The following is a 115,343-nucleotide window of genomic DNA, read 5'->3' on the forward strand; positions in this document are numbered from 1 at the left end:
CCTATCGGCTGCATCCCGTGGAATGGTCCATCGGGGAGGCGGTGGGCGCCCTCGCAGCCTTCTGCGCCCGCGAACGGATCACGGCCGAGGAGGTGCATACGAACGCCGCGGTGTTGAGCGACTATCAGTCGCTGCTGACCGGGAGGCTGGGTATCGCGATGGACTGGCCGGACGACATCCGAACCAAGGATCCCGAGGTGGTCACGTGACGTTCGGGGTCGATCGAATTCTCCGCCGGAGTCGGATCGATGAGGGGTGGTCGGCCGAGGCCGGGATAGGGAAGGTCCCCGCGCACATCGTCGGAGTCAGTATTCCCGCGCAGGTCCCGGGGTGCATTCACACCGATCTCATGTCCGCAGGGCTCATCGATGACCCATATGTCGACGACAATGAACGGGTCAACGCATGGATCGGGTACTCGGACTGGAGCTACCGGACAGCGTTCGAGTGGACGAACGACGGACACCAACGCGTCGACCTGGTGTTCGAGGGTCTGGACACCGTCGCGACCGTCAGTGTGAACGGCGTCCGAATCGGGCGGACCGCCAACATGCACCGCACGTATCGCTTCCCCGTTTTGTCCCATTTGATCGAGGGAACCAACGAGCTGTCGATCCGGTTCGAGTCGCCGATCAGGTACGCGGATCGGGTGAGTCTTGAGGGCGGCGCTCGCCCCCATGTGATGCAGCACCCTTACAACGCGATCCGCAAGATGGCCAGCAACTTCGGCTGGGACTGGGGCCTGGATGCGGCGACCGTCGGAATCTGGCGTCCGGTCACTCTGGAGAGCTGGACCACAGCTCGCCTGGCGAGTGTGCGACCGCACGCGCACGGCGACGGAGCCAATGGACGAGTGGACGTCCGTCTCGACGTCGAGCGGGAATCGGCGGATGCCAATCTCGAGATCGAGGTCCGGGTCGGTGACTCCTCTTCCCGAGCAACAATCCCCGGGCAGGTTACCGATGCGACCATCAGCGTCCACGTGCCGGACGTCGAACTGTGGTGGCCGAGGGGCTATGGGGCACAGCCGCTCTACGAGGTGGAAGTCATCCTCGAGGAGGGCGGGTCCGTTCTCGACCGTTGGTCCTCCCGACTGGGATTTCGCACGGTGCGCGCGGTCTCCGAACCCGACGACCACGGGTCGAGCTTCGAGCTTCAGATCAACGGAGAGCGCCTCTTCACGAAAGGGGCGAACTGGATCCCGGACGACTCGTTCATCCATCGCGTGACTCGAGATCGATACGCACACCGGTTGTCGCAGGCTGTGGACGCGAACCTCAACACTCTGCGGGTGTGGGGCGGCGGCGTCTTCGAGAGCGACGCGTTCTACGAACTGTGTGACGAGCTCGGGATACTGGTGTGGCAGGACTTCCCCTTCGCCTGCGCCGCCTACTCCGAGGAACTCCTCGCGGCGGAGGTCGAGGCGGAGGCCCGCGACAACGTCACCCGGCTCATGCCGCACGCCAGTCTCGTTCTTTGGAACGGATGCAATGAGAATCTCTGGGGACACCGCGACTGGGGCTGGGAGCAGCAACTCGATGGCGGGACCTGGGGCGAGGGCTTCTACTTCGACCTTCTTCCCCGAGTTCTCGACGAGTTCGACCCTCATCGACCCTACGTTCCGGGTAGCCCGTGGTCTCCGCGGGCGGACCTTCACCCCAATGACCCGGACCACGGTCTCACCCACGAGTGGGTTGTCTGGAACGAACGGGACTACCTCCACTACCGAGAGCACGTACCGCGCTTCGTCACGGAGTTCGGGTGGCAAGGGCCAGCAACGTGGACAACGCTCACCCGCGCCATCTCCGACGAGCCCCTGACCCCGCAGTCGCCGGGAATGCTCCGCCATCAGAAGGCGGTCGACGGAAACACGAAGCTGACGCGAGGTCTCCTGCCGCATTTTCCATTGCCCACGGAGATCGAGGACTGGCATTGGGCGATGTCGCTCAATCAGGCCATCGCCGTCGAACTCAACATCACCCACCTGCGCTCGTGGGCCCCTCGGTGCGCGGGCGCGATCATATGGCAGCTCAACGACTCCTGGCCGGCAATCTCGTGGTCTGCGATCGACGTCCACGGCCGGGCGAAGCCGATGTACTTCGCGATGCGGCGCGCCTTTGCAGACCGGATACTCACCGTCCAGCCTCGAGGTGACGGCTACGTGCTCGCGGCAGTCAACGATCGACGCGAGATGTGGAAGGGTGAAATCGCTCTGGAACGACGCGACTCGCGCGGATCGCCCCGGGCCTCGCAGGTCATCCCGATGGAGGTCGAGCCCCGCGGAACGGCGATCATCCCGATACCGTCAGAGATCTCGCGCTTCGACGATGCGGCCGATGAGTTCATCGTCGCAACCGACGGCACCGTCCGAGGTCTGTGGTTCTTCGCCGACTACCGCGAGTCGACCCTTGGCCCGGCGCGCTTCGACGCACAGGTCGAACGGACCGCCGACGGGTACGCGGTGCGGGTGACCGCGCGGACGCTCATCCGGGATCTCTCGCTGCTGATCGACAAACTCGATCCAGATGCCAGCGTGGACGAGATGCTCGTGACGCTGCTTCCCGGCGAGACCACGACGTTCAGGGTCGTCACGTCGGCCCACCTCGATGCGTCGACGCTGGTGTCGTCTCGGGTGCTGCGTTCGGCCAACCAGGTGCTCTTCCCTCGAGAGGAATTCGCATGACCCTGGACATCTCGGTCCAGCTGTACACGGTTCGCGACGCACTGGCGCTGGACCTGCGTGGGACCCTCGAACGGCTGGTCGCGATCGGATATCGAGCGGTCGAGCCCTACAACCTCGCCGCCACGGCCGGACCGCTGGGTCCGGCCCTGCTCGAGCTCGGACTCCGCGCGCCGAGCGCACACGCACGACTCATCAGCGTCGAACTCGAGCCGCTTCTCGAAGCCGCCAGCAAAATAGGCATTTCGACCGTCATCAATTCGTCAAGCGACCCGGCCCTGTGGTCGACGCGCCGCGGGATCGAGTCCGTCGCCGACCACCTGAACATCGCGGCGGAGCTGGCATCCGATTACGGGATCCGGATCGGGTATCACAACCACGCGTGGGAGCTCGGCCACGACTTCGACGGCGACACCGGCCTCGAAGTCCTCGCCGGCCATCTCAGTGAATCGATCGTGCTGGAGGTCGACACCTACTGGGCCGCGGTCGCCGGGCACGACGTCCCGTCGCTCCTCGACAGACTGGGGACGAGAGCCCAGTACCTCCATCTGAAGGATGCGAAGACCATCGCTGAGCACTCGGCCCAGGTCGCCGTCGGCGCCGGCGTGATGCCGGTCGACAGGATTCTCGAGGTGGCCCCTGACGCGCTTCGCGTCGTCGAGCTGGACCAGTCTGAGGGCGATGTCTTCGACGCCGTGGAGGACAGCTTCAACTGGCTCGCCGCACGGAGCGGGTCATGAGATCCGGTCCGGTCGGTGTGGGAGTCGTCGGAGCAGGGGTCATCAGCGATCAGTACTTGGCGAATCTGACGACGTTCCGAGACGTCCGGCTCTGCTTCATCGCAGACATCGACCTCGAGAGGGCCGCGACCCAGGCGGGGCGGTACGGGGTTCCTCGCTCCGGAACGGTGGACGAACTGCTGGACGACGACGAGGTCGAGATCGTCGTGAACCTCACGATACCCGCGGTCCACGTCGAGATCGCGGCTCGGGCACTGGCCGCTGGAAAGCATGTATGGAACGAGAAGCCCATCGCGCTCGATCGCGACAGTGGAACACGGCTGCTTGCGGCCGCGACCAGCGCCAGGCTGCGGGTGGCATGTGCACCCGACACGTTCCTCGGCGCGGGCATCCAGACCGCGTTGCGCATGGTGCGGAGCGGGGTCATCGGGACGCCGTTCGGGGCGATCGCGCTGTACCAGAGCAGCGGACCCGAATCGTGGCATCCGAATCCCGAGTTCCTCTTCCAGGCCGGGGCGGGTCCGCTCTTCGACATGGGCCCCTACTATCTCACCGCATTGGCTCAAGTCTTGGGCCCGATCGCCCGAGTGACGGCCACCGCGTCGACCGCCAACCCGATGCGGACCATCACCGGTGGCCCGAGAGCTGGAGAGACGTTTCCCACCCGCGTCCCGACCCACGTGAGCGCCTTGCTGGAATTCGAGGGCGCGGGCTCCGCTCAGTGCGTCTTCAGCTTCGACTCGAAGCTTGCACGTGCAGGTTTCCTCGAAGTCACGGGCACGTCGGGAACGGTGGCACTCCCCAACCCCAATCGATTCGATGGTGACACCAAGGTGTGGAGCGGCGCACACAGCGATCCGTTTCTGCATCCTCCCCGGGGCGGCGGCAGCGGACGAGGGATCGGGGTCGTCGACCTTGCTCGAGCCGTGCGCGCGGGTTCCGCAGAGAGGGCATCCGGGGAACTGGCCCTCCATGTCCTCGACGTCTTGGTCTCGATCGGCGAGTCAGCCGACCGTGGCCAGTCCGTGCCGGTGACGAGCACGTTCAGGCCGATGGAGCCCTTGCCGGACGATTGGGACCCCGCCATCCTGACCCTCTAGATGCCGGATGCGGTGCTGATTTCGCATAGTTGGTGCTGCGCCAGACCACCGATTCCCACCCGTCTCCTGACCGCCTGGCCTCCTCGGGCGCCCCGAACAGGTGCCTTCTCAGCCGACAGGCGAGCGATCCGTCGCGCCACCGTCGTCGGAGTCCTGGCAGCCTGCACCGGGGCGCCCGGGCGGCGATCAGGTGCCGAAGTGAACCCACTCGGGTGCGACAGCGCTGGCGAGTGCGCGCGTGCCGGTGAGTGAGAACTGGCCCGACGCCGTGTCGGAGAGGTAGATCGTCGCTCCGGCCGGGATCGTCGTCCCGGTCAACCCGGCGAGCTGGCTGCGGTGGAGGAAGCCGGACGTGAGAACGCGGCCGGTTGCCCCCGGCGTCATGCGGGTGAGGGCGACGCCGACGATCTGAGCGGGCTGTGCCGTGGCTCCCGCGGCGTTGACGAGTCCGGTGCCGTTGGCGACGACCGCGGACCATCGAGCGATGGCGAAGGGACCACTCGCGGTCCGGCTGAGCTCGCGGTCCGGAAAGGACGGGTAGTACTCGTTCTGCGCGACAAGGTACTCCTGGGCCTGGGCGATTCCGCTGATCGCCTGGTTGATCAGCGCGATGATGCCGGCGTTGGACTGGGCGGTGTGGTCCTGGCCGAAGACCACGGTGCGAGTCTGGCCCGCTGCGGTCACGTCGAGCTGTACGGGTGCCGTCCGGCGATCGCCCAGCCGGCGGCCCAAGGTGTTCGCCACGGTGACGTTCGCCTGCAGGCCGACGAGGATTCCGGAGATGTCGACGCTGCCGTACAGGTAGGCACTGAGCCCGCCTCCACCGGGTTGCGCCGTGAGGTCGCCGAAGATCAGCGGAACCGCCGATCCTGCGACGGTGATGGACGCCGCCGCGCTGGTGTCGAGGGAGAAGATCCGGAGGGCACTGCCGCGCTGACGGGGGAGGTACCCCAGTGGCGCCGAGGTGTCGACGGTGTGGTGGATCTCCGCGTGGTCGGACACCTGGCGGGCGGGCACCTGCGAGATCCAGGGTGTGTCGGTGTCGTCGATGTAGCCCGGCGACCACGTGCAATCGGTGAGGGTCAGGACGTCGGCGGTGCCCGAGCCGAGCGACTGCGTTGCGACGACGGTCGCGAACGCGCCGTGGCCGAGTCGGAGGTCGCAGCGCACCAGTTCGGTCACGTTCGGCGTGCTGAAGTCCTTGTTGGTGTGAACGTAGAACGGCTCCCGGGTCCCGGCGAGGGTGGAGTCCTCGACGCGGACCTGCACTCCTGACGCCGACCCATAGCCGTAGGGACGGTCCCAGAGCCACACCGTCGCGGGGGCGAGGCCGCTCTCGGGGTGAGCCGTTCGCCAGTCACGCGCGGCCTGGTTGCCGGCGTGCTCGATGCGGCAGTTGCGGACGACGTGCACCGCCCCGACGTTGGCACCCGATGCCTCGTCGTGAATGGCGTAGCGCATGTTCTTGGCGAGGATGGTGAGGTTCTCCAGCGTCGCGGTGCCGGACAGCCACAAGGTCGACGAACCGCTGATCTGAGCGTCGGTCGCGTCGTCGGGCAGGTCGCCACGCAAGATGCACGTGTCGCGGTCGGTGCCGCGCACGGTGACGTGGGGTTTCACCGTCCACTCGCGTTCGGCATAGGTTCCCGGATGCACCTCGATCACGTAGGGCCTCGCCGCGGAGGCATCGAGGATCGATGCGTTCGCCTGCGTCGGCGAGGTGAAGTCGCCGCTGCCGTCGGCCTTGACCGTGATGACGATCGGCCCTCCGGCGATCGCCAGCTCCTGGGTGTTCCCGTCCCACGCCACCGAGAAGTCCAGCACGTCGGCGAAGAACGAGGCCGGGATCCCGATCGTCCGGTCGGCGAGCATGCGGGCGGGCGCCTCGATCGTGACGTCGGCGTCGTTGTGCCGGACGGTGGTGCCGGTCGTCGGAACGGTGACGGTGTCGCCACCGCGCGCGATGTGCACGGCGTCGCCGTCGGGCGAGATGCCGGCTCGTCCGCCGGTGCCGTGGACGACCTGCTCGATGGACACGTAGACGATGCCGTCGTGTACCTCGGGCCGGGGGCGGGACTCGAGGATGCCATCGAGGCGGAGTCGCGGCCCCGTCATCGGCACGTGCCTGAGCCCGACGTAGTCGATGGCGAACTCGCCCACGTCGACGATCGGATCGATCCGGATCTGATGGATGCGTCCGCGCCAGGTGGGGACCCGCCACATGTCGAGATCGATCTCGCCGTAGTCCTGGCCGTCCTGGGGGATGGCCATGAACCGGGCACCCTTGGACTGGCTGTAGACGCCGTCGTGCTCGGTGATGAAGAAGACCTCGCCCTGCTGGATCGGTGTCGTGCGCATGCGGATCCGCAGGTACGGGTGTTCGGCGGCCTCGATGCCGAGCCCGGCCGGCGAGCCGACCTGAGGATCGTGGACGCTGCTCGTGCCGCGGAGCGCGCCGCTCGATGCGGTCAGGCCTTGGACGTTCGCCAGGTTGACCCAGCCCTGCCTGTCCCCGTCGGTGGTGAAGTCCCAGCCGATGGTGAAGTCGCCGTCAGCGGGGGGAGCGCTACCCGACGCAGGGGGCAGCTCGCGTCCGTACGGATAGAGCTTCTGCAGCCGACGCTGTTGGGCCGGCGTGGGCCGCGCGTTCGGTGCCGACCCGGTCGCGAACGTGTCCCGGATCGCGTTGAGGTAGTCGAAACCGTGGTAGTCGCTGGGCTGCAGGAAGTGACCCTCGCCCCACTCGTTCCAGTTCCCGAGCATCGTGATGCGCCGGCCGAGGTGGCCGGCGGGGAGGGAGGGAAGGTACTGGTCGCGCGCCCACTCGGCGACCTGACGATAGTCGTCCGGCGGCATGATCCGGCCCATGGTCCGGATCCAGGGCAGGTCGTCGCGCCCCATGGAGAGCGTCGCGAGTACATCGACCGGGCTGCTCGTGTGCCGTTGCTCCATGCTCGCCTGCTGCAGTTCCGGGTAGCCGTCGTACGAGTAGGCGTACTCGCCGGAGATGCCCATCGCCGCGGCCTCCGGCGCGACGGCGATGGTGAGGTAGATGACGTCGTCGAAGCCGAGTTCCTGTACGGCGGCGCGCAGGTAGTCGAGTTCGGCCTTCGCGGCCGTGGCCGAACCGAAGTTGGTGAGCAGTGTCCGCGAGTTGTAGACGCAGAAGACCGGCTTCTGGTCGACGACGTAATAGCGCGGGTCGCGGAAGTAGTACTCGATCAGGTACGGCACGATGTTCTGCCGGAAGTCCGCCGAGTTGGTCTGCCCGCTGGCGACGTTCTCCCACATCACGGCGAACTTGACGGCGTCGCTGTACTGGGACTCGAAGTATCCGTCGTGCAGGGAGTGGGCGAGATCCGGCGTCTTGATGGGCTGGCCGACGCCGCTGCTGGGCCGGAACCAGCATTGCATCCGGAACGTGATGCCTGCTTCGGCCAGCCACTTGTTCTCCCAGTCGGCGACCTCGGAGATGCCGTCGTCGTACCAGCCGAGATAGGGCTTGCGCTCAGGAAAACGGGTGATGAGGTCCCAGCCGAGGTGGTGACCAGTGCGCCACCCGCCGAACTCGGACATCCCGATGTGGTGTGTCGTCCCGGTCGAGGCCGGGACGGGCGCGGGCACATAGTCGCTGGGCAGGTGCGACTCCCAGTACACGCGTACGTCGTCGAGCTGGACGCGGACGCCGGGGCCGAGCTCGAGTGCTGCCGACCTCGGGGGGTTGATCTGGCTGGCAGCAGACCCGAACGCCGGCACACCGGCGAGGACGCGCTTGCCGTTGACGTGCACGTCGACCGTGGACTCGGGGACGTCGACGCGCACCTTGACGTGGTTCCACAGAGCCGGCCGGTACGTCCTCTGGTGCAGGACGCTGCCGTCGCCGTCGAGCACCTCGATGTGGGTCGCGCCGAGGCGGACCCGCAGCGTCTGCCCGCCCATCAGGCCGATCCGGTAGGTGACGTCGGTCCCCTGCTCGATCCGGACCTTGAACTCCGAGACACCGAGCGGGCTGGTGGAGTCGTAGCCCCGGGAGAGCACGGCCGGGTGGCTGATGCTTCCTCCGGAGGGACCGGCTTCAGCGCGCAGGCAGAACCGGTCGGCCCACTGCGAATGCAGGGTCTCGATCAGCGACAGCGTGACGCCGTTCGCCGCGGCCGCCCAGCCCGCTGGAACCTGGCCGGGGGTCACGTGGACGAACTGCTCGTTGACGATGGTGTCGCGGTAGAGCCGCACCGGGCCGAAGTACATGTCGTTCGTCGCGCTCCCGCTGCTGGCGACGAGCAGGTTGTCCAGCGTGGCGCCCGCCTTCAGCAACGGGACCTGCTCGGCGACCAGAGTGCCTCCGACGCAGACGGCCACCTGGCCGGCGTCCAGGTCGACCTTGAGCCGCAAGCCGATCTCGACGTCCGGGGCAAGAGTCGCGATCGGCAGGTCGGCGGCGTTCGGGCGGCGCAGACCCAGGGAGTTTCCGACCGCCCGGAGACTGACCACCTCCTCGGTCTGCTCTCGGAGCGTGAAGGAGATGCCGTCGAGCGATGCGCTGATGGGCTCGATACGGAATTCCAGCCAGAGCACGCCGCCGTCCTGCGGCTGGAACGGCCGCATCATCAGGACGGGCAGCCGCGAGCTGGTATCGGCGGTGCGGAACCAGCGCCCGTACTGCTGGCTGATCAACGCGCCGGCCTGGTCGATGTCCCAGGCGTCCGGCAGCGGATAGCGGCTCTTCTCCATGAAGAAGAAGTCGTCCTCGATGAGGTAGCGAGCAGAGACCCCATGGGGCGACGTGCCGCCACCGGCCTTGCGTGGGAGCGGTCGCTGGTGCGGGCCCGCAGGCGCGGCGGCCGCCGCCGGCGCCACCACGGCGCCGAGTGCGGCCGGGGCGGCCATAGCCCCCGCGACCTGAAGGAATGAGCGGCGGCTGAGCTGAGCAGACGGGTGATCCACGGTGCCTCCCGAGCGTCGTTGCGTGAAGGTGGTGTGGTGTTGTGCCGCTGTGGTCAGAGGGCGGCGAGCCGATTCAGGTACTGCCGGCTGGCGTCGATCGCGGCCCAGATGTCGCCGTCGTAGTGGTCGAACTCGATGACGCGGCGAGCGTCGGGTGCGGCCGACACGATGGCTTCCACGGGCACAGCGCCCTCGCCGAGCGGGGTCTGGCCGGTCGCGTCCTTCGTCAGGGCGCCGTCCTTGAGGTGGATCGCCGTGACGCGGCTCCCCAGCCGGCCCAGGAGCGGTGCCGGATCGATGCCGCCGACGAGCGCCCAGTAGGTATCGACCTCGAGGACGACGGCCTGGTCGAGATGCCGGGCCAGGTGTTCGAGGGCGCAGAGCGAGCCAAGACGGTACTCGGTCTCCCACCAGTGGTTGTGGTAGCCGACCGTGAGCCCGTAGCCGGCGGCCTGCTCGGCCACGGTGTTCAGCGCATGGGCGGTGGCCTCGACCGACCGGGCGGTGGTCCAGCGTTCCGCGGGCACATAAGGGTCGATGACCGTACGGGCGCCGATGCGCGCGGCGGCGTCGAGCACGGCCGGCACGTCGACGCCCTCCGTCAGCAGCCGGGCATGCACGGTCGGCGCGGTGAGACCGGTCCGTGCCAGAGCGGCGGCGTACTCGTCGGCTCGGGCGGGGAACCCGAACAGTTCCACCTCGTCGAATCCACGGTCGGCCAGCGCCTGCAACGTGGCAGGGAGGTCTCGCTCGATGTCGTCGCGGAGGGTGTACAGCTGGACCGAGAGGGGTGTGCTCACTTGGCCACCCCCGCGATGCCGCCCTGCAGCCCGGCCAGGAACCACTTCGAGAGGAAGACGAACAACAGCAGCAACGGGATGCTCGAGATGGCGTACCCGGCGAACAGCGGTCCCCACTCGGTCGCGTTCTGACCCTGGAAGAAGCTCAGGCCCACCGGAACAGTGCGCAGCGAGTCGTCGCTGATCGTGAGCAAGGGCCAGAAGAAGTCGTTCCACACCGAGATCACGGTCATCAGGGCGACGGTGCCGATGATGGGAGAGGAGAGCGGCAACAGGATCGAGCGGAAGAGTCGTGGCCCGGAGGCGCCGTCGATCTTGGCCGCGTCGAACAGCTCTTGGGGGACGCCCTCGAAGAACGTCTTCATGAGGATGATGGCGAGCACCAGGCCGCTGGCGACCTGCGGGATGATCAGCACCCAGTACGTGTTGAGGATCCCCAGATCCCGCACCAGCACGAAGAGCGGGATGATGCTGGCGATGTTGGGGATCATCATGAGCACCGCCACGAAGGCGAACAGCACGTTGCGCCCGAGGAACCGGTAGCGGGCCAGGACATACGCACTCGTCGCCCCCAGCGCGATCGTCCCGATCGTCGAGGCGGCCGCGACGATGAGCGAGGTCGTCAGGTAGGGGTTCACCTGCTGCCAGGCCACCGCGTAGTTCCCGAACTCCAGCGGCAGGCTCAGACCCCAGAAGTTCTGATAGAACTGCTCGTTCGTCTTGAACGAGCTGAGCAGCATGAACAGATACGGGAACAGCCCCACGCCGGCGAGAACACTCAGCGCCAGGATGACCCCGGACTGACTCGCCGAGGCACGTCGTCGCCTGCTCCGCAACCGGCTCTGGGTGGCAGTGTCAGCCGACATCGACGTTGCCCTTCTCCGAACGACGCACGAACAGTGCCGCGATGCTGAGGACGAGGATCAGGACGAAGAGCGTCGTGGAGAGCGCGGCCGCGTAGCCCCACTCGCTCGCGCCGAACGCCATGTCGAGGGCTCGGATGACCGGCACCATCGTCGAGTTGTCCGGGCCGCCGCCGGTGAGCAGGTAGGCGGAGAACCCGAATTGCAAGACCTGGACGATCGCGAGGAAGAACAGCAGCCGCACCTGCCCGAACAGCAGGGGCAGGTCGATGTGCACGAAGCGTTGCCAACGGTTGGTGCCGTCGACGGACGCCGCTTCGAAGACCTCGGATGGGATGTTCTGCAGCCCGGTCAGGAACACCAGGAACGGCAGTGAGGCGACCCAGGGGAACTGCACCAGGATGAGCGCCCACAGCGCGGAGCCCGGGTCACCGAGCCAGTTGCCGCGCAGGCCGTCCAGGCCGACGGCGGAGAGCAGTTCGTTGAGGACACCGGTGTTCGGGTCGTAGATGAAGCCCCAGAGCAGGACGGTCACGACGCCGGGAAAGGCGAGCGGCACGATCAGCAGGGTGCGGAAGACGAACTGCAACCGCGCGCTCCGCAGCGACGTCACCAGTTCGGCGGCCAGCAGCGGGAGGACCCACATCAGCGTCACCGACGCGACGAAGATGATGCCCAGGTTTCCGAAGGCCTGGATCCAGACGTCGTCGCTGAGCATCCGCCGGTAGTTCTCGAGGCCGACGAACTCCGACTCGAATGCCGGCCGCCAGTCGAAGAACGAGTAGTAGAAGCCGGAGAGCCCGGGATAGTAGCCGAAGAAGGCGAGCAGGCCGATCGACGGCGCGAGGACGAGGTAGGCCCACCAGACGATCCGCTGCCGGCGACGGGGGGCCGGCGCTGCCGGCGACGGAGGGCCGGAGTCGACCTCGCTCGTCGGGCTCTTGGGTGCCATCGTCTTCGATGTCATGGCCCGCATTATTCACATATTAAGTGTCCCAGCGCAAGGGTCAGGCCGGCTCACTGCGCACGACGTTCAGGCGTAGCGGTGACTCCTCCCGCTCCTGGAAGTCCGCTTCGAGCACCGTGTGCACCGGGCGTGGAGGGCGTCCGGTGGCCACCGCCTCGCAGGCGACCCCCGCGGCGGTCTCGCCGATCGCGCGGTGGGGCAGTATCGCCGTCACCGCGGTCAGTGGCGGGATCGTGGAATGGTCGCCCACCTTGCGGTCGGTGCCGGCGAAGTCCACGTCGTCGGGCACCCTGAGGCCGATGGCCAGCGAGTCGCTCAGGGCCTGCTCCAGGACGAAGCCGTTGGAGCACACGAACGCCGTCGGGGTGCCGTCCGCGACCGCCGACGCCAGCATCCGGCGTCGGACGTCGTCGGGCTGGCTGAAGTGGTCGCGGATGGCCAGGAGCTCGGCGTCGATCTCGATGCCGTGGTCGCGCAAGGCGCGCAGATGCCCGGCCTGCCGGTCGCGGACGCTGGTGCAACTGGTCTCGACCCAGAGCGTGGCAATGCGCCCGAATCCGCGCTCGACCAGGCGCGACGTCAGGTGGTAGCCGATCTGCTGGTTGTCGATCAGCACTGCGGCGCTGGGCAGTTCCTCCCAGTAGCGGTCGACGAACACGACCGGGATGCCCAGGTCACGTAGGTCCCGCACGGCTTCCGCGTCGCCGGGTCCGTCGACGGGGTAGAGGATGACGGCGGCCGAGTGCTGGGCCCGCCGCAGAGCCTCGCGCTGCCGCTCCCAGGATCCGTCCGTCGCGGCGATGGACGTCGTGAAGCCGAGTGCCGCCGCGGTGCGTTCCACGCCGTGGACGACATCCATCACATCACCACTGCTGAGTGCGGGGATGATGCAGGTGATCTCGGGTGGCCGGCCCGGTGCCGCGGACCGCCCGGCGGACGGCCTGCGCGCTGCGACGAACGTCCCCCGGCCGCGTGAGCTGACCAGGACGCCATCGCGTTGGAGTTCGCTCAGCGCTCGTGAAGCCGTCAGCATGCTGACGCCGTAGCGCTCGCAGAGCTCGCGCTGAGTGGTCAGCGGAGCGTCCGGGTCGTACTGACCGCGTGCGATCTGATCGAGCAGGTCACGCTTGATCCGCTGGTACATCGGGAGCTTGCCCACGCCGGCGCCTCTCACGGTGACAGTTGACGAACGCATCTTAACATGTGAATACTTCAGTCCCTCACGTCTCGTCAGAGAGATTGGATGGCAATGAAGCCCCAGAGATTCCGTCGTGTTGCCACCGCCTCGGCGCTGGCCCTCGTCGCGGTGACCCTGGCTGCGTGCTCGTCCGACGAGAGCGGCGCCAGCGGCGAGCGCGTCACCATCACGATCTCAGGCCCCAACCAGTGGAACAGCGACCCCTCGTCGTTCGGGCCCGAGTGGGAGGCACAGATCGCGCGGTTCGAAGAGCTCGAGCCGGACATCGACGTCGAGACGGTCGTCCTGCCGCTGTCGTCGTTCAGCGACACGCTCAGCACGCAGCTCTCCGCCGGCACCGCGTCCGAGCTCGTCTTCAACCAAGCGCCGCATCAGCCCTACATGGTGCATGAACTCGACGAGTACCTCGACCAGCCCAACCCGTACGTCGAGGGCAGCGATGCGTGGATCGACGTCTTCGACACTGCGTTGTTCGGCCCGGACAACTCCGTGACCTACAACAGCGAGGGCCACAACGAGTTCATCCCGTTCAACGTGTTCATCCCGGTCGTCTACTACAACACGGAGGCGTTCGAGGAAGCTGGCATCCAGGCGCCGATCGAGACCTGGGGGGAGTTCGAACAGGCCGCCCAGGCGCTCGAGGCCGCGGGCTACGTTCCGTTCGCCGCCGACAACGCGTCCCAGGGGCTGATGTGGACCTATGAGGTGATCTTCGATCAGCTGATGACCGGCGCCGTGTTCGACACCCTCAACGTCTTCGACGTCGAGGGCAACCCTGGCACGAACCGCTCACTCACGCAGAAGGACTGGGCGTGGGGTGTCAAGACCGGAGCCGTGCAGGCGACCGAGATCCCGGAGTTGCGAGGCTCTCTGGAGTTGCTGAAGGAGTTCTACGACTCCTACGTCACCCCGAACTGGTCCGGTGTCACCGGCAGCGGTGCGGCGGTGATCAACCAGGCGGACTTCACCAACGGGACCGCCGCCATGGCGTGGGGCTCGTCGTTCGGCTACTCGACGGTCGTCGCCGACGCGCAGTTCGAGGTCGGTGCCATGCCGTTCCCGACCGTCACCTCGGAGACCAGCGAGTACGCGACCGGCATCAACGCCCGGTACGGCGCTTCCATCTACGGCACCGCCTACATGATCCCGTCCACGGTCGAGGGACCCGAACTCGAGGCGGCGGTCAAGTTCCTGCAGTTCATGACCGCGCCGGATCACGTCGCCTCCTGGCTCGCCGAAACCGGGAGCCTGTCGGCGCTGGCCGATCCCGAGGTCCCGGACAACCTGCAGGCCTTCGTCGCGAGCGACTGGGTCGAACCCCGCCAGATGGGGTCGTCGGGCATCTATCCGCCGAACGGAACCGATCCGCAGGCGCTCTACGGCGGGTATCTGCTCGGGACGAAGGACGTCGACCAGATGCTCGCCGACATCCAGGCCAGTTGGGAGCAGGTGGCCGACCAGAACATCGAGCGCGGCGGCTGGACCGACGACTGGGCGCAGTCGTAGCGGGCGCTCACGCGGGGTGTGCCGGAGCAGGGCGCACCCCGCGCAACAACTCTCGAGGAAGCGAGGCCCATGACCACGCTGGGCATGTCGGAGCCGGCCCGGATGGTCGCCACGGAGGATCCTCTCTGGTGGCGCACCGCCGTGATCTACCAGGTGTACCCGAGGTCGTTCGCCGACGCCGATGGTGATGGCGTCGGCGACCTCCGGGGCATCGCCGACCGGCTGGAGAGCCTCGCCGAGCTCGGTGTCGACGCCCTCTGGCTCTGTCCGTTCTACACCTCGCCGCAGACCGACGGCGGCTACGACGTGGCTGACTACTGCGACGTCGACCCGGTGTTCGGCACCCTGGCCGACTTCGACGACCTGCTGGACCGGGCGCACGGGCTGGGCCTGCGGGTGATCATCGACATCGTCCCCAACCACAGCTCGGACCAGCACGCCTGGTTCCGCGCGGCTCTCGCGGCAGCGCCAGGCTCCCCGGCACGGGACCGATATCTGTTCCGTGACGGGACCGGGTCCGACGGCTCGGCACCGCCGAACAACTGGCAGTCCACGTTCGGCGGCCAGGCATGGACCCAGCTGCCGGACGGCCAGTGGTACTTCCACATGTTCGATGCGACCCAGCCGGACCTGAACTGGCGCGATCCCGGCGTCCGGTCGTCGTTCCGGCAGATCCTGCGGTTCTGGCTCCACCGAGGCGTCGACGGGTTCAGGGTCGACGTCGCGCACGGGATGATCAAGGCGGAGGGGATGCCGGACTACCATCCGCAGGATCTCATCGGCCGGTTCGGTGTCGACCCCGGCGTCATTCTCACGAAGGAGGGGCCGAACCCGCCGTACATGCTGCAGGACGGCGTGCACGACATCTGGCGCGAGTGGCGGGCGGTGCTCGCCGAGTACGGCGACGACCGGGTCCTCTGCGCGGAGGCGTGGGTCGAGCCGCTCAGTCACCTCGCCCGGTGGGTCCGCCCCGACGAGATGCATCAGGCCTTCAACTTCTCCTTTCTGGAGACGCCCTGGGATGCGTCGTCGCTGCGGCAGGTCATCGACGACTCGATCAGCGCTTTCGGGTCGGTCGGAGCGCCGAGCACGTGGGTGCTGTCCAACCACGACGTCGTCAGGCACGCCAGCCGGCTGGGGCTGGTGCAGCAGCCGGCTCCGGGCGACGGGCTCGGCCCCCGCACCGCCTCCGGGCTCGATCCCGAACTCGGACTGCGGCGAGCCGGCGCCGCGTCTCTGCTCATGCTGGCCCTCCCGGGCAGCGCCTACCTCTACCAGGGAGAGGAGCTCGGCCTGCCGGAGGTGGTCGACCTTCCCGACGACGCTCGCCGCGACCCGTCCTGGTTCCGTACCGGCGGTGTGCGCTACGGGCGTGACGGCTGCCGAGTGCCCCTCCCCTGGGAGGGCACCGAGCCGGCGTTCGGGTTCAGCCGCACCGGCGCGAGCTGGCTCCCGCAGCCGCGGGAGTGGTCGGCACTGGCACGCGACCGTCAGCGTGGTGTGGCCGGCAGCACGCTCGAGCTCTACCGTTCCGCCCTGGCGCTGCGACGCGAGCACGGCCTCGGTGGCGGAACGGTCACCTGGCTCCCCGGGTATCCACCGGACGTGGTCGCGCTGCGCAACAATGGCGTCACCGTTCTGGCGAACACCGGCTCCAGGGCGGTCGAGCGTCCGGGCGGCCGGCTGCTGGCCGGCTCGGGACCGGGCGCTCCCGGGGTGCTCGCGGGCGACACGACCGTATGGCTGCTGGAGGAATGAGATGGTCGACGTCCCGTTCCAGCGAGGAATGAGCTACGGCTACCGCGCGCTTCGCGGCGACTACGCCGTCGACGCGGTCGCGCGCGACGCCGAGCAGATGGCGACCTGGGGCATCGACAGCGTCGCCCTGCACGTGCACGTCGCCCAGGAGACGTTCGCCTCCACCCGTGTCTTCGCCGACTTCCGCGTGACGCCCGCGGACGAGGAGCTCGCCGGGGCGATCGCGGCGTTCCGCAGCCGCGGCATCCGCGTGATGGTCAAGCCGATGGTCGAATCCCAGGACTCCGCCTGGCAGGGGTCCATCCGCTTCCCGGACGACGGCAACGAGCAGATCGCCGGCGTGCGTACGGACTACTGGCGGCGCTGGTTCGCCAGCTTCACCGGCTGCCTGCGTCATTACGCCAGGCTGGCCGAGCACGCGGGTGCCGAGCTGTTCTGCGTGGGTTGCGAGCTCGTGGGCACGATGGACCAGTCGGAGTCGTGGGAGCGGGCCATCGCCACCGTGCGCGAGGAGTTCGGCGGCGTCGTCACGTACAACACCGACCACTCGGCCCTGGATGCGCCGCGCGACTGGTTCCGGCGCCTCGACGCGCTCTCGGTCAGCTACTACGTCGCCGCCGCGGACGCTGCGGGCGCGACCGCCGACCAGATGGTCGACCACCTGCGGCCGCATGCCGACGCGCTCGAGCAGCAGGCGGAGCGGCTCGGCATGCCGGTGTTCTTCGGCGAGATCGGTGCCCGCTCGCGTGCCGGCACGGCGACGCTGCCCTGGGACTACCAGACGCCGGCACCGTACAGCGGCCGGGAACAGGCCGACTATCTCGCCGCGATCCTCCGGACGTTCTGGGCGCGGCCCTGGTGGCGGGGCCTCTACTGGTGGAAGTGGGACGAGCGGCAGCACCGTCCGCAATACCACGACGATCCTGCGGGCGACAGAGGGTTCACCCTCCAGGGCAAGCCCGGCCAGCAGGTGATGACCGACTGGTACGCACGCCGGAACCGTTGACCGGTTGCACAGGGTGCAACAACTAGCATGACGACATGGCGGGCACAGGCGCTGAGACCGAACCCACCGGAGAACGCACCCGGACGGCACGAACGCTCGTGCGAGGGCTGGACGTGCTCGAGGCGGTCGCCGCCGCGGACGACGGCATCGGTGTGTCCGAGATCGCCGCGACGGTGGGGTTCGACAAGGGGACCGTCTCGCGGCTGCTCGGGACGCTGCGCAGCCGGGGCTACGTTCACCAGCGCACCGACCGCCGGTTCGAGATCGGCAGCCGGGTGGACTGGCTGGCCGGCCGATATCGCGGTCGTATCGAGGTCGTCCGGGCCGCGGCCGAGGGGCACGCGCGGGACCTCTGCGCGCGTACCCGCGAGACGGTGCACGTTGCCGTCCGCGAAGGCCTCGACGTCGTCTACGTCGCACAGGAGCAGCCGGACAGGGCGGTCCGGGTCGACTCCGCGGTGGGTACGCGGCTTCCGCTGCGCCGCACCGCCATGGGCCGGGCGATGCTCGCCGCCCTCGGTCCCCGGGAACGCGAGGCGCTGCTGGCCGCCTTGCGTCAGGACGCGGTCGTCGCGGGAGACGGGTTCGACGAGGCGGAGTTGCTGTCGGACGTGGCGGCCGCCGCCCGGCGGGGGTGGGCCGCTGTCGATCGTCACGACGATGTCACCCGGCTCGCGGCCGCGATCACGGGTCCGTTGGGCGACCCGGTGGCGGCGCTGGCGCTGTCCGGCCCGGCCTACCGCGTCGAGCCGGAGCTGGCGGCGTATGCCGCGGCCGTCGTGGCCACCGCGGAGGCGATCAGCGCCGACCTGGCTCGGCAGTCGTGACCACGCCCTCCGGGGGACGAAGCCGTCACAGGGTGAACCCGCCGTCGACCACGATGTCCTGGCCGGTGATGTAAGCGCCCGCCGGGGAGCAGAGCAGCACCGCCGCGGGCACGCAGTCGCCGGCGGAGCCGAGCCGGCCGGCCGGGATGGCGTCGACGACCCGTCGGCGATAGACGGGATCGGCGAGCGCCGCGGCATTGCGCGGGGTGTCGATGACCCCGGGGGAGAGGTTGTTCACCGTCACGCCTGCCGCTGCCACCTGGCCGGCGAGGTTGCGAACGAGCGAGAACTGGGCCGCCTTCGACGCCGCGTAGGCCAGCATGCGCGGGTGCGGCCTGGACTGCTGCACACTACCGACGGTCAGCACCCTGCCCCAGCCGCGATCCACCATCGCCGGCAGCAGCCGCCGGATGAGGTCGAACGGCTCGATCACGTTGGTCCGCAGCTGCTCCTCGACGTCGAGTGGGTCGGTGTCGCGCCAGTCGGCCGGTCGCTGGACCGACGCGCTGGAGACGACGATGTCGACCGGCCCCAGCCGCAGTGCGGCGTCGGCCAGAGCGGCGCCCGATCCCGGGGCCGAGAGGTCGTGGCTCAGGTCGCCGCCGGCCAGGCCGTGCCGGACCACTCGGCACCCCCGGGCCTCGAGCGCGTCGGCGATCGCCGCGCCGATGCCGCTCGTGCCGCCGGTGATCAGAGCGGCGTGCCCGTCGAGCCCATCGGCCGAGTCAGCGCTGGACGAGGTCACGGCCACCACTCACAGGCGTCCGTGCTTGCGATACACGGCCACGGGGTCCGCGCCGCTCTCGAACTCGGCCCGCACCTCGTCCTCCTGCTCGATGAGCGATTCGACCCGTTCGAGCACCTCCACGACGTGTGCGCGCGGGATCGCGACGACGCCGTCGATGTCGCCGAAGACGAAGTCGCCAGGGTCGACGGTGACCGTGGCGCTCGTGGCTCCGCGCAGCGCGACGGTGCGCTGCCAGTCGTAATAGCTCCAGCGGCGCAGGGCCTCGACGGGGCTGAGGTAGCGGCAGAACACCGGGAAATCGCGGTCGAGCAGGAAGCGGGTATCGCGGGAACCGCCGTCGACCACGGCTCCGATGACGCCGCACGATGCCCCGACGGTCGCGTTCATCTCGCCGTAGTGCGCGGCCTGCATGTCGAAACTGCAGTCGCGGACGTCGACGAGCGGCACGCCGGTGGCCTTCATCGCCGTGAACAACTCGATGCGACGGGCTCGCAGCGATTCGTCGCCGGTGGGGTCCGGGATCCCCTTGATCGTGAAGGCGGGCCCGGCGACGACCCAGCGGTTGTCGACCGGCCGGATGTCGTTCGCCAGCGCCTGATTCGGCAGCCCCAGCTCCTCCAGCACGTCGTAGACGGCGCCGGAGTAGCAGGCGCGATAGCGCTCGATGAGCTCCTCGACCGGCAGCTCGTACTCATACGGACTCGACATCGAACCCTCCGTCCAGTGTTGGCTTATGCCCAACTAGTGTTGCACAGAGTCCTACCGATGAGCATCGAGGGAGCCGCGCCATGAAGATCGTCGACCTCCGGGCCAGGACCGTCGCCATACCGACCGATGCGAAACTCCGTCACAGCACCGGCGTGCACCCGGGCTACTTCATGCGCACCGTCCTCGAGCTCATCACGGACGAAGGGATCGTCGGCCTGGGCGAGGTGGGTGGTGGCGATCAGCGAGGCGCCTTCGCGAAGCTGCGTGAGCGCGTCGTCGGCCACGATCCCTTCCACCTGGAGGCGATCAAGTCGGCGACGCTGAGGTCGATCTACTACCTCTCGAACGCCCGGCTGTACGCGGCCATCGAGATGGCGTGCCTGGACATCCAGGGCAAGGTGCTCGGGCGACCGCTCAGCGATCTGCTCGGTGGCCGGGTACGCGACGAGGTGCCTTTCATCGCCTACCTCTTCTGGCGCTACGACCGCCCGGGTGGCGGCGACGACACGCGGGCCGAGGACCTGGTGGAGCTCTGTGAACAGCTCACCGAGCAACTCGGGGTGAGCGCGATGAAGCTCAAGGCAGGCGTCCTGTCGCCGGAGGAGGAGGTACGGGTCCTCGAACTGTGCCGGGACCGGCTGGGACCGGACTACCGCCTGCGCATCGACCCCAACGGGGTCTGGTCGGTGCCCACCGCGATCCGGCTGGGCCACCGGTTGGAAGCCGTCGAGCCCGAGTACTTCGAGGACCCGGCCTGGGGCCTCGCCGGCAACGCCGCCGTGCGCGAGCAGGTACGCATCCCCATCGCGACCAACATGTACCCTGCCCGCTTCGACGACCTGGCGCCCGGCATCCGGCTCGGCGCCGTCGACATCGTGCTGAGTGACATCCACTATTGGGAGGGGCCGCGAGGGGTCAGGGACCTCGCAGCCGTGTGCCGCACGTTCGGCCTCGGCCTGGCGATGCACTCGGGAGTGGAGTTCGGCATCGAGCTCGCGGCGATGCTGCACACCGCCAGCACGATCCCCGACATGCTCACCGCCGGCGATGCCCACTATCACTACCTGACCGACGACGTCATCGCCGGCGGCAAGCTGCCCTACGTCGACGGCGCCATCCGGGTGCCCACGGGACCAGGACTGGGTGTCGAGCTCGACCCCGAGAAGATGGACAAGTACGAGCGGTTCTTCGCCGAGGTCGGCGACTACTACGCCCGGTTCCACGTCGACGCGCGACGTCCCGGCTGGGTCCCAGCGCAGGTCGGATTCTAGGAGGAAGCTCATCCATGAACGCCACCGGACGAGTCGGCATCGGCGTCGTCGGCGCCGGCTCGATCTCCGATCAGTACCTCCAGAACCTCGGGTCGTACCCGGATGTCGAGGTGCACTTCGTCGCCGACCTCGACGCCGACCGGGCGAGAGCCAAGGCGGACCAGTACGGCGTGCCGTCGAGCGGCACCCCTGGCCAGCTGCTGGCCCACGCAGGTATCGAGATCGTGGTCAACCTGACGGTCCCGTCGGCGCACTTCGACGTCGCCGTCACGGCTTTGCGCGCAGGTAAGCACGTCTGGAGCGAGAAGCCGCTCACGCTGGATCCGGCCGACGCCCAGCGACTGCTGATCGAGGCGCGCAGCCGTGGGCTGCGCATCGCGGCCGCACCCGACACGTTCCTCGGCCCCGGTCTGCAGAAGGCCATCGAACTCGTGCGGGAGGGCGCGATCGGAACACCGCAAACGGCGGTCGCCATGTTCCAGGTGCCGGGTCCCGAGTCATGGCATCCGAACCCGTCATTCCTCTACGCCCCGGGCGGCGGACCTCTCTTCGATGTGGGGCCGTACTACCTGACGGCACTCATCCAGCTCCTGGGCCCGGTCGCCCGCGTCGGGGCGACGGCGAACACCGCACGCCACACCAGGACCATCGCCACCGGCCCACACGCGGGTACCGAGTTCCCGGTGCTCGTGCCCACTCACGTCGCCGCCCTCCTGGAGTTCGAGAGCGGCGCGACCGCACAGGCGCTGTTCAGCTTTCAGTCGCCGATGCGCCGCGTCGGGCTGCTCGAGATCTCGGGAACCAGCGGCACCATGGTCCTGCCCGACCCCAACGGATTCGACGGCGACATCGTCGTCATCGAATCGGACACCGAGACGGTGGTCCCGACGGTTGCCCGGACCGGGCGCGGGACCGGCGTCGTGGACCTTGCCCGGGCGATCCGGGCCGGCGTGCGCGAACGCGCCTCCGGCAGCCTCGCGTATCACGTGCTCGACATCATGGTCGCCATCGATGCCGCAGCCGAACAGAAGACCTTCGTGCCCGTCACCAGCACGGTCACCCCCAGTCAGCCGCTGCCCGAGGACTGGGACCCGCATGCGGCGACCTTGGAGGTGTGATCCGTCGCGCCTGCTGGTCGGCCACGCGTGGGTGCGACCGGGGCCGGCCGCGCGGTGACAGAATTCACATGTTAAACTTGATCGTCAAGTGACGGGAAGGTGGCGTGTGGCGAAACTCGCGATGTACCAGCAGATCAAGCGGGACCTGCTCGATCGGATCGCCCGGGGGGACTACGAACCGGACCTTCCCTTCGTGACCCAGCGCGAGATCTGTGAACGGTACGGCGTGAGCATGCTCACCGCCGCGAGGGCGATCACGGAGCTCCAGCAGGAAGGCGCACTGGTCAGTCAGCGGGGTCGTGGGACCTTCGTCGCCCCGCGGCGGCGCGACCCGAGCCCGCCCCGTCGTGCCATGGAGGCGCCACCGACGATCACGTGCGTGGTCCCGTCGCTCGAGAGCGGAGACGTCATGGACGTCTTGCGCGGGGTGCAGCTCACGGCCGCGACCTATGGGTTCGCCACATCGATCGTCGACGCCGAGGGCTCGTGGGACAAGCAGCACGACGCGCTCTCGCGCGCCGCGCACTCGGCCGCCGTGATCATCTACCCGGTGGACGGCCGGGGTGATCCAGGGGCCGTCATGGCGCTGCGCGAGGTGGGCGTCGCGGTGGTCTTCATCGACCGGTACTGGCCCGACACGCCGAACGCCGCGGTCGTCATCGACAACGAGGAGATCGGCTACCGCCTGGCGTCACGCCTCATCGAGCGCGGTTTTCAGCGCATCGGGACGCTCTGGGTCGAGACCGACTGCACCAGTGTCCGCGACCGGCAGTCCGGTCACCTGCGTGCGCTTCGCGATCATGGGCTCGAGATCGATGCCGAGCTCCTGGCGATGCGTGACTACCTGCGCCTGCCCGACGACCAGCGGCGGGCCATCCTCGCCGATGCCGTGTCGGGGGCGGATCGTCCGACCGGGTTCGTCTGCTCGAACGGCTTCGTCCTGGAGCGGGCGATCTCCGACGCGCTCGAGATGGGGCTGCGCATCCCCGAGGACCTCGACTTCGCCGGCACGGACCGCAAGGTGGGGAGCCAGTCCTCGATCCCACCCCTGACGGCCGTCACGGCGATACTCCCGCACCCGGTGATCGGTGAGAGGGCCGCGCGGATCGCCTGTGAGGCCGCGATGGCCGGGGCGCAGCCGCTGAAGTCCGTCGTCGTGGTCAGGGCCGAGTTCCAGGAGCGCGAGGACTCGGACCTCCGGATCAGCGTGACCATCGCGAATGGATGACGCTTGCTCCTGGATCATTAACATGTGATTATGCACCGGTGACGTTCGCATCGAGCCTTCACATGACGGCGACGAGTCTCGCCGAGTCCGCCCTGGCGGAGATCGCGAGCCGGTTCGTGCACCCGCATTCCGGCATCGTCCTCGACTACGTGAGCCCCGACGGGAGCATCGACCTGCCCAGTCCCGACGAGCTCGCGGACGGCAAACCGAACGCCCTCGCGTGGTGGACTCCGGGGGAGAACGGCGCGTTCTTCACCGGTCTCCATCTGCTGGCACTCACCAGGGCCGCCACGGTGCACGGCGACCAGGCGATCGTCGAACGCGCGCGATGTGCGGCCGGCACCCTGATCCGCCTGGCGTCGGTCGGCCGCCGGCCGGGTTTCGTGGCGCGCATGGTGGTGAGCACACCGAACGGCTGTCCTTGTGCCGATCGTTGAGCACCGCCTGGAGGATCAGGAAGCCGCTGGCACGGCCGCGCGGCAACAGGCAGGCGGCCTGCTCGCATTGGGCTGCTCGTCTGTCCGTGGTATCGGCAGCGACCCGCCGAATAGGTGATCGGTCAGGGCGCGGCGGCCAGGGTCAGGTAGCCGAAGCCGAGCGGTCCGCGCCAGCCGTGCAGCCAGCGGCGACGGTGCTCGTCCGCCTTGCGCCGGATCTCCGGTGCGTCCGGTGAGCCGGGGTTCTCGAGCAGCCAGTGTTCCCAGCCGAGCGCGTGCAGCGACTCGAAGCGGTCCCACTCGTCGAGGGTGGCCTGGGACAGGTCGAGCGGCCGGTACCCCAGGCCGATCGTGGTGTCGACCAGATCGGGCAGCGAACGGCACTGGTCGCGTTCCATGCCCATCGTGGTGAGCTCGTCCGCCGTCGGGTCGCGGGTCCAGATCATCTCGCCGAGCAGGAGACGGCCGCCGGTCGGCAGGATCGCCCGGATCGCCTTCAGGGCCGCGGCGGTGGGGTCGGTGTCCAGGTCGCCCCAGATGTGGCTGGAGCCGATGTTGATCACGACGTCGGCCGGCTCGGTCAGGTGCCGGCCGGCGTCCTCGGCCAGGAACGTGACGCGTCCGTCGAGGCCGCGGCGGGCGGCGTTGGCCCGGGCGTGGTCGACGGCGGCGGCGTCCAGGTCGACGCCGAGGCCGGTGGCGGCCGGCTCGGCCTCGAGAACGCGCAACAGCAGTTCGCCCCAGCCGCAGCCGAGGTCGACGACGCGCCGATGGGCGAGCGGGCCGAGCGAGGCGACCAGCCGGCCGGCCCGCTCGTCCGACAACGGGCTGTTGAAGTCGGCGTCGTCGAAGAACGGCGGAACAGGCGGATCGGTCACCGGCCGACTCTATCCGTGACCGCGGGCGGGAACCGGACTGGCTGAAGACGGCGGAGGAGATCGACTTCATCGTCGCCGTCGGAGTGGACCGTGCCTTCGCGACCACGATGCGCAGGTCGACGAGTGCGCGCTGGAGGGCGTGTGCCTGGGTCGCCGTTCTTCTTCGGCCTTGCCGTCAGTTCGGAATCACTTGAGGTCCCATCGGCGATCCGTAGGGCGAGTCAGCAGTCCGCGGCCGTGGCATCACGCCTGACGGCCGCCATCCCGTCGAGCCGAAGACGATCGCGTTGAGCCTCTCCGGAGGCGGCGACGGCGATCCAGATGATCGTGCCTAGCGCCCTTCCCGTTGGGGTGGTGTCACTCGGTTGGTCTCGGGGCGGTGGTGACGGGCACGTCGGCCGGTGGTGGGGGCGAGTCGTCCTCCTCGTGGAGACCGTGGCGTTCGTAGAAGCGTCTCAGCGGGGCCGGCGCCCACCAGTTCGCGGTGCCGAGCAGGCGCATCGTCGCCGGTACGAGCAGGGCGCGGACGATGGTGGCGTCGACCAGGACGGCGATGAGCATGGCCACCCCGACCAGCTTGATGAACGTGATCCCCGAGATGGAGAACAGGCCGATCACGACGAGGATCAGCAGCGCGGCGCTGGTGATGATCCGCCCGGTGCGCTGCAGCCCGACCGCGACCGCCAGGGTGTTGTCGCCGGTCCGGTCGTACACCTCGCGGATGCGGGACATGAGGAAGACCTCGTAGTCCATCGACAGCCCGAACACGACCGCGAGCACCAGGATCGGCTGGGTGGCCTCCAGCGTCCCGGTCGAGGTGAAGTCGAGCAGGCCGGACAGGTGGCCGTCCTGGAAGATCAGGACCAGGGCGCCGAACGACGCGCCGAGCGACAGGATGTTCATCACGATCGCCTTGACCGGCAGCACGACCGACCCGAAGGCGAGGAACAGCAGCACGAAGGTCGCGCCGACGACGATCAGCGCCATCCAGGGCAACAGGTCGCCGATGGCCTCGAGCTGGTCGGCCAGTTCCGCCGTCAGCCCGCCCACCAGGACGTCGCCGCCGGGCGGCGCCGGGACGTCCCGGATCTGGCGCACCAGGTCGCGGGTCTGCGCCGAGATCGGGTCGCCCGCGTAGAGGACGGTGACCCGAGCGACCTCGCCGGCTTGTGCGGTGACCTCGGCCGCGGTCACGCCGTCGACGGCGCGGACGTCGTCGACGTAGCGCTCGAGGCCGGCCTCGTCGCGCGCGGTGACGATCGCCTCGATCGGCAGCTGGCTGTTCTGGACGAAGTCGCGGTCGACGGTCTCGGACACCACGCGGCTCTCGGTTCCCTCCGGCAGCACCCGGGGGTCGATGCCGCCGAACTCGACGCGCAGGAACGGCGCACCGGCGAGCAGCAGGACCGCGAGCACGGCGACGGCGTAGGTCACCGGCCGGCGCATGATGCTGTGCGCGAGCCGGTACCAGAACCCGTGCTCGCCCCGGACGGGGGCGACGGGGTCGGCCGGCGGACGGCGGCGGAGCAGCCGACGCACGGAGAGCGCGTCGACCCGCCGGCCCAGGACCGCCAGCAGCGCAGGCAGCACCGTCAGCGCCGCCACCATCGCCACCAGGACCGCGGACAGCCCGCCGAACCCCATCGACCGGAGGAACGCCATCGGGAAGATCAGCAGACCGGACAGCGAGATCGCGACGGTGACGCCCGAGATCGCGACGGTGCGACCGGCGGTGGCCATCGTGTGGGCGATCGCCTCCTCGACATCCCGCCCGCGCGCGATCTCCTCCCGGAACCGCCCGGTCATGAACAGGCCGTAGTCGATCGCCAGGCCCAGCCCGAGGATCGTCACGACGTTGATCGAGAAGACGGAGACGTCCGTCACGTCGCTCAGCCCGCGCAGGGCGGCGAAGGCCCCGACGATGGCCAGCACGCCGATCGTCAAGGGCAGGCTCGCCGCGACGACGCTGCCGAAGACGATCACCAGCAGCACGAGGAGCACCGGGATGGAGATCGTCTCGGCGAAGGCGATGTCGGCCGCGACCCGCTCACCGATGTCGCGGCTGACCGCGGTGATGCCGCCGACCTGTGTCTGGAGGCCGGGCGCGGCCAGCTGGTCCTCGATCTCGTTCAGGCCGTCGATGCGCTCGGCCTCGTCGCCGGCCAGCGTCAGGACGGCGTAGGTGGAGCGCCGGTCCTCGCTGACCAGCGCCGGGCTGCCCGTGCTCCAGTAGGTGGCGGCCGCCGTCACGACATCGCCGGGCAGGCCGTCGAGCGCGTCGGTGACGGCCTGCCCGTAGGCTGGATCGTCGACGGTCAGGTCCGCGCTGGTGTAGAGGACGACGATGTCGTTGCCCGTCCGGCCCAGGGTCGCCTCGGCGCGCTCCAGTGCCCGCGAGCTCTCGCTGGCCGGGTCGTCGAAGCCGCCGGTGATCAGCGCGCCGAACACCTGCGTACCCCAGATCCCGCCCAGGACGACGAAGACGGTCGCGGCACCGATCACCCACCACCGGCGGCGGAACATCGTCCGTCCCCATCGCGCGAACATGGCTCGTCCCCGTCCCCGAAGTCCCGCCAGAGGTCAGGACGCGGCGCGCTCGATCAGGGCCGCCGTCGCCGCCGGTTCCGAGATCATCGCGACGTGCGAGGCCTTGACCTCGCGGACGTGCGCCCCGGCCCGCTTGGCCATGAACCGCTGGGCCGCGGCGGGGATCACCCGGTCGTTGCGGGCGACGAGGTACCAGGAGGGGATGGTCGCCCAGGCGGGTGTGCCGGAGGGCTCCCCGAGCGTGCGGGTGTCGGCCGGGCGCTGCGTCGCCCACATCAGGTCGGCGGTCGCCCGCGGCAGGTCGCCGGCGAACACGGGACGGAAGGCGTCCTTCTTGATGTAGCCGTCGACGCCGGTGGCGTAGGGACGGAAGTCCAGCGCGGCATCGTTCAGCTCGCTGCCCGGGAACTGTGTCTGCAGCCCGAGCAGGGTGTCGCCCTCGTCGGGGACGAACGCGGCCACGTAGACCAGCGCCTGCACCGCGGCGTTGCCGGCGGCGGCGTTCGTGGTCACCATGCCGCCGTACGAGTGCGCCACCAGCACCAGCGGGCCGCCGAGCGTCGCCAGGACGCTGGCCAGGTAGGCGGAGTCGTCGGCCACGCCACGCAGTGGGTTCGCCGGGGCGATGACCGGGTAGCCGGCCCGGAGCAGCCGCGCGGCGACGTCGTTCCAGCCCGAGGCGTCGGCGAACGCGCCGTGCACGAGCACGACGGTCGGCTTGGGCTTGGGACTCGGCCGCGAGTGCGCCTGGGCCTCCGGTGCGGCGAGCAGCGCACCGGTCGCGACCGCGGCCGATCCGGCCAGCAGCGTTCGGCGGGTGGTGGTCATGACATGGTCCTTTCGGGCTGGTCGGCTCGGCGGATCGAGGGCCAGCGTAGGGAGCCGTACTTGACATCCGCGGAATGCCGCAGGACGGGGACTGAACAGCGACTTCTCGCCGCGTAGACTCTGCGCAGCGCATGGACGGGAGAGGGTCTCGACTCGTCGGGGGGTGTAGCTGGTATGGACACGTCACCGTCTCCTGTCCACGCGGGTCGCCGGGGGCAGCACGTCAGCGCCGGAGAGCTGCGGCTGCAGATCCTCGGGCCGTTGCGGGTCTGGCGCGACGGAGCCGAGGTGAGCGCGGGGCCGCGGCAGCAGGCGCACCTGCTGGCACTGCTCCTCGCCCAAGCCGGCCGGCCCGTCAGCACGAGCGACCTGGTCGACCTGATCTGGGGCGAGGACGTCCCGCCGTCGGCCCTCAACATCCTGCAGAAGTACGTCGGGGCGCTGCGGCGGCTGCTCGAGCCCACGCTGCCGGCTCGCGGGCCGGGTTCCTACCTGCTGCGACGCGGCAACGGCTACCTCTTCGACGCCGCGCTGGGGACTCTCGACGTCGTGACCTTCCGCGACCTCGTGGCGCAGGCCAGGCTCCGGCTCGCGGAGCAGCGCCCCGACGCCGCGCTGGATTCCTTCGAGGAGGCGTTGGGTCTCTGGCGCGGCCGGGCGGGCGGTGGGCTGGACCGCGGGTCCGGCGCCACGTCGGTCTTCGCCGCGCTCGACGGAGAGTTCTTCGACGCCTGCGTGACGGCGGCCGAGCTCGCGTCGTCGTGCGGCCGGCCCGAGCGTGTGCTCCCGCCGTTGCGGCTCGCCGCGGCCATGGAGCCGTTCCACGAGGCGGTGCAGGCGAGTCTCGTCTCCACCCTGGCCGCCACGGGTCAGCAGGCCGAGGCGCTGGCGGTCTTCTCCGCCGTACGCACCAGGCTCGCGGAGGAGCTCGGCATCGATCCCGGACCGGCGTTGCTGGCCGCGCACGACCGGGTCCTGCACCCGAACCCGTCCCCGTCACCGCCCGCCGTCACCGAGGACGAGCCCCCGAGCGGACTGGTCGGCCGGGCCGAGGAGTTCGCGGTACTGCGGCGGGCGGTCGAAGCGGCGCTCGCCGGCGGCACCGGGCTCGTCGTCGTCGAGGGCGAGCCCGGCGTGGGCAAGACCCGGCTGCTCGAGGAGATCGGCGCCGACGCGAGCCGGCGCGGCGCGCTCGTGGTCTGGGGCCGCTGTCTCGACGGCGACGGCACACCCTCGATGTGGCCCTGGACGCAGGCCGTCACGGCGGTCCTCGTCGAGCTGCCGGCAGCCGTGCAGGGGGAGTGGACGGTCGGAGAGCTCGGCCGCCTCGTTGAGCCGCGTGGCGTCTCCGCGGCACCGGTGCTGCCTGACAGCGGTGCTCAGTTCCGCCTGTTCGAGTCCACCGTGGCCGTCATCGGGCAGGTCTCGGCACGGCGGCCGGTGGTGCTCGTGGTCGACGACCTCCAGTGGGCCGACGTCGCCTCGCTGCAGCTGTTCGGGCACCTGGCGGCTCGGCTGCCTGACGGCGTCGTGATCGTCGGCGCGCTCCGCGACCGTGCGCCGGTGCCCGGCTCCGACCTGTCGCGGATGCTCGCGGCGACGAGCCGGCTGCCTCATCACCGCCGGATCCGACTCGGCCCGCTCGGCCCGAGTGAGGTGACCGAGCTCCTGCGCCGCGAGACCGGCCAGGACCCCGTACCGGAGGTCGCGAGCAGCATCCACGCCCGCACGGCGGGCAATCCCTTCTTCGTCCGGGAGCTGGCCCGGCTCCTCTCCGACGACGGCCTGCTCAGCGAGGAGGCCGCGGCGCGGGCCGGCGTGCCTTCCACCGTGCGCGACGTCGTCCGCGATCGGATCGCCGGCCTCGACGACGACGCCGAGGGCCTGTTGCAGATCGCCGCGATCATCGGCCGCGACGTCGACCTCGCCCTGCTCGCGCGTGCCGCCGGCATCGACGGCCAGACCTGCCTCGACCGCCTGGCACCGTTCGAACCGCTCGGCCTGCTCGAGTCCATGCCGGAGGACCCGTTCTCGTACCGGTTCGCGCACGATCTGGTGCGCGAGTCGGTTACGGCGGCCACCCCGCAACGGCGGGTGAGCCAGCTCCATCTGCGGGTCGCGGATGCGCTCGAGCGCATCGACGCCGATGCCGACGCCGAGCGCTTCGCCCATCACCTGTGGGCGGCCGGGCCGCTCGCCGATCCGGCGCGAACGGCGGATGCCTTGGTGCGCGCGGGCCGCCGCTCGGCCGCCAAGCTCGCGTTCGAAGCCTCGGAGCGACAATTGCAGTCGGCCGCACAGGTGGCGCGGACGGCCGGCTTGCCGGAGCTGGAGATGTCCGCGCTGACCCAGCTCACTGCCGTCAGCGGCATGCGGGCCGGGTACGTCGGCGCCGCACTCGACCTGCTCGAACGGGCCGAGGACCTGGCTCGCTCCCTGGGCCGCGAGCGCGAGGCGGCCGACTTCCTCTTCTCGCGCTGGGCGGCGCACTCCCAGGGCATCCAGCTCGGCCCGGCCGCCGGCCTCGCGCGGCAGCTGCTCGAGCAGGGTGAGGCATCCGCCGATCCGATCGTCCGCGCCTACGGACTGAACGCCTGGGGCATCCACCAATGGGACGTCGGGCACATCGGTGCGGCGTACCGGTACCTGAGCCGGTCCGATCCGACGCTGCTCGAGAACGTGGCACAGGGCGAGGAACACCCGCTCCGGCGCGACCTGCGGCTGCTCTGGCCCGTGATGCTGGCGATGATGACCGCGCTGCACGGCGACGTCGGCACCGCGTGGCGGCACTTCGACACGCTGGAGTCCGCTGCGCGCGACGACCCCTACGTGATCGCGGTCTGGGCCGCCTTCGCCGTGACGGTCGCGGCCCTGTCCGGTGACCCGGAGCGTGCGCTGCGCGTCGCCGAGCGGGGGATCGCCACCGACCCCGAGTACTCCTTCGTCTTCCTCGGCAGCTACCAGCGGCTGGCCCGGTGCTGGGCGCGCGCCGTCACCGGCGACGACCCCGCCGGCGCCGCGGCGGAGGCCAGGAGGATCGTCGACGCGACGCTGCTCGACCCGCCCCGCTCGGGTCTGGCCACGTGGTACGCCCTGCTCGCCGAGATGTGGCTGGCTGCGGGGCGACCGGACGAGGCTGCCGCTGCCCTCGACCGGGCCGAGACGTTCCTGGCCGCCTACGGCCAGCGCTACCCGGAAGGCCTGGTGCTCCTGCTGCGGGCGCGGCTCCTGGCCGTCCGGGGCGAGCCGGCCGCCGTCGTCCAGGCCGCCGCCGAACGGGCTCGGGCGGTGTCGCTCACGCGCGAGGCCCACTTGTTCGTTCGCCGCGCCGACGAGTTCGTGGCCGGCCTGAGAACATCCTGACATCTGACTTCGGCGGCTTACGACCACACGTCGTGCTGTTCGCGCTCACCGGCCTGGCACCGACACGATGAGCGGGGGTCAGTCGTCGTGGGGTGGGAGCAGGCCGTGCTGAAGCAGGTGCTGGTTGGCCGCGCTCCGGTCGGCCAGGGTGGCCGGTTCGAACGGGTCGGCGCCCAGGACGACCTCGAGTGCGGGTTCGAGCAGCAGCGGTCCGAGTACCAGGAAGAGCACCTGGTAGGCGGCCCAGCGGCGGCTCTCGGCCGGGAGCGCGCCGGTGTCGGCCGTCAGCCGGTCGAGTTCGCGCCCGGCGCCGCGGACCAGGCGGCCGAGCAGCTGGGCGGCCCGCTCGTCGCCGTCGACGAGCACGCGTCGCAGGTAGCGCCGGCGGCCGCGGTCGGCGCCGAACACCAGCGCGGCCGCGCGGCCGGCCTCGGCGAGGGTCCCACGACCGGCGCCCTCTTCGCGGGCGGTGGCGAACGATCGCGCGAAGGAGCCGAGGACGTCCTCGTCGACGGCCTCCCGCAGGCCCGCCTTGGAGGAGAAGTGGTAGCGCAGCAGCGCGTGCGAGACGCCGGCCTCCGCGGCGATCTGCCGGGTGGTCGTGGCCGCGTAGCCCTGGTCGGCGAAGAGCCGAAGACCCGCGGTCAGCAGCGCCGCCCGCGCTTCACCGCGGTCCGGTCTGCGTGCTGTGGCGGCCACGTCTGGAGACTAGTGTTCACAGGATCGCCCGGACGCCCGGGGTGCGGCGCAGCACGAGGGCGGCGGCGACGCTGAGCGCGAGGCCGGCGCCGGCCACGACGACGAACCGCGCGCTCGCGCCCAGCGGCGTGTCGGCGACCAGGTACTGCAGGCCGACGACGACCGGCAGGTGCACGAGGTAGATGGCGAACGTGGCGTCCGCGGCTGAGCGCTGCAGGCGGCTGGTCCCGTGGACGTGGTTGCGGAAGATCACCAGCATGCCCAGGGCGTAGCCGACGCAGAGCACGGTGTCGTAGCCGGACCAGACGAACGACCCCAGGTTCGCCCCGCCGGGCTCGAAGAAGCCGGTCAGGTCGTCGCGGAAGGCGACGTACACCGCGCTCAGCGCGACGGCGGCGGCCAGCCAGGCGTAGCCGACCCGCGATGGCAACGTCTCCAGCCAGCCACGCCGGTACGCGAGCACACCGGCGACGACGAACGGGAGGTGCTGGGCCAGATCGGCCGGTTCGGTCTGGATGATCTCGGCGACCGGCACCCACTCGTCGACGGGGTACCAGATGCGCACCACGGCCGTCCCCGCCGCGACGACTGCCGCGAAGCCGAGCACCGCGCCTGCGCCGATGCGCTCGGGGACCGGGCGCACCGCGACCAGCGGTGCGCCGCGGCGCGCCCGGACCCGTTCGGCGACGGCGCGCCAGGCGAGGTAGAGCAGCGAGTAGACGAGCAGGTGCTGGATGAACCACAGATGCCCGAACTGGCGGTCCGGCCAGATCGGCCCGCTCCAGCCGGTCGGCTCGTCACCCTCGCCGAGGTAGACGTTCCAGTAGTAGTCGGCGAACCCGATCGAGCCGTGGTCCCGGAAGTTCAGGTAGTAGGCGTACATCAGCACCGGGATCACGAGGAAGAAGCCCACCAGGATCGGCCCGCCGAGCTTCTTCAGCCGGGGACGCACGTAGGGCCGCTCCCGTCGCCGGTCCACCGCCCTGGGCAGGAAGTAGGCCGCGATGAGGAAGAACAGGCTCATCTTGAACGGCGCGTTGAGGACCGCGAAATCCTCGATCCAAGCCGCCTTCGGCTGGTCCTCCACGTACCACCAGTCGACGGGGCCGTAGGCCTGCGCGGCGTGGTGGACGACCACCAGCACCGACAGGCCGATCTTGATCGAATCGAGGTAGTGGATCCGGCTCGTGGTCCGGGTGGCGCCGGCGATCGTCGCGGTCATGACCCTCTTCCTGTCCAACTGGACAGGGAACGTAACCGGCGATGATCACTCCTGTCCAACTGGACAGGAGTGATGATCGTCACCGCCCCTGCGACCGCTGTGGTTCCACCTGCCGGAGGCGATGACGGCGGCCGGCGCCGAGGAGCGCCGGAACCGCGTCGTGCCCGGCGACACCCGGGTGGTCGGGCGGGCGGCAGGGCCGTGCGCGGGGCCGTCCGCGACCACGGCCCCTCACTATGCGCAATGCTCGTGGTCGTGCACACTCGTGCCAATGTCCGACTCGCCGGCCTCGTTCGCTCAGGTGCTTGCCGTGCCGCAGTTTCGCCGGCTGTGGATCGCGCATGTGCTCTCCGTGGTCGGAGATCAGCTGGCCCGGGTGGCCCTGACGGTGCTGGTCTACGAGCGCACGAACTCGGCCGGGCTGACCGCGTTGACCTATGCGCTCACCTACCTGCCCGACTTCATCGGCGGCGCCGCGCTGGCCGGTCTGGCCGATCGGTTCCCGCGGCGCAGCGTCATGGTCTCCACCGATCTCGCCCGGGCCGCGCTGGTGGCTGCCATGGCGGTCCCGGGGATGCCGCTGCTGGCGCAGGCGGCCCTGCTGTTCGTCGTGCAGGCCGCGGCGAGCCCTTTCGCCAGCGCGCGACAGTCGGTGCTCGCGGACATGCTTCCCGGGGATCAGCTCACCGCCGGGTTCGCGCTCGTGTCGATGACCTCGCAGGCGTCGTTCGCGATCGGGTTCGGCGCCGGCGCGGCCCTGGTGGCGCAGTTCGGCGCGAGCGCGGCCCTGCTGGTCGATGTCGTCACGTTCGTGGCGTCGGCGGCGATCATCCGGGTGGGCATCGGGCCGTACCGGCCGGCCGCCGCGGCCGAGTCACCGGCGCGCGGGGCGGAGCCACCGGCGCTCGGCTACTGGGCGACGGTACGGGCCGGGTGGGCCGTGGTGGCCGGCGACGCCCGCCTGCGTACGCTGCTGGCCGTCGCCTGCTGCAGCGGCTTCTACGCCGTCCCGGAAGGGCTGGCGGTGCCGCTCGGCGACCAACTGGGCGATGGGACGGCGGCGGTGGGCTGGTTGCTGGCGGCCAACCCGGTCGGCACCGTGCTCGGCATGATCGCGCTGCGGTTCCTCGGCCCGAGCCGGCGGCTGGCGTTGCTCGGGCCGATGGCCATCGGCAGCAGCCTGATCCTGCTGCCGACCGGCTGGGCGCCCGGCCTCGCCGTGACGGTGGTCCTCTGGACGCTGAGCGGGGTGCTCTCAGCGCATGACATCGTCGCCCAATCCACCTATGTTCGCCTGGCGCCGGCACAGAGCCGCGGACAGGCGATCGGGGTGGCCGTCGCCGGGCTGCGGGCAGCCCAAGGCCTCGCGATCGTCGTCGCAGGTCTGCTGGCTCAACTCGCCGACCCGGCGGTGATCGTCGGCGCAGCCGCCGCAGCAGGCACGGTGGTGACCGCCGTGGCGGTCCACCGGTGGCGGCGCGCGGTCGCGGCCGGTCCGGGGTCACTCACGCCGTAATCGCCGATTCCATCGGCGGGATTGCACCTCGCGTACGTCAGTCCCAGGAGTTGCCGCGCATCGTGGTCACCTCTCTCGGTGCTCGTGTGGGTCGGTACCGGTCGTCGGGTGTCAGTCCCAGGAGTTGCCGCGCATCGTGGTCACCTCTCTCGGTGCTCGTGTGGGTCGGTACTGGTCGTCGGGTGTCAGTCCCAGCTGTTGCCGCGCATCGTGGTCACCTCTCTCGGTGCTCGTGTGGGTCGGTACTGGTCGTCGGGTGTCAGTCCCAGCTGTTGCCGCGCATCGTGGTCACCTCTCTCGGCATCGTCGTCGTGGGCTCAACGTGGTACTCGTCGGTCAGTCCCAGCTGTTACCGCGCATGACCACGCCCTCCCTTCGACGTCGAGGCCGGGCAGGCGCCAGTTCGGTCCGAAGCGGACCTGGCGAGTGACTCGGTGCTCGCACCTTCGCTCCCAGCCGTGGTAGCGGGCGGATTCCGGCTGACTGAGCCGCCTTCGTCCATTTTGTGTCCTACGTGTTGGTTACACTGTGCCGCACGTCCTCACACATTGGGTGAGCGGAGCCCGCCGGGCGGAGGCGCCGTGCGTTTGAGATCTTGGTTTCGGGGCTGGGCGCTGTGGCGCACGCCCCGGCCGAGTCGGCTCCTGATTCTGGCCATCAACGCCCTGGCGGTCATCGTCGCGGGCGTGACCATGGTCCTCGTTCCGGTCCCGATCGGGCCGGTCGACCTGGTCCGCTTCGGTGTGCTGGCCGGCTGCGCGTGGGCGGCGACCGAGCTGACCCGGCATGTCGAGCAGCGGCGGGCGATCGCGCATTCGCCGACGGTCGCCCACATCGACTCCGCCGCGGTGTGGGTCATGGCCACCACCATCGTGCTGCCGCCAGCGTTGGCCATGACCATGGTCGTCCTGACGAACCTGCTGCTCTGGGACCGCGTCAAACGTCGCAGGACGCCTCCGTACCGAGCCGTCTACACGACCTCGACCATCCTGCTCGGCACCAGCCTCGCCGTCATCATCCTCGCCACCGGCCTGGGCGGCTATCCCGGCCTGCCCACCACGGCCGTCGACTTCGGCGTCATCGCTCTGGCCGCCACCGTCGCCTGGGCGGTGAACTTCGGCCTCATCGTGGCCGCGATCGCCACCCACAGCCCCACCACCTCGGCCCGCGAGCTGTTCTCCGACCTCTCCGGTCAGGTCCTCGAGGCCGGGGCCGCCGCGTTGGGCGTGCTCGTCGCCGTCACCATCGTGACCACGCCGGCGGCCATGCCGGCGGTCCTGGTCGTCATCGCGGCGCTGCACCGAGCCAGCCTCGTCACCGGGCTGGAGAAGGCCGCGAGCATCGATGCGAAGACCGGCCTCGCGACTTCCGCCCGCTGGCATCACCACGCCGAGCGACTGCTGGTTCGCGCACAGGATGCCGGCACCGGGTTGGGTGTGCTCATCGTCGACATCGACCACTTCAAGATGGTCAACGACACCCACGGCCACCTGTTCGGCGACAAGGTCCTCCGGGCCGTCGCCAACGAACTGCGTGGCGAGGTGCGCGAGCTCGACGCCTGCGGACGATGGGGCGGCGAAGAGTTCACCGTGGTCGTCGCCGACATCGACAGCGACCAGAGCCTGTGGCGCATCGCCGAGCGGATCCGGCTGCGCATCCAGACCGTCATCATGGACGCCCCGTCCGGCGAGACCGCGGATCCGGTGACGATCACGGCCTCCGTCGGCGGCGTCCATCACGTCCCCGACGCCTCGACGACCGTCGACGACCTCGTCGCCGCGGCAGACGCCGCGCTGTACGAGGCGAAGCGAACCCGCAACACCAGCCGCGTCTACCTCACCAAGGCGCAACCCCAGCAGCCCACGATTCCGGTGCAGGAACGCACCGACCCGCCAGTGCACTGAGAAGAGCTGTGGCGCAACCACCGCTCGATGCGCGACGAACGCCGACGCAGCGGGAGCGCGGCCGGCCGCGAGCACACGAACTCGGTGAGTACACCTCGCTCGCCGTCCCTGCTCGACACCCGCCTCGTCGACGAAGTCCGGATGCTGGTCTGCCCGACGTCACGCGGCAAGGGAACGCGCCTCTTCCAGGACCGGCGAGACCTCTCGCTGATCGAGGCCACCGCGTTCGGGAACGGCGTGGGACTCCTGCGCTACGAGATCGAGAACTGACCGCGGTCTTGGGGTGAGAACGTGTCGAGATCGCAGCCTCGGCTCCGTCCCAGCATCGAATCAGACAGACGAACTTCGGAGGATCACATGGCGCACGTACGACGTTTCGACCACGTCGGCATCACTGTCGCGGACCTCGCCTCGGCGACGGCGTTCTTCGTCGGACTGGGTCTCGAGGTCGAGGGCACCGGAACCGTCGAGGGCGAGTTCGTCGAGACCGTCTGCGCCATCCCCGGCGCGCACTGTCAGATCACGATGCTGCGCACTCCCGGCGGATTCCGGCTGGAGCTCTCGAGCTTCCTCGCGCCCGGCCACGTCCCCGGATCGCCCGCGGCGATGGCCAACGAGGTGGGCCTGCGCAACGTGTCGTTCGAGGTCGGCGACCTCGAGGCGGCCGTCGATGCCGTCGCCGCGGAGGGGTATGGACTCGTCGGCGGCATCGGTGAGTACGAGAACAGCGTCCGGATGGCCTACGTGCGAGGGCCGGAAGGAATCATCGTGTCCTTGTTCGAGCAGATCGGCTGACACGCGCGAGCAGTTCCACGTGCTCCGCACGCGACATCGAAACGGAAGGAAACGCCGACGTGGCTACCGCCGCTGATCTCGACCGTGCCACCGACTCACAGTGGGACTGGGTCGCCGAGCAGACCCGTACGTACCTCACCTCGGGTGGATCCGAGGGCCATGAAGCGAACGGGCTGCGCATGCTCGTGCTCGTGGCGACCGGACGCACCAGCGGGCAACCACGCCGCACCTGCCTGATCTACGGCACGTCCGGGAACGACTTCGTCCTGGTCGCCTCCAAGGGAGGCGCCGACGAGGATCCGGACTGGTTCAAGAACCTCGAGGCAGACCCCAGCGTCGGGGTCCAGGTCGGCACCCGCCGCTTCACCGGCCGCGCCCGGCTGGCGTCTCCGGCCGAACGCGAGGCCCTCTGGCCCCAGATGGTGCGCATCTTCCCGTTGTACGGGGACTACGCCGACAAGACCGACCGTCAGATCCCGGTCGTCCTGCTCACACCCCAAGACTGATCTCACCCCGTCGACGCACACCCGTCGTCGGCCCCGGCCGCGGACAACTCGAGACCGCAGCAGAGCCGGGACGGGAGCCTGCGCGGTGCCGAAGTCGCGACGCTGATATGTACGATCGTACGCATCATGGCTGTCGACTACTTCGCGGACGACCCGCGCACGCAGCGCGAGCGGATGCTCGCCGGAGACCTCTACATCGCGGACGATCCCGAGCTCGAGCAGGCGATGCGGCAGGCGGCCGTGCTCGCCGACCGGTACCACCGGCAGAGCCTGGCCGGCGACGCCGCCGCACGCGCCACACTCGCAGAGCTCGTCGGCGAGCTGGGAGAGGACGCCGTGGTCCGGCCGCCGATCTTCGTGGACTACGGCTCGAACCTGTCCATCGGTCCACGGACCTTCGTGAACTACCAGCTGACCGCCCTCGACGTCGCGGTGATCCGGATCGGCGCCGACTGCCAGATCGGCCCGAACGTGCAACTGCTGACGCCCACCCATCCGCTCGAGCCGCAGCCGCGGCGCGACAAGCTCGAGGCCGCCCGCCCGATCACCATCGGCGACAACGTGTGGCTGGGTGGCGGGGTCGTCGTATGTCCCGGCGTGACGATCGGGGAGAACTCGGTGATCGGCGCCGGCGCGGTGGTGACCCGCGACGTCCCTCCGAACGTCCTCGCCGCCGGGAACCCCGCCCGCGTCATCAGGGAGCTCTGAGCCGATCTGGTGGCTGGGGACGGCGGGGGCAGGGCGGCGCGGTCCCGGCGCCACGACCCGCAGCGCCGGGACCGGATCGTCGCGGCCTGCCTGGAGGTGATCGCCGAGCACGGTGTCGCGGGCACGTCGCACCGGCGGGTGGCCGCGGCCGCCGACGTGCCGCTGGGCTCGATGACCTACCACTTCTCCGGGATGGACGAGCTGCTGCGGGCGGCGTTCGGCCGCTTCGCGTCGTCGGTGGCCGAGCGGTTCGAACGGCGGCTGGCCGCCGCGGCGACGGCCGCGGACGCCCGGCAGGCGGTCGCGTCGATCATCGTGGGCGAGGTGTTCGGCAGCCGGCGTGACCTCGTGCTGACCCACGAGCTGTACACGCTGGCAGCGCGGGAGCCGGCCTTCCGGGCGGTGACGAACGCGTGGATGCGCCGCAGCCGTGCTGCTCTGGAACGGCACTTCGACACGACCACCGCGCTCATGCTGGACGCCTTGATCGAGGGCCTGACCATTCACGAGGCGCTCGGCACGCAACCGCGCGATCCCGCCCTCGTCCGCCTGGCCGTCGACCGGCTGGCCGGCCAGCCGGAATGAGCTGGCGTGGTGCTCGGACTCGGGGGTGCCGAGCCTGGGGCACAATGGCGCGCGATGGACGTCACGACGTACGCGAACGCCACGGTGCTGTGTCGCCGGCTGGCGGGCAGGCTGTCCGACGGGGTTCTCGAGGCCGTCCGGGTGTACTACTTCGTCGGTGAGGGTGAGCTGGCCGATGCGTCGTTGCTGCTCGGGCTTGCGATGGAGGACGTCCAGATCACGCCCGCGGAACGGGATCTGATCCGGGCCGTGGTCGCGGATCCGCGTGCGGCGGAGTTCGAGGATCTGCGTGTGGTGGATGAGCCGGACGTGCCGGTGTACGACTTCGGGCAGGTGGGGCCGCCGGCCGCGCCGGACCCGGCTCGTGCCGATGACGTCCTGGCGGTCGAGGCCGGCAGGCATCGGGTGATCAGCCTGCATCGTGCTTGGCGCAGTTCGAGGGACGATCCCGGAACCGGGACGTGGGTCTACGTCGCGGTGGTGGGCGGTTCCGCCGATGAGCTGGGTGTGCACTCGGCGCTGAGCTCGCGGCTGGGCGTGGCGGTCCGGGTGGCGTGGCCGATCGAGGTGGTGACGGCGGTCGGCGAGCCGGGCTCGTACCAGCACCGAGCGCTGGCCGGCGCGGTGCGGGTGTCCTGAAGCGGGGAGGCCCACGGCCGGGTGGGCAGACGCCTCCCACGCTTCGCTCTCCTCGGCTGTCGCGATGGTGGCCATGAGGTCGCGATCGTCGAACGCCCGCCCCGGTTGATCAACGGGGCGGGCTCGGCCCGGACGCTCGAGCGTCCTGGCCACGGCATCGGTCACGGCGGCTGCCAGTTCGTCGAGGTCGGCCGTCCGGGCGCCACGACCCCTTAGGTCGTGGGGTGGCGCAGATGGACGATGTAGGGAAGTCCTGCTGCGCGGTGGCGTGCGACGGCGGCGCTGATGTCGAGCATGCGGACGAAGGCCGGTGTCCCTCCCTGCATCCGGCTTCCTCCCGAGGCCGGTAGGCCAGGCCAGGACCCCCGGCAGGCCCGACCGGGTCGCCGTGGTGCGTCCGGCCGCGCGGCCGGACGCACCACGGCGGCGCAGATCACGCCGGCGCTCCTCCGCGACGCGGTGACCGGAACCGCGTTCGTCGACGACATCGACCTCGTCGCCGAGCCGGAGGACCCCAAGGACCTGTTCGGAATGTGCTGCTCGCCCGTCCCGGTCGGCTGAGCACGACGAGGACGTCCGCGACGCGGTGATCGCCTCCGCAGGTCAGCCGGTGAACGACTCGGGGCCGAAGCGGCCCCAGGCAACGAAGGCGGCCAACGCGAGGTAGACCAGGTCGCCGGCCATCGTGGCCCGCTCGCCCCGGCGCACCCGCATGATCACCGCGCCGGTGAACAGCAGGACGAGCCCGGTCGCAGCCAGCGGCACCAGCACCGGCGCGACGTCGAGCACGGCGGGCAGGACCAGGCCGGCGGCGGCCAGCAGCTCGACCGCTCCGATGGCCTTGAGGGCGCCGGGACTGAAGTCCAGGACCCACTGGGCGAACGATCCTGACGCGGCCATCGTCTCGCGAGGCACGACCAACTTGGCGCTGCTGAGCACGCACACGACGGCCAGTACTCCGGCGGAGATCCACAGCGCGACGTTCATGTCCACTCCCTGTTCGAGGCCGTCAGTACCCCGGACGAGACAGGACCCGGTTCTGTGACAACCCAGCGATGCTCGCCGCGGCGCGGACAGGCTCAGGCGAGCTGCAGCTCCACCGTCGCGTAGGAGTGGGCCGGGAGTTCGATGAGCAGGCCGTGGCCGTAGGTGCGGTCGTCGGGGGTCACGTCGTCGAAGTCGCGGACGGTGACGGTGTCGGGGGCGGCTGCTGTGTTGTGGTCCTGGAGCTTCGCCGCGGTGAGGATCCGGGCCGAGTGGGTGGTGACGGTGCGGCCGCGCAGGTCGAGCAGGACGGTGGCCGGTTCGTCGGCGTCGAGGTTGGTGAGCGAGACGAGTGCGGTGTCGTCCTTCGTCGAGGCCGAGACCGACAGGGTCTCCAGTGTGGTGATGCCGACGTCCCGGCGGGCGTCCGGTGCGTCGAGGTGCACGGCGAGGGAGGCGGCGTCGTGGTGTGCGGTGTTCATCGCGAACACGTGGTAGGTCGGGGTGAGGACGAGGGCGCCGGAGTCGGGGTCGGTGAGGATCATCGCCTGCAGCACGTTCACGGTCTGCGCGATGTTCGCCATGGAGAGCCGGTCGGCGTGGCGGTGGAAGGCGTCGAAGTGGACACTGGCGACGAGTGCGTCGCGCAGGGTGTTCTGCTGGTACAGGAAGCCGGGATGGGTGCCGGGTTCGACGTCCCACCAGGTGCCCCACTCGTCGAGCACGAGGCCGACGGTCTTCTGCGGGTCGTAGACGTCCATGACGGCGGCGTGCCCGCGGATGATCTCCTCGACCTTCCGTGCCTTGACCATGGTCGTGTAGTAGGCGTCGGTGTCGAACTCGGTCGCGCTGCCCTTGTGCTGCCAGGGCCCGGTCACGGTGTAGTAGTGGAACGAGACGCCCTGGAAGTAGTTGCGTGGTTCGTTACCGCAGCTCAGGCAGCTGATCGTCTTCATCAGTGCCTCGGTCCAGGCGTAGTCGTCGTCGGACGCGCCGGCGGCGATGCGGTACAGCGTGTTGCCGCTCTGGTCGCGGCAGTAGGTCGCGTACTGGCGCGCGAGGTCGGCGTAGGCCTCGGCGCGCAGGTTGCCGCCGCATCCCCACGGCTCGTTGCCGAGGCCCCAGAACGGCACCCGCCAGGGCTCGTCGCGGCCGTGCGCACGGCGCAGGTTCGCCATCGGGGACTCGCCGTCCCTCGTGAGGTACTCCACCCACTCGCTCATCTCGCGGACGGTGCCGGAGCCGACGTTGCCGCTGACGTACGGGTCGGCGCCCAGCAGCTCGCACAGCGCCATGAACTCGTGGGTGCCGAAGTGGTTGTTCTCGACGACGTCGCCCCAGTGGGTGTTCACCATCTGCGGGCGCTGCTCGCGCGGGCCGATGCCGTCGCGCCAGTGGTACTCGTCGGCGAAGCAGCCGCCGGGCCAGCGCAGGTTCGGGATCCGCAGCGCGCGGAGCGCCTCGACGACGTCCAGGCGAATGCCGCCCTCGTTCGGGAGGCCGGAGTCCTCGCCCACCCAGAAGCCGCCGTAGATGCACCGGCCCAGGTGCTCGGCGAAGTGGCCGTACAGGTGGCGGCTGATCGTGGGTCCGGTGACGTCGAGGTCGATGACGGCGCGGGCAGGGGCGCGGGTCATGGGGCTCCTAGGTCGTTGTTGCCACGGGTGTGGTGGTGAGGACGATCGACGTGGCCCGCAGGGCGGGCTCGCGGTGCTGAAGCCCCGCGGCCGCCGGCCGGTCCTCGACCGATTCCTCTCGCGAACACCGCACCTTTATCGTTAAATATCGCTGTGGCGACGAAGCTATCGCAGCGCGACGAGATGTCAAGGCCCCTCGGCCCACATCTTGAGAACGCTCACAATTCGACGGGGTGCGACCGGTGTGCGCGCGGTGATCGCGCCTGGTCAGGCGCCTGCTGCCGGCCGATCAACCTCGTCGTCGGTGTCGTCAGCGCCTGAGCCATGGCTGCGCGACGAACGCGGCGATGTCGGCGGCGACGCGTTCGGGCCGTTCCCACAGGACGAGGTGGCCGGTGCGCTCGTACGTCACCAGGCGGCTGTCGTCGATCGCCGCCGCCAGCTCGTGCGCCTGGCCGGCGGGGAGCACGTCCTCCTCGGCTCCCCAGAGGATCAGCGTGGGGACGGTGACCGGGCCGGTCCGGATCGGAGGCACGGCGGCGACCAGGCCGTCGATGACGGCGCGCCAGACGCCCGTGGGGATGGTGAGCGCAGCGGTGAGCTGGTCGTCGAGGAACGTCTCCGGTACGGGGGCGTGCAGGGGTAGCGCGCCGTTGAGGGCTTCGACGTCGCCCTGGGTCACCGGGTCGTGGAACGACGACAGCAGCTCGTCGAACGCGGCTGGCAAGGGCTGCCCCAGATCGCTCGGCGCGCCGATCAGGACCAGGCCACGCACCCGTTCGGGATGGTGCACCGCGACCTGCTGGGCGAGATAGCCGCCGCTGGAGGTCCCGGCCAGCCAGCACGCGTCGAGCCCCAGCGCGTCGAGAAGCGCGACCATGTCGGCGGCGGCGTCGTGCAGCGTGTATCCGCCGGCCGGCTTGGCGCTCTCGCCGACGCCACGCTGGTCGGGAATGACGAGCCGCAGGGAGCGGGGGAGAAGCGGCACGAGACGGTCGAAGACGCGATGCGTCTCGCCCCACGCGTGCAGGAGCAGCATCGGTTCGCCGTCGCCGACCTCGTGGACGGCCAGCTCGACACCGGTCGCGAGCATGACTCGGCGCATGCCGTCATTGTCCGGCCGGTCCGCTACCCGCGTCCCAGCCATCCGCGTGGCGATGTCACATCTTCGCCGGTCCATCTCGTCTGGGGTTGAGAGCCAACCACGGAGAGAATCGGAGCAACGATGAGCAAGGTGTGGTTCGTCACCGGATCGTCCCGCGGCCTGGGCCGCGAGTTCGCCGAAGCAGCCCTGTCACGCGGCGACAAGGTGGCGGCGACCGCCCGGAACAGCGCAACCCTGAAGGATCTGGTCGCCACCCATGGCGATGCGGTGCTCCCGCTCGACATGGACGTGACCGACAGGGCCGCCGTGTTCGAGAGCGTGCGCCGGGCCCAGGAGCACTTCGGGCGTCTCGACGTCGTCGTCAACAACGCGGGCTACGCCCTGATCGGCGCGGTCGAGGAGCTGGCCGAGCAGCAACTGCGAGACGTGCTGGAGACCAACGTGTTCGGCGCGCTCCGAGTCGTCCAGGCCGCGCTGCCCTACCTGCGCGAACAGGGCAGCGGGCACATCATCCAGCTGTCGTCCATGGCGGGTCTGTTCGCAGCGCCGCTCGGTGGCGGGTACCACGCATCGAAGTGGGCGCTGGAGGGCCTGAACGACGCCCTCGCGCAGGAGGTCGGCGCATTCGGCATCAAGGTGACGGTGATCGCACCCGGCGGCTTCGCCACCAGACGCGGCGGGGAGAAGCCCGATCCCCTCACCGACGGCGACCAGGCCGACCGCAATCCGATCTACGACGGCCTGCGCCGCCGCATCGCCGAGTTCGTGGACAAGTCACCCGGCGGCGACCCTGCCGCCGCCGCTCGGGCGCTCCTCAAGATCGTCGACTCCGAAAACCCACCCTTGCGGGTGTTCTTCGGCCCTCAGGGCTATCAGATCATCCAGAAGGTCTACGCCGACCGGCTCAAGACCTGGGCGGACTGGCAGGAGCTCTCCGTCGAAGCCCACGGGGCAACCGAACACGACCTCGGGCCCACCGTGGTCTGAGTGGACGGCGGAGCACCGTGCCGATGCGTGCTCATCGGGAGGTGTCAGTGGGCGGCGTCATCCGCGCTCGTTCGCCGACCGTGCCTACAGCGACCTGCTCAGCTTCACGCGAATGCCCCGGGGCGGGCACTTCACCGCCGGCGCCTCGTCGCCGCCACGGTCTGAGGAGCCTGCTGTCCTCGGGCGAGCCGAACACCCGGCCGTTGCCGCTGCCGTAGAGTCGGACCGCCGTGCCACAGGGAGGAGTCGCCGTATGCGGTCGCGGCTCCCGGTCACCGCCATCGCCCGGCTGGCCGGTTCGCTTGCGGGCGGTGTGCTCGCCGGGGTGCTCGTGACCTGGTGGGCCGACGCCACCCTCGGGGCGCTGTCCGCCATCGCCGTCGCGGCCGGCGTCTTCGTGGTCGCGGGCTGGCTGACGTTGTGGTCGCTCGACCCGGAGGCCACCCGGGCCAGCGTGCGTCGCGAGGAACTGCGTCCGCTGGTGGACGAGATGGTCGTGGTCGCCGCGGCGCTGAGCGGACTCGCCGGCGTGGTGGCGCTGCTGGTCATCGGCGAGTCGTCGGCCGGAGGCGCTCCAGCGGCCGCGGCTCTGGCCGCCGTGCTGCTGTCCTGGGGCGCCCTGCACCTGATGTACGCGACGCGGTACGCGTTCCTCTACTACAGCGGCCCGAGCGGCGATTCCGCTGAGGGCGGCGGCATCGACTTCAACTCGAAGGAACCGCCCAGCTATCGGGACTTCCTCTACTTCAGCTACAACCTGGGCATGACCTACCAGGTCTCCGACACCGCGGTGACCAGCACGGCCATCCGGTCGGTCGTGCTCCGGCACTGCCTGCTGTCCTACGCCTTCGGCGCGATGATCCTGGCCACGACGATCAACCTGGTCGTCGGGATCGTCAGCGCCTGAGGCCGGGGCTCACGCGACCGGCGCACGACCGAGGCGAGATGGTGCCTCGCGCGACCCCGGACCGATCGGGTGCCCGCGGAGTCAGTCGCTCGGGCCGGCTTCTGCCGGTAGCAGAGCGCTGCCGAAGGCCGCGCCGTCCGGCCGTTAGGCTCCGCTGGTGGAGAAGCGGCAGCCGCTCGGGCGGGCGTTGAGGAACATCGTGGCGGCGAATGTCAGCTCGAGCCTGGGCGACGGCATCGCGAGGGTCGCGGCTCCGTTGCTGGCGGCGCGGCTGACCGACGATCCGCTGCTGGTCTCCGGCATCGCGGCGGTGGCGATGCTGCCGTGGCTGATCTTCGCCATCCCGGCCGGGATCCTGCTCGATCGCATCGACCGGCGGCGCGCCATGACCCTCGCCAACGGGGTGCGCGCACTCCTCGCGGTCCTCCTGCTGGTGCTGTTCACGACGGACACGTTGACGATCTGGTGGCTCTACGTCGTCGTGTTCGTCTACGGGGCGTTCGAGACGATCTACGACGGCGCGCTCCGGGCGGTCCTGCCCTCGATCGTCGCCAAGCCTGATCTGCCACGGGCGAACTCCCGGGTCGAGGCCGGCGAGATCGTCGTCGAGCGGTTCCTGTCCGCCCCGCTGACCTCGGCGCTGTTCGCGGTCTCGGTGGTGGTGCCGCTCGGCGTCAACGCCTTGACGTACGCCGTCGCCGGCATCCTGGCCGTGTTCCTCCCCATCGCGGCCGCCGGCGCCCACCGCACCGACCCGACCGGCGAGCCACACGTGGCCTGGTACCGGCAGTTCACCGACGGCTTCCGCTACCTCATGGGCAACCCGATGCTGCGGAATCTCTGGCTGATCAGCGTGGTCGTCGGTCTGTTCTTCTCGGCCGCCACGGCGACGATGGTGCTCTACGTGCTGAACCGGCTCGGGCTGCCGGAGGCGTGGTACGGCGGGTTCATCCTGGCCGGCGCCGTCGGCTCACTCGGTGCCGCCATGCTCGCCAACCGGCTGAAGGAGCGGTACCGCGCCGGGCCGGTGATGGCCGTGGCGCAGACCGTGGCACTGGCAGCGCTGGTGCTGATGGGCGCGGTCCCGGTGCTCGGCGTGGTCGCGTTCGGCTACCTCCTCTCCGCCGGCGGCACGACGGTGTGGAACATCCTGGTCATGTCGCTGCGCCAGGCCGCGATCCCGAGCCGCCTGCTGGGCCGGGTCCACGGCACCTGGCGCACGCTGCTGTGGGGCACCATGCCACTCGGGTCGTTGTTGGGCGGGCTCCTGGGCCGGATCGATCTCCGCGCCCCGTTCCTGATCGCCGGCGGCGCGGCGACGCTGGTCACGCTCGCGTCGTTCCGCTTCCTGTCCGCTCTGCCCAACCCGGAGGAACTCGACGACGCGGACGCGGACCCGGACGTCGGCGCACTGTCCGGTCGGGGTGGTCGAAGGGGCGTCAGCCGTCGCCGTCGCCGGCGAGGGAGCGGCTGAGGTCCGACGCGGAGCGTGACCCTGGCGGCCGGCCGCGCCTGCCGCGTGCGGGCACGTCGGAGATCAGGGCATCGGGTGGCGTCGGGCGAAGTCCCACACGATGGCGCTGGCGTCGGGTCCGGAACGGTCGGTGAAGAGGCCTTCACCGGCGGGGCCGGGCCAGGCGTGCCCCATGTCCCGGACGAGGTACGACTCGACGACGGACGTCCCGTCCGGCGCGGTGAGGGTGGTGTGCGTATACGCGTGCCGGTCGTGTTCCGCCGGCACCGTCGTCGTCTCCTCGACCAGGTTCAGGCTGTCGTTGAGCAGCCCGTCGTCGACGAGGTCGCTCACCGCGGTCCAGTGCTCGACGAGGCGGGTGGCGACGATGGGCGGCACGACCTCGTCGTCCTCACCCTGGACGACGAGCAACGGAACCCGCCGAGCCCGGTCGCCCATCTGGGCCCATGCCTGACGTGCGGTGTAGTCCGGTGGGGTGGCGTCGGGGTCGTCCGGGTCGACCTGGTTCAGCCCGTACTCGCCACCCGCGACCGACGTCGCCGTCGCGAAGACGTCGGGGTAGGTCGCGGCGAGGATGACGGCGGTCCCCGCACCGGACGAGGCGCCGGCGACGTGCACCTGGCCGGGGTCGGCGGCGTACTCCTCGACGACCTCCAGGGCGACACCGGCCAGGAGCGCGGGCTCGCCGTCGTAGCGGTGCTGCTCCCGCGGGTCGGCCGAGTCCCAGCAGTTGAGCACGCTGCGGAACATCCGCTGGGACGGGTAGACGACGATGAAGCCCTCACGGTCGGCGAGGCTGTTGAGCTGCGTCGTGCCCTTCATCGAGTTCCAGCCGTACCCCGTCATCCCGCAGCCATGGATCGCCATGACCACCGGCAGCCGTGTCGTGCCGTCGTACGCCGGCGGAACGTGCACCTGGTAGCGCTGACTGCCGGCCTCGCCCCGGTAGACGTGATTGCGGTCGCCGTCCCGCATCCACCAGGGCAGGCCGAACTGGACGATCGCCGTGAGGATCCCGGCGGCGACCACGACCACGCCGGCGACCGCCAGCGTGATCCACGGCCACCGCCGCCGAGCGGGCCCGGAGCCCGTTCGACCGGTGTCAGGAGCCGGTGCGGACACGTTCGCCCTTGTCGTGGTTCTTCCCGATCCAGCCCAGGTGGGTGTGCGTGAACGCGTCCGGCAGCTTCAGTCCGTAGCCGAGCATCCGGTCGACGCCGACGTGCACGGCCCACGCGAAGGCGACGAGAGCGAGCCACTTCGACAGCATCGGCGAGGAGGTGCTGGTCACCAGCGCGATCACGCCGAGAACCGCGGACCAGGCATGGGTGTGGACGGCGTTGTACCAGACCGCTCCTGTGGCGGGGGAGCGCACGTAGCCGAGGATCGACAGATCGAACGCGAGGAAGGCGGCCAGCGGGAACCACCACTGGGCGGGGGCGATGACGATCGTTCCCGTCATCGCGAACACGACGATCAGGCCGTTCTCGATCCGCTCGATCGTCCGGGGTCTCATGCCGCAGCCTCCTACGTCAGTGGGCCGGTGACGATGAACGGCGACGGTGCCGGGGAGTCGTGAGCCGAGGCGAGGAAGGAGTGCAGCGCGGCGTTGACCTCGTCGGCGTGTGTCCAGAGCAGCCCGTGCGGGGCGCCGTCGATCTCCACGTACCGCGCCTCGGGCAGGGCCTGACGGAAGCGGCGGGCCTTCGCGTCGATGGGGAGGATGTTGTCGGCGGTGCCATGCAGGATCAGGGCCGGCTTGCCGCTCGCGCGGACCGCCTCGACGTCGGCGCGGAAGTCCTCGATCCACGACGAGACGACGGCGTAGGCGGCCACGGGCGCGCTGGAGATCGCGACGTTCCAGCTGCCGGTGACCGCCTCCTGGCTGATCCGGTCGCCGAGGTTCTCGTCGAGGTTGTAGAAGTCGGAGAAGAACCGCGTGTACCAGGCGTAGCGGTCACCCCTCGCCGCGGCTTCGATCCCGTCGAAGACCTTCTGCGGCACGCCTTCGGGGTTGTCGTCGCGGGCGACGAGGAACGGCTCCAGCGAGGCGAGGAACGCGAGTCTCGCGACGCGCTCGTGGCCGTACCGCGAGACGTAGCGGGCGAGCTCGCCCGTGCCCATCGAGAACCCGACGAGGATGACGTCGCGGAGGTCGAGCGTCTCCAGCACGGTGTTCAGGTCGGCGGCGAAGGTGTCGTAGTCGTAGCCGGTGCCGACCTTCGACGACCGGCCGAAGCCGCGACGGTCGTAGGTGATGACGCGGTATCCGGAAGCGATCAGCTCGCGCGTCTGGCGCTCCCAGCTGTGACCGTTCAGCGGATACCCGTGGATGAGGACGACGGGCTGACCCGCGCCCTGATCCTCGTAGTAGAGCTCGACCGGGGTGCTGTTCTCGGTCCCGGCGGTGACGTAGCCCATGATCTCTTCCTCTCTCCCTGTGTGGCGAGCGGGAACGGCCGTCCTCAGCGGCGGGGCTCCCAGCGGAACATGCGGCTGGCCAGCGAGATGGCGACGACGACCCAGGCCAGGGTGGGTGCCAGCAGGGGCAGCGAGTCGGCGAGGGGGACGCCGCCGTTCCAGGCGTCGACCATCAGTTCGGTGGCCGAGCCACCGGGCAGCGCCCGCTTGAGCACGGTGAGGTCCTCGGTGCCGGCGATCCCCACCCAGCTCGCGACCGCGATCACCAGCAGGCTGATCGGCAGCGTGGTCACCTGGGCGTGCTCGGGTGAGTTCGTGAGCCCGGCGGTGGCCAGTGCCAGGCCGACCATCATGGCCAGCGTCGCCAGGATCGCCACCGCGAGGAGCAGGACCTCGGCCGGCGCGGTGGTCACCAGGCCGAACACGGCCAGGATCGCGACCACCTGGACCAGGGCGATGACGGTCACCGGCAGGATCAACCCGGTGAGGATGTCGGCGTCGCCCGCGGCGGTGGAGCGCAGCCGCTTGAGGAACAGGTTCTGCCGGCGCGAGGCCAGGGTCGTCACGGACGTGGCGTAGAGCCCGAACGCCATCACGGTGAACACCACGACCGCCGCGATGTAGCCGAGGCTGGCCTGGTCGGCGAAGAGCTCGTGCTGGTAGACGAAGTACGCGCTGATGGCGACCGGGATGATGAGACCGGTGACCAGGACCAGCCGGTTCCGGAAGATCTGGATCAGCTCACTGCGAGCGATCGCGAACATGCTCGTGGTTCCTCTCGTGGCGAAGCGCGGTGGGGTCTCAGTCGCGGTTGATGGCGCGGAAGACGTCGTCGAGGCGGGTCGGGCCGGCCTGCAGTTCCTGCAGGGCCACGCCGTTGTCGTGCGCCCAGCCCAGCAGCCGGTAGAGGTCCTCCTGCAGGCCGAAGGTCTCGACATGGAAGACCCCGTTGGCACGCGAGATGTCGATCGGCGGCTCGGGGGCGCCGGCCGGGAGGCCGAAGCTGATCACCGACGGCAGGGTCCGCGTCAGCTCGACGACCGTTCCCTCCTGGCGCAACGTCCCCTGGTGCATGAGCCCGATGCGGTCGGCGCGTTGCTGCGCCTCCTCCAGGTAATGGGTGGTGAGCACGATCGTGGAGCCCTCGTCGCGCAGCCGGTCCACGGCGGCCCAGAGCGCGTCGCGGGACTGGATGTCCAGGCCGGTCGTCGGCTCGTCCAGGATGACCAGTTCGGGCCCGCCGTACACGGCCGTGGCGAAGTCCAGGCGGCGCTTCTCGCCGCCGGAGAGCTGGGCGACCCTGGTGCCTGCCTTGTGGGTGAGCCCGGCGACGCCGAGGACCCGGTCGACGTCGTCCTGCCTCCCGCTCAACGCGCCGATCAGACCCACCGACTCCCGCACCGTCAGGTCGGGGGAGAAGCCGCTCTCCTGCAGCATGATGCCGGTCCGGGGCCGCACGGCACGGCGGTCCTGCGGGCTCTCACCGAAGACGCGGACCGTGCCGGAGGTGGCCGAGCGGTGGCCCTCCACGACCTCCAGGGTGGACGTCTTGCCGGCCCCGTTCGTGCCGAGCAGCGCGTAGAGCTCGCCGCGCTCGACCTGGAAGGACAGGTCCCGTACGGCGGCGAAGTCGCCGTACGTGACGTTGAGGCGTTCGACCTCGATGACAGGGCTGGCGGGCATGGGCGTTCCTTCGGGTCGACGATCCGGTCGTTGCCGTATCCGCAGGCTCGCACCGATGACGGCTCCTTCGCGTCGGTGGAAGCCCCTGATGTCCTCGCCCGCCGTTCGCAGGCTTGATCCGCGCCGGGAGCGGTGTGTGCTCCGGTGCCCGTGCGCAGCTGCGAACAGGGTCTGGCGAGTGCCGTCCGCGTCGGTGAGAATCACCTAGTCTGGTGCGGACTCGGACGGGGAGCGAAGCTGACAGACCTCTTGGGCCGGCGCGCGGAGCGCGAGGCGGTCGAGCAACTGCTCGCGCGGGCACTGGCCGGGCGCAGCGGGGCCCTCGTGGTGCGCGGGGAAGCCGGCATCGGGAAGACCGCACTGCTCGAGCACGCCCGCCGCACCGCGGACCCCGCGGGCTTCCGGGTCGAGAGCTCGGTCGGGGCGGAGTCCGAGACGCAGTTCGCGTTCGCGGGCCTGCACCAGCTGTGCGCGCCGCTGCTGGACCGCGCGCGTGCGCTGCCCGATCCGCAGCAGGCCGCCCTCGGCGTGGCGTTCGGGTTGCGCGACGGCGCCGCGCCGGACCGGTTCCTGGTCGGGCTGGCCACCCTCAACCTGCTGGCGGAGGTCGCCGAGGAGGGGCCGCTGCTGTGCCTCGTCGACGACGCGCAGTGGCTGGACCAGGCGTCCGCGCAGGTCCTGGCCTTCGTGGCACGGCGGGTGGCGGCCGAGCCGATGGCGCTGGTGTTCGCGCTGCGCGACCCCACCGACGGTGACGTCCACCCGTTCGCCGGGTTGCCCGAGCTGCGCCTGGACGGGCTCGGCGAGACCGACGCGCGGGCGCTGCTGGCGGCCGCGGTCCGCGCACCGCTGGACGACGGCGTGCGCGACCGGATCGTCGCCGAGGCGCGCGGCAATCCGCTGGCGCTGCTGGAGCTGCCCCGAGGCGCGCCGGCACAACTGGCCGGCGGGTTCGAGCTGCCCGATGTGCCGGGCGTGCCGCGCCGCATCGAGGACAGCTTCCGGCACCGCTCGGGCAATCTGCCGGCCGAGACGCGGTTGCTGCTGCTGGTCGCCGCGGCCGAGCCGACCGGCGAGGTGGCGCTGCTGTGGCGGGCGGCCGAGCAGCTGGGGATCGCCCCCGAAGCGGCCGCGCCCGCGGAAGCCGCCGGGTTGCTGGAGATCGGCACCCGGGTGCGGTTCCGTCATCCGCTGGTGCGCTCGGCGGTCTACCGTGCGGCCACACCCCCGGACCAGCGCCGCGCGCACCGCGCGCTGGCCGACGCCACCGATCCTCGGACCGATCCGGATCGGCGCGCCTGGCACCGCGCGAAGGCGGTGCTGGGCACCGACGAGGAAGCCGCCGCGGAGCTGGAGCGCTCGGCCGGGCGGGCCCGGGCGCGCGGGGGCGTGGCCGCCGCGGCCGCGTTCCTGCAACACGCGGCCGAGTTGACCCCGGAGCCGGACGCGCGTGCGGGACGAGCGCTCGAAGCCGCCCACGCCAAGCACGAGGCCGGTGCGACCGAGGCCGCCCTGGAGCTGCTGGACATCGCCGGGGCCGGGCCGCTGGACGCCCTGCAACACGCCCGCCTCGAGTTGCTCCGCGCCCAGATCGCGTTCCACCTGAGCCGAGGTAGCGAGGGGCCGTGGATGCTGCTGGACGCCGCCAAGGCGCTCGCCCCACTGGACGCGGCCCTGGCCCGTGAGACCTACCTGGACGCGCTCGACGCGGCGATCGTCACCGGCGACCCGGGCCGCGGCGTGCTGGCGGTGGCCGAGGCCACCCTGGCCGCACCGGCACCGCCCACCTCGCCGGAGCCGGCCGACCTGTTGCTCGACGGCCTCGTGACGACCTTCACTCGAGGATACGAGGCGGGCGTACCCGGCTTGCGCCGCGCGTTGAGGGCCCTCGCCGGCCACGAGCCACCCGCGGGGGCCGTGAGCGACAGCGACAGCCACCGCTGGCTGTGGCTGGCCAGCCGCACCGCGATGGCGGTCTTCGACGACGAGCTGGCCCACGTCCTCGCCGACCGTCACGTGCGGCTCGCCCGTGAGGCCGGTGCGCTGGCCACGCTGCCCGCCGCGCTCCTCGTCCGGTCCGTCATGCTGGTGATCTCGGGTGAGTTCGCCCGGGCCTCCGAACTGGCCGCCGAGCAGACCTCGATCACGGCCTCGACGACGGCTGTGCCGCTGCTCCACGCCCAGCTCATCCTCGCCGCCTGGCGCGGCCACCCGCAGGAGACCGCCGAGATCCACGCGACCTTCGTCCGGGAGGCTGCCGGACGTGGGCACGACACCGAGGTCTCCCTGGCGCAGTACGCCCTGGCGGTGCTGCACAACGGTCTGGGCGACTACCCGGCGGCTCTCGCCGCCGCGGCGCGGGCGTTCGAGTCCGACGAGCTGAGGCACAGCAACCTGGCCCACTCCGAACTCATCGAGGCGGCAGCCCGTACCGGCCAGCCGGAGCGCGCGGCCGATGCGCTGGACGAGCTCAACTCGCGGGCCCTCGCCAGCGGCACCCGGTGGGGGCTCGGGCTGGCAGCCCGCTCACGGGCGCTGACCAGCACCGGGCCCGTCGCCGAGGAGCACTACCGCGAGGCGCTCGAGCAGCTCCGAACCTGCCGGATGGTCAGCCACCTCGCCCGCACCCACCTCGTCTACGGCGAGTGGCTGCGCCGCGAAGGCCGTCGCCAGGCCGCCCGCGAACAGCTCCGCACCGCTCACGAGCTGTTGTCCGAGATGGGCGCCGAGGCGTTCGCGGCGCGTGCCGCCCGCGAGCTGCGGGCCACCGGCGAGCACCCGCGCAAGCGAACCGCCCAGCCGGCCGACGCGCTCACCGCCCACGAACTGCACATCGCGCGGCTGGTGGCCACCGGGGCGACGTCCCGGGAGGTCGGCGCGGAGCTGTTCCTGAGCCCGCGCACGATCGAGGCGCACCTGCGCAGCATCTTCCGCAAGCTGGGCATCACCTCGCGCCGGCAGCTCAGGGAACTGCGACTGCCCTGACCGGACCGGCGCCGCCGCTGGACATCAGGGGCTTCCACCGACGCGAAGGCGCCGGCAGCGGTGCGAGCCTGCCGGCACGGCAACGACCGGCAACGGCCGGCAACGGCCGGATCGTCGACACGAAGGAACGCCCATGTCCGCCAGTCCCGCCATCGAGCGTCGGCCACGTCAGCTGAGGAAAGCCGACGACCTGATCAGCATCGCCTTCACCACGACGATCTCGGTGCTGGCGATCGTCTACACGCTGGTGCCGTACCTGCTGGTCCTGGTGGCCTGGGAGGCGGTCGCCGTCGTCTATCTGGTGCTCGTCCTCACGACGTTCCACAACAGGACGACCCGCGACGTGCCGAGCAGCAGCAGGGCTCTGCCCGGCAGGCTGCTCGAGTACCTCTCCTGGTCCCTGCCCATCGCCGCCAGCGGCACCGGTGTCACGTCCGCTGTCGTTCTCCTCACGACCGACGGCTCGTCGGGAACCGGCGACACGCATGGACTGATCGTCGGACTGCTGGGCTCGATCGGCGTCATCGTCGCCTGGCTGCTGTTGCAGACAGGATTCGCCGAGATCTACGAGAGCGTCTACGAACGTCTGCCGGAGGCCGGCATGATCAGCTTCCCCGGAACCGAGAAGGACCCGACGCTGAGCGACTTCCTCTACCTGTCCTTCGCCGTCGGTACGTCCTTCGCCAGCTCGGGAGCGACCGTCGCCTCGCGGAAGGTCCGGCGAGTGATCCTGATCCAGAGCGTCACCAGCTTCTTCTACAACGCCTTCCTCATCGCCGTCGCCACCCAGGTCATCCGGGGCATCATCGCCGGCGGCTGAGATCCGGACGGCGGTCGCCGGGTGCTCAGACCGCGGAGGCCTCGAAGTAGGTGGCCCGCTCCACGATCAGCGTGTCGTGCAGGGTGAAGAAGTCGGCGAACCCGAGATCGACCCGGGATCCGTCCTTCAGGTGTCCGATGAAGCGCCCCTCGACGGCGACGTGGGCCGGGCCGTCGAGGACGATGCGCGTGATGACGTGACGCCCCGCGGCGATGACGCGCTCGCCGCCGTAGAAGCGCAGCAGCGCCGCACGTCCGACCATCGGCTGATAGCCGGGCCGTCGATACACGGCGTCCTCCGAGAACAGGTCGACCACGGCCGTCGGGTCCTCCGAGTCGACCGTCTCGTAGTAGTGCAGGACCGGCGCGCGGCCATCCGTCATGACGACGACACCGCCGTGGCGACAACCGCGACGCCGGGTGGAGGCGTTGCGGCGCGCCGTTCGGTCAGCACCTCGACCGCACGAGCGTGAGCCGCGGCGTACGGCGTCAGGCCGGTGGACGACGCCGTCTCCAGCAGGTCGGTGACCAGCCCGCCGATCTCGGCCACGGCCGCCTCGACCTCTTGCTCGCCCCCGCCGCCGCGGCGGACGTGGACGAACCGGACGCCGCCGGCGTTCGCGACGAAGTCGGGGACGAACAGGACCCGCGCGGCGGCCAGCAGGTCCGCGCACCCCGGGTCGTCGAGCGTGTCGTTGGCAGCGCCGGCGACGATGGAGCAGCGCAGGCCGGGAATGGTGTCGCGGGTCAGGACCCGGGCGACCGCGCACGGGACGAGGACGTCGCACCGGTGGGTCAGGGCCCGGTCGACGTCGACCACCGCTCCTCCGACCGCCGCCGCGACGCGCGTGGCGCGGGCGGCGTCGACGTCCGAGACGTCCACGAGCGCCCCGGCGGCGACCAGCTGGTGTGCGAGGGCCTCGCCGACCTGCCCGACCCCTTGGACCAGCACCCGGACTCCTGCGAGTGAGTCGGCACCCAGCTCGAAGCGCACCGCGCTGGAGATCGCGTGGAACACTCCGGCCGCCGTCCACGGAGCCGGGTCCTCGTCGGCGCACGTGGTGTCGGCGCCCACCTCCGCCATGAGCCGCATGTCGGCCGGAGTCGTGCCCATGTCGACGCCGGGCAGGTACGCGCCGCTCAACTCGGCCACGAACTGCCCGAAGCGCCGCATGAGCCGCACCCGGTCGGGCCGGCCTTCGCCGGTCAGCACGACCGACTTGGCGCCGCCGTACGGGATCGCGGCCAACGCGTTCTTGACGGTCATCGCCGCCGCGAGCCGCTGCGCCTCGTCGATCGCGCGACCGACGGTCGGGTAGTGGCGCATGCGGACGCCGCCGAATCCGGGTCCCAGCGTGGTGTCGTCGATGGCGATCACGGCGCGGAGTCCGGTGTCAGGGTCCGAGCAGATCACCAGTCGCTGCGCCGTGAGCTCCTCTGGCACGTCGAGCAGTCGCATTCCAGTCCTCCGATCAGCGGTAGAGTCCCAACGGCCTCCGCTCCACGCAACAAAGGCGCATCAGAATCTCGCACGACGCGGAATCGGTGCGCATGGTGGGGGCTGGCGGTATCGTTCGTGACGTTTCGCGCACAACTCACCAGGGGAGGCCACGTGGACGGTCTCGATCGTCGGATCATCGATCTGCTGCGGGACAACGCCCGGATGCCCGTGAGCGAGATCGGGCGGGTCGTCGGCCTCTCCAGTGCCGCGACCGGCCGTCGCATCGCGCGACTCGAGGCGAGCGGCACCATCCAGCGCTATGTCACCGTCGTCGACGAAGCGGCGGTCGGCGGGCTGGACGCCTTCGCCGAGGTGCGGCTCAGCGGTGAGACCAGCGGCGACAGCATGGAGCCGATCGCGCAGCGGATCCCCGAGATCGCCCAGTACTTCGTGGTCGCCGGCGATCCCGACGTGCTCGTGCGGTTCACCGTGGACAACGTCGAGCATCTGCATTCGGTCATCAACACGATACGGCGACTCGAGAACGTCGTCGGCACCAAGACCCTGATCATCCTGTCCTCGTGGGACCGCCGGCGGACGGCGCGATCGCCGGTACGGCGCGATCCCGGTACCGATCGGCCTGCCGCCGTGTGACCGGAGCGTCTACCAGTGCAGTTCCCGGCCTCGTCCTGGAACGTCCCGGTCGGGCCGTCCGCCTCGAGGGGTGCCAGGGCTTCGGCGCGAGGAGGTCGCCATGCTCGCCCGAGCGCTCTCTCCGCGCCTCACCGCCGGGGGCAACCAGCTGAGGGACCTGTCACGTGGGCCAGGGTCATGGCGCTGTTGTTGCTGCTCTGGCGATACGAACAGCGCCATGATCATGGTTCCGGGCCCGATTCGGAACACGATCACCGACAATCGGGCTCGCTCATCTAGGGCGTGGTCAGGCGTCGCACGACGGATCCCAGACGGCGGTACCTGCGCTGCGTCCAGACGTGCGCCTGATCCCGTGGCCAGGCGTAGGCCGGGCAGCCGTCCGCCACGAAGTCGCGCAGGTGGTCGTGGGAGAGGTCATCGGCGGCGAACTCGTAGAGCTCCTGGAGGCGGGGCAGCAGGACGCCGTAGTCGATGAGCCGGCCCCAGAAGTTCTCGGCATCGAGGACCTCGGCGATCAGCTGGTCGCCCAGCGGGTAGTCGTCGGGCAGGACGTTGCGCAACGACAGGTACGTGTCGACGCTTCGCGACCGTGGATCACCGGCGAACCTCCCGATGGGCCAGAAGTACCGCCCGAGTGCCAGCCGCGGATTCAGGAGCACACTGTGGACGAACAGGAGACGGGCCAGGGTGACGTCCATGAAGAACCGCTCGAGCGGCAACTCGGTCCGGGCGAGCTCGCGGTACTCCAGATAGGCCGACGAGATGCTGGCGTTGTGCGCCCGGTACCACGACCGGGGCGAGGGGTGGTCGAGGAAGACCAGCCACCGGGCCACCGCCGGCCGGCTCGGCTGACCATCGGCACCCAGCACCAGGTGATGTGCTTCCCACGTGTCACGGAGCAGGCGCGCGTTGACCGCCCGCCACCAGACGCTGCCCGGCCGGGTCGCGGTCATGGGCGCGAGAACACCGCGACGCAGCTGCCAGTCCATGAACGAGAGCTCGGCGCGTCGATAGCGCCACGTCGAGCCATGCGCGGGCCCGCCCTCGTAGAAGGCCGCCGCCAGTGCGCGCCTGCGCACCGGATCGTCGACGACCGCACGCACCATGCGGTCAGCTCGTGCGGCCGCGCCGTCCATCGGGGATCCGCCGACCTGGTCAGGCCGTCGGCACGTCGTCGGCGACCATGGCGCGGTGGTCGCGGCGTCCGTCCGGTCCGGAGTCGATGAGGAACCGCAGCGGTCGCACCACGCAAGCCTACTGCCGTGACGGCCCCCGCACCGCTGACCAGGGGCCCGCGGCGCCGCCCGGCCGTCCGACCAGAAGACGGCGCGCCACGACGAAGGTGACCGGTATGGCGACGACAGCGGCGACGAGCGGGGCCGCCCGTTCGTCCAGCCCGGCGTACTCGATCAGCAGGACGACACCGGCCGTCGTCACGACGAAGTTGGCCACGGTGGACAGCGGGAAGAGGAGGAACCGCCGCAGCGTCGGCCTGACTCGATAGGTGAAGAGCGCGTTGAGGAAGAACGACCCGATGGTGGAGAGCACGAAGGCGACGACGTGCCCCGGCAGGTACCCGATCCACTGCCGCAGCACGAGATACAAGCCGTAGTAGGTCGCTGTGTTGACACCGCCGACGACGACGAATCGCAGAACCTGTCCGATCATCGCGGTTGACGCGGGGGATCGAGGTTCGATTCCTTGACGATGAAGTGCGGCCGGCGTTTGGACTCCAGGAAGATCCGGCCGACGTACTCCCCGATGATGCCGAGCAGGATCATCTGGGCTCCGCCCAGGCCGATGATGGCCGCGATCGACGTCAGGTACCCGGGCGTCTCCACCCCGGCGGTGACCGCGTTGACGATCTGCCAGACGAGATAGGCGACCGAACCGAGCACCAGGAGGACGCCGGCATGGATGGCCGAGCGCAGGGGCTTGCTGTTGAACGAGAGGATGCCGTCGACGCCGTAGTTCACCAGGCTCTCGAGCGACCACGACGATCTGCCGTGCTCGCGCACTCCGCTCTGGAACGGCACGACGGCGACCGGGAACCCGATCCACGCGAACAGACCCTTGGAGAACCGGTTGTACTCGGTCAGGCTGAGCAGCGCGTCGAGCGCACGCCGGCTGAGCAACCTGAAGTCTCCCTCTCCGTCGACCAGCCGAACGTCGACGACGGAGTTGACCGCCCGGAAGTAGAAGCGGCTGAGCGTCCGCCGAAGCGGAGAGTCGTTGGTGCGGTCCCGCCGCGCCACCACCTGGTCGGCGCCGGCCCGGTGCTCCTCCAGCAGCCGGGGGACCAGCTCCGGTGGGTGCTGCAGGTCGGCGTCCATGATGACGACGGCGTCGCCGCGGGCCGCTCGCAGGCCGGCCAGCATGGCGGCCTCCTTGCCGAAGTTCCGGCTGAGCGCGATGTACTTCACGCGAGCGTCGGACTCCGCGAGCTTGCGGAGCACCGCGGGTGTGTCGTCGGTGCTGCCGTCGTCGACGAAGACGAACTCCATGTCCGTCTCGACGGTCTCCGACATCGCGGCCAGCCGTGCGTGAAGGATCGGCAGCCCGTCCGCCTCCCCGTAGCACGGCACGACGATCGAGGTGATCATGCGGATTCCCCCTGATGTTGCGGCCGGCGAGTACGCAGGAACGCCAGCACCGCGACGCCGGCCAGGAGCGACGACAACGCGGCGGCCCCGATGGCGAGGCCGAGGCGGAGCCCCGGTGGGCGGAAGGAACACGACACCGCCACGTCGCCCGGAGCGACGGTGACCGCCATCAGGCCGGCGAGCGTGCCCGGTGTCCGCGCGGCCCCGTCGCCGGAGGCGCAGCGCCAGCCGGGGACGCGCACGACGGCGAGGACGAGCGTCCGCGCCTCGTCGGACGCCTCGAGCCCGACGTCGACGCTGTGTCCCCCGACGTCGACCGATGTCGGGCCGGCGGCGGCGAGGCCGGTGACCGCCGTCGTCAAGGCAGCCGGATCGAGGCACCCGAGCGCGGAGCCCGGAATCCGGGTCGCCGCCGTGACCCGCACCGGCACGTCGACGGCGCCGTCGGGCCCGGCGACGCCCACCCGCCGCATCGGAGCCGTCATGTAGAGACCGGGGCGCCTGGCCTCCGGGGCGAGCATCGGCACCCATGCGCCGTCGACCTGGACGTCGCCCACGAGCGACGGCGCATTGAGGTAGACCTCGTCACCGGGACTGCAGCTGCCCTGGAGGCGGACCGTGAACGGGCCTTCGGCACCGGCCGGCAGGACCAGCGCGATGTCGCCGTTCGGCCGGACGGGCCGGTGCACCTCGGGCGGCCCGTCGACGACGATGTCCGGCACCTCGTAGAGGTCGGCGCCCAGGGCGGTCTCCTGCGGTCCGAAGGGCGCCGGATCGGCCGACTGCCACGGATCGGCGGGACGGACGGTGACCAGCGGTGCCGCCGGCCGGTCGTCGACCACGAGTCCGGCGCCGCCGTCGACCACCCGGTGGGCCACCGAGAACGCCGCGTCGACGGCCGGACTCTGCGGGTCGACCAGCGCGCGGCCGTAGCCGCTGTAGCCGAACCCGAAGCCGGTCAGCACCGCCGACACCGCGCTCGGCATCGTGCTCGAGTAGTACAGCCCGCTCTGGCCGCCCAGGAGCAGCGGATCGTTGACGGTGAGGAACCGGCCCGGACTCGTCCTGGCGTCGGGCCAGTCGTCGGCGGATCGCACCAGGTCACGCACCTCCTGATGCCGCTCGCCCCAGGTCGGGAAGGCGTAGAGGTGCTCGGATCGGCGGGCGTCGACGGCGACGGCGGCCGCCACCATCTCGGCGACGACCACGGCGACGATGCTCGCGATCGCGATGCGCCCGCGGAGCAGCCGCTCGGGGGAGCGCCCGGAGGATCGGAGCAGCAGCCCGGCCACCAGCAAGAGGACGGCGACGACGGGGACCACCACGCGAGTCGTCGGCGTGAGTGAGCGATGGTCGTCGACCGCCACGTAGAGCACCGCGACCGCGATCAGCGGCGCGACCACGGCTGCGGCGTTGCGCAGTCCCGAGGAGGCGGACAGCCACCCCGCGATGACCAGCATCCCCGCGACGACGAACGCCTGGCGGTAGGCGCTTCCGTTGGGGGTGTCGAAACCGTGCCAGATCGCGTGGGCCAGCGGGAGCTGCAGGCTCAGCGTGGTCAGTGCGACGGCCGCGGTCCAGACGATCCGGTCCCGGGCCGGCACCCCGCGGTTGAACGGGAGGCTCAGCGCGAGCAGCAGCATGAGGGTGCCGACCGCGAGGCCGGGGCTGAGCCCGACGCCCTCCGTGCCCGGCAGCAGCCGCGACAGGAAGTCCTGCCACGACACCGCCACGAACTCGGTCTCGGGGCTGGGCTGGGCGACCTGCACCGCCCGGAACGTCGGCACCAGCAGCGGCGCGGCGAGACCGATGCCGGCGAGGAGGACGAACGCCGCGCGGGCCGCCGACGCGGACCGGGCCCGCCACGAGAGCGTCGACGCCGATGACAGCCGGGCCAGCGTGACGACGGCCGCGCCGAGCGTGGCCATGTAGACGGTGTAGTAGTTCGACGTCCACAACAGGGCGACGACGAGCGGCCCCACGGCCAGCGAGGCCATCGACGGCCTCGCCATCACCCACTCGGCCACGAGCAGCAGAACGGGGAAGGCGACCAGCCCGGCCATCCACGTCGTCACATAGGCCGCGTCGTCGATGGCCCAGCCGCAGGTCGCGTACGACGCGCCGGCGAGCACGGCCAGCCACACCGGCCCGTCCGGGCGCAGGCGCCGCAGGTACACGGTCATCGCGGCGGCCGCCAGCGCGAGACCGGCCACGGTGATGACATACACCGCGAGGTCGATGCGCGCCGCGGGGAAAAGGACCGTGATCCACGAGAACGCGGTCCCCAGGTAGGTCATGAAGTCGCCGACGAACGGGACGCCGAACCCGCTCGCCCAATTGAACCAGAGGTCACCATCGGCCGCGCCCGTCAGAAGGCCGCGGAAATGCGCGTGCATTGGGACGAACTGCTGGCCCAGGTCGTTCGTGCTCCGCGACACGTCCCCGAACGGATAGGTGCCCCGCGCCACCCCGCTGGTCACGAAGGCAGCCGCCGCGACTGCCGAGGCCAGAGCTGCGTGGAGGCCCTCTCCGCGGAGTCGGGAGCCGGGCGCTCGCCGAGCCGCCGGCCGGCTCCCGGCGGGAGGCGACTCCGGGCCGGCATCGTCGTGTCCGGGAACGGTCACGACGATGCCGCGCGCCGAGAGGTCGTTCACATCGCCCCCACGATTGTGCCCAGTAATTCGCCTGCTGATATGGCGTCAACGAGCTGGAAGTCGTCTCTTGCCGGTCCTGTTGCATTGGCACCGCAATGTGTAGACGCCATAGGGCGGTCCGCAGGTTGCATGGATGTGGACAAGGGCTGTGCGACCGCTGGGTCGCCCCACCATCCCGGGGCTGCTGGGCGCCGGCGAGGACCGCCTCGGCGGGCGACTCAGACCGCCCGAGGCGGCCGTGCGGCCAGCCCCCGGAGGGTGGCGATGTCGCGGACGTCCTTCGGCCGCCATGGGTGGCCGTGTCGCAGCGTCAGGCGGTGCTGAAAGCGACACCGTTCCAGGTGAACTCGCGCGACTCCGTGCCGGCCGGCCTGCTCGTCAGGCGTCCCGCTCGGCATCTCCGCGCCCCCCGGGGCGAGCTCGAGCACTGCTGGCTGCGGTGTCGCGTGCAGACCCTACGCCCGATCGGCGGCGATCAGGGCGACGTGGAGGGAGACCCGGGTGTCGGGGTCGTCGAGGTCGGCGCCGAGCAGCCGCGCCGCCCGGGCGAGGCGGTCGTAGAAGACCGGACGCGAGACGTGGAGGCTGGCGGCGGCGTCGGACTTGCTGGTCGGGTGGGTGAGCAGCGCCCGGACGGCGTCCAGGAGAGTGCCGTGCTCCCGCAGCGCCGCGAGCTCGCGCCGGACGAAGACCCGCACACGGTCGTCGTCGGCCAGCATGGCGAGCAGGCCGCGCAGGTGGACGTCGTCGAGGCGGTAGACACCCCCGTGGGTGTCGCTGCCGTTGCCGGCCGAGCCGGCCACCTGCCGGGACTCCTGGAGGGTCCGGTCGATGTCGCCGGTGCGCACGGTGGTGAGGCCGACGCCGACGACGACGTTCTGGCGGCGGCGCACCCGGGCCGCGAGGTCGTCGACGACACGTTCGGGATCGGCGGAGAGGGGAAGGGACAGCAGCACTCTGACGTCGCCCTCGATGTCGCTGACGAGCGCGGGCACGCGCGCCTCGTGCGCGGTGTGGACGACGGCGGTCGTGATCTCGTCGAGGTGGTGCCGACGAGGTGTGTCGGTGGCCGGCACGGCGACGATCGGCCGGAGCGTCAGGCCGACGAACTGCCGGCGCAGCACCGGAAGGCCGGCCAGCTCGCAGCGGCGCAGCACCTCCTCGGCGGCCGGGTCGGCGAGCAGCGAGAGGAGCAGTTCGTGGTGGGTGCGGCGTACGACGTTGTCGCGCTGCCGGTCATGGAGCCGATGGAGTGCGAGCGCCGCCGCCGCTCTCTCGACGATCGCGACCTGGCGCTTGGACGGCGTGGTGCGGCTCTGGACGGCGAGCCGCCCCCAGCCGCGGTCGCGCTTGCCCACGCGGGTGATCAGCCAGCCGCGTTCGCCGTCCCATGCCGTCCGGCCGTCGAGCGCCATCGAGGCCGACGTCCTGGCCCAGTCGGCGAGGTCCGACGAGATGTCGTGGGCCCCGGGACGGTAGTCGAGGACGTGGTGCTGGTCGCTCTCGAGGATCACCGCGGCGCCGGCCAGGCGTTGCGCGGCTTCGAGGATCTCCTCCGGGCCCGCCTCGGCGATGCCCAGCTCGGTGAACGTGTCGTGCACGCGCTGGGTCTCGCGCAGCTCGGCGAGTTGCTCGTCGACGATCCGCTCGCCCACCGCCTGGGCGAGCGTGGCGAAGCGCGCTTCCCGGACCAGGGCGACCAGGGGAAGCCGATGCTCGTCGCAGGCCTCGACCAGCGCTCGCGGCAGGACGTTCCAGCGCCGCCCGAGTTCGATCACGAGGCCGGCCGCCCCGCTCTCCGACAGGCTGGCCGCCACCTGTCTGAGGCCCTCGTCGGTGGCGGGCATCGCGATGCCGGTGCTGAGCAGGAGGTCACCCTCGCGCAGCAGCGGCCCGATGTCGGGCAGTTCGCCCGAGTGCACCCAGCGCACCGGGGCGTGCAGCCGGGCCGCGCCGGCCAGCACGCGCGGACCGGCACCGCGGACCGCCGGCATGGCGAGGACGTCGGCCACGGTCAGCACGCCCACGAGGGATCGCTCCTCATCCGACAGAACGTTCGGCAACTCACGCAAACCCTACAGAGTGACGGGGTGCGGCGGTGCCGATCAGGGCCAGGATGCCGTGACCGACGTCGAAGGGAAGAACAGTGCCGAAGCCGATCACGCACTGGAAGGACGGTGCGACGTTCGACGGCGTCTCGGGCCGCTGGGCCGACGTCACGAACCCCGCCACGGGCCAGGTCTCCGGCCGCGTGGCCCTGGCCGGCGCCGAGGACGCGCAGGCCGTCATCTCGAGCGCGAGGGCAGCCTCGCGGGCGTGGGCGGAGACCTCGCTGGCGCGCCGTACCCAGGTCGTCTTCGCGTTTCGTGAGTTGCTCGACCGCCGCAAGGACGAGCTCGCCCAGCTGATCACCGCCGAGCACGGCAAGGTGCACAGCGACGCCCTGGGGGAGATCGCCCGCGGGCAGGAGGTCGTGGAGTTCGCCTGCGGCATCTCGCACCTGCTCAAGGGCAGCCACACCGAGAATGCGTCGACCGGTGTCGACGTGCACTCCAAGCGGGTGCCGCTGGGCGTGGTGGGGATCATCAGCCCGTTCAACTTCCCGGCCATGGTGCCGATGTGGTTCTTCCCGATCGCCATCGCCGCGGGCAACGCGGTGGTGCTGAAGCCCAGTGAGAAGGATCCCTCCGCGGCCGTCTGGATCGCCGGTCTCTGGAAGGAGGCCGGCCTGCCCGACGGCGTCTTCAACGTGCTGCAGGGGGACAAGGTCGCGGTCGACGCGCTGCTCCGGTCGCCGGACGTCGCCGCCATCAGCTTCGTCGGCTCGACCCCCGTCGCCGAGCACGTCTACGAGGTGGCCGGTCGTCATGGCAAGAGGGTGCAGGCGCTGGGCGGGGCGAAGAACCACATGGTGGTCCTCCCCGACGCGGACCTGGACCTGGCCGCCGACGCCGCGGTCAGCGCCGGCTACGGCAGCGCGGGCGAGCGGTGCATGGCGATCAGCGTGCTCGTCGCGGTGGACCCGGTCGGCGACGAGCTGGTCGCGCGCATCGCCGCCCGCACCAGGACCCTGGTGGTCGGCGACGGGAGCCGCGCCGCGTCGGAGGCGTCCGCCGCGCGCGAAGCCGACCTGGGCCCGCTGATCACCGAGGCGCACCGCACCCGGGTCGCCGGCCTCGTCGCCTCGGGCGAGGCCGCCGGCGCCGAGCTGGTCATCGACGGCCGGCAGCTGCGGCCTCGCGGCGACAGCGCCGGCTTCTGGCTCGGTCCGACGCTGTTCGACCACGTCGGCCCGGAGATGGACATCTACACCGAGGAGATCTTCGGGCCGGTCCTGTCGGTGGTGCGGGTGGCCTCCTACGCCGAGGCGGTCGCCTTGATCAACGCCAACGAGTACGGCAACGGGACGGCGATCTTCACCAGGGACGGCGGCGCCGCCCGCCGCTTCGAGCGCGACGTCCAGGTGGGGATGATCGGCGTCAACGTGCCGATCCCCGTCCCCGTCGCCTCCTACTCGTTCGGGGGCTGGAAGCGGTCGCTGTTCGGGGACACGCACGCCCACGGCAGCGAAGGCGTCCACTTCTTCACCCGCGCCAAAGTGGTCACCACGCGCTGGGTCGATCCGGCCGATCGCTCCGGCGGCGGTCTCGAGCTGGGGTTCCCGCGCAATGTCTGAGACCTACGGCCTGGACGCCGACCCGGACCGCGTCTACGAGCTCGACCGCGCACACGTCTTCCACTCCTGGTCCGCCCAAGGAGGCCTCGAGCCCGTCGTCATCACCAGGGCTGCCGGCTCGTACGTGTGGGATCGCGACGACCACCGGCTGCTCGACTTCACGTCGCAGCTGGTCTACACCAACCTCGGCCACCAGCATCCGGTCGTCGTCCAGGCGATTCAGGACCAGGCGGCCCGGCTGTGCACGGTCGCGCCCGGGTACGCCAACGCGGCGCGATCGGCGGCCGCCCACCTGATCGCGTCGCACACGCCGGGCGACCTCGACCGGATCTTCTTCACCAACGGCGGCGCCGACGCCAACGAGCACGCCATCCGCATGGCTCGGCTGCACAGTGGCAGGCACAAGGTCCTGTCGACGTACCGCTCCTACCACGGCGGCACCCAGCTGGCCGTCAACGTGACGGGCGACCCGCGACGGTGGCCCAACGACAACGGCTCGACCGGCACGGTGCACTTCTTCGGGCCGTATCTCTACCGCAGCGCGTTCGACGCCACGACGGAGGAGGACGAGCGGGACCGCGCCCTGGCGCACCTGGAACAGGTGATCCTCCTCGAAGGCCCGTCGACGATCGCCGCGATCATCCTCGAGCCGATCCCGGGAACCGCGGGGATCCTCGTGCCGCCGGCCGGCTACCTCGCGGGCGTGCGCGAGCTCTGCGACACCCACGGCATCGTGCTCATCGCCGACGAGGTCATGGCCGGGTTCGGCCGCAGCGGCAGCTGGTTCGCGATCGAGCGCGACCACGTGGTGCCCGACCTGCTCACCTTCGCGAAGGGGGTCAACTCGGGCTACGTCCCGCTGGGCGGGGTCGCCATCAGCGACGCGATCTACCGGACGTTCACCGAGCGCGTGTACCCCGGGGGCCTCACCTACTCCGGGCACCCGCTCGCCTGCGCCGCCGCGGTCGCCACCATCCAGGTCATGGAGCAGAACCGGATCGTGGAGCACGCGGCCGCGCTGGGCGAGCAGGTGTTCGGCCCCGGGCTCCGGCGGCTCGCGGCCGCCCACGACTGGATCGGCGAGGTCCGCGGCGCCGGCGTGTTCTGGGCGGTGGAGCTGGTCCGGGACGCGGTCACCCGCGAGCCGCTGGTGTCGGCCGGTGGCGACGGCGCCGAGGTGCTGGCCGCGCTGCTCGCCGCGGCCAGGAAACGTGGCCTGCTGGCTCTCGGCAACGGCAACCGGGTCCATCTGGTGCCACCGCTCACGACGACGGCCGACGAGGTGCGGGCGGGTCTGCGGATCCTCGACGAGGCGCTGAGCGAGGTCCGCGGCGGGTGGTGACGCTCAGACCAGCGCCGCGTCGAACTCCGCGGATTCGATGCCGTGCGCCTCGCCGACGGGCCCGTAGTGGAGCCGGCCCGCGTGGGTGTTGAGCCCCAGGCGCAGTGCGTGGTCGTCGGCCAGCGCCTGACGCCAGCCCTTGCTCGCCAGCGCGACGATGTAGGGGAGCGTCGCGTTGGCGAGGGCCTGCGTCGAGGTCTTCGGCACCGCGCCCGGCATGTTCGCGACGCAGTAGAACGTCGAGCCGTGCACCTGGAACACGGGGTCGGCATGGGTGGTGGGACGGGAGTCCTCGAAGCAGCCGCCCTGGTCGATCGCGATGTCGACGAGCACCGATCCGGGCTTCATCCGAGCGACGAGGTCGTTGGTGACCAGCTTGGGGGCGGCGGTGCCGGGAATGAGGACGCTGCCGATGACGAGATCGGCCTGCCGGACCTGCTCCTCGATCGCGAGCTTGGTGGAGGCCAGCCCGCGGACCCGGTTCTCGTAGCGCCAGAACGTCAGCCGCAGCTTGTCCAGGTCGACGTCCAGCAGCGTGACGTCGGCGCCCATGCCGAGCGCGATGTTCGCGGCGTTCTGGCCGCTGACGCCGGCTCCGATGATGACGACCTTGGCGTTGGCCACTCCGCCGACCCCACCCATGAGCACGCCCTGCCCGCCCTGTTGCTTCATCAGGTGGTAGGCGCCGACCTGAGGCGCGAGGCACCCGGCGACCTCCGACATGGGGTAGAGCAGCGGCAGCGCGCCCGACGGCAGCTGCACCGTCTCGTAGGCGATGCCGGTGACGCCGGCGGCGAGCAACCGCTCGGTCAGCCGACGGTCCGCCGCCAGGTGGAGATACGTGAAGAGCACCAGGCCCTCGCGCAGGCGGTGGTACTCGGCGGCGACCGGCTCCTTCACCTTGAGCACCAGGTCGGCGCCGCCCCAGACGTCGTCGGCGCCGTCGAGGATCTTCGCGCCGGCCGCGACGTAGGCGTCGTTGCCGATCGACGAGCCGGCCCCGGCGTCGCGCTCGACGAACACGTCGTGGCCCCGCCGGGTCAGCTCGTCGACACCGGCCGGGGTGATCGCCACCCGGAACTCGTTGTCCTTGACTTCCTTCGGGATGCCGATGCGCATGTCACCCGGCTCCGTTCTGCTCGGTGGCGGCGGCGAGTGCGTCGCCGAGGATGTCGATGCCGGCGTGCAGCTCGTCCTCGCTGATGGTGAGCGGCGGAGCGATCCGGAAGATCCCGCCCATCCCGGGCAGCTGCACGATGTTCATGTGCAGGCCCCGCTCCAGGCAGGCCGCGGTGACGGTCGCGCCGAGGGCGTCCGCCGGCGCCCGGCTCGCCCGGTCGGCCACCAGCTCGATGCCCTGGAGCAGGCCCCGGCCCCGGATGTCGCCCACGACCTCGTGGGTGTCACGAAGGGCCAGGAGGCGATCGGTGAGCTGCTGGCCCAGCTTGGCGGCGCGTTCGACGAGGCCGTCGCGCTCGATGACGTCGAGGACCGTCGACGCGACCACCGCCGCGAGCGGGTCGGAGGCGTGGGTCGTGTAGAAGAGGTACCGGCGTTCGGCGCAGACCTGCTCGATCTCGGCGCTCGTCATCACCGCGGAGACGGGCAGCCCGGCGCCGAGCGTCTTCGAGAGCGTCAGGATGTCGGGGGCGACGCCGTCGCGCTCGAAGGCGTACATGTGGCCGGTCCGCCCGAGGCCGGTCTGGGCCTCGTCGAGGATCAGCAGCATCCCGCGCGCCTCGCACAGCTGCTTGAGCCGGGCGAGATAGCCCTCGGGGAGCTCGATGACGCCGCCGGAGGAGAGGATCGGTTCGACGAGACAGGCCGCCAGCGACCCGGTGGACTGGGCGTCGACCATGGCGAACCCGTACTCCAGCTCGGACTCCCAGTCGTACGACCCGTCCTGGTTGCGGAAGGTCGAGCGGTAGGCGTTCGGCGTCGGGAGGACGAAGTTGCCGGGCATCGTCGGGCCGTATCCACGCCGGCCCGCGGAGAACGTCGCCGCCGCCGCGCCCGACGTCATGCCGTGCCACGAACGGTCGAACGAGACGATCTCGTACCTGCCGGTGAAGAGCTTGGCCATCTTGATCGCGGCTTCGTTCGACTCCGCGCCCGTGGACAGCAGCAGCATCTTGGTGAGGTTCTCGGGCAACGTCTGTGAGAGGCGCTTCGCCAGCTCCACGACCGGCCGGCTCAGCATCCCGCTGAACAGGTGGTCCAGCGAGCCGACGCACTCCGAGACCGCTCTCACGATCTCCGGATGCGAGTGGCCGAGCACCGCGCTCATCTGGCCCGAGGTGAAGTCGAGGATCGCGTTCCCGTCGGTGTCGTAGACGTACGAACCGGCGGCGCGTTCGATGACGCGCGGCGTGAACGCCGGGATGTATCGGACCAGGTGGTCCTCCACATCGGCCCAAAAAGTGTCCGTGGTCACGGCGGCCTCCCGAGTAGTGATTATGGCCTATTGAACTAGGCCATAATCACTACTGGCAAGGCATGGGGATAGTGGCCGTGGACACATCGGGCGCGCGGAGCGACGTGGGCCGTCCACCTGCGGCCCAGGAACGGGCAGCTGTCAGGGGACGGGGGAGTGCGGGCACAGCCCTGCGTGGCGTCGGGCGTCGGCGTCAACAGCCGCAGTCGCGTTTCGGGCTGTTCGCGTGGTTCTGGCTGGTGAAGTCGGCTGGGTCGCCGTCGTGACTCGTGAGGCGCACCCGGCGCGCGTGACGACGCCCCCGGGGGCGTACGTCAGTCGCCCGCGCGGCGGTGGGCCAGCTGGGTCATGGGCGCCTGCACCGTGTGCTCGCCGGCGACGTCGCCGGCGATCCGGACGACGGCGTCGGTGGTGCGCTGCACCAGCTCGTCGCCGTCGCGCTCCAGCGTCCCCGGGACGGGTGGGAGGCCGTTGGCCAGGCCGGCCCGCAGCGACAGCACCGGCCACCGGCCCTGGTCCTCGTCCTGGTCCTGGGCGCGTCGGACCGCCGCCAGCAGGGCGCTCACCCCGAGGTCGGCGCCGGGCAGCAGCGGCCCGCCGATCTCGACGTCGAGCTCCGAGCCGTCCAGGACCGACCAGCGGACGGTGTAGCGATCGCCGTCGCGGCGCACCGACGCCACGTCGACTCCCTCCTCGCGATGCCGCTCGACGTCGGCCGAGACCAGGTACCCGGCCGTGTCGATGACGGCCGTGCGCGTCTCGACGCCGTGGCGGGTCGCGACCTGCTCGCGCCAGGTGGTCGTGCCGTTGTCCGAGCGGGAGGAGATTCTCGTGGCGGCCTCGAACTGCCCGAAGTTGCTCCGTTCGAAGTCGCCGACGAGCCGCTCACCGGGCTCGACCGGCCGGAGCCGCGCGCGGTCCGGCTCGGCGTGGACCAGCGCCTCGACCTCGTCGAGCAGGGCGTCCAGCTGCGGGCGTTCCAGCACCGTCCCGCCCACGACGACGGCGGCCGGGTCCTTCAGCGCGGTGACCGACGCGTGCGGGTCGCCGGTGACCGCCACCAGGTCCGCGACGAACCCGGCGTCGACGCGGCCGCGGTCGGTCAGGCCGAGATAGTCCGCCGCGCCCCGGGTGGCCAGGCGCACGAGCTCGGCGCTCGTGTACCCGGCGCCGGTCATCAGCTCCAGCTCCTCGACCAGCGAGGACCCGTGGAAGACGAACGCGTTGTGGGTGTCGGTGCCGACCAGGACCGGCGCGCCGGCGTCCCGGAGCGCGGCGAGGATGCGCCGGCTGCGCTCGTGGAAGAGGTCGGCGGTGCCCTGCAGTTCGTCGGGCGTCAGGGCCTGGACGCGGAAGTCGTTCTCGGACCGCCACGTCCGGGCGAGCACGGGATCGGTGAGACGCAGTCGCGGCTCGGTGAAGTCGCGGTGCCCGAGCAGGCGGTCGAGGACGATCAGCGTGGGGCAGGAGGTGATGTTCTCGGCGGCCATCCGCTGGGCCAGGGCCGCGATCTTGTCGTCGTCGATGTCCGACGCGGCCTGGGCGGCCTCGGGGGAGAACCGGTTCCGGCCGCGTCCGTAGCTGAACCCCTGTGCGAAGAACGCGTCGAGCCGCTCCTGGGCGGCCGGGCGCAGCGAGCCGTACTCGTAGTTGTTCAGGTGCTCGAACCCGGTCTGGCCGCGGTCGATCGCCTGGTGGACGGTGAGCGCCTGCGGGCAGTGCCCGACCAGTGCCATCCCGGTGTCGCGGCAGGCCTCGCCCAGGCCCTCGAGCGCCTCGCCGGACAGCCACTGATACGCCTTGACCTGCTGGTACCCGAGCTCGGCCCACCGGTTCACCGCGGCGTGCGCACTGGCGCGATCGGTGATCTGGGCCGAATCCGGCCACACGGTCGTGCCGGGCGCACCCCGGCCGTCGGCCATGGCGGTGCTGGTGACCAGGTAGGGCCCGAGTTCGGTGCCCTCGGCGACCCGCCGGCGCCAGGCCAGGTGCCACGGCTTGCCGCGCATGTTGCGCACGAGCGTGACGCCGTGCGCCAGGTAGCCGAGCATGTCGGCCCGGTCCTCGACGTGCACGTGGCAGTCGGCCAGCCCGGGCAGGATCGTGCGGTCCCGCCAGTCGACGACCCGCCCGGTGATCTGCTGCTCGGCGCGGGGCGCGACCCGGGTGATCCGGCCGTCGGCCACCGTGATCGCCTGGTCCCGCAGCACCCCGCGATCGGTCATCGAGAGCACGGTTCCCGCGAGGATCGTCATCGGCGTGGCGTCGTTCACCTGGTCCTCCAGACCTCGGCCGGCACTGGGAGGTCGCCACGCTAGCAGCAAGTTCGACCTATGGACATAGGTCTAACCCTTGCGCCGGGTGGTTGGTTGCCCCAACAATCGACCCATGATGATGCGACGTTGTTTGCCTGGATCTGACCGATGACGGCGCCGAACGACGAGGCCCTGGTCGTCGACCTGCACAACGACCTGATCCTGCTGGTCGACCACTTCGACCACCGCGGCCGGCCGGAGCACTTCGCCGATTTCTGGCTGCCCGAGTTGCGGGCGGGCGGCGTGAACGTCCAGGTCCTTCCCGTGTTCGTCGAGGAGCAGTTCCAGTCCGAGGGAGCGCTGCGGCGGACGCTGCTGCTCATCGAGCGGATCCATCGGCTGGCCTCGCAACACCCCGAGGTGGAGGTCTGCCTGTCCGGAGCGGAGGTCGCGGCGGCCGTGTCCGCCGGCCGGATCGCGTTCGTGATCGGGCTGGAGGGTGCGCACGCACTCGGCCAGGACCCGGAGCTGATCGGGACGATGTACCGCGTCGGCGCCCGGGTGGTGTCCCTCGCCCACCTCGGCCGGACACACCTCGCCGACGGCAGCGGGTTCGACGACAGCTCGCGCGGTGGCCTGACCCCGCAGGGGTTCGAGGTGCTCGCCGAGATGGAACGGCTGGGGATCGTCTTCGACATCAGCCACCTCGGCGTGGCCGGCGTCGACGACGTGCTGGCCCGGGCGACCCGCCCGCTGCTCGCGACCCACTCGGGCGCCCGGGCGATCACCGACATGCACCGCAACCTCAGCGACGACCAGATCAAGGGCATCGCCGGCCTCGGCGGCGTGATCGGGGTCGCGGCGGCGATCGCGCCGTTCATCGACCCGGCCCGGCCGACCGCCGCCCGCGTCGTCGACCACATCGAGCACATCGCGTCGGTCGCCTCGATCGACGCGGTGGGGCTGGGGCCGGACTTCATCGACGACTACTACGCGGAGGTCTACGGCGGGCGCATGGAGATCATGGGCGTGGACGCGGTCGAGTTCGTGGAGGCCGATGTCCGGCGGCCGTCGGACCTCCCGAAGCTCACCGCCGAGATGCTGGCCCGCGGCTTCTCCCAGGCCGACATCGCCAAGGTGCTGGGCGGTAACGCCATGCGCGTCCTCGACCAGGTGATGGGCGTCGGTGCGCGTGGCTGAGCGTCGCCGGGCGGTGATCGTCGCCGCGCAGCCGGAGGCCGTGGAGGCCGGCGCCGCGATCCTGGAGGCGGGCGGCAACGCGGTCGACGCGGCGATCGCCTGTGCCTTCGTGCAGACCGTGGTCGATCCGCTGATGTGCGGCATCGCCGGGTTCGGCAGCCTGGCCGCCTACCTCCCGCAGCGGGACTTCCACGGCTACTACGACTTCCACGCGGCGGCGCCGAGGGCGGCCCGGCCCGACATGTGGGAGTCGCTCGTCGAGGGCGAGGCGCGCGACGGCTTCGGCTTCATCGTGACCGGTCACGTCAACGAGATCGGCTACGAGTCGATCTGCGCGCCGGCGTCGCTGCGCGCGTTGCACACCGCCCACCAGGAGCACGGGACGCTGCCGTGGCGCGACGTCCTGGCACCCGCGATCGAGTACGCCCGCGACGGGTGGACGGTGCGCCCGGCCGTGCACGACTTCTGGTCCGACCCGGGCGCGTTCGGGCACGTGCCCAACAGCGACCGTGCGTCGTTCACCCCGGCCGCCGCCGCTCTGTACCTGCGCCCGGACGGGTCGGCGAAGCGGATGGGCGACGTCGTGGTGAACCGCGACTATGCCGACGTGCTGGCGGCGATCGCGCGATCGGGCCCCGAACCGTTCTACACCGGCGACCTGGCCCGGGCGATGGTCGACGACATCGCCGCCAACGGCGGTCACCTGACGCTGGAGGATCTGGCCGACGTCGCCGTCCGGCGCAACGAGCCCCTGTGGACGACCTACCGCGGCTGGTCGGTCGCCACGAACCGCCCGCCCGGCGGCGGCGTGCAGCTCGTCCAGATGCTCAACGTGCTCGAGAACTTCGACCTCGAGGCGCTGGGACACAACAGCGCGGAGTACGTGCGCGTCGTCAGCGAGGCCATGAAGAAGGCGACGGCCGACAAGGACCGCTACGTCGGCGACCCCGCCTTCGTCGACGTGCCGCTCGACCGGTTGACGTCGAAGGCCTACGCGCGGGGCGTCGCCGACCAGATCGCCGCCGGCGAGAAGATCGCCGTACCGCGGCACCAGGGCCTGGTGGAAGGCGCTGACACCACTCATCTCTCGGTGATCGACGCCGATGGGAACTGCGTCGCGATGACGCACTCACTCGGCCTGCCGTCGGGAGTGGTCACCCCCGGGCTGGGCTTCATGTACAACGGCTGCATGTCCAGCTTCGACCCCCGGCCCGGCCGGGCGGCGTCGATCAGCCCGGGCAAGGCCCGGTTCAGTTCGGTGTGCCCGTCGGTGGTGTTCGACGACGAGGGGCCGATGCTGGTGATCGGCGCTCCGGGCGGCACCCAGATCGCCATGGGCGTCCTCCAGGCGACGCTGAACGTCCTGGACTTCGCCATCCCGATCGCCGAGGCGGTCGCGCTGCCGCGGTTCTCCGCCACCAGCGACGTCATCGACGTCGTCAACCGCGTCCCTCGCGCCGTCCAGGCCGGCCTCGAGGCGGCCGGGTACGAGGTGGTCCGCAGCCCGCGCAGCTACGGGTTCGGTCTCGTCCACGGGCTGGCTCGCCAGGACGGGCGGTGGCGGGGAGGGGCCGATCCCGGCGGCGACGGCATGGCCCTGGAGGTGGCGGCGGGCGCGGTCTAGACGAGCGAGTCCGAATGGGCTCGGCCGAGGATCTGCGCTTCGGATGGCGTCAGTGGCGGCGGCCCGGTCCGGCGATCCGTGCAGGATCGCTGCCGCTGGGTGTCATCACCGCTGCCAGAGCGGCAGCGATCGACCCCGCTCGGTGCGCCGATCTCACACGGCCGCCCTCAGCTCAGCCCACCCGGTCCGAACACGATCACCTGCCCCGGCGCAGCACCGCGGTCGTGGCGCGTGCTGGCGATCGATCATCGTCAACGGTTGGCGACATCATGGTGTCGGCACCGGTTGATGATCATGGACCGAGGCCGGGTCACGTCGCCACCATGGCACCGACGTCGCCATCGAACGCGGCGACAGACCACTATCCGTGCGGCGAACCGGTCCGTCCCGTCATCAACTCCCGACATGCCGTCCTCACCATCATCCGGACTCACTCATACAGACGAGTGAGTCCGGACCCCGGTGGTCGGTGAGTGTGTGGTGCCGGGCTCACCGGCGCGGGCGCACCTCACTCGCTGCGGGGCCGCCTTGGGCGCCGGTCCGGTCCTGACGCGGGTGACGTGCTCCGCGCCCGGGTGGGGCGCCCGGTGCGGTGAGTGGAACAGCGCCACCGAACACGGTCACCGGCATCGGCGGCGGGCGCGGTCTACGCGGGCACCTGAGCGATCCAGCGTTCCACCTCGCCGGACAGCACGGTCATGGGCACTGATCCGTTGCCGAGGACGGCGTCGTGGAAGGCGCGGACGTCGAAGCGCGGGCCGAGGCGGTCGCGGGCGTCCCGCCTCAGTCGCTCGATCTCGAGCCGGCCGGTCATGTAGGCCAGCGCCTGTCCGGGCCAGGCGATGTAGCGGTCGACCTCGTTGGCGACGTTCTCCGGCGTGAGGGCGCTGTTGGCGAGCATGAAGTCGATCGCCTGCCGGCGGGTCCAGCCGTGGTGGTGGATGCCGGTGTCGACGACGAGGCGGCAGGCCCGCCAGGAGTCGAACGACAGCATCCCGAACCGGAACAGGTCGCTGGAGTACAGGTCCATCTCGTCGGCCAGGCGTTCGGCGTAGAGGCCCCATCCCTCGCCGAAGGCGGGGACGTACAGGTACCGGCGGAACGCCGGCAGGTGGGTGAGCTCCTGTGCGAGAGCGAACTGCAGGTGGTGGCCGGGCACGCCCTCGTGGAACGCCAGCGTCTCGTACTCGTACCGGGTCCGCGTGCGTGGCGCGTAGGTGTTGACGTTGTACCGGCCCGGACGGCTGCCGTCGCCCGACGGGGGCAGGTACTCGCCGAGCACGGCGGCCGGCGCCAGCACCTCGTTCATGGGCACCACCGCACACGACGCCGACGCGGTACGGCCGAACCAGTCCGGCAGCGCGGCGTCGGCCCGGGTCACCGCCGCCCGCGCGTCGGCCAGGATGTCCTCGCCGGAGGAGTAGCGCAGCTCGGGGTCGTGCCGCAGCCGGTCGACGATCGCGTCGAAGTCGCCGGTGCCGAAGACCCGTTGCCCCAGCCCGGCGTACTCGTCGCGCAACGCCTCGCACAGGTCCAGGCCGAGCCGGTGCAGCTCCTCCGGCGAGCGCGTCGTGGTCGTGTGCGCCGCGACGGCGCGGGCGTACATCTCGCCGCCGCCGGGCACGTGCAGCAGCCCGCTGCGCTCGTCCGGCCGGGCCGCCGCCAGGACCGGCCCCGAGAGCGTCTCCAGCAGCGCCGCCAGCGCCGGCCGGACCGACGCCGCCACCAGGCCACGGACCTCGTCCTCGACGGCGGTGCCGGCCACCATGCCGGCGATGAGGTCGTCCTCGGCGCGGCCGCGCAGGTAGGCGTCCAGCCGTTCGGCGGTCTGCTCGACGCCGCGGCGGGTGGGCACCCGGCCGGCGGCCACGCCGTCCAGCGCCCGCTCCCGGGCCTGGCCGAGGTAGCCGGGCACGCCGCGCAGCCGGCGCAGGTAGTTCTGCTGCTCGTCTTGAGCGGCGACCGAGACGTTGGTCAGCGCGGTGAACAGCAGTGCGCTGGGGGAGGCGTAGCCGGAGACGGCGAACTCCGCATGCCGGTCCTCGTACGGCACGGCCTCGGACCGCGCGACGTGGATCAGCACGTCCCGCGTCACCCGGTCGTGCTCGTCGAGCCCGTCCGCCGGGATCCGCTCGGCGCGTGCGGCCAGGTCCAGGAGGCGCTCGGCCGACGCGAGCTGGGCGGACTCGCCGAGATCGGGCACCTCGCCGTCGAGTCCGGGGATGCCGTGGATGAGCGTGGCCACGAACGGATCGGCCGCCGCCAGCGTGGCGAACAGGTGGTCGGACAGCTCGGCGAGGGGGCGGGACGCCGTCTCCATGAGGCTCCTTCATCAGGCGGCCGGGCCGCTCGTGGCCCACACCCTAACGCCTTGTTCTATCTAGCAACATGGGGTGATGACGCCAGCTCAAGGTGGCGGGGTCAGTAGTGGCGAACATCATGGTTGAAACAGGTCGACCATCTGACCTACTTGTTTAGGTCTAAATGCTCTACTCTGTCTGCGACAAGGACCCGCCACCTGTCACGGAGGTGTCTATGTTGGAGCCGAGATCTGTCGACGACCAAGCGCTGATCCGACTTCGCCTGTCGCCCGGCGACGCGCGCTATGCCGGCAACCTGGTCCCCGGGTCGAAGGCGATGGAGATCTTCGCCGACCTGGAGACCGAGCTCGCCCTCAAGGAAGGGGGCGACGAGGGACTCTGTGCCGCCTACGACTCGGTCGAGTTCCTCGCCCCGCTTCGGGTGGGCGACTACGTCGAGGGCATCGCGCGGGTCACCCGGCGCGGCAACCGCAGCCGCACCATCGAGGCCAGGATCTTCAAGGTCCTCGGGGTCGACGAGAACGGCGTGCTCGACACCACCGAGCCGGTGCTGGCGGCCACCGCGGTGGCGACGATCGTCGTGCGCACGCACTCCGACACGGGCGTTGCCTGACGTGATCGCCCACCCCGACACGGTCGTCGCGTGGATCGAGGCGGTCGCGCGTGCCCATGGAGGCCGCCCGGCGCTGATCCACGAGGCGGCCACCTGGAGCTACCGGGACCTGTGGTCTCGTGCGGAGGACGTCGCCCGGCGCCTGCTGGCCGATGGCCTGCGGCCCGGTGACGCGGTCGGTCTCCTCGGCGCGAACGAGCCGGCGTACATCGTGAACTACCTCGGGATCGCTCGAGCGGGCGGGACCGCGGTGCCGGTCAACGACCGCCTCGACGGCGCGACGGTCCGCAGCCTGCTCGCCGCGGTCGACGCCACGCGCGTGTTCGTCGGCAGGGTGGACCCCGGTGTCCGCGACGAACTGGCCGAGACGTTCCAGATCCTCGCCATGCACGGCGACGGCCCGGTGCAGCGCCGGGGCCGGCTGCCCGTCGCCGGCCCCGGCTCGCCGGCCGCGATCATGCTGACCAGCGGTTCGACCGGCCGTCCGAAGGGCGTCGTCCACGCCCAGGGCACCATGTTGCACGCGGCACTGCAACTGGCCTCGGCGTTCCCGTTCCGCCCCGACGACCGTTCCGTGGTCTTCCTCCCGCTCTACGCCTGCATCCCGGAGCAGGTGCTCCCGGTGCTGTGCACCGGCGGCGCGCTGGAGATCCTGCCGCGGTTCGACATCGAGCGCGTCGCCGACGCCTGCACGCGGGCGACGACGTTCGACGCGGTGCCGACGATCCTGAGCCGGCTCATCGAACACGCGCCGCTGGAGAAGCTCGCCCACCTGCGATGGGTGATGTTCGCGTCCGAGCACATGCCGGTGACGCTTCTGCACCGCTGGTGGGACGAGCTGCCCGGGGTGGAGACGCACCAGCTCTACGGGATGACGGAGGTGCTGCCGCTGTCGGCGGCGCCGCACCGCCTGCTGCGCCGGGAACCGTCCACCATCGGGCGGGCGTTCCCGACGACGCTGCTGAGCGTGGAGAGCGGCTCGTCCGGCGGGGCCGCGGACGGCGGCGAGCTGGTCGGCGCCAGCCCGGCCCGGATGGTGGGGTACTACAAGGACGAGGTCGCCACGAAGGCGGCGCTCGGCCCGGACGGAGCCATGCGGACGGGGGACCTCGGCCGGATCGACGAGCGTGGACTCGTCTTCCTGACCGGCCGGAGCAAGGACATCATCATCTCCGGCGGCATCAACATCGCGCCGGCCGAGATCGAGGCCGTCGCCTCCCGGCATCCGGCGGTCGAACGGGCCGTCGTCGTGGGCGTGCCCAGTGAGCGGTGGGGCGAGACCCCCGTCGTCGTCGCCGTGCCCCGCCCCGGCCAGCCACTGACGGCGGACGACCTGCTGAGCCATTGCCGCTCGCTGCTGACCAGCTACAAGCGACCCACCGGTGCGGGCCTGATCGACACGCTCCCGACCACCGGCATCGGCAAGACGGCCAAGGACACGGTGAGGAAGATGATCGTGGATGGGAAGATCAACGTTGTTCGAGTCTGACCAGATCGAGACGCTCGTGGCCAAGGGCCGGCAGGGCCACTGGGCGCCGCTCGCCCGGGCGGTGACCGTGGTCGAGAACAGCCCGCCCTGGGAGGTCTCGATCCCGCGGGCGCCCCGGCCCTGCCACATCGTGGGCATCACCGGACCGCCCGGCGCCGGCAAGAGCACCCTCACCGGCCGCCTGATCGAGTCCTTCGTCGACGACGGACAGCGGGTGGCGGTCCTCGCGATCGACCCGTCCAGCCCGCTCAGCGGCGGCGCGGTCCTCGGCGACCGGGTGCGGATGGAGACGTACCTGACCGGCCGGCCCGGCGTGTTCGTGCGGAGCCTGGCCAGCCGCGGATCGCACGGAGCGGTCGCCGGGTCCACCAGGAACATCGCCCGGCTCCTGGAGCTGTCCGGCCTGTTCGACATCGTGCTCATCGAGACCGTGGGCGCGGGGCAGACCGAGGTCGCCATCGTCGAGGTCGCCGACACCGTGCTGCTGGTCACCGTGCCCGGGCTGGGCGACGCGGTGCAGACGATCAAGGCGGGGCTCATGGAGGTCGCCGACGCCTTCATCGTCAACATGGCCGACCGGCCCGGCGCCGCGGAGACGGCACGGCACCTGCGCCTGGCCGCCGGACGCGTGGACGCCGTCTACAAGACGGTGGCGATCGAGGGCACCGGAGTGGACCAGGTGCGCGACGGCATGTACGCGCGGTGGCGGTTCCTGCTCGAGGAGGGGCAGCTGGAGGCGCGCCGCCTGGAGAAGTGGGGTTCGGACGCGGCGCTGGTGGCGGAGGCGTGGGTCGCCGACACCGCCGGAGCGATCGCCCTGGACCCGCACGCCACCATGCAGGACTCCGTGGACCAGATCTTGAAGGAGGCGTCACGCCGATGGAACCGATGAACGAGGACGACAAGCGCTGGGACGAGCGCGTCGAAGCCTGGAAGAGCGGCCGGGTCGCCGCCGACTACGAGCGGATCCCGCCGCGCCGCTCGGAGTACACCACCATGTCCGGTGCGCCGGTCAAGGACATCTACACCCATGCCGACGTCCGGCACCTGGACCCCGCCGAGGACATCGGGCTCCCCGGCGAGTACCCCTACACCCGTGGCGTGCACGCCACGATGTACCGGGGCCGGCCGTGGACGATCCGGCAGGTGGCCGGCTTCGGCCAGGCCGAGGACACGAACAACCGGTACAAGTACCTGCTCAAGACCGGCCAGACCGGTCTCTCGACGGACTTCGACCTGCCGACGCTACTGGGCTACGACTCCGATCACGAGGTCTACCGGCGTGAGGTCGGCCGCATCGGGGTCGCCGTCGACACCGTCGTCGACATGCACGCGCTGTTCGACGGCATCCCGCTCGACGAGATCTCCACGTCGATGACGATCAACCCGTCGGCCGCCGTGGTGCTGGCCATGTACCGCGTGGTGGCCGACGAGCGGGGGATCCCGGGCCAGGTGCTCACCGGGACCACCCAGAACGACATCCTCAAGGAGTACATCGCCCAGAACGAGTTCATCTTCCCGCCGCTCCCCTCGGTGCAGCTGGTGGTCGACACGATGGAGTACGGCGCCGACGTCATGCCGCGCTTCAACCCGCTCAACGTGTGCGGTTACCACATCCGCGACGCCGGCGCGACGGCGGTCGAGGAGGTCGGGCTGACGCTGAGCAACGCGCTGTGCTACCTCGAGCACGCGGTCGAGCGCGGCATCGACGTCGACCGGCTCGCGCCGCGCGTGTCGTTCTTCTGGGACGTGCACAACAACTTCTTCGAGGAGGCGGCGAAGCTCCGTGCCGCCCGCCGGTTGTGGGCGCGGCTCATGCGGGAGCGGCTGGGCGCCAAGGACCCCAGGTCCTGGCTGATGCGGGCGCACTGCCAGACCGCGGGCGTCTCGCTCACCGCGCAGCAGCCGTACAACAACGTGGCCCGGACCGCGATCCAGGCCATGGCCGCCATCCTGGGCGGCACCCAGTCGCTGCACACGAACTCCCTCGACGAGGCGCTGTCCATCCCGTCGGAGAGCGCGATCAAGATCGCGGTGCGGACGCAGGCGATCATCCTGCACGAGACGGGCGTGGCCGACATCGTCGATCCGCTGGCCGGGTCGTACTACGTGGAGTCGCTCACGTCCCAGATCGAGCAGGACGCGCTCGAACTGATCGAGCGCATCGACGCGATGGGCGGCATGATCGAGGCGGTCCAGTCCGGCTACGCGGTCCAGCTGATCTCCGACTCCGCCTGGGAGCAGCAGGTCAAGGTCGAGAGCAACGACACCATCACCGTCGGCGTGAACGACTACGTCGACGAGAACGAGACCCAGGACATCGAGATCGACCGCCCGCTGCCGGGCGTGATGGAACGCCAGATGGACCGGCTCGCCGAGGTGAAGCGGTCCCGCGAGGACCGGCAGGTGAGCGCGACGCTCCGGGCGATCGAGAAGGCCGCGCCGGACCTGCACCACAACCTGATGCCGCTGATCGAGGATGCCGTGCGCGCCCGGGCCACGGTCGGCGAGATCTGCGACGTGCTGCGCGGCGTGTGGGGCCACCACCAGCCGTCGACCGTGTTCTAGAGGAACGAGAGGACAACACCATGACATCCGCCTCCGCCAGTCTGCCGCCGCTCAAGGTGGTGATCGCCAAGCCCGGGCTCGACGGGCACGACCGCGGTGCCAAGGTCGTGGCGCGTGCGTTGCGCGACTCCGGGATGGAGGTCGTCTACACCGGCATCTATCAGAGTCCGGAGTCGATCCTGCGCGCGGTCGTCCAGGAGGACGCCGACGTGCTCGGGCTGTCCAGCCTATCCGGCGCTCACCTCGAGTACGCCCGGGATCTGTGCGCGCTGCTGAAGGAGAACGACCGCCAGGACGTCCTGTTCGTGGTCGGCGGCACCATCCCGCCCGAGGACGCCGAGACGCTCAAGGGTTACGGCGTCCACGAGGTGTTCGGGCCCGGCACGCCGACCGCCGAGCTCGTCGAGTACATCTCCAGCAACGCGCGACAGGCCCGGCTGGCGTGACGGTCCGGTCGCGCGATCTCGGGATCGTGATCGGTGGCCTCCCGACCGGCCGGCACAACGCGATCACCGACGTCCCGGGCGTGCGGGTGGGCCACCATGCGGTGCACACCGGCGACGGGCCGCTGGTGGTCGGGGAGGGCCCGGTGCGCACCGGGGTGACCGTCGTCGAGCCCCGGCCGCAGGTCTGGCGCTCGCCGGTCTTCGCCGGCTTCCACCGGCTCAACGGCAACGGCGAGATGACCGGGTTGCCCTGGATCCGGGAGAACGGGCAGCTCACCACGGCCATCGGCCTGACCAACACCCACTCGGTCGGGGTGGTCCGCGACGCGATCGTCGCCCGGCTGCACCGGGAACGGGGCGACGACGAGCTCTACTTCCACCTCCCGGTGGTGGCGGAGACGTACGACGGCATCCTGAGCGACATCAACGGCCAGCACGTCACGGCCGCCCACGTCGACGCGGCCTTCGACGCCCTGTCCGGCGGGCCCGTCGCCGAGGGCTCGGCCGGCAGCGGCACGGGCATGATCTGCCACGAGTTCAAGGGCGGCATCGGCACGTCGTCGCGGGTCGTCGGCGACACCTACACCGTCGGCGTCCTCGTGCAGGCCAACCACGGCCGGCGTGGGCGGCTGCGGGTGAACGGCGTACCGGTCGGCGAGCGGATCCCCACCGACGACGTGCCGTCGCCGTTCGACGCGGTGGTGCGGGCGGCCCGGGGCAGTGGATCGATCATCGTGCTCATCGCGACGGACGCGCCGCTGCTGCCGCATCAGTGCGAACGGCTGGCCCAGCGCGGCGCCCTGGCCATCGGGCGGACCGGCGGGTCCGGCGAGAACGGCAGCGGTGACCTGCTCCTGGCGTTCTCCACCGGCAACGAAGGTCTTCCCCGGGTCGGTCTGGTGGAGCCGGGACCGGACGAGGTCGACCTGCGGATGGTCAGCAACGCGGTGATCAACGGGCTGTTCGACGCCGTCATCGACGCCACCGAGGAGGCGATCCTCAACGCCATGGTGGCCGCGCCGACCGCTGTCGGACGCGACGGGATCACCGCGCACGCCCTGGACCACGACCGCCTCCGCGAGGCCTACGCCGGGTGAGGCACCCCGGCGTCCACCGAAGCGCACTCATCCCCGAGAGCCTCCGCCGACCGAGGCAGAGAGGGCGGGCCGATGCCAGCCACCGAACCGAACGCCGAGCCGAAGGCCGGATCTGACACAGGCACGCCGTCCACCGTGGCCGCGGCGATCGCCGAGTACCTGTGCGGCCAGGGGATCGAGCGGGTGTTCAGCCTGCCCGGCTCGCACATGAAGCCGATCTGGGCGGAACTGGCCGAACGAGGGGTCCGGATCGTGACGGCGCGGCACGAGGTCGCCGCCGTGCACATGGCCCAGGCGGAGGCCGACCTCCGGCACAGGCTCGCCGTCGCGATCGTGACGACCGGGCCCGGGCTCACCAACGCGGTCACCGGGATCGGGTGCGCCTTCCTCGCCGGCTCGCCGGTGCTCGTGATCTCGACCCGCCCGCCGGACGAGCAGGCGGGCATGGGCGCCCTGGAGGAGATCGACCAGGCGGCGATCGTCCGGCCGGTCTGCCGGGCGGTCGAGGTGGTCCGGTCCCGCCGGCACGTCGTCGACCGGCTCGACCGGGCCGTGAGCGCGGCGCTCGGCGACGACGGCCCCAGCGGCCCGGTGTACGTGGAGTTCGGCTCCGAGCTGCTGCGTCAGGCGGCCGCTCCGCTCTACACGACCTATCCGCGTCGCACGCGAGCGCGGCGACCACCCGACCCCGCCGCCGTCGGCCGTGCCGTCGACGCGATCGCGGCCAGCCGGCGGCCGCTGGTGCTCGCCGGTCGCGAAGCGCTCACCGTGCCCGGTCCGCTGGCCGAGTTCGTGCGCACGACCGGTGCCCTGTACCTCGACACGCGGGCGAGCCGGGGAGCCCTGTCGGAGGACATCCCCTCCTTCGTGCCGGCGGCACGCGCCCGGGTGATGGCCGAGGCCGACCTGGTGATCACGGTCGGCCGGCAACTGGACTTCGAGGCGGCGTACGGGTCGCCGGCGGTGTTCACCGCTGCCGAGCGGTTCCTGCGCATCGGCCGGAACTCCGAGGAGGTCCAGGCCAACCGTCGCGGCGACGTCGAGCTGCGCGCCGACCCGCGCTCCGCCCTGGACGCCCTGGTGACGGCCGGCGCGGAGCCGGTGGACCTGGATCGCGAGTGGCGCGAGGACGTCATGCGCGGCAACGCCGGCAAGCGGCGCCGGCTGGGCGAGACCATGCGAGCCCCGGCCGCGGTCGCGGACGACGGGCTCCATCCGCACGAGGTCATCCGCGCGCTGAACGAGCACATCGACGACGCCGCGATCGTGATCGTCGACGGCGGAGACATCCTGTCGTGGTCGCGATCGAGCCTGAACACGCCCACCTACCTGGACCTGGGGCCGTTCGGATGCCTCGGCGTGGGCGTCCCGTTCGCGGTCTCGGCCTCGCTCAACCACCCGGACCGCACGGTCGTCGCGCTCGTCGGGGACGGCGCCCTGGGCTTCAACGTCATGGAGCTGGAGACCGCGGTCCGCGAAGGAGCACGTGTCGTCGTCGTCGTGGCCGACAACAGCGCGTGGAACATCGAGCGCGCCGACCAGGTCCTGCACTACCAGGGGCAGGTCATGGGCACCGAGCTCGGGCCCTGCGCCTGGGACCGGCTCGCCGAGAGCCTCGGTGTCGCCGGATACCGCGCCGACAACGCGGACGAGCTGGACGCGGCGCTCGGGGCGGCCTTCGCGCACGCTCCCGCCCTGGTCGCCGTCCGGGTCTCCCGCGAGCCGATCTCCCCGGACACCAGGAGCGGCCTGGCCCTGGTGCCGGAATACCACGTGCTCACCGCCTGGGACGAGGCGGAGCAGGCGTGGCTGTCGGGTCCGCGGCATGGGGACGTCGAATCGCACCGGTGAGGTGGTCAGCACATGGTCAGAACCCTGTTGTCGCACATCGGCGCCGTGGTGCGGGCCCACCCGAACGATCCGGCGCTGATCGGCGACGGTGAGACCTGGTCGTACGGGCAGTTCTGGTCCCGCACCGAGGAGCTGGCCCGCGGGCTGCTCGGCCTCGGACTGCGACCGGGCGAGCCGGTCGGGATCATCGGATGGAACGAGCCGGCGTACATCGCCGCCTACCTGGGCATCATGCGGGCCGGGCTCGTCGCGGTTCCCGTCAACACGATGCTCGACCTCGCGTCGATCCGCGACCAGCTCGACCTCGTCGGCGTACGGACCATCGTCGTCGGCCGGGTGCCCGCCGAGATCCGGGAGGGGCTCCAGGACTCCCATCGGCTCCTGGAGCTGTCCGCGCCGCCACGCGGGCCGTCGGGTCCGGCGCTGCCCCGGATCGCGCCGGACGCCACCTGCAAGATCATGCTCACCAGCGGCTCGACCGGACGACCGAAAGGCGTCGAGCACACGCACGGCTCCATCTTCCACACGGCGCTGCAGATGGCGACGGCGCTGCCGTTCGACCGCAGCGACCGCGGCCTGGTGTTCCTGCCCCTCTACACCTGCATCCCCGAGCACGTCCTGCCGACCCTGTGCGCCGGCGGATCCCTGGAGGTCCTGCCCGGCTTCGACGTCGACCGGGTCGCCGACGCCTGCACCAGGGCGACGACGTTCGACGCCATACCGACGATCCTCAGCCGGCTCCTCGAGCACGCGCCGCCGCGGAAGCTCGCCGGGCTCCGGTGGATCCTCTTCGCCTCCGAGCCGATGCCGGCCCACCTGCTCCGGAGGTGGTGGGACACGTTTCCCGGGGTGGAGACGCACCAGTTCTACGGGCTGACGGAACTGGTGCCCGTCACCGTCGCGTCGCACGCCATGCTGCGCGCCGAGCCCACGACCGTCGGGCGGGCCTTCCCGACGACCGAGCTGACGCTCGACCCGTTGGAGGGCCACGAGGACGGCGGGGAGATCCTGGCCGCCGCCCCCAGCCGCATGCGCGGGTACTTCGGCGACGCCGAGGCGACGAACGGCGCGCTGACGGCGACCGGCGCGTTGCGCACCGGGGACATCGGCCGGGTCGACGACCGTGGACTGGTCTTCCTGACCGGACGGCTCAAGGACATCATCATCTCCGGCGGCTTCAACGTCGCTCCGGCCGAGATCGAGGCGGCGGCGTTCGGCCACGGGGGCGTCCAGGAGGCCATCGTCGTGGGGGTGCCGAGCGCTCGGTGGGGCGAGACCCCGGTGGTCGTGGCCGTGCCGAAACCGGGCAGCGGCCTCACCGCGGAGGGCCTGCTCCGGCACTGTCGTGAGGCGCTGCCGGGCTTCAAACGGCCGTCGGCGGCCGCGCTGGTGCCGAGCCTGCCGGTCACCGGGATCGGCAAGGGCGACAAGGCCGCGGTGCGGCGGCTGATCGCGGACGGGGTGATCGACCTGGTCGGTGCCTGACGACCTCAGCCCGCGTGGGCGGGCGCGGGCGCCTGACCGAGCGACGGGGCCGCGCCGCGCTTGAGCTCCTGCATGTCGCGGACGACGTCGCTGACCATGCGGATGGACGCGGCGTCGAGGACGTTGCCGAACTCCATGACGTGCACCCGGCCCTCGAGCTGTTCCCTCAGCTCGCCCATGCCGTCGGGGATCACGACGAGATCGACGCCCTCGAGGTTCTTGTCCTCGATGCCGTCGAGCACCTCGATGTTCTTGATGCCCGAGTCGCGCAGCGAGTCGCGGACGGTGATGGCCTGCTCGTCGGTGCGGTACCAGATGCCGACCGTCCCGTTCCGCGCCACGGAGGCGATCTGGACGAGCGTCTGGACGTGCGGCGCGACGACGATGGCGACGATCTCGGTGTTGGGGCGGCGCATGAGCGCGCGCACCTCGGCGAGGTGGAAGAACGTGGTGAGGACGAGGTCGGCGCGCTCCTCCTCGGGCTCGAAGGTGCCCAGGACCAGCGGCCGCACCTTGACGCCGATGTTGGCCTCGAGCTCGTTCGCGAAGTACTTGGCGCGGTCGGCGTTGCACTCGACGAAGGAGACCTTCAGGAGGTCGTCCTCGGCGCGCAGCGCCAGGCTCATGACCAGCGACTGGATCTCGGCCGCCGACAGGCCGAGCTCGATGCATTCACGGGTGGCCGCCTCGAGCAGCTGCCGGGCCTGATCGCGGGCCAGCGAGCCCTCGCGCTCGGGGCCGGGCCCCACGACGATCGTCCCACTGCGTCCGCGCCCCTCGACCAGGCCGATATCGCCGAGTTCGGCATAGGCCCGAGCGACGGTGTTGCGGTTGATGTGCAGGTTGTCGGCGAGCAGGCGGGCGCTGGGGAGGGCCTGGCCGGGTGCGAGGTCGCCAGTCTCGATCATGAACGACAACTGCGTGACGATCTGCCGGTAGATAGGCACATCGGAGTGCAGACTCACCTGAATCTTCTCGACCACTGCTCGCTCTCCCTCTGCGGAAGGACGTATCCGCCCAGCACAAGTACACCACTGCCTGCGGCGTCGAGTCGACCTAACCGTCCGAGCTTAATGGCATGGGCGTGAGTCGTCACCCCGTCCTGGCCACGGATCGGGGCCGGACGGCTGGACGTGGGCGTCCACCGGACGCCGTCGCTGGTGACGGCGGCGGGCCGGGCGCTCACCCCAGCATCACGGCACCGGGCACCGCGCCGGAGCCTGTGACATTTCAGCCTAAGGCAATAGATCTGAATCGGCCCGAGCGATCAACTCCCTGTGTCGCACACGTTACCGGTGAGGTGCCGTGATGCGTCGAGCTCGCTGCTGGCAGCGCCAGCTGTGTCGGCCGGAAGTCAGGCGGGTTGCCTGGATATCGACTACCTGTCTCGGGCTTCCGTTAGACCACTCAACTAGGTCTTGACAGTCATAAGCAATCAGACAATGCTGTGCTCCACGTTACGACATGGGCCAGCTAGACACAGGCTGGAGCGAACGAGAACCAGGCTCTTCGCGGAGTCCCGTGAAGGGACTCGGATTCTCTGCCACGACAACCGAATGGTGTTGAGATGTCCGAGACGAACCGTGTTCCGAAGCGCGGACGGCGCCGCGTGCAGATCATGTCGTGCGCCATCGGCGTCACGCTGCTCGCGGCGTGCGCCGGTGGCGGCGGCGGTGGCGGCGCCGGCGACCAGGATCCGGCCAGCGGCGGTGCCGGGCCGGCCACGACAGCCAGGACGGTGGACCCGGGCCAACCGGTGTCGGACCAGCAGATCCCGCACCTCAACGTGGGCCTGGCCGGCAAGGTGACGCTCGTCGACCCGGCGGAGAACATGGAGTCGGGTCTGTTCGTCAACCAGCTCGGCCTGGAGCCGCTGCTGCGGATCGACCCGGAGGGTCAGCTGCAGCCCTGGCTGGCGACCGAGTGGGAGCAGGTCAGCGACACCGTCTACGAGTACACGCTGCGCGAGGGCGTGACGTTCTGGGACGGCACCGAGCTGACCGCCGAGGACGTCAAGTACTCCTGGGACCACGTACGGGCGCCGGAGAGCCGGCGGGCCAACTACTTCACCACGGTCGACACCATCGAGGTCGTGGACCCGTACACGGTGCGGGTCACACTGACCCAGCCGGACGCGTCGTGGCAGTACGTGCCGGCGATGTGGTACTCGGTGATCTTCCAGAAGACGTTCGCCGAAGAGGCCGGCGACGCCTTCGGCCAGCCCGGCACCCTGCTGGTGGCGACCGGTCCGTGGAAGTTCGACAGCGTCAACCCGGCGACCGGGATGGAGCTGTCGGCCCACGAGGACTACTGGGGTGGCAAGCCCCCGGTCGACCGGATCTCGATCAAGGCCTTCGCCGACGACAACAGCATGGCGCTGGCGCTGCGTTCCGGGGCGATCGACATCACCCCGACGGTGGCCGGCCCCACCGGCTTCGACGCCGCCGCCGGCGGCAACTCCGTCACGACGGTGCCGACCTGTGCCAACACGCTGCTCAGCATTCCCACGCAGAGTGAGCCGTGGAACGACGTGCACGTGCGCCGCGCGGTCGCGTACGCGATCAACCAGGAGGACATCATCGCGGCGGCCCAGGGCGCCGCGGCCGGACCGGCCGAGCACGTGATCTCGGAGCGGCTGCTGCAGACGCTCGGTTCCGGTGAGGAGATCGACGCGGCGCTCGAGGGCGTGGCGACCTACTCGTTCGACGTGGAGGCCGCCAAGGCCGAGATGGCGCAGTCGTCGGTCCCGGACGGGTTCAGCTACGACCTCACGGTGGTCGCGGCGTCGGCCGCCATCGCCGAGGTGATCGCCGCTCAGCTGAGCGAGATCGGCATCGACATCACCGTCGCGGTGCTCCAGGACACCGCGTACTACGCCGCCCTCGGCGAGGACGAGAAGCCGTTCACGTTCTTCGCGACCGGTCCCTGCTCGCCCGACCCGAGCTGGGCCGCCCTGTTCGTGGACACCGACGAGGCCGGGCAGCCGGTCGGACTGAACTTCGCCGAGTACGCGCCGCCGGAGGTGACGCAGCTGCTCGCCGACGGGCTGCTGGAGCAGGACCCGCAGGAGCGGCTGGGCATCTACGCGGAGGTGCTCCGGCACCTGGGCGAGGACGTTCCCTACGTGCCGCTCTACGCCGAGGGCAACACCTACGGCTCGACCGATTACGACCTGGTCGAGTTCAGCAGCTTCTGGTCCAACCTGCCCTGGGTGCTGAACCTCGTCCCCAAGTAGTGGTCCGTTGCCGGTCGAACACCCGTGGTCGTGAGACGAGGAGTGAGCGCATGTCCGAAACGACGAGAACCAGGCACGGACGCGGGGCGCGGATCGTGTCCTGTCTGCTCACCACCGCGCTGCTCGCGGCCTGCGCCGGGAACGGCCCCGCGGGTGAGGACGGCGCCGGCGACGGGGCGGCCGGGGGCGGCGAGCGGCCGGCGGACACCGCGCGGACGGTGGACCCCGGTCAGCCGGTCTCGGACGAGCACATCGATCAGCTCACGGTCGGCATCCCCGGCAAGGTGACGCTCGTCGACCCGGCCGACAACATGGAAGCGGGTCTCAACGTCAACCAGCTCGGCCTGGAGCCGCTGCTGCGGATCGACCCGGAGGGTCAGCTGCAGCCCTGGCTGGCGACCGAGTGGGAGCAGGTCAGCGACACCGTCTACGAGTACACGCTGCGCGACGGTGTGACGTTCTGGGACGGCACCGAGCTGACCGCCGAGGACGTCAAGTACTCCTGGGATCATCTGCGGGCGCCGGAGAGCCGGCGAGCGACGTACTTCGCGGCAGTCGACACCATCGAGGCCGTCGACGCCGGCACGGTGCGGGTGACCCTGAAGCAGCCGGACGCGTCGTGGCAGTACACGCCGGCCATGTGGTACTCGGTGATCTTCCAGAAGACGTTCGCCGAACAGGCCGGGGACGCCTTCGGCCAGCCCGGCACCCTGCTCGTGGCGACCGGTCCGTGGAAGTTCGACAGCGTCAACCCGGCCAGCGGGATGGAGCTGTCGGCCTACGAGGGCTACTGGGGCGGCGAGCCGCCGATCGACCGGATCTCGGTGAAGTCGTTCGCCGACGACAACAGCATGGCGTTGGCGCTGCGCGCCGGTGAGATCGACATCGCACCCGTCGTCAGCGGGCCGACCGGCTTCGACGCCGCCGCCGGCGGCAACACGGTCACGACGGTGCAGACGTGCGGCACCGCTCGGATGAGCCTGCCGACACGGCGCGCGCCGTGGGACGACGTGCACGTGCGCCGGGCGGTCGCACACGCGATCAACCGGGACGACATCGTCGCCGCCGCCCAGGGGGCCGCGGCCGGACCCGCGGTGTACGCGATCGCTCCGCAGCTGCTCCAGACGCTCGGCACCGAGGCGGAGGTCCAGGCCGCGCTGGAGGAGGTCGAGACGTACCCTTACGACCTGGAGGCCGCCGAGGCCGAGCTGGCGCAGTCGTCGGTCCCGGACGGGTTCAGCTTCGACCTCACCGTTCCCCCTGCCTCCGCCGCCATCGCCGAGGTGATCGCCGCTCAGCTGGGCGAGATCGGGATCGACATCGCCGTCGAGGTCCTCCCGGACACGGCCTGGTACGCCTCGCTCCGCGAGGACGATCGCCCGTTCACGTTCTCCGCGACCGGGGCGTGCACGCCGGACCCGGACTGGGACTCGCTCTTCTTCGACACCGACGCGTCCGGTGAGCCGATCGGGCTGAACATGGCCCAGTACTCCTCACCGGAGGTCACCGCCCTCTGGGCCGAGGGCCTGCTGGAGCAGGACCCGGCGCAGCGGCTGCGGATCTACACGGACCTGCAGAAGCAGGTCGCCGAGGACGTCCCCTACATCTCCCTGTTCGCCGAGGGGACGACGTACGCCTCCACCACGTACGACCTCGTCGAATACAACAGCTATTTCTGGATGAACCTGCCCTGGGCGCTGAACCTGGTGCCGAAATGACGGCGCCGTCCGGATCTCCGGACGCGCGGTCCGTCCCCGAAGCAGACGACGTCTCTGCTGGATCCGAACCCGTTGCTGTTCACGCGTGGCGTGATCTCAGACGAGGAGTGAGCACATGTCCGGATCGACCAGGAACAGGGGATGGCGGCGGGCGCGGGTCGCGTCCTGTCTGCTCGGCGCAGCCGTACTGGCGGCGTGTGCCGGCAACGGACCGGCCGACGACGACCCGGCCAGCGGCGACGGCGAGCACCCCGGCGCCACGGCCAGGGACGTCGATGCAGGGAAGCCGGTGTCCGACGAGCCCATCCCGCACCTCACCGTCGGCATCTCGGGCCAGGTGCCGCTGGTCGATCCGGCGCAGAACGTCATGTCGGGTCTGTACGTCAACATGAACGCGCTGGAGCCGCTGCTGCAGGTCGACGCGGACGGGAAACTCGAGCCGTGGCTCGCGGCCGACTGGGAGAAGGTCAGCGACACGGTCTACGAGTACACGCTGCGCGAGGGCGTCAAGTTCTGGGACGGCACCGAGCTGACGTCGGACGACGTGAAGTACTCCTGGGACCAGATGGCGCCGGCGGCCGACGGGACGAGCACGATGTTCGCGGCCGTCGCGAGCATCGAGGCGCCGGACAAGTACACGGTCCGGGTGACGCTGCACCAGCCGGACGCGTCGTGGCAGTACGTGCCCGCGATGTACTACGGCGTCATCTACCAGAAGGCGCACGCCGAGCAGACCGGCGAGGAGTTCGGGCGCCCGGCCACGCTGGCGGTGGGGACCGGCCCGTGGAAGTTCGACAGCCTCAATCCCACCAGCGGGATGGAGCTGTCGGCGCACGAGGACTACTGGGGCGGGAAGCCGCCGATCGACCGGGTCTCGGTCAAGTTCTTCACCGACGACAACAGCATGGCTCTGGCGATGCGGGCCGGTGAGATCGACATCGCGCCGGGCATCGGCCAGCCCGAGGGCTTCGCCGCCGCCGCCGGCACGGCGAGCACCTACACGACGGCCACCTGCGCGACGTCGCTGGTGAGCATGCCGACGCGGACCGCGCCGTGGGACGACATCCACGTCCGCCGGGCGGTGGCGCACGCGATCAACCGCGACGACATCATCGCCTCGACCCAGGGACGGGCGGGGGCGCCGCTGCACACGCTGATCTCACCGCAGCTCTTCGAGTCGCTCGGATCCTCCGACGAGGTCGAGGCGGCGCTGGAGGAGGTCGAGACCTATCCGTTCGACCTGGAGGCGGCCAAGGCCGAGCTGGCGCAGTCGTCGGTCCCGGACGGGTTCAGCTACGACCTCACCATTCCCGGCGGCTCCTCCGCCACCGCCCAGGTGGTCTCGGCCCAACTGGCCGAGATCGGCATCGACGCCCCGGTCAAGGTCATCCCGGACACCGCGTGGTACGGGATGATCGCCGAGCGCGACCCGATGTTCACCTTCACCGAGACCGGCGCCTGCACACCGGACCCGGACTGGGACTCGATCTTCCTGCGCACCGACGACGCGGGTGAGCCGATCGGGCTGAACCTGGCCCAGTACACGCCGCCCGAGGTCAAGGAGCTGCTCACCGAGGGGTTGCTGGAACAGGACCCGGCCGAGCGGTTGCGGATCTACACGGAGCTGTCGAAGCAGGTCGCCGAGGACGTTCCCTACGTGCCCGTGTACGCCGAGGGCAACACCTACGCGTCGGCCGACTACGACATCGTCGAGTACGACAGCTTCTGGATGAGCTTCCCCTGGCTGCTGAACGTGGTGCCGCGATGACGGTCGCCCGGCGCCGGTCCCTCGCCTTGACGACGGTCGCTCTGCTGGGCGCGGCCGCGGTCGCGGCCTGCTCCGGTGGCGGGGCCGGTGGCTCCGCGGGCAGCGGAGCCACGCATCAGGTGCCGCAGGTGGCCGGGCCGGGCGAGTCCGTCACGGATACCGAGATCCCGCAGCTCGACGTCGGCCTCTCCGGCGCCGTGAACACCCTGGACCCGACGCTGCGCAGCGACAGCGGCATCTACGTCCAGCCGCTGGGCATGGAGGCGCTGCTGCGGATCGGCCCGGACGGCGAGCTGCAGCCGTGGCTGGCGAGCGAGTGGGAGCAGGTCAGCGACACGGTCTACGAGTACACCCTGCGCGAGGGGGTGACGTTCTGGGACGGCACGGAGCTGACGTCCGAGGACGTGAAGTACTCCTGGGAGTACCTGGCGGCGCCGGAGAGCCGGCGGGCCAACTTCTACTCGTCGGTCCAGAGCATCGACGCGCCGGACGAGCGCACGGTCCGCGTGACCCTGAAACAGCCCGACGCGTCGTGGCAGTACACGCCCGCGATGTTCTACGCGATCGTCTTCCAGAAGGAGCACGCGGAGCAGAACGCCGCCACGTTCGGGCAGCCCGGCACCCTCGCCATCGGCACCGGGCCGTGGAAGTTCGACAGCCTCAACCCCACCAGCGGGATGGAGCTGTCGGCGTACGAGGACTACTGGGGCGGGGAACCGCCCGTCGAGCGGGTCTCCGTGACGTTCTTCGCCGACGACAACAGCATGGCGCTCGCCCTGCGTGCCGGTGAGATCGACATCGCGCCGCTGGTGAACGGCCCGGAAGGGTTCGACGCGGCCGCGGGCGGGGGCACGGTGACGACGGTGCCGACGTGTGGCACGGCGCTGCTGAGCCTGCCGACCCAGACCGCGCCGTGGGACGACGTGCACGTGCGCCGGGCGGTCGCGTACGCGATCAACCGCGAGGACGTCGTGGCCGCGACGCAGGGGCGGGCGAGCGGGCCGCTGGACCTGTTGATCTCCCCGATCCTGATGCGCCCACTCGGCTCCGACGACGAGGTCCAGGCGGCGCTGGACGAGGTGGAGAGGTATCCGTACGACCCGGAGGCCGCCGCGGCGGAGCTGGCCCGGTCCGGGTCGCCCGACGGTTTCAGCGCCACGATTCCCGCCTACCCGGGCGCCGAGGCCGCGACCCAGGTGATCGCCGCGCAACTGGCCGAGCTCGGTATCGATCTGCGGATCGACCCTGTCGGCGACACCGAGTGGTTCGGCGCCGTCTCCGGGCCGCCGGACCAGCGGCCGCTGACGTTCTCCGAGACGGGCGCCTGTTCCCCCGATCCGAGCTGGAACGACATCTGGCTGGGCTCGGCGAACCTGGCCCAGGGCTCGACGAACGTGGCGAACTGGGCGCCCGCTGACGTGGACCAGCTGCTCGCCGCCGGGCTGGCCACCCAGGACCCGGCCGAGCGGCTGGGGATCTACACGAACCTGCTGCATCGGCTCTCCGAGGACGTTCCCTACGTGCCGCTGTACGCCGAGGGCACGACGTACGCCTCGACGACGTACGACATCGCCGGTTACGGGAGCTTCTGGTACAGCACGCCGTGGGTGTTGAACGTCGTCCCCCGAACGGACGGGGCGTCATGAGCGGCCCGTGACCGGCTCCCGGCCGACCCGGAGATTCCCGACGCGTGACACGACTCGAGAGGTGATCATGATCAAGCCCGTACGGTCCGGCGCGGTGAGGACGCTGCGATGACCGGCCGCGCCATCCTGCTGATGATCGGCAAACGCCTGGTCGCGTTGGTGGTCCTGGTCGCGATCCTGTCGTTCCTCGTCTTCTCCCTGGTCCACATCGCCCCGGGCACCGCCGTCGACGCGTATCTGGGCGGCAAGCCGGCCACACCGGAGCTGGTGCAGCTGCTGACGGAGCGGTACCACCTCGACGAACCCTTCTTCACGCAGTACTGGCTGTGGCTGAAGGACGCGCTGGTCTTCGACTTCGGCGAATCGACGCTGACGACGCTGCCGGTCACCGACGAGATCGGGATCCGGCTGGGACCGTCGGCGTTCCTCGCCGTCTACGCCTACGTCCTGACGATGATCCTCGGCGTCGTGCCCGGGATCATCGCCGCGCTGCGCCAGCGGAAGCTGCTCGACCGCGGCCTGGTGGCGGGAGCGGTCGTGGCGCTGAGCACGCCGCCGTTCGTGATGGGGATCCTGCTGCTGTACCTGTTCGCCGTCCTGGTGCCGATCTTCCCGGCCGCCGGCCGCGGCGAGGGGTTCTTCGACCAGCTGTGGCACCTGACCCTGCCCGCGCTGGCCCTCGCTCTGTGCGTCGCGGCGTTCCTGCTGCGGCACACCCGCGCCTCGATGATCAACGTGCTGGACCAGGACTACATCATGTTCGCCCGGGCCCGCGGCCTGAGCTGGGGTCACGTGCTGGTCCGGTACGCGTTCCGGAACGCTCTGATCCCCGTCGTGACGGTCTCCGGGGCCCTGCTCGCGTTCTTCTTCGCCGGCGCCGTGTTCGTGGAGGCGACCTTCTCCCTGGGCGGCATCGGCGAGCTTCTGGTGCAGTCCGCCCAGACGAGTGACATGCCGATGATCCAGGCCCTGGCGATCCTCATCGCGGTGCTGATCGTCCTGTCCAACCTGCTCGCGGACCTCGCCTACGTGGCGATCGACCCGCGGATCCGCTTCGAAGGGAGGTCGGCATGACCGAGGCAGCCGTCACGGCGCCGCAGCAGCTGACCCGACGCCGGACGAAGAGCCGCCCGCCGCTCCTGATCGGCCTGTGCCTCGGGTTCATGACGCTCGTCCTGATCGTGGCGGTCTTCGGTGCGGCGCTGGCGCCCCACGACCCGGCCCAGCAGAACGTGCTCGGCAGCCTGGCGCCGCCGAGCGCCGAGCACTGGCTCGGCACCGACGGCCTGGGGCGCGACGTGTTCTCCCGGATGCTGGCCGGAGCGCGGTCCGCGATCATGGGGCCGCTGGTCATCGCCGTCGTCGCCATGATCTGCGGCAACCTGCTCGGACTCCTGGCCGGCTACCGCGCCGGGCTCGTCGACTCGCTGTTGATGCGCTGGGTCGACCTGATGGTGGCCATCCCGTCGCTGCTGATCATCATCGTGGTGGCCGGTGCTCTGGGCGGCGGCTACTGGCTGGCCGTCGCGTTGCTGACCCTGCTCACGATCCCCACCGACGCCCGCGTCATGCGCGCCGCCACGCTCGAGCAGGTGCCGCGTCCGTACGTCGAGGCGGCGAAGACACTGGGTGTCTCGAACGGCCGGATCATGGTGCGGCACATCTGGCCGAACATCGCCGCGACCGCCGTCGCGAACTCGGTCATCATCTTCGCCGGGTCGCTCGTGGCCATCGCCGGCCTGTCCTTCCTCGGCCTCGGCGCCGAGCCGGGCACCCCCGACTGGGGCCAGATGCTGTCGGAGAACCAGCCCCTGCTGTTCACCAACCCGGTCGCGAGCATCGCGCCCGGCATCGCCATCGCTCTCACCGCCACGGCGGTGAACCTGATCGGCGACTGGGTGTACGAGAAGATGTCGAGGCGAGGAGCAGCCCGTTGAGTCCCCACACCGAGCCCACGCTCACCTCGGACCGTCCCGTCCTCGAGGTCGAAGGCATGCGGATCGAGCGCACCGATATCGGCGCCCCGATCGTCACCTCGCTGGACCTGCAGCTGGCCGCGGGGGAGAGCATCGGCATCGTCGGCGAGTCCGGCAGCGGGAAATCGATGAGCGCGAAGGCCCTCATCGGCCTCCTGCCGGAGGGTGTCGTCGCGAACGGGACCGCCCGGTTCGACGGCCAGAACCTCCTCGGCCTGTCCGAACGGCAGTGGCGCAGCATCCGAGGCCGCCAGATCGGCATGATCATGCAGGACCCGTTCACGATGCTGAACCCGGTCATGCGCTGCGGCCGGATCCTGGAGGAGTCGTTGCTCCCCGAACGGCGGCTGAGCCGCGCCGAGCGGCGAGCCGAGGCGATACGGCGGCTCGCCGAGGTGGGCATCACCGACGAGTCCGTCGTCGAGCGGTACCCGTTCCAGCTCTCCGGCGGCATGCGCCAGCGCGTCGCGATCGCCGCGGCGCTGGCCCGGGACCCGAAGATCCTGATCGCGGACGAGCCTTCGACGGCGCTGGACGTGGTCACGCAGCGCGAGGTCCTGGCCCTGATCAAGAGGATCCAGGCGGCGCGGGGCATGGCGCTGATCCTCATCACCCACGACCTGCGGGTCGCGTTCGCCACCTGCGACCGGATCCAGGTCCTCTACGCGGGCTCGCTGGTCGAGACGGGCCGAGCGGACGACGTGCGCGAGCTTCCTCAGCATCCGTACACCCAGGGACTGCTGCTCTCCGAACCTCCGGCCGACCGCCGGGTACGCCAGCTCGTCGCCATCCCGGGCTCGGTCCCGTCGGCGGCCGACGTGCAGGACCGCTGCTCCTTCGCGTCCCGGTGCCGGTGGGCCGAGGACGTGTGCCGGGACGGGGTGCCGCCGCTGGCCGAGGTGGGCGACGACCGCCACTCGCGCTGTGTCCGGCTGCCGGAGATCGGGGCCGAGATGGCCACGCTGCTCAGCAAGAGCGAGGAGCGCGTCGTGGTGCCGGCCGAGGCCCGTTCCGACGGTGCGCTGATCGATGTCGTGAACATCGAGAAGGTCTTCGAGAGCGGGGGCCGCACCGTCACCGCCGTCGACGACGTGTCGATCTCGGTCCGCGAGGGCGAGAGCGTCGGGATCGTCGGGGAATCCGGGTCGGGTAAGACCACGATCGCCCGGATGCTGGTCGGGCTCGAATCGCCGTCCGGCGGCGAGATCGTGATCGACGGCATCCCGGTCCGCAGCTGGAGGGCCTTGTCCCCGCGCGATCGCCGCAAGCTCCGGCAGACCGTACAGACCGTGTTCCAGGATCCCTACTCGAGCCTCAACCCGATGCGGACCATCGGCTGGGCGCTCAAGGAGGCGATCACCACCCACGACCGCGGCGGCGGGAACGTCGAGGGCCGGGTCGCCGAGCTCCTGGAGTCCGTCGGCCTGTCGGCGGGCTACGCCCAGCGCCGTCCGTCGTCGCTGTCCGGCGGCGAGCGCCAACGCGTCGCGATCGCGCGGGCGCTGGCGGTGGAGCCCCGGGTGCTGATCTGCGACGAGCCGGTGTCGGCGCTGGACATGTCGGTCCAGGCGCAGATCCTGAACCTGCTGCAGGAGGTCCGCACCGAACGCGGGATCAGCTGCCTGTTCATCACGCACGACCTGTCCATCGTGCGGCATGCCTCGGAGTACCTCTACGTCATGCACCACGGCAAGGTCGTCGAGTCCGGGCCGACCGAGTCGGTGCTCGACAACCCGGCCGACGAGTACACCGCCCAGCTGCTCAACTCCGTCCCGCGCCCGGAGGGCCAGTGGCTCGCCACCGGAGACGCCGACGAGATGGCCGCGACGCGGGGCTAGGCACGCCGTACGCCGATCGAATGGAGGAAGCAACGTGATCAACAGCTACGTCGGTGGCGTCATCTACGACGTCATGGCCAACCACGGCATCCCGGGCAACAAGGCGGAGGTGCTGCGCTCCACCTACATCCCGCGGTGGCGTGCGGGCGGTCTCGAGGCCGCCGTCGTGCAGGTCTCGAACTGGCCGTCCATCAACGCCTATTTCGCGGAGATCGACCGCTCCGAGGGCGAGATCACGTACTGCAGGACGCGGGCCGACTTCGACAACCGCCCGGAGGGATCGTTCGGCCTGTTCCTCTCGCTGGAGGGCCACGGGTCGTTCGCGGGCGACTTCGAGGCGCTGCACACGCTGTCCGAGCTCGGCGTCACCACGTTCACGTTCTCGCACAACCTGCAGAACCTGCTCTGCACCGGCAGCAACGAGCGCTTCGGCGAGGGCGGTTTCAGCCATCTCGGCAAGCAGACGCTCGAGGAGCTCGAGTCCCTGCCGATGATGATCGACCTCGTGCACATGTCGCGGGCGTCGTTCTGGGACGCGCTCGACCTCTACGACGGCGACCTGTTCGTGTCGCACTCCAACGCCGACGCGCTCTGCCCGCACCCGCGGAACCTGACCGACGACCAGATCAAGGCGGTCGCCGAGCGCAACGGCACGATCGGGCTCAACACGTTCCGCGGCTACGTGTCGCCGGAGCCGCTGAAGGCGACGCTGTCGGACCTGCTCGACCACGCGATGTACATGTACGACATGGTCGGACCGGAGCACCTCAGCATCGGCGCCGACTACTGCGAGTCACCCGTCGAGATGCTGCTGCCCGTGCTGGACCTGATCGACCCCGACGGCGCCCACGGCATCAAGGGCCGCGGCCGCGAGCTGTACACGTACGGCCCGGAGGGTCTGGAGGACGCGAGCAACCTCGGCGCGATCGCCACCGGCCTGGCCGAGCGCGGCCTGACCCCGGACGAGGTCGACCTGGTCTGCGGGGAGTCCTACCTGCGGATGCTCGAGCGGTCGCGCCCGTCGAAGCCCTGATGCGGGGTCAGCGGGCAGTCGCCGCAGTAGCCGCCGGGCCGGGCGCGGTAGAACAGGCAGCAGCTGGCGCGCCGGTGGGTGTTCGGGTCGAGCCGGTTCGCCAGCAGCGGGTGGGCGAGCGCCTCCTCGGCCAACGACATCGCCGCGGGGCCCAGGACGGTGCCCGCGCCGCGCGCGGCCGACGCTGCGTTGCCCCACAGGGCGCCGGGAGCGATCCAGCGGCTCCAGGCGTGGGCCAGCGGCCCCAGCTGGCGGTCCACCACCTCCTCGGCGGGCGTGCCGCCGGGGCGCGGCGCGGAGCAGTGCAGTGTCAGCGTGCCGGCGGAGCTGGACCAGCCCAGAACGTCCGGGTCCAGGTCGAGGCTGCGGCCGGTGAGCTCGGCGGTGCCGAGGGCGAGGCACCACAACCGGGCGGCGTAGCCGAGGAAGAGGGTCGAGACCGCGACCCGGGCCTCGCCGGTGCCGATCCGGTGGCCCAGTTCGTCGACCAGCGCGGTCGTGACGTCCGGGCGACGCAGGTCCGACGTGGGACGCCCGCCGGCCTCGGCGCCGACGCGCAGGACGTAGGTCGGCGTGCGGTCGCGGACCAGGCGTACCGCCGCCTCCATGTCGCACATGGTCAACCCTTCTCGTCACGCTGCGGTAGCTCAATGTAAAGCACATCCTATTGACGCTCTATTGACATAGTCGTACAGTCCAAACACCGCCGACCTCTTGGGAGACATCGATGCCGGAAGCCGCGACCACTGAGCCCACCGCCGCCGAGGCCGACAAGGTCGCGGACGCCAAGCCGCTGGAGGACCAGCAGTTCGTCAGCCGGCACGCCGTCACCATCGGCGGCGAGCGGATCCAGTACACGGCCAAGACCGGCCGCCTCGTCATGCACGACGACGACGAGCAGGGCAAGCCGAAGGTCGCCATCTTCTACACCGCCTACCTGCGCGACGAGGTGTCGTCGAGCCGGAACCGGCCGCTGGTGTTCGTGTGGAACGGCGGCCCGGGCTCGTCGACGATCTGGCTGCACATGTACAGCTACGGCCCGCGCCGCGTCGTGTTCGAGGGCGACCCGCTGGTCGACGCCTCGCGGTGGGAGCTGAAGGAGAACGAGCACTCGCTCCTCGACGTCGCCGACCTGGTGTTCCTCGACCCGCCGAGCACCGGCTTCAGCCGGACCGCCCCCGGCGTGGATCCCAAGGAGTTCTACGGGATCGAGGTCGACGCCGCCGTGGTCGGCGACTTCGTGCTGGAGTTCATCGCCCGCGAGGGCCGCGGCGACAGCCCGATCGTGCTGTTCGGCGAGAGCTACGGGACGCTGCGGGCGCCGGCGGTGGCCGACTACCTGCAGCAGGTGCCGGGGCTGTTCGTCGACGGCGTCATCCTGCTGTCCTCGCTCATGGACGTCGCGGGAACGACCTTCGGCGTGGGCGTCAACAACGGCCCGGTCGGCCAGCTGCCCAGCTACGCGGCGACCGCCCTGTACCACGGCGTCATCTCCGGCGACCTGGCGACGGTCGTGGCGGAGGCCGAGGACTTCGCCCTGAACGAGTACTCCGTGGCCCTGCTGAAGGGCAGCCGGCTCACCGCCGCCGAGGAGCAGCGCATCGCCACCCGGCTCTCCGAGCTGACCGGCATCTCGGCCGACTACTTCCTCCGGGCGAACCTGCGGGTGACCCTCTGGCGGTTCATGAAGGAGCTGCTGCGCGACCGGGGACGCACCGTCGGCCGGCTCGACACCCGCTTCACCGGCGTCGACTCCGACTCCGCCGGCGAGGCGTTCGAGAACGACCCGAGCTACACGGCGCCCACCGGCGCGGCGACGGCCGCGCTGACCAAGTACCTGCGGGGCGATCTCGGCTGGGACGCCGACCGGCCGCTGCTGTACCGCCACATCCGGCCGCGCTTCGAGTGGAAGCACCGCGAGAGCGAGCAGATGGGCATCTGGACGCCCCAGCTGGAGGTCGCCACGCTGCTGCGCGGAGCGATGTACCGCTCACCCCACCTGAAGGTGTTCCTGCTCAGCGGCTACTACGACCTCGGCACGCCGTTCTTCCCGGCCGAGCTGACGTTCGACCACCTGCACCTGCACCCGGACGTGGCGGGCAACGTCACCAAGAAGCGCTACGAGTCCGGGCACATGATCTACCTGCACGAGCCGTCGCTGGCCCAGACCCGTGCCGACCTGGTGGAGTTCCTCGCCTCCGTCCGGACGGGCATCGGTGCATGACGGCCGGCGCGCTGTCCGCGGCGGACGTGTTCGCGCCGGCCCGGGCGTTCAACTGGCTGCGCGGTGACGGCGACGCACTGCTGTGGACCGAGACCCGGCCGGCGCAGGCCCGCACGGTCGTGGTCCGCTGGGAACCGGGTGCCGAGCCGGTCGACCTCACCCCGCCGGGGCGGTCGAGCAGCAACATCGTCGGCTACGGCGGCATCCCGTACGGCGTCGCGCCGGACGGCGACGTGCTGCTGTGCGACAGCGAGGACCAGCGCGTCCACAGCGTGCGGCGCGGCGTCGCGGTGACCCCGGCGGCGCCGGGCAAGACCGTCCGCTGGAGCGACTTCGTGGTGAGCGGCGAGCATCTCTACGCCGTCCGCGAGCAGCACCACGACGACGGCCGCATCGCCAACGAACTGGTGCGGGCGCGCCTGGACGATGAGGAGGACCCGGTCGTCCTCGACGCCGGCCACGACTTCGTGGGCTCGCCGCGGGTGTCGCCCGACGGGACCAGGATCGCCTGGATCACCTGGGACCACCCGCAGATGCCGTGGGACGGCACGCGGCTGTGGGCCGCCGGCCTCGCGCCCGGCGGCATCGGCCCGGCGACCCTCGTCGCCGGTTCGGCCGGCGAGTCCGTCCTGGAGCCCACCTGGACGCCGGACGGCGAGCTGCTCTTCCTCAGCGACCGCACCGGCTGGTGGAACCTCTATCGCGCTGGTGGCACGGCGCCACTGGTGAGCATGGAGGCCGACATGGGCGGGCCGGTGTGGTTCCTCGGCCTGCGCAGCCTCGACGTCTTCGCCGACGGCCGGCTGGTGGTGAAGTGGACGATCGACGGTGTCGAGCACCTGGGCATCCGGCACCCCGACGGGCGGCTGGACGAGATCGCGACGCCGTACACGCAGTTCGTCTCGCCGACCGTCGTGGGCGACCGGATCGCCGTCATCGCCGCCGGGTACCGGCACGCTCCCGCGGTGGTCCTGCTCGACCCGGCGACCGGCGGGGCCGGTGAGGTGGTGCGCGACAACGGCACCCAGGCGCCCGCGACCATCGCGGTGCCGGAGGCGATCACCTATCCGACGACCGACGGCGCGGTGGCGCACGCCTTCTGGTACCCGCCGACCGTGCCCGTCGACGGCCCGCCGCCGCTGATCGTCAACTGCCACGGCGGCCCCACCGGCCACGTCGTGCCGGTGCTCGACCTGCGCCAGCAGTACTGGACCAGCCGCGGGTACGGCTACCTGGAGCTCAACTTCCGCGGCAGCAGCGGCTACGGGCGCGCCTACCGCGATGCCCTCAAGGGCACCTGGGGCGTCGTCGACGTCGACGACGCCGTGGCGGGTGCCGAGTACCTCGTGGCCAAGGGGCTGGCCGACGGGTCGCGGCTGGTGATCCGCGGCCTCAGCGGAGGTGGCTGGCTGACGTTGTGCGCCATGGCCTTCCGCGATGTGTTCGCGGCCGGCGGCAGCATGAACGGCGTCGCCGACGCCTACAAGATGGCGACGGACACGCACAAGTTCGAGTCCCGCTACCTCGACTCGCTGATCGGACCGTTGCCGGAGACGAAGGAGCTCTACGCCGAGCGCTCGCCGGTCACGGCGGCCGAACACATCACGGCGCCGCTGATCCTCCTGCAGGGAGAGGCCGACAACGTGGTCCCGGCCGACCAGGCCGAGGCGATCGCCGTGGTGCTGCGTGAGCGCGGCGTCGAGCACGAGCACCACGTCTACGCGGGCGAGGGCCACCTGTTCGCGAAGGCCGAGAACCTCGTCCACGCCCTCGAGGCCGAGCGGGACTTCTACGCCCGCGTCCTGGCCACGGCGGGCTCGTCAGCGCCAGAAGGAGCAGCGAGATGATCAACATCTACGTCGGCCCCACCATCGCCCACGTGATGGAGGGGCACCGGGCCGACCGGCACGCCCAGATCCTGCGCGAGAACTATCTGGAGGCGTGGCGGGCCGGCGGCCTGACCGGGGCCATCATGCAGATCTCCGACTGGAGCACCATCGGCATGCTGCTGTCGGAGGCGCGCCGCTCCGAGGGCGAGATCACGTTCTGCACGTCCCGGGCCGACTTCGACAACCGTCCCGAAGGGTCGTTCGGCCTGTTCATCTCGTTCGAGGGCTACGGCGCGCTGGTCGGCGACTTCGAGGCCCTCGAGACCATGTCCGAGCTGGGCGTCACCACGTTCACGTTCTCGCACAACATGCAGAACCTGCTGTGCACCGGCTGCAACGAGCGCTTCGGCGAGGGCGGCTTCAGCCACCTCGGCAAGCAGGTGCTCAAGGAGCTGGAGTCGCTGCCGCTCATGGTGGACCTCGTGCACATGTCGCGGGCGTCGTTCTGGGACGCGCTGGACATCTACGACGGCGACATCTTCGTCTCCCACGCCAACGCCGACGCCGTCTCCCCGCACCGGCGCAACCTGACCAACGAGCAGATCAAGGCCGTCGCCGCGCGCAACGGCGTCATCGGCATCACCACCTACCGCGGCTACGTCACCGAGGACCCCTACAAGGCGACGCTGTCGGACGTGCTCGACCACGCCATGCACATCTACGGCCTGGTCGGCGCCGAGCACCTGGCGATCGGGGCGGACTACTCCGGCTCGCCCATCGAGATGATCTCGGCCGGCCTCAAGCAGGCCGACCCGGACAACGCCTACGGGCTGAACGAGATCGGCCCGGACGTCTACGCCGTCGGGCCCGAGGGCATGGAGGACGCCAGCCGCCTCGGCAACCTCGTCGAGGGCCTGCGCGAACGCGGCCTCGACCAGGCCGAGCTCGACCTCGTCAGCGGCGGTTCCTATCTGGCGATGCTCGAGCGGGCCCGGCCCGAGACGGCGAGGTAGACGCGTCATGACCGCACCGAGGGTGATCGACGTCGAGGAGCTGTTCGCCGACCCGGAGTTCTCCGGCGCGTCGATCTCGCCCGACGGGAAACGCCTCGCCTACCTGGCGCCGTGGAGCGGGCGGACGAACGTCTGGGTCCGCGGCATCGACGAGGAGCACGAGGACGCCGTGTGCGTCACGCACGACGCGCGACGCGGCATCAAGACCTACTACTGGACCGACTCCCCGCGGTGGCTGCTGTACCTGCAGGACACCGACGGCAACGAGGACTGGCACCTCTACCGGGTGGACCTCGACGCGCCGGACGAGCCCGCCGTCGACCTGACGCCGCTGCCGCCCGGGTCCCGGGTCATGGACGTGTCGCCGATGTCGTCGCTGCCGGGCACGGTCGTGGTGTCGATGAACCGCCGGCACATGTTCGTCGACGCGTTCCGCGTCGACATCGCCACCGGCGAGACGACCCTGCACCGGGAGAACCCCGAGTCCGCGGGGCACTTCCTGTTCGGCCGGGCGGGCGAGGTCTTCTACTCGCGGATCGCCGAGGTCGGCGTGTGGGAGTTCTCCGCGGTCGACGAGCAGACGGGTGAGCTGCGCCCGTTCCACCGGGCCGGCGGCCCGGAGTACCCGATGGGCATCTACCCGGCGCACGTCGCGGCCGACGGCAAGGGCCTGCTCGTCGGCGCCTACCAGGGCACCGACGACCTGCGCCTGGTCCGGGTCGACGCCGAGACCGGCGCCGAGACCGTGGTCGCGGCGCTGGACGGCCACAGCCTCTGCACGATGGGGTACGTCGCGCGCACCTATCCGCCCACCCTGTTCACCAGCCGGCGCACCGGCGAGGTCCTGGCCGCGCGGTTCGTGGGCGAGCGTCCGGAGCTCCAGGTGCTCGACCCGCACTTCGCGGACGTGTACGCGGAGCTGTCCAAGCTGTCCGACGGCGTGCTGGCGGCGGTCTCGTCGGACGAGTCGGAACAGCGGTGGGTCGCGACGTTCACGCACGACCGGGAACCGGGCCTCACCTACTACTACGACCACGGCACGCGCGAGAGCCGGCTGCTGTTCCGGCCGTACCCGCGGCTGGACCCGGCGGAGCTGGCGCCGATGACGCCGGTCGCGTTCCCGGCGCGCGACGGGCTGCCGCTGCACGCGTTCCTCACCCTGCCCGTCGGCGTCGAAGCCGCCGGCCTGCCGCTGATCCTGAAGGTGCATGGCGGACCCTGGTGTCACGACTCCTGGGGGTTCGACCCGCAGATCCAGTTCCTGGCCAACCGCGGCTACGCCGTGCTCCAGGTGAACTTCCGCGGCTCGTCCGGGTACGGCGCGAAGCACATCACCGCCGCGATCAAGGAGTTCGCCGGCGCCATGCACGACGACCTGATCGACGCGGCGAACTGGGCCGTCGAGCAGGGCTACGCCGACCCGGCCCGCATCGGGATCTACGGCGGGTCCTACGGCGGCTACTCGACGCTCGTCGGGGTCACGGTCACCCCGGACTTCTTCGCCGCGGCGGTCGACTACGTCGGCATCTCCAGCCTGCCGAACTTCATGCGCACGCTGCCGGAGTTCCTGAAGCCGCTCATCGGCAACAGCTGGTACCGCTACGTCGGCGACCCCGAGGACCCGGCGCAGGAGGCCGACATGCTCACGCGGTCGCCGATCACCATGGTCGACCGCATCCGGACCCCGCTGCTCGTCGTCCAGGGCGCCAACGACTCCCGGGTCGTCAAGGAGGAGGCCGACAACATCGTCGGCGCCCTCCGCGCGCGAGGGGTCACGGTCGAGTACATCGTCGCCGACGACGAGGGCCACGGGTTCCAGAACCCCGAGAACCTCGTCGCGATGTTCCACGCCATGGACCGCTTCCTCGCCGAGCACCTCGGCGGGCGGTCGTCGTGACCGCCCCGGGACCGATCGAGGTCGAGGAGCTGTTCGCCGACCCGGAGTTCTCCGGCGCGTCGATCTCGCCCGACGGGACGCGGCTGGCCTACCTGGCGCCGTGGAGCGGGCGGACGAACGTCTGGGTCCGCGGCATCGACGAGGAGCACGCCGACGCGGTGTGCGTGACACACGACGACCGGCGGGGCATCAGGCGCTACTTCTGGACCGACTCCCCGCGGTGGCTGCTGTACCTGCAGGACACCGACGGCAACGAGGACTGGCACCTGCATCGGGTGGACCTCGACGCGCCGGCCGAGCCCGCGGCGGACCTGACGCCGATGGCCCGCGGGTCCCGGGTGATGCACGTCGAACCGTTCAAGGCCGTGCCCGGCAGCGTCCTCGTCTCGATGAACCGCCGGCCGCTGGACGTCGACGTGTTCCGGATCGACGTCGCCACCGGCGAGACGGTCCTGCACCGGGAGAACCCGGACCGCAGCGGCGGGTTCGTCTTCGGGCCCGGCGGCGAGGTCGTCGCCCAGTCGCAGGCCGACGACGGGACGTTCGAGTACCACGCCGTCGACGCGGCGACCGGCGAGCGTCGCCTGTTCCACCGGCAGGGCGGCCCCGAGCATCCGCTCGGTGTCCACCCGACCCGGATCACCCCCGACGGCGGCGGGCTGCTCGTCGGGTCCTACCAGGACTCCGACGACCTGCGGCTGGTCCGCGTCGATATCGCGACCGGCGAGCAGACCACCGTCGCGGGCCAGCCCGGGCACAGCCTGTGCATCGCCGAGGCCGTCTCGCCCGCGGCGCCCGCGACCCTGTTCACCAGCCGGCGCACGGGAGAGGTGCTCGCGGCGCGGTTCGTGGGCGACCGGCCCGTGATCCACGTCGTCGACCCGGGGTTCGCCGAGGTGTATGCGGCGCTCTCGAAGCTGTCCGACGGGGTGCTGGCGGGGCTGTCGTCGGACGAGTCGGAGCGGTGGTGGGTCGCGACGTTCGCCCACGACCGCGAGCCGGGCCTCACCTACCTCTACGACCACGAGACAGGCCGGAGCCGGCTGCTGTTCCGGCCCTACCCGCGGCTGGACCCGGCGGAGCTGGCGCCGATGACGCCGGTCGCGTTCGCGGCGCGCGACGGGCTGCCGCTGCACGGCTTCCTCACCCTCCCGGTCGGCGTCGAGCCCACCGGCCTGCCGCTGGTGCTGTACCTGCACGGCGGCCCGTGGTTCCACGACGTGTGGGGCTACAACCCCACCGCTCAGTTCCTGGCGAACCGCGGCTACGCGGTGCTCCAGGTGAACTTCCGCGGGTCGTCGGGCTACGGCCGGCGGCACACCACGGCGGCGATCAAGGAGTTCGCCGGGGCGATGCACGACGACGTCATCGACGCCGCGGACTGGGCGGTGAAGCAGGGTTACGCCGACCCCGCCCGCATCGGCATCTTCGGCGGCTCGTACGGCGGGTACTCGGCACTGGTCGGGGTCACGGTGACGCCGGACTACTTCGCCGCGGCGGTCGACTACTGCGGCATCTCCAGCCTGCCGAACTTCATGCGCACGCTGCCGGAGTTCCTGCACCCGCAGATGGTGAACAACTTCCTGCTCTACTGCGGCGACCCCGCCGACCCCGAGCAGGAGGCCGACCTGCTGGCCCGGTCGCCCATCACGATGGTCGACCGCATCCGGACGCCACTGCTGGTCGTTCAGGGCGCCAACGACGTCCGCGTGGTCAAGGCGGAGTCCGACGCCATCGTCGAGGCGCTGCGCGCCCGCGGCGTCGCCGTCGAGTACCTCGTCGCCGACGACGAGGGGCACGGCTTCCAGAACCCGGAGAACGTCATGACGATGTACCGCACCGTCGAACGCCATTTCGCCGTCCACCTGAGCGGACGCGGGGAGGACCAGCCGTGAACGATACCGACTACGACGTCATCGTCGTGGGCGCCGGCTCCGCGGGCGCGGCGCTGGCCTCCCGGCTGACCGAGGACGAGGGCCGCGGGGTGCTCGTCCTCGAGGCCGGCCCCGACTACCGCTCGGCCGACGCGCTCCCGGAGATCCGCAGCATCGAGCCGATGATCGTCCAGCCGACCGCGACCCTGCTGAACACCCACATGTTCCCGGGACTGCTGGCCGCGCGGACGCCCGTGCAGGACCGGCTGCCGTACGCGCGCGGCCGCGGCGTCGGCGGCAGCTCCGCGGTCAACGGGCTGTTCGCGATCCGGGCGACCGTCGAGGACTTCGACGGCTGGGCCGCCGCGGGCTGCGCCGGCTGGGGTCACGACGACCTCCTGCCGCTGCTGCGCCGGCTCGAGAACGACCTGGACTTCGGCGACGAGCCGTACCACGGCGGCGACGGGCCGATCCCGATCACCCGTCCGCGGCACGAGGACTTCGCCGCCGTCGACGCCGCCGTCGACCGGGCCGCCCGGCGGCTGGGTCACCCGTGGGCGCCGGACCACAACGCGCCGGGCTCGACCGGGGTGTCGCCCTACGCGCTCAACAGCTTCGGCACGGTCCGGGTCTCGACCAACGACGGATACCTCGAACCGGCGCGCGACCGTCCCGGCCTGCGCGTCGTGGGCGACGCGCTGGTCGACCGCATCCTGTTCGAGGGGAACCGGGTGACCGGCGTGCGCGCGATCGTCGGTGGTGCTCCGGTCGAGTTCCGCGCCGCCGAGGTCGTCGTGTCCGCCGGCGCCATCCACTCGCCGGCGGTGCTGCTGCGCTCGGGCGTCGGCCCGGCCGGCGAGCTGCGCGACGCCGGCATCGCTTCCGTCGCGGACCTTCCGGTCGGGCGCGGCCTGCAGGACCACCCGAGCATCGCGCTGGGCCTCGGCCTGCACCAGGAGGTCGACTACCGCGGCGTGCCCATGCGCGGCCAGGTCTGCGTGCGGTTCACCACCGGTGTCGGGGGCGAGGCCAACGACGCCATGATCGCGGTGACGGGCGCGCTGGGCCTCGGCGTGCCGGCCGCCGGCGTCGTCGGCTGGGTCAACCGGGTCACCTCGACCGGCTCGGTCCGGCTCGCCTCCACCGACCCGGCCACCGACCCGCTGGTCGACTTCGACCTGCTGTCGCACCCCGACGACCTGCAGAGGTTCCGCGCCGTGACCGAGGAGCTGCGGTCCTTCGCCGCGCAGCCGGAGCTGGCGGCGATCGCGTCGGCCATGAGCCTCGGCAACCTCGGCTCCGTGAACGCCGACCCGGCCGAGGCCATGTCCGACGACGAGTTCGCGCGCTTCGCCCTCGCTTCCGTGAGCGACACGGTGCACGCGACCGGATCATGCCGCATGGGCGCGCCGGACGACCCGCAGGCCGTGGTCGACCCGCACGGCCGCGTCCTCGGCGTCGACGGCCTGCGCGTGGCCGACGCGAGCATCCTCCCGTGGGTGCCACGGGCGAACACCAACCTGACCGCGATCCTCGTCGGCGAGAAGGTCGCGGCATCGATGCGTGCGGAGGTCACAGCCCAGGGAGGCTCGGGCGGTCCGGGCCTTTCGCCGAATGGAGTGATGGAGGTGGCGCCGCATGAGCCGACCGTCTGATGTCACGGTGAGCGGTCACGACTGCACGATCCGGGAACTGGTGGGCACGACGTCGGCGATCCCGGCGGAGACCCTGGACCCGGTCCTGACCGACGCCGACACGGGGCGGGAACTGCACCCGCAACTGGCCAGCTCCGCCGCGAGCGTCGACGCGGCCCTGGCCACCGCGTGGGCGGCGCACACCGACGGGACCTGGTTCGGGCTGCCGCGCGCGGAACGCGCGGCGGCCCTGCGAGCGCTGCGTCTCGAGCTGCAGGGCCGCATCGCCGAGATCGCCCGGGTCGACGCCCAGGACACGGGGGTGCCGCAGACGACGATCACCGCGTTCGCCGGCGCCGTGGCCATGCTCCTGGACGCCGGCGCCGCGCAGATCGAGGAGGGGTTCGGCCACGTCGAGCAGGCCACGTCGGCCGGTGCGAGCGACCAGTGGCGGCTCCCGTGGGGCCCGGCCGCGGTGTTCCTCCCGTGGAACGCTCCGGCCCATCTGGCGATGGTCAAGACCGCCGACGCCCTGACGGCCGGCTGCCCGGTGATCATCAAACCGTCGGAGTGGGCGCCGCACTTCACCGGGATCTTCGCCGACGCGGTCCAGGCGACCCTGCCCGCGGGCGTCGTGCAGATCGTCCACGGCGGCAGCGAGGTCGGCGCCTCCCTGGTCCGCGACGAGCGGGTCGCCGCCGTCTCCTACACCGGCGGGGTGGCCGGTGGCACCGCCGTGGCGCAGGCCTGCGCGGCGCAGCTCAAACCCGTCGACCTCGAGCTGTCCGGCAACAACCCGGTCGTGGTGCTCGCGGGTGAGGACCCGGCGACGGTGGCCGAGCACGTCGTCACGGCGATGCTGACCCTGAACGCGCAGTACTGCGTCGCGCCGCGACGCATCATCGTCCCCGAGGCCGAGGCGCAGGGCTACCTGGACGCGTTCGCGACCGTCCTCGACGCGCTGACCATCGGCGGCACGGCCGACCCCGCCACCCAGCTGGGTCCGCTGGCACACGAGCCGCATCGCCGCCGGGTCGAGGAGCAGCTCGCCCAGTTCGCCGCGCGCGGCTGCGAGGTGCGCCGATACGGGAAGGTGCCGGAGTCCGGAGGCCACTTCGCCGCGCCGGCCGTGGTGGTCGCCGACAGCGCCCCGGACCTCCGCGAGGAGATCTTCGGGCCCGCCCTGCTGGTCCGGACGTACCGGGACCTCGACGAGGCGGTCACCATCGCGAACGACCACTCCTACGGCCTGGCCGGCTACGTGTTCGCCAGCGATCGCGATGCCGCCCGTGACGTGGGCCGCCGGTTGCGCGCCGGCCTGGTGCGGCTGAACTCGCCCTACGGCCCGCCCGACTCCGACCCGGTGATGGGCATGTGGGGCAGCAGCGGCATCGGGCAGATCGGATCAGGGCAGGGACCGCAGTTCTTCACCGGCGCCCGGTACGTCGGCTGACTCGAGGAGTGAACGTCGTGACCACGGATCTTGCCGCCCGCTACGCCCGGGCCGAGGCACTGCTGCCGCACCACTTCAAGAAGCTGGTCGACGCGCCGCGGGTGAGCCCGGTCTGGATCCGGGACACCGAGACGTTCTGGTACCGCAGGACGACCGCGAACGGCTCCGAGTTCGTCCTGGTCGACGCGGTGGCGGGCACGAAGCGGCCCGCGTTCGACCACGCCCGGCTGGCGAAGTCGCTCAGCGGTGTCGTCGACGACGAGCTCGATCCGGCAGCGCTTCCGTTCGTCGCGATCGACCTCGTCGACGGTGCGGTCCAGGTCGTCGTCGGCGACCGGCGCATCGAGGTCTCGCTCGACACCTATGCGGCAGCCGTCGTCGGCCCGGCCCACCCGGCCGAGGTCCGCTCGCCCGACGGCCGCTGGTCCGTCGGCGTGCGCGACCACGATCTGTACATCCGCGACACCGCGACCGACGAGGAGCGGCGGCTCACCACCGACGGCGTCGAGTCGTACTCCTACGGCTCGATGAACGACGCGGTCGCGTCGCTGGTGATGCAGGAGAACCTCGGCTTCACCCTGCCGCCGCAGGTGGTGTGGTCGCCGGACTCGAGCCGGTTCGTCACCCACCGGCTCGATCAGCGGGGCGTCGAGCTCATGCACCTGGTGCGTTCCACACCGGCGGACGGCGGGCGTCCCACGCCCATGAGCTACCACTACCCGCTGGTCGGTGACGAGACGATCGCCACGGCCGAGTTCGTCGTCTTCGACGCGGCGACCGGGACGGCGACGTGGTCGGCGGCCGGGCCGATCCCGACGCCGTTCGTGCCGACCATCGCCTACGGGTTCCTCTGGTGGAACGACGACGGCACCAAGATCCACTGGGTGTGGGGTGATCGTGGCGACAAGACGTCCAGGGTCCGCGAGCTCGACCCGCGGACCGGGGCGGACACCGTGCTCGTCGAGGAGACCAGCAAGACCCAGATCCTGTACGCGCCCCACCACCACGAACGCAACGTCAAGGTGCTGAGCTCGGGCGAGGTGCTGCTGTGGTCAGAGCGCAGCGGCTGGGGCCACCTGTACCTGCACCGCCCCGATGGCGCCGTCACCACGGTCACGTCAGGTGACTGGCTGGTCCGCAGGATCGTGAGCGTCGACGAGCGGGCCCGGCGCGTCGTCTTCACCGCGGCCGGTCGTGAGCCCGGTGCCGACATCTACCTGCAGGAGCTCTACTCGGTGTCGCTGGACGGTGGCGAGGTCACGGCCATCACGTCCGACGGACTCGACCACGACTGCCTGCCGTCGAGGTCCGGGAGGTTCTTCGTCGACGTCACGTCCCGGATCGACGTCCCCGCGGTATCGGTGCTGCGCGACGGGTCCACCGGCGAGGTGGTGACGGACCTCGAGCAGGCGGACGCGGCGGCCCTCTACGCCGCGGGCTGGACACCGCCGGAACGCGTCGTCGTCAAGGCGGCCGACGGCGTGACCGACCTCTACTGCGCCATCTACACGCCGTTCGACTTCGACCCGTCGCGGAAGTACCCCGTCCTCGACGAGATCTACGCCGGCCCGCAGGTGTCGACCACGCCGCTGCGGTTCCCGCTGTCCGGCGGCGCCCTGACCGGTTCGCGCCACGGGCACGTGTTCGCCGCGCTCGGCTTCGCCGTCGTCGCCGTCGACGCACGGGGGACCGCGCTGCGGCACAAGGCGTTCCAGGACCACGAGCGCCTGCACGGCGTCGGCCAGTACGTCGACGACCACGTCGCGGCGATCACGCAGCTTGCCGAGACCCGGCCGTGGATGGACCTGGACCGCGTCGGCATCTTCGGCCACTCCGGCGGCGGACTCGGGTCCGCCAGGGCGCTGCTGCAGGCCCCCGACTTCTTCAAGGTCGCGGTCTCGTCGTCGGGCGACCACGACGACAAGACCTACCACGCATGGTGGGGGGAGAAGTTCTTCGGCCGGCCCGACGAGTTCGACTACGCGACCCATTCCAACGCCTCGCTCGCCGGCAACCTGAAGGGCAGGCTCTTCCTGGTGCACGGCGAGATGGACGACAACGTCACGCCTCATCTGACGATGCGGCTGGTGGGCGCCTTGATCGCGGCGAACAAGGACTTCGACCTGCTCATCGTCCCGAACGCCGAGCACTCCTTGATGGTGCATCAGGAGTACTGGCTCCGGCGGCGCTGGGACTACCTCGTCCGTCACCTCATGGGCGAGACGCCCCCGGCGTACCGCATCGCGGACATCCCGCTGGATGCCGAGGTCCTGGCCTCCCTGGGCGCCTCGCCCTTCCGCTGATCACCGGGCGCGGCCACCACCGCCCCCGCGCCGCCCCCGCCGCGCCGCCCCCCGCTCCGCGCCGCCCCGCCCCGCTCCGCGCGCGCCGCCCCGCGCCGCGCCGCCCCGCCCCCGCCGCGCCGCCCCGCGCCGCCGCCCCGCTCCGCCCCCGCCCCAGTTGATCTTGGAGTTGTTCGGCGCTGGCGGGCGAAATGTCCGATAGATGGCCGAAGTACTCCAAGATCAACGTGGGCGGGGGACTGGGGCGCGGGCTGCGCGGGGGCGGTGGGACGGCGCTGGGGCGCGGGCTGCGCTGGGGGCGGTGGGACGGCGCTGGGGGCGGGGGACGGCGCCGGGCGGGGGAGGGCGCCGGGCGCCTACGGGTGCGCGAGGTGGCGTTCCATCAGCGCCTCGGCGGCCACGTCGTCGCCCGCCTCGATCAGGTCGACGAGTTCGAGGTGCTCGGTGGCGGCGGCCACGAGCGCGCCCTGCTCGATGAGCGGGGCGAGCGAGGCCAGGCGCGTCTGGTCGCACAGCCTGGCGATCAGGTCGACGAGGCGCTGGTTGCCCGCGTAGTCGAGGAGCCTGAGGTGGAAACGCCGGTCGCCTTCGTTGTACGCGATCAGGTCGCCGGCGCTCGCGCGGTCGGCGACCTCCTGGGCGAGCCGGCGCAGGACGGGGACGTCACGGCCGGGGATCGACGCGATCGCGCGGCGTACGGCCGGTGGCTCGAGCAGCAGGCGCAGGTCGGTGATCTCGTCGAGGTCCTGCTCCGACACCTCGGCCACCCGGAACCCCTTGTTCGGGACCGCCGACATCAGCCCTTCGCCGACCAGGTCGAGCAGCGCCTCGCGCACCGGCGTCGCGGAGATCCCGAAGTGCTGCCCGAGACTCGGCGCGGAGTACACGGCGCCGGGCTCCATCTCGCCGGAGACGATGGCCGTGCGCAGGGCCCGGGCGACGCTCACCCGCAATCCCTCCCGCTTGGGGATCGCGGCGAACGTTGGCGTCGACGTCACGGCCGGCTACTTCGGGGGTAGCCGCACGCCGCCGTCGACCCGCACCACCGACCCGTTCAT

Annotated in this window: 90 protein-coding genes (2 of these 90 only partly in view); 55 read left to right on the forward strand and 35 right to left on the reverse strand. The window is 70.9% G+C overall.

What is annotated here, in order from left to right:
* The 4 genes in view from DZA62_RS26580 to DZA62_RS26595 are tightly spaced (each overlapping or abutting the next) and all read left to right on the forward strand, a layout consistent with a single transcriptional unit that may run on beyond the window.
* Positions 1-209: the final stretch of an FAD-dependent oxidoreductase gene (locus tag DZA62_RS26580; protein ID WP_116952070.1), read on the forward strand. The gene continues 1,411 nt to the left of window position 1, outside the view; the window shows 209 of its 1,620 coding nt (coding positions 1,412-1,620); the start codon falls outside the window, past its left edge; it ends in the stop codon at positions 207-209.
* On the forward strand, positions 206-2,683 hold the full coding sequence (locus DZA62_RS26585) for a glycoside hydrolase family 2 protein (RefSeq protein ID WP_198664223.1): 2,478 nt from the start codon (positions 206-208) through the stop codon (positions 2,681-2,683). The genes DZA62_RS26580 and DZA62_RS26585 overlap by 4 nt, the downstream gene beginning before the upstream one ends.
* Positions 2,680-3,420 (forward strand): sugar phosphate isomerase/epimerase family protein, encoded by a 741-nt coding sequence (locus tag DZA62_RS26590; protein WP_116951973.1) that lies wholly within the window; start codon positions 2,680-2,682, stop codon positions 3,418-3,420. Before DZA62_RS26585 ends, DZA62_RS26590 begins: the two co-directional genes overlap by 4 nt.
* Positions 3,417-4,520, forward strand: coding sequence for a Gfo/Idh/MocA family protein (locus DZA62_RS26595; RefSeq protein WP_116951974.1), 1,104 nt, complete (start codon positions 3,417-3,419; stop codon positions 4,518-4,520). Before DZA62_RS26590 ends, DZA62_RS26595 begins: the two co-directional genes overlap by 4 nt.
* Before the next feature lie 186 nt (positions 4,521-4,706).
* On the opposite strand, the gene DZA62_RS26600 is transcribed toward DZA62_RS26595, so the two are convergent.
* From DZA62_RS26600 to DZA62_RS26620, 5 genes are all read right to left on the reverse strand, one after another.
* On the reverse strand, positions 4,707-9,407 hold the full coding sequence (locus tag DZA62_RS26600; RefSeq protein WP_116951975.1) for a glycoside hydrolase family 99-like domain-containing protein: 4,701 nt from the start codon (positions 9,405-9,407) through the stop codon (positions 4,707-4,709).
* Between the two features lie 110 nt (positions 9,408-9,517).
* Positions 9,518-10,264: a sugar phosphate isomerase/epimerase family protein gene (locus DZA62_RS26605; RefSeq protein WP_116951976.1), complete on the reverse strand. Its 747-nt coding sequence runs from the start codon at positions 10,262-10,264 to the stop codon at positions 9,518-9,520.
* On the reverse strand, positions 10,261-11,130 hold the full coding sequence (locus DZA62_RS26610; protein ID WP_198664224.1) for a carbohydrate ABC transporter permease: 870 nt from the start codon (positions 11,128-11,130) through the stop codon (positions 10,261-10,263). The genes DZA62_RS26605 and DZA62_RS26610 overlap by 4 nt, the downstream gene beginning before the upstream one ends.
* Positions 11,120-12,094, reverse strand: a complete 975-nt coding sequence (locus DZA62_RS26615; protein WP_198664225.1) for a carbohydrate ABC transporter permease — start codon at positions 12,092-12,094, stop codon at positions 11,120-11,122. The genes DZA62_RS26610 and DZA62_RS26615 overlap by 11 nt, the downstream gene beginning before the upstream one ends.
* 40 nt (positions 12,095-12,134) lie before the next feature.
* On the reverse strand, positions 12,135-13,253 hold the full coding sequence (locus DZA62_RS26620; RefSeq protein WP_198664226.1) for a GntR family transcriptional regulator: 1,119 nt from the start codon (positions 13,251-13,253) through the stop codon (positions 12,135-12,137).
* Between the two features lie 90 nt (positions 13,254-13,343).
* Here DZA62_RS26620 and DZA62_RS26625 point away from each other — a divergent pair, with 90 nt between their 5' ends.
* From DZA62_RS26625 to DZA62_RS26640, 4 genes are all read left to right on the forward strand, one after another.
* Positions 13,344-14,798, forward strand: a complete 1,455-nt coding sequence (locus tag DZA62_RS26625) for an ABC transporter substrate-binding protein (RefSeq protein WP_198664227.1) — start codon at positions 13,344-13,346, stop codon at positions 14,796-14,798.
* Positions 14,799-14,867: 69 nt separating this feature from the next.
* Positions 14,868-16,556, forward strand: coding sequence for a glycoside hydrolase family 13 protein (locus DZA62_RS26630; protein ID WP_116951980.1), 1,689 nt, complete (start codon positions 14,868-14,870; stop codon positions 16,554-16,556).
* A gap of 1 nt (position 16,557) precedes the next feature.
* A complete protein-coding gene (locus DZA62_RS26635; RefSeq protein WP_116951981.1) occupies positions 16,558-17,562 on the forward strand; it encodes a glycoside hydrolase family 113 in 1,005 nt (334 codons plus the stop codon).
* A 35-nt stretch (positions 17,563-17,597) separates the two neighbouring features.
* Positions 17,598-18,389 carry an IclR family transcriptional regulator gene (locus tag DZA62_RS26640; RefSeq protein ID WP_116951982.1) on the forward strand — a complete coding sequence of 264 codons (792 nt, stop codon included), beginning with the start codon at positions 17,598-17,600 and terminating at the stop codon, positions 18,387-18,389.
* A 25-nt stretch (positions 18,390-18,414) separates the two neighbouring features.
* Here DZA62_RS26640 and DZA62_RS26645 read toward each other — a convergent pair whose 3' ends face one another.
* Entirely contained in the window at positions 18,415-19,134 is a 720-nt protein-coding gene (locus tag DZA62_RS26645) for an SDR family NAD(P)-dependent oxidoreductase (protein WP_157987934.1), read from the reverse strand.
* A 9-nt stretch (positions 19,135-19,143) separates the two neighbouring features.
* Positions 19,144-19,845 carry an RraA family protein gene (locus tag DZA62_RS26650; protein ID WP_116951984.1) on the reverse strand — a complete coding sequence of 234 codons (702 nt, stop codon included), beginning with the start codon at positions 19,843-19,845 and terminating at the stop codon, positions 19,144-19,146.
* Between the two features lie 80 nt (positions 19,846-19,925).
* On the opposite strand from DZA62_RS26650, the gene DZA62_RS26655 reads away from it, so the two are divergent.
* From DZA62_RS26655 to DZA62_RS26670, 4 genes are all read left to right on the forward strand, one after another.
* Entirely contained in the window at positions 19,926-21,116 is a 1,191-nt protein-coding gene (locus DZA62_RS26655; protein WP_116951985.1) for an enolase C-terminal domain-like protein, read from the forward strand.
* 14 nt (positions 21,117-21,130) lie between these two features.
* Positions 21,131-22,234: a Gfo/Idh/MocA family protein gene (locus DZA62_RS26660; RefSeq protein ID WP_116951986.1), complete on the forward strand. Its 1,104-nt coding sequence runs from the start codon at positions 21,131-21,133 to the stop codon at positions 22,232-22,234.
* Between the two features lie 106 nt (positions 22,235-22,340).
* Entirely contained in the window at positions 22,341-23,462 is a 1,122-nt protein-coding gene (locus DZA62_RS26665; RefSeq protein ID WP_116951987.1) for a GntR family transcriptional regulator, read from the forward strand.
* Positions 23,463-23,524: 62 nt separating this feature from the next.
* Complete coding sequence (locus tag DZA62_RS26670; protein ID WP_116951988.1) at positions 23,525-23,899, forward strand: hypothetical protein; 375 nt, start codon at positions 23,525-23,527, stop codon at positions 23,897-23,899.
* Between the two features lie 122 nt (positions 23,900-24,021).
* Here the strand turns inward: DZA62_RS26670 and DZA62_RS26675 are convergent, their stop codons facing one another.
* From DZA62_RS26675 to DZA62_RS26685, 3 genes are all read right to left on the reverse strand, one after another.
* The gene (locus tag DZA62_RS26675) at positions 24,022-24,777 is read right to left on the reverse strand and encodes an SAM-dependent methyltransferase (RefSeq protein ID WP_116951989.1); all 756 of its coding nucleotides are present in this window, start codon (positions 24,775-24,777) and stop codon (positions 24,022-24,024) included.
* Positions 24,778-25,134: 357 nt separating this feature from the next.
* Entirely contained in the window at positions 25,135-27,324 is a 2,190-nt protein-coding gene (locus tag DZA62_RS26680) for an MMPL family transporter (protein WP_116951990.1), read from the reverse strand.
* Between the two features lie 33 nt (positions 27,325-27,357).
* Positions 27,358-28,152 carry an alpha/beta fold hydrolase gene (locus DZA62_RS26685; RefSeq protein WP_116951991.1) on the reverse strand — a complete coding sequence of 265 codons (795 nt, stop codon included), beginning with the start codon at positions 28,150-28,152 and terminating at the stop codon, positions 27,358-27,360.
* Between the two features lie 174 nt (positions 28,153-28,326).
* Between DZA62_RS26685 and DZA62_RS26690 the strand changes: the two genes are divergently transcribed.
* The gene (locus tag DZA62_RS26690; RefSeq protein ID WP_116951992.1) at positions 28,327-31,515 is read left to right on the forward strand and encodes a BTAD domain-containing putative transcriptional regulator; all 3,189 of its coding nucleotides are present in this window, start codon (positions 28,327-28,329) and stop codon (positions 31,513-31,515) included.
* A 78-nt stretch (positions 31,516-31,593) separates the two neighbouring features.
* Here DZA62_RS26690 and DZA62_RS26695 read toward each other — a convergent pair whose 3' ends face one another.
* Together DZA62_RS26695 and DZA62_RS26700 are read right to left on the reverse strand one after the other, a co-directional pair.
* A complete protein-coding gene (locus DZA62_RS26695; protein WP_116951993.1) occupies positions 31,594-32,214 on the reverse strand; it encodes a TetR/AcrR family transcriptional regulator in 621 nt (206 codons plus the stop codon).
* Positions 32,215-32,230: 16 nt separating this feature from the next.
* Positions 32,231-33,436, reverse strand: coding sequence for an acyltransferase family protein (locus tag DZA62_RS26700; protein ID WP_116951994.1), 1,206 nt, complete (start codon positions 33,434-33,436; stop codon positions 32,231-32,233).
* A 271-nt stretch (positions 33,437-33,707) separates the two neighbouring features.
* Here DZA62_RS26700 and DZA62_RS26705 point away from each other — a divergent pair, with 271 nt between their 5' ends.
* The 8 genes from DZA62_RS26705 (at position 33,708) to DZA62_RS26740 (ending at position 40,089) form a co-directional block, all read left to right on the forward strand.
* Positions 33,708-34,952, forward strand: a complete 1,245-nt coding sequence (locus tag DZA62_RS26705; RefSeq protein WP_116951995.1) for an MFS transporter — start codon at positions 33,708-33,710, stop codon at positions 34,950-34,952.
* Between the two features lie 692 nt (positions 34,953-35,644).
* Positions 35,645-36,856 carry a GGDEF domain-containing protein gene (locus DZA62_RS26710; protein ID WP_232827611.1) on the forward strand — a complete coding sequence of 404 codons (1,212 nt, stop codon included), beginning with the start codon at positions 35,645-35,647 and terminating at the stop codon, positions 36,854-36,856.
* 27 nt (positions 36,857-36,883) lie between these two features.
* Positions 36,884-37,126 (forward strand): hypothetical protein, encoded by a 243-nt coding sequence (locus DZA62_RS26715; protein WP_198664228.1) that lies wholly within the window; start codon positions 36,884-36,886, stop codon positions 37,124-37,126.
* 87 nt (positions 37,127-37,213) lie between these two features.
* Positions 37,214-37,651 (forward strand): VOC family protein, encoded by a 438-nt coding sequence (locus DZA62_RS26720; protein WP_116951997.1) that lies wholly within the window; start codon positions 37,214-37,216, stop codon positions 37,649-37,651.
* A 59-nt stretch (positions 37,652-37,710) separates the two neighbouring features.
* A complete protein-coding gene (locus DZA62_RS26725) occupies positions 37,711-38,157 on the forward strand; it encodes a nitroreductase family deazaflavin-dependent oxidoreductase (protein ID WP_116951998.1) in 447 nt (148 codons plus the stop codon).
* 126 nt (positions 38,158-38,283) lie between these two features.
* Positions 38,284-38,865: a sugar O-acetyltransferase gene (locus DZA62_RS26730; protein ID WP_116951999.1), complete on the forward strand. Its 582-nt coding sequence runs from the start codon at positions 38,284-38,286 to the stop codon at positions 38,863-38,865.
* Positions 38,866-38,874: 9 nt separating this feature from the next.
* Complete coding sequence (locus tag DZA62_RS26735; RefSeq protein WP_116952000.1) at positions 38,875-39,450, forward strand: TetR/AcrR family transcriptional regulator; 576 nt, start codon at positions 38,875-38,877, stop codon at positions 39,448-39,450.
* Between the two features lie 54 nt (positions 39,451-39,504).
* On the forward strand, positions 39,505-40,089 hold the full coding sequence (locus DZA62_RS26740; protein ID WP_116952001.1) for a hypothetical protein: 585 nt from the start codon (positions 39,505-39,507) through the stop codon (positions 40,087-40,089).
* A gap of 603 nt (positions 40,090-40,692) precedes the next feature.
* Here DZA62_RS26740 and DZA62_RS26750 read toward each other — a convergent pair.
* From DZA62_RS26750 to DZA62_RS26760, 3 genes are all read right to left on the reverse strand, one after another.
* Positions 40,693-41,076, reverse strand: coding sequence for a DoxX family protein (locus tag DZA62_RS26750; RefSeq protein ID WP_116952073.1), 384 nt, complete (start codon positions 41,074-41,076; stop codon positions 40,693-40,695).
* 92 nt (positions 41,077-41,168) lie between these two features.
* Positions 41,169-42,710: an alpha-N-arabinofuranosidase gene (locus tag DZA62_RS26755; RefSeq protein WP_116952002.1), complete on the reverse strand. Its 1,542-nt coding sequence runs from the start codon at positions 42,708-42,710 to the stop codon at positions 41,169-41,171.
* Positions 42,711-43,020: 310 nt separating this feature from the next.
* The gene (locus tag DZA62_RS26760; RefSeq protein WP_157987935.1) at positions 43,021-43,815 is read right to left on the reverse strand and encodes an alpha/beta fold hydrolase; all 795 of its coding nucleotides are present in this window, start codon (positions 43,813-43,815) and stop codon (positions 43,021-43,023) included.
* 120 nt (positions 43,816-43,935) lie between these two features.
* Between DZA62_RS26760 and DZA62_RS26765 the strand changes: the two genes are divergently transcribed.
* From DZA62_RS26765 to DZA62_RS26775, 3 genes are all read left to right on the forward strand, one after another.
* Positions 43,936-44,802 carry an SDR family NAD(P)-dependent oxidoreductase gene (locus DZA62_RS26765; protein ID WP_116952004.1) on the forward strand — a complete coding sequence of 289 codons (867 nt, stop codon included), beginning with the start codon at positions 43,936-43,938 and terminating at the stop codon, positions 44,800-44,802.
* Between the two features lie 253 nt (positions 44,803-45,055).
* The gene (locus DZA62_RS26770) at positions 45,056-45,709 is read left to right on the forward strand and encodes a DUF1345 domain-containing protein (RefSeq protein WP_116952005.1); all 654 of its coding nucleotides are present in this window, start codon (positions 45,056-45,058) and stop codon (positions 45,707-45,709) included.
* 157 nt (positions 45,710-45,866) lie between these two features.
* Positions 45,867-47,183 (forward strand): MFS transporter, encoded by a 1,317-nt coding sequence (locus tag DZA62_RS26775; protein WP_157987936.1) that lies wholly within the window; start codon positions 45,867-45,869, stop codon positions 47,181-47,183.
* A gap of 63 nt (positions 47,184-47,246) precedes the next feature.
* Here the strand turns inward: DZA62_RS26775 and DZA62_RS26780 are convergent, their stop codons facing one another.
* From DZA62_RS26780 to DZA62_RS26800, 5 genes are all read right to left on the reverse strand, one after another.
* Positions 47,247-48,218 carry an extracellular catalytic domain type 1 short-chain-length polyhydroxyalkanoate depolymerase gene (locus DZA62_RS26780; protein ID WP_157987937.1) on the reverse strand — a complete coding sequence of 324 codons (972 nt, stop codon included), beginning with the start codon at positions 48,216-48,218 and terminating at the stop codon, positions 47,247-47,249.
* A 67-nt stretch (positions 48,219-48,285) separates the two neighbouring features.
* Positions 48,286-48,699 (reverse strand): DUF4260 family protein, encoded by a 414-nt coding sequence (locus DZA62_RS26785; RefSeq protein ID WP_116952008.1) that lies wholly within the window; start codon positions 48,697-48,699, stop codon positions 48,286-48,288.
* 11 nt (positions 48,700-48,710) lie between these two features.
* The gene (locus DZA62_RS26790) at positions 48,711-49,604 is read right to left on the reverse strand and encodes an alpha/beta fold hydrolase (protein ID WP_116952009.1); all 894 of its coding nucleotides are present in this window, start codon (positions 49,602-49,604) and stop codon (positions 48,711-48,713) included.
* Positions 49,605-49,648: 44 nt separating this feature from the next.
* Positions 49,649-50,368, reverse strand: coding sequence for an ABC transporter permease (locus DZA62_RS26795; RefSeq protein ID WP_116952010.1), 720 nt, complete (start codon positions 50,366-50,368; stop codon positions 49,649-49,651).
* Positions 50,369-50,405: 37 nt separating this feature from the next.
* Positions 50,406-51,287 (reverse strand): ABC transporter ATP-binding protein, encoded by an 882-nt coding sequence (locus DZA62_RS26800; RefSeq protein ID WP_116952011.1) that lies wholly within the window; start codon positions 51,285-51,287, stop codon positions 50,406-50,408.
* A 249-nt stretch (positions 51,288-51,536) separates the two neighbouring features.
* Here DZA62_RS26800 and DZA62_RS26805 point away from each other — a divergent pair, with 249 nt between their 5' ends.
* Together DZA62_RS26805 and DZA62_RS26810 are read left to right on the forward strand one after the other, a co-directional pair.
* Positions 51,537-54,272: an ATP-binding protein gene (locus DZA62_RS26805; RefSeq protein ID WP_116952012.1), complete on the forward strand. Its 2,736-nt coding sequence runs from the start codon at positions 51,537-51,539 to the stop codon at positions 54,270-54,272.
* A gap of 133 nt (positions 54,273-54,405) precedes the next feature.
* Positions 54,406-55,092, forward strand: coding sequence for a DUF1345 domain-containing protein (locus tag DZA62_RS26810; protein ID WP_116952013.1), 687 nt, complete (start codon positions 54,406-54,408; stop codon positions 55,090-55,092).
* Between the two features lie 25 nt (positions 55,093-55,117).
* Here the strand turns inward: DZA62_RS26810 and DZA62_RS26815 are convergent, their stop codons facing one another.
* Both DZA62_RS26815 and DZA62_RS26820 read right to left on the reverse strand, forming a co-directional pair.
* A complete protein-coding gene (locus DZA62_RS26815; RefSeq protein WP_116952014.1) occupies positions 55,118-55,474 on the reverse strand; it encodes a nuclear transport factor 2 family protein in 357 nt (118 codons plus the stop codon).
* Positions 55,471-56,550, reverse strand: a complete 1,080-nt coding sequence (locus DZA62_RS26820; RefSeq protein ID WP_116952015.1) for a Glu/Leu/Phe/Val dehydrogenase dimerization domain-containing protein — start codon at positions 56,548-56,550, stop codon at positions 55,471-55,473. Before DZA62_RS26820 ends, DZA62_RS26815 begins: the two co-directional genes overlap by 4 nt.
* A gap of 153 nt (positions 56,551-56,703) precedes the next feature.
* Between DZA62_RS26820 and DZA62_RS36540 the strand changes: the two genes are divergently transcribed.
* Positions 56,704-57,186, forward strand: coding sequence for an Lrp/AsnC family transcriptional regulator (locus tag DZA62_RS36540; RefSeq protein ID WP_198664229.1), 483 nt, complete (start codon positions 56,704-56,706; stop codon positions 57,184-57,186).
* 275 nt (positions 57,187-57,461) lie between these two features.
* On the opposite strand, the gene DZA62_RS26830 is transcribed toward DZA62_RS36540, so the two are convergent.
* The 5 genes from DZA62_RS26830 to DZA62_RS26850 all read right to left on the reverse strand — a co-directional run bounded on the left by DZA62_RS26830 (position 57,462) and on the right by DZA62_RS26850 (position 64,470).
* Positions 57,462-58,292 carry a hypothetical protein gene (locus DZA62_RS26830; protein WP_198664230.1) on the reverse strand — a complete coding sequence of 277 codons (831 nt, stop codon included), beginning with the start codon at positions 58,290-58,292 and terminating at the stop codon, positions 57,462-57,464.
* A gap of 148 nt (positions 58,293-58,440) precedes the next feature.
* Entirely contained in the window at positions 58,441-58,854 is a 414-nt protein-coding gene (locus DZA62_RS26835) for a GtrA family protein (protein WP_116952018.1), read from the reverse strand.
* On the reverse strand, positions 58,851-59,789 hold the full coding sequence (locus DZA62_RS26840; protein WP_116952019.1) for a glycosyltransferase family 2 protein: 939 nt from the start codon (positions 59,787-59,789) through the stop codon (positions 58,851-58,853). Before DZA62_RS26840 ends, DZA62_RS26835 begins: the two co-directional genes overlap by 4 nt.
* A complete protein-coding gene (locus tag DZA62_RS26845; RefSeq protein ID WP_116952020.1) occupies positions 59,786-62,443 on the reverse strand; it encodes a YfhO family protein in 2,658 nt (885 codons plus the stop codon). The genes DZA62_RS26840 and DZA62_RS26845 overlap by 4 nt, the downstream gene beginning before the upstream one ends.
* Positions 62,444-62,898: 455 nt before the next feature.
* Positions 62,899-64,470, reverse strand: a complete 1,572-nt coding sequence (locus DZA62_RS26850; RefSeq protein WP_198664232.1) for a PucR family transcriptional regulator — start codon at positions 64,468-64,470, stop codon at positions 62,899-62,901.
* 119 nt (positions 64,471-64,589) lie between these two features.
* Between DZA62_RS26850 and DZA62_RS26855 the strand changes: the two genes are divergently transcribed.
* Positions 64,590-66,119 carry a CoA-acylating methylmalonate-semialdehyde dehydrogenase gene (locus DZA62_RS26855; RefSeq protein WP_116952021.1) on the forward strand — a complete coding sequence of 510 codons (1,530 nt, stop codon included), beginning with the start codon at positions 64,590-64,592 and terminating at the stop codon, positions 66,117-66,119.
* Positions 66,112-67,461: an aspartate aminotransferase family protein gene (locus tag DZA62_RS26860; protein WP_116952022.1), complete on the forward strand. Its 1,350-nt coding sequence runs from the start codon at positions 66,112-66,114 to the stop codon at positions 67,459-67,461. The genes DZA62_RS26855 and DZA62_RS26860 overlap by 8 nt, the downstream gene beginning before the upstream one ends.
* 3 nt (positions 67,462-67,464) lie before the next feature.
* Here the strand turns inward: DZA62_RS26860 and ald are convergent, their stop codons facing one another.
* The 3 genes from ald to DZA62_RS26875 form a co-directional block, all read right to left on the reverse strand.
* Complete coding sequence (ald, locus tag DZA62_RS26865; protein WP_116952023.1) at positions 67,465-68,580, reverse strand: alanine dehydrogenase; 1,116 nt, start codon at positions 68,578-68,580, stop codon at positions 67,465-67,467.
* A 1-nt stretch (position 68,581) separates the two neighbouring features.
* Positions 68,582-69,895 carry an aspartate aminotransferase family protein gene (locus DZA62_RS26870; RefSeq protein WP_116952024.1) on the reverse strand — a complete coding sequence of 438 codons (1,314 nt, stop codon included), beginning with the start codon at positions 69,893-69,895 and terminating at the stop codon, positions 68,582-68,584.
* Positions 69,896-70,209: 314 nt separating this feature from the next.
* Complete coding sequence (locus tag DZA62_RS26875; RefSeq protein WP_116952025.1) at positions 70,210-72,168, reverse strand: amidohydrolase family protein; 1,959 nt, start codon at positions 72,166-72,168, stop codon at positions 70,210-70,212.
* 150 nt (positions 72,169-72,318) lie between these two features.
* Between DZA62_RS26875 and DZA62_RS26880 the strand changes: the two genes are divergently transcribed.
* Complete coding sequence (locus DZA62_RS26880) at positions 72,319-73,350, forward strand: dipeptidase (protein WP_116952026.1); 1,032 nt, start codon at positions 72,319-72,321, stop codon at positions 73,348-73,350.
* Entirely contained in the window at positions 73,343-74,974 is a 1,632-nt protein-coding gene (gene ggt / locus DZA62_RS26885; protein ID WP_198664233.1) for a gamma-glutamyltransferase, read from the forward strand. Before DZA62_RS26880 ends, ggt begins: the two co-directional genes overlap by 8 nt.
* A gap of 646 nt (positions 74,975-75,620) precedes the next feature.
* On the opposite strand, the gene DZA62_RS26890 is transcribed toward ggt, so the two are convergent.
* Complete coding sequence (locus DZA62_RS26890) at positions 75,621-77,294, reverse strand: DUF885 domain-containing protein (RefSeq protein WP_116952027.1); 1,674 nt, start codon at positions 77,292-77,294, stop codon at positions 75,621-75,623.
* A gap of 215 nt (positions 77,295-77,509) precedes the next feature.
* Here DZA62_RS26890 and DZA62_RS26895 point away from each other — a divergent pair, with 215 nt between their 5' ends.
* The 8 genes from DZA62_RS26895 to DZA62_RS26930 all read left to right on the forward strand — a co-directional run bounded on the left by DZA62_RS26895 (position 77,510) and on the right by DZA62_RS26930 (position 86,844).
* Positions 77,510-77,908 (forward strand): hotdog domain-containing protein, encoded by a 399-nt coding sequence (locus tag DZA62_RS26895; protein WP_157987939.1) that lies wholly within the window; start codon positions 77,510-77,512, stop codon positions 77,906-77,908.
* A 1-nt stretch (position 77,909) separates the two neighbouring features.
* Positions 77,910-79,397 carry a class I adenylate-forming enzyme family protein gene (locus DZA62_RS26900; RefSeq protein ID WP_232827612.1) on the forward strand — a complete coding sequence of 496 codons (1,488 nt, stop codon included), beginning with the start codon at positions 77,910-77,912 and terminating at the stop codon, positions 79,395-79,397.
* Positions 79,384-80,289: an ArgK/MeaB family GTPase gene (locus DZA62_RS26905; protein WP_198664234.1), complete on the forward strand. Its 906-nt coding sequence runs from the start codon at positions 79,384-79,386 to the stop codon at positions 80,287-80,289. The genes DZA62_RS26900 and DZA62_RS26905 overlap by 14 nt, the downstream gene beginning before the upstream one ends.
* Positions 80,286-81,965 (forward strand): acyl-CoA mutase large subunit family protein, encoded by a 1,680-nt coding sequence (locus DZA62_RS26910; RefSeq protein WP_116952076.1) that lies wholly within the window; start codon positions 80,286-80,288, stop codon positions 81,963-81,965. Before DZA62_RS26905 ends, DZA62_RS26910 begins: the two co-directional genes overlap by 4 nt.
* A gap of 20 nt (positions 81,966-81,985) precedes the next feature.
* Positions 81,986-82,411: a cobalamin B12-binding domain-containing protein gene (locus tag DZA62_RS26915; RefSeq protein ID WP_116952031.1), complete on the forward strand. Its 426-nt coding sequence runs from the start codon at positions 81,986-81,988 to the stop codon at positions 82,409-82,411.
* A complete protein-coding gene (locus tag DZA62_RS26920) occupies positions 82,408-83,508 on the forward strand; it encodes a DmpA family aminopeptidase (RefSeq protein WP_198664236.1) in 1,101 nt (366 codons plus the stop codon). Before DZA62_RS26915 ends, DZA62_RS26920 begins: the two co-directional genes overlap by 4 nt.
* A 72-nt stretch (positions 83,509-83,580) precedes the next feature.
* Positions 83,581-85,359, forward strand: a complete 1,779-nt coding sequence (locus DZA62_RS26925; RefSeq protein ID WP_116952032.1) for a thiamine pyrophosphate-binding protein — start codon at positions 83,581-83,583, stop codon at positions 85,357-85,359.
* Positions 85,360-85,371: 12 nt separating this feature from the next.
* Complete coding sequence (locus tag DZA62_RS26930; protein ID WP_116952033.1) at positions 85,372-86,844, forward strand: class I adenylate-forming enzyme family protein; 1,473 nt, start codon at positions 85,372-85,374, stop codon at positions 86,842-86,844.
* A 5-nt stretch (positions 86,845-86,849) separates the two neighbouring features.
* On the opposite strand, the gene DZA62_RS26935 is transcribed toward DZA62_RS26930, so the two are convergent.
* Entirely contained in the window at positions 86,850-87,809 is a 960-nt protein-coding gene (locus tag DZA62_RS26935; protein ID WP_198664237.1) for a GntR family transcriptional regulator, read from the reverse strand.
* 602 nt (positions 87,810-88,411) lie between these two features.
* Between DZA62_RS26935 and DZA62_RS26940 the strand changes: the two genes are divergently transcribed.
* From DZA62_RS26940 to DZA62_RS26975, 8 genes are all read left to right on the forward strand, one after another.
* Positions 88,412-90,079, forward strand: coding sequence for an ABC transporter substrate-binding protein (locus DZA62_RS26940; protein WP_116952035.1), 1,668 nt, complete (start codon positions 88,412-88,414; stop codon positions 90,077-90,079).
* Positions 90,080-90,129: 50 nt separating this feature from the next.
* Positions 90,130-91,797, forward strand: coding sequence for an ABC transporter substrate-binding protein (locus tag DZA62_RS26945; protein WP_116952036.1), 1,668 nt, complete (start codon positions 90,130-90,132; stop codon positions 91,795-91,797).
* A 115-nt stretch (positions 91,798-91,912) separates the two neighbouring features.
* A complete protein-coding gene (locus DZA62_RS26950) occupies positions 91,913-93,565 on the forward strand; it encodes an ABC transporter substrate-binding protein (RefSeq protein WP_116952037.1) in 1,653 nt (550 codons plus the stop codon).
* The gene (locus tag DZA62_RS26955) at positions 93,562-95,211 is read left to right on the forward strand and encodes an ABC transporter substrate-binding protein (protein WP_116952038.1); all 1,650 of its coding nucleotides are present in this window, start codon (positions 93,562-93,564) and stop codon (positions 95,209-95,211) included. Before DZA62_RS26950 ends, DZA62_RS26955 begins: the two co-directional genes overlap by 4 nt.
* Before the next feature lie 108 nt (positions 95,212-95,319).
* Positions 95,320-96,285: an ABC transporter permease gene (locus DZA62_RS26960; RefSeq protein ID WP_116952039.1), complete on the forward strand. Its 966-nt coding sequence runs from the start codon at positions 95,320-95,322 to the stop codon at positions 96,283-96,285.
* Positions 96,282-97,148 (forward strand): ABC transporter permease, encoded by an 867-nt coding sequence (locus DZA62_RS26965; protein WP_116952040.1) that lies wholly within the window; start codon positions 96,282-96,284, stop codon positions 97,146-97,148. The genes DZA62_RS26960 and DZA62_RS26965 overlap by 4 nt, the downstream gene beginning before the upstream one ends.
* Entirely contained in the window at positions 97,145-99,025 is a 1,881-nt protein-coding gene (locus DZA62_RS26970) for a dipeptide ABC transporter ATP-binding protein (RefSeq protein WP_198664238.1), read from the forward strand. Before DZA62_RS26965 ends, DZA62_RS26970 begins: the two co-directional genes overlap by 4 nt.
* Positions 99,026-99,059: 34 nt before the next feature.
* Positions 99,060-100,058, forward strand: a complete 999-nt coding sequence (locus DZA62_RS26975) for a dipeptidase (protein ID WP_116952041.1) — start codon at positions 99,060-99,062, stop codon at positions 100,056-100,058.
* On the opposite strand, the gene DZA62_RS26980 is transcribed toward DZA62_RS26975, so the two are convergent.
* On the reverse strand, positions 100,016-100,675 hold the full coding sequence (locus DZA62_RS26980) for a (2Fe-2S)-binding protein (RefSeq protein ID WP_116952042.1): 660 nt from the start codon (positions 100,673-100,675) through the stop codon (positions 100,016-100,018). The genes DZA62_RS26975 and DZA62_RS26980 overlap by 43 nt on opposite strands.
* Positions 100,676-100,785: 110 nt before the next feature.
* Here DZA62_RS26980 and DZA62_RS26985 point away from each other — a divergent pair, with 110 nt between their 5' ends.
* The 8 genes from DZA62_RS26985 to DZA62_RS27020 are packed head-to-tail and all read left to right on the forward strand — an operon-like array spanning position 100,786 to position 114,285.
* Positions 100,786-102,282: a S10 family peptidase gene (locus DZA62_RS26985; protein WP_116952043.1), complete on the forward strand. Its 1,497-nt coding sequence runs from the start codon at positions 100,786-100,788 to the stop codon at positions 102,280-102,282.
* Positions 102,279-104,129: a S9 family peptidase gene (locus tag DZA62_RS26990; protein WP_116952044.1), complete on the forward strand. Its 1,851-nt coding sequence runs from the start codon at positions 102,279-102,281 to the stop codon at positions 104,127-104,129. The genes DZA62_RS26985 and DZA62_RS26990 overlap by 4 nt, the downstream gene beginning before the upstream one ends.
* The gene (locus tag DZA62_RS26995) at positions 104,126-105,124 is read left to right on the forward strand and encodes a dipeptidase (protein ID WP_116952045.1); all 999 of its coding nucleotides are present in this window, start codon (positions 104,126-104,128) and stop codon (positions 105,122-105,124) included. Before DZA62_RS26990 ends, DZA62_RS26995 begins: the two co-directional genes overlap by 4 nt.
* A gap of 7 nt (positions 105,125-105,131) precedes the next feature.
* On the forward strand, positions 105,132-107,021 hold the full coding sequence (locus DZA62_RS27000) for a S9 family peptidase (protein ID WP_116952046.1): 1,890 nt from the start codon (positions 105,132-105,134) through the stop codon (positions 107,019-107,021).
* Entirely contained in the window at positions 107,018-108,916 is a 1,899-nt protein-coding gene (locus DZA62_RS27005) for a S9 family peptidase (protein ID WP_116952047.1), read from the forward strand. The genes DZA62_RS27000 and DZA62_RS27005 overlap by 4 nt, the downstream gene beginning before the upstream one ends.
* Positions 108,913-110,550, forward strand: coding sequence for a GMC family oxidoreductase (locus DZA62_RS27010; protein ID WP_116952048.1), 1,638 nt, complete (start codon positions 108,913-108,915; stop codon positions 110,548-110,550). The genes DZA62_RS27005 and DZA62_RS27010 overlap by 4 nt, the downstream gene beginning before the upstream one ends.
* Positions 110,534-111,982, forward strand: a complete 1,449-nt coding sequence (locus tag DZA62_RS27015; protein ID WP_116952049.1) for an aldehyde dehydrogenase family protein — start codon at positions 110,534-110,536, stop codon at positions 111,980-111,982. Before DZA62_RS27010 ends, DZA62_RS27015 begins: the two co-directional genes overlap by 17 nt.
* A 17-nt stretch (positions 111,983-111,999) precedes the next feature.
* Positions 112,000-114,285, forward strand: coding sequence for a S9 family peptidase (locus DZA62_RS27020; protein WP_198664239.1), 2,286 nt, complete (start codon positions 112,000-112,002; stop codon positions 114,283-114,285).
* Positions 114,286-114,641: 356 nt separating this feature from the next.
* Here DZA62_RS27020 and DZA62_RS27025 read toward each other — a convergent pair whose 3' ends face one another.
* On the reverse strand, positions 114,642-115,283 hold the full coding sequence (locus DZA62_RS27025; protein WP_198664240.1) for a GntR family transcriptional regulator: 642 nt from the start codon (positions 115,281-115,283) through the stop codon (positions 114,642-114,644).
* A gap of 6 nt (positions 115,284-115,289) precedes the next feature.
* Positions 115,290-115,343, reverse strand: partial view of an SDR family oxidoreductase gene (locus DZA62_RS27030; RefSeq protein WP_116952051.1) — the end only. The gene runs 753 nt beyond the window's last position; the window shows 54 of its 807 coding nt (coding positions 754-807); the start codon falls outside the window, past its right edge; the stop codon is at positions 115,290-115,292.

The organism is Jiangella endophytica, from assembly GCF_003427025.1.
Taxonomy (GTDB): domain Bacteria; phylum Actinomycetota; class Actinomycetes; order Jiangellales; family Jiangellaceae; genus Jiangella; species Jiangella endophytica.

Bases quoted from the DNA above. Each gene is read 5' to 3' on its own strand.
- DZA62_RS26965 (WP_116952040.1), top strand. From the start codon at position 96,282: ATGACCGAGGCAGCCGTCACGGCGCCGCAGCAGCTGACCCGACGCCGG.
- DZA62_RS26985 (WP_116952043.1), top strand. From the start codon at position 100,786: ATGCCGGAAGCCGCGACCACTGAGCCCACCGCCGCCGAGGCCGACAAG.
- DZA62_RS26655 (WP_116951985.1), top strand. From the start codon at position 19,926: ATGAAGATCGTCGACCTCCGGGCCAGGACCGTCGCCATACCGACCGAT.
- DZA62_RS26930 (WP_116952033.1), top strand. From the start codon at position 85,372: ATGGTCAGAACCCTGTTGTCGCACATCGGCGCCGTGGTGCGGGCCCAC.
- DZA62_RS26700 (WP_116951994.1), bottom strand. From the start codon at position 33,436: ATGACCGCGACGATCGCCGGCGCCACCCGGACCACGAGCCGGATCCAC.
- DZA62_RS26860 (WP_116952022.1), top strand. From the start codon at position 66,112: ATGTCTGAGACCTACGGCCTGGACGCCGACCCGGACCGCGTCTACGAG.
- DZA62_RS26705 (WP_116951995.1), top strand. From the start codon at position 33,708: ATGTCCGACTCGCCGGCCTCGTTCGCTCAGGTGCTTGCCGTGCCGCAG.
- DZA62_RS26670 (WP_116951988.1), top strand. From the start codon at position 23,525: ATGACGGCGACGAGTCTCGCCGAGTCCGCCCTGGCGGAGATCGCGAGC.
- DZA62_RS26590 (WP_116951973.1), top strand. From the start codon at position 2,680: ATGACCCTGGACATCTCGGTCCAGCTGTACACGGTTCGCGACGCACTG.
- DZA62_RS26795 (WP_116952010.1), bottom strand. From the start codon at position 50,368: ATGTTCGCGATCGCTCGCAGTGAGCTGATCCAGATCTTCCGGAACCGG.
- DZA62_RS26660 (WP_116951986.1), top strand. From the start codon at position 21,131: ATGAACGCCACCGGACGAGTCGGCATCGGCGTCGTCGGCGCCGGCTCG.
- DZA62_RS26630 (WP_116951980.1), top strand. From the start codon at position 14,868: ATGACCACGCTGGGCATGTCGGAGCCGGCCCGGATGGTCGCCACGGAG.
- DZA62_RS26640 (WP_116951982.1), top strand. From the start codon at position 17,598: ATGGCGGGCACAGGCGCTGAGACCGAACCCACCGGAGAACGCACCCGG.
- DZA62_RS27000 (WP_116952046.1), top strand. From the start codon at position 105,132: ATGACCGCACCGAGGGTGATCGACGTCGAGGAGCTGTTCGCCGACCCG.
- DZA62_RS26750 (WP_116952073.1), bottom strand. From the start codon at position 41,076: ATGAACGTCGCGCTGTGGATCTCCGCCGGAGTACTGGCCGTCGTGTGC.
- DZA62_RS26715 (WP_198664228.1), top strand. From the start codon at position 36,884: ATGCGCGACGAACGCCGACGCAGCGGGAGCGCGGCCGGCCGCGAGCAC.
- DZA62_RS26685 (WP_116951991.1), bottom strand. From the start codon at position 28,152: ATGACCACCACCCGCCGAACGCTGCTGGCCGGATCGGCCGCGGTCGCG.
- DZA62_RS26615 (WP_198664225.1), bottom strand. From the start codon at position 12,094: ATGACATCGAAGACGATGGCACCCAAGAGCCCGACGAGCGAGGTCGAC.
- DZA62_RS26980 (WP_116952042.1), bottom strand. From the start codon at position 100,675: ATGTGCGACATGGAGGCGGCGGTACGCCTGGTCCGCGACCGCACGCCG.
- DZA62_RS26945 (WP_116952036.1), top strand. From the start codon at position 90,130: ATGTCCGAAACGACGAGAACCAGGCACGGACGCGGGGCGCGGATCGTG.
- DZA62_RS26925 (WP_116952032.1), top strand. From the start codon at position 83,581: ATGCCAGCCACCGAACCGAACGCCGAGCCGAAGGCCGGATCTGACACA.
- DZA62_RS26755 (WP_116952002.1), bottom strand. From the start codon at position 42,710: ATGACCCGCGCCCCTGCCCGCGCCGTCATCGACCTCGACGTCACCGGA.
- DZA62_RS26720 (WP_116951997.1), top strand. From the start codon at position 37,214: ATGGCGCACGTACGACGTTTCGACCACGTCGGCATCACTGTCGCGGAC.
- DZA62_RS26740 (WP_116952001.1), top strand. From the start codon at position 39,505: ATGGACGTCACGACGTACGCGAACGCCACGGTGCTGTGTCGCCGGCTG.
- DZA62_RS26600 (WP_116951975.1), bottom strand. From the start codon at position 9,407: ATGGCCGCCCCGGCCGCACTCGGCGCCGTGGTGGCGCCGGCGGCGGCC.
- DZA62_RS26710 (WP_232827611.1), top strand. From the start codon at position 35,645: ATGGTCCTCGTTCCGGTCCCGATCGGGCCGGTCGACCTGGTCCGCTTC.
- DZA62_RS26835 (WP_116952018.1), bottom strand. From the start codon at position 58,854: ATGATCGGACAGGTTCTGCGATTCGTCGTCGTCGGCGGTGTCAACACA.
- ald (WP_116952023.1), bottom strand. From the start codon at position 68,580: ATGCGCATCGGCATCCCGAAGGAAGTCAAGGACAACGAGTTCCGGGTG.
- DZA62_RS26940 (WP_116952035.1), top strand. From the start codon at position 88,412: ATGTCCGAGACGAACCGTGTTCCGAAGCGCGGACGGCGCCGCGTGCAG.
- DZA62_RS26800 (WP_116952011.1), bottom strand. From the start codon at position 51,287: ATGCCCGCCAGCCCTGTCATCGAGGTCGAACGCCTCAACGTCACGTAC.
- DZA62_RS26815 (WP_116952014.1), bottom strand. From the start codon at position 55,474: ATGACGGATGGCCGCGCGCCGGTCCTGCACTACTACGAGACGGTCGAC.
- DZA62_RS26635 (WP_116951981.1), top strand. From the start codon at position 16,558: ATGGTCGACGTCCCGTTCCAGCGAGGAATGAGCTACGGCTACCGCGCG.
- DZA62_RS26830 (WP_198664230.1), bottom strand. From the start codon at position 58,292: ATGGTGCGTGCGGTCGTCGACGATCCGGTGCGCAGGCGCGCACTGGCG.
- DZA62_RS26990 (WP_116952044.1), top strand. From the start codon at position 102,279: ATGACGGCCGGCGCGCTGTCCGCGGCGGACGTGTTCGCGCCGGCCCGG.
- DZA62_RS26895 (WP_157987939.1), top strand. From the start codon at position 77,510: ATGTTGGAGCCGAGATCTGTCGACGACCAAGCGCTGATCCGACTTCGC.
- DZA62_RS26765 (WP_116952004.1), top strand. From the start codon at position 43,936: ATGAGCAAGGTGTGGTTCGTCACCGGATCGTCCCGCGGCCTGGGCCGC.
- DZA62_RS27015 (WP_116952049.1), top strand. From the start codon at position 110,534: ATGAGCCGACCGTCTGATGTCACGGTGAGCGGTCACGACTGCACGATC.
- DZA62_RS26950 (WP_116952037.1), top strand. From the start codon at position 91,913: ATGTCCGGATCGACCAGGAACAGGGGATGGCGGCGGGCGCGGGTCGCG.
- DZA62_RS26910 (WP_116952076.1), top strand. From the start codon at position 80,286: ATGAACGAGGACGACAAGCGCTGGGACGAGCGCGTCGAAGCCTGGAAG.
- DZA62_RS26840 (WP_116952019.1), bottom strand. From the start codon at position 59,789: ATGATCACCTCGATCGTCGTGCCGTGCTACGGGGAGGCGGACGGGCTG.
- DZA62_RS26595 (WP_116951974.1), top strand. From the start codon at position 3,417: ATGAGATCCGGTCCGGTCGGTGTGGGAGTCGTCGGAGCAGGGGTCATC.
- DZA62_RS26730 (WP_116951999.1), top strand. From the start codon at position 38,284: ATGGCTGTCGACTACTTCGCGGACGACCCGCGCACGCAGCGCGAGCGG.
- DZA62_RS26650 (WP_116951984.1), bottom strand. From the start codon at position 19,845: ATGTCGAGTCCGTATGAGTACGAGCTGCCGGTCGAGGAGCTCATCGAG.
- DZA62_RS26820 (WP_116952015.1), bottom strand. From the start codon at position 56,550: ATGCGACTGCTCGACGTGCCAGAGGAGCTCACGGCGCAGCGACTGGTG.
- DZA62_RS26880 (WP_116952026.1), top strand. From the start codon at position 72,319: ATGACGGCGCCGAACGACGAGGCCCTGGTCGTCGACCTGCACAACGAC.
- DZA62_RS26955 (WP_116952038.1), top strand. From the start codon at position 93,562: ATGACGGTCGCCCGGCGCCGGTCCCTCGCCTTGACGACGGTCGCTCTG.
- DZA62_RS26760 (WP_157987935.1), bottom strand. From the start codon at position 43,815: ATGCGCCGAGTCATGCTCGCGACCGGTGTCGAGCTGGCCGTCCACGAG.
- DZA62_RS26680 (WP_116951990.1), bottom strand. From the start codon at position 27,324: ATGTTCGCGCGATGGGGACGGACGATGTTCCGCCGCCGGTGGTGGGTG.
- DZA62_RS26625 (WP_198664227.1), top strand. From the start codon at position 13,344: ATGAAGCCCCAGAGATTCCGTCGTGTTGCCACCGCCTCGGCGCTGGCC.
- DZA62_RS26890 (WP_116952027.1), bottom strand. From the start codon at position 77,294: ATGGAGACGGCGTCCCGCCCCCTCGCCGAGCTGTCCGACCACCTGTTC.
- DZA62_RS26785 (WP_116952008.1), bottom strand. From the start codon at position 48,699: ATGAGACCCCGGACGATCGAGCGGATCGAGAACGGCCTGATCGTCGTG.
- DZA62_RS26960 (WP_116952039.1), top strand. From the start codon at position 95,320: ATGACCGGCCGCGCCATCCTGCTGATGATCGGCAAACGCCTGGTCGCG.
- DZA62_RS26915 (WP_116952031.1), top strand. From the start codon at position 81,986: ATGACATCCGCCTCCGCCAGTCTGCCGCCGCTCAAGGTGGTGATCGCC.
- DZA62_RS26995 (WP_116952045.1), top strand. From the start codon at position 104,126: ATGATCAACATCTACGTCGGCCCCACCATCGCCCACGTGATGGAGGGG.
- DZA62_RS26790 (WP_116952009.1), bottom strand. From the start codon at position 49,604: ATGGGCTACGTCACCGCCGGGACCGAGAACAGCACCCCGGTCGAGCTC.
- DZA62_RS26610 (WP_198664224.1), bottom strand. From the start codon at position 11,130: ATGTCGGCTGACACTGCCACCCAGAGCCGGTTGCGGAGCAGGCGACGA.
- DZA62_RS26770 (WP_116952005.1), top strand. From the start codon at position 45,056: ATGCGGTCGCGGCTCCCGGTCACCGCCATCGCCCGGCTGGCCGGTTCG.
- DZA62_RS26690 (WP_116951992.1), top strand. From the start codon at position 28,327: ATGGACACGTCACCGTCTCCTGTCCACGCGGGTCGCCGGGGGCAGCAC.
- DZA62_RS26810 (WP_116952013.1), top strand. From the start codon at position 54,406: ATGTCCGCCAGTCCCGCCATCGAGCGTCGGCCACGTCAGCTGAGGAAA.